Source organism: Candidatus Portiera aleyrodidarum BT-B-HRs, from assembly GCF_000300075.1.
Taxonomy (GTDB): Bacteria; Pseudomonadota; Gammaproteobacteria; order Johnevansiales; family Johnevansiaceae; genus Portiera; species Portiera aleyrodidarum.
Genome location: NC_018677.1, coordinates 115344 through 230686 on the forward strand (window position 1 = coordinate 115344; position 115343 = coordinate 230686).

Here is a 115343-nt window from a genome sequence, read left to right on the forward strand (position 1 = left end):
TCCAATTAATCTAATCACATTAAAATAATTAATCATAAATATGATATAATTTCAACTAATATAGGAGTAAACAAAAGTTTTTAAAGGAGTAGGCTATGATACAAAATTATCCAGAAACGAATATAGAAGGTTATATTAAAACAGTTTTAGGTTTTCCTATAATTTCTGCACAAGACGAGTATGATTTAGCAAGAAGGTTAAGAAATAAAGGAGATTTAGATGCAGCTCGTTGTTTAGTAATATCTAATTTACGATTTGTTATTCATATAGCTCGTAGTTATTCAGGATATGGATTACAGAATTCTGATATAATTCAAGAAGGCAATGTAGGACTAATGAAAGCAGTAAAACGATTTGATCCTGCTCATGGTGTTCGTTTAGTTTCATTTGCTATACATTGGATAAAAGCAGAAATACATGAATATGTTTTAAGAAATTGGAGAATTGTAAAAATAGCTACAACAAAATCTCAAAGGAAATTATTTTTTAGTTTAAGATGTGCAAAAACAAGTTTAAATTGGTTAAATAGAGAGGAAATAAAGTCAATAGCAAAGGACCTAAACGTAAAGCCCACGGTAGTAAGAGAGATGGAGTGTAGATTGTCATCAACAGATTATGGATTTGATAATAAACAAAAAGAAGAAAAGAACAATTATAAAAATCCTTCTAATTATCTAGAGGATTCACGATTTGATCCTGCTCTTCAGTTTGAAAATTTTGATTTTGAAAGATATTCTTATAGACGTTTATATGTTGCTTTAAATAAACTTGATGAACGCGTAAGAGATATTTTAAAACAACGTTGGTTGAACGAACAAAAAGCAACATTACATGAATTAGCTGATATTTATGGTGTATCAGCTGAACGGATTCGTCAATTAGAACAACGTGCCATAAAAAAAATAAAAAATTATATTAACATATCAACTTATATATAGCTAAGGATTTAAAATGACTAAAAGATGTCAAATAACTTATAAAAAGCCAATGCAAGGTAATAATGTTTCTCATTCACATAGAAAAACACGTAGAAGGTTTATGCCAAATTTACAAAAACATAGGTTTTGGATAAAGAAAGAAAAACGCTATATAAAAATGCATATAACTACAAAAGGTATGCGGATAATAGATAAATATGGTATAGAAAAAGTCTTAATAAAAACATGAGTCTGGAGATGGTGTAGTGAGAAAAAAGATAAAGTTAGTTTCAACTAAAGGCACGGGTCACTGTTATTCAACTTATAAAAACAAACGAGAAAATAAAAAGAAATTAAACTTAAAAAAATATGATCCTATAATACGTAGACATGTGAATTATCGGGAATCTAAATAAAATATTTATTTCTCTAATAACTTATTTTGCTATTATTTTCGTAACTTAACAAGAATTTATATTACTTTTTAATAATAATTTGTTTCTTTTCTAATTCTTATTTATCTCTGTAGTTTAAGAAAGTTTTGCTTGGTTTGCTTTTTTTTATTTTAGTAGTTTGCTTTAAAAGTTTTTATGTAAAAAAAATTATGCTTTAGTATAGTTGTTATTCTTATTTATTTTGTATTTTTATATGATAATAGGTGTAAGTTGTAAAAGTTTAGCCTTTAGCCTTTAGCCTTTAGTAGTGTAGTATCTGTTTTAGCATTTATGTTAGACATTTGTGTTAAATCATATGCTTTATGATTTGTTAATATTTAAATATTCAGTATAAAGTAGTTAAATTAGAGGTTTTGTGTAAATAGTTTGTGTTATATGTTAAGATGAGTAATTAAGTTATTATTTAAAAGTTTGTGAGTTTGTGAGTTTGTTAATGTTAAATTTATGTCTTTCTTATTTGTTTTAATACAAAGTTGTTTGTTAAAAAAAATGGACTTTGTACCTGTTAAAAAAAATGTATATAGTTGGTTTAATTGTTTTATGAAAAAGTTAGATGAAATTAGTATATAGTAGTAGATGCAATAAGTGGTTGAGTAGTAGTGCTTGTAAGTAGTATATGATTAAAAAAAAAAGATAAATGTTTTGTTAAAAGTGGTAAGTTAAAACAAAAATGTGTGTAGAGGGTAATTCAGATGTTTGTTATAAAAATGTATAAATGACTTTTAAGAAGCAAGAAAGTGTAGTTAATGTTAATTGATTGTTTATAATTCAAGGATGTGATATAAAAATATGTTGTTACTATGTAAAGAATTTATGTTCTTGTTATATATGAATTGTATTGTGTATTTATTATTAAAAATTGAAAAGGTTTTAATTGCGAAGTTTGCATGTTATTGCATATGTATAGTAAAGAAATTATAGTGGTATTTGTTGTATTGTAAAGAGAGTGTATGTTTGTTATTTTTTTTTAGTTTGTGTAAAAAGGGTTAATTGTAGTTGTTCAAGGTATTTAAAAAGGGGTATAGTAATTAATATAAGGTAGAAGTAGGTAAGTATTGGTTGATAAAGGAGTACGGATGGTGTTGTAGATGATAAAAGATTGAAGGTGATTATTGAAAACAAAATTGATTGTCTAAAGTGTAAAATTGGTTAATAAAAAAAAAAGAAAACGAGATACATATATTGTATGTATGTTATGAACGATATATTCATTTAAAATATATTACTAAACTTAGTTATTATTTGACAATAAACTATAGGTTAAATATACTAACCTTATATGTAAATTAAAACAAAAACAAAAACAAAAACAAAAACAAAAACAAAAACAAAAACAAAAACAAAAACAAAAATTAAAACTAAAAATAAAAATAAAAACTAAAACTAAAACTAAAATAAAAATAAAAACTAAATTTAAAACTAAAACTAAAACTAATACTAATACTAATACTAATACAAAAACAAATTAAAATAGATTTAAATAGTTAAAAAGGTTTATAAAAATACAAAAAGGTATAATATTTGATTCGTGTAAAATTGTTAAAAGATTTTAAAGGTGTAATTTGTACATTGTTAATAAAAAAAATAATTTTGTAAAAGAAAAAGTATAGTTTGTGATGCTGTGTAAAAGCGATAACATGATAAATGGAATAGAAGATAAGTAGAAAAAGAAAGAATGTATAATAGATAAAATGTTAGTAGTTAGTAGTTAGTAAATCTCATATTAGTTTATTAAATAGTTAGTTAGTAAAAAGAATTGAAAAAGGTGGTTAAAGTTAAAATATACGTAAAAATTAATAGATAGAAAATATATGTTTGATAGAATGCAAAAGTAAGATAAAAAAACATTAAAAGTTAGAAAATAGTTAATAGGTGGAGAAGGGAAATTGTTAGTAAAGGATAGAGGATAGGTGTAAAAAAAGAAATTAGAGAGTAGAAAATAGAGGAAAAAAAAGAAAGGAAAAGATTGTGGTTGTTAATAAAAAAAAGAGTTTAGGAAATGGTGGTAAAAGTAAAGTGCAAAGAAGTAAAAAGAAAAAGGTTTGTTAGGAAAAAAAGTTAAGGTAGTTAAAAGGAGTTGTATAAAGTAAAGAGAGTAAAAGGTAGAAAAAGCAGAGAAAAAGTAAAAAGAGGTAGTAAGGTAATAGGGGTAGAAAGGAAGAGGAAAGGTAAAAAGAGAGAAAGGGTAGAATAGAGAATAGGTGAAGGCAAGAAGTAGCAGTATGAGGATGTGTAAAAGTGAAAAATTGTAGTTAGTAGTAATATGTGTAGATGTTGATAGCAGGTGAAGTCAAAACAATAGAGTAAAATAAAAATTAAGGTATGTAAGTTTTTAAAAGCAGTAATAGTTTGTAAAAAGTAAAAGTACAGAATATGAAATAAATAGTTGGAAGCATAAATAATGAAAAATTGTGTAATTAATAGATAATATAAAAGTGAGTACTTGTTTAGGTTTTCATATATTATAAAGACGAAATAAAGATCTAACAAAAGAGTTTGATCATGGCTCAGATTGAACGCTAGCGGCAGACATAACACATGCAAGTCGAGCGGCATCATACAGGTTGGCAAGCGGCGCACGGGTGAGTAATACATGTAAATATACCTAAAAGTGGGGAATAACGTACGGAAACGTACGCTAATACCGCATAATTATTACGAGATAAAGCAGGGGCTTGATAAAAAAAATCAACCTTGCGCTTTTAGAAAATTACATGCCGGATTAGCTAGTTGGTAGAGTAAAAGCCTACCAAGGTAACGATCCGTAGCTGGTCTGAGAGGATGATCAGCCACACTGGGACTGAGAAAAGGCCCAGACTCCTACGGGAGGCAGCAGTGGGGAATATTGGACAATGGGGGGAACCCTGATCCAGTCATGCCGCGTGTGTGAAGAAGGCCTTTGGGTTGTAAAGCACTTTCAGCGAAGAAGAAAAGTTAGAAAATAAAAAGTTATAACTATGACGGTACTCGCAGAAGAAGCACCGGCTAACTCCGTGCCAGCAGCCGCGGTAAGACGGAGGGTGCAAGCGTTAATCAGAATTACTGGGCGTAAAGGGCATGTAGGTGGTTTGTTAAGCTTTATGTGAAAGCCCTATGCTTAACATAGGAACGGAATAAAGAACTGACAAACTAGAGTGCAGAAGAGGAAGGTAGAATTCCCGGTGTAGCGGTGAAATGCGTAGATATCTGGAGGAATACCAGTTGCGAAGGCGACCTTCTGGGCTGACACTGACACTGAGATGCGAAAGCGTGGGGAGCAAACAGGATTAGATACCCTGGTAGTCCACGCTGTAAACGATATCAACTAGCCGTTGGATTCTTAAAGAATTTTGTGGCGTAGCTAACGCGATAAGTTGATCGCCTGGGGAGTACGGTCGCAAGGCTAAAACTCAAATGAATTGACGGGGGCCCGCACAAGCGGTGGAGCATGTGGTTTAATTCGATGCAACGCGCAAAACCTTACCTACTCTTGACATCCAAAGTACTTTCCAGAGATGGAAGGGTGCCTTAGGGAACTTTGAGACAGGTGCTGCATGGCTGTCGTCAGCTCGTGTTGTGAAATGTTGGGTTAAGTCCCGTAACGAGCGCAACCCTTGTCCTTAGTTGCCAACGCATAAGGCGGGAACTTTAAGGAGACTGCTGGTGATAAACCGGAGGAAGGTGGGGACGACGTCAAGTCATCATGGCCCTTAAGAGTAGGGCAACACACGTGCTACAATGGCAAAAACAAAGGGTCGCAAAATGGTAACATGAAGCTAATCCCAAAAAAATTGTCTTAGTTCGGATTGGAGTCTGAAACTCGACTCCATAAAGTCGGAATCGCTAGTAATCGTGAATCAGAATGTCACGGTGAATACGTTCTCGGGCCTTGTACACACCGCCCGTCACACCATGGAAGTGAAATGCACCAGAAGTGGCAAGTTTAACCAAAAAACAGGAGAACAGTCACTACGGTGTGGTTCATGACTGGGGTGAAGTCGTAACAAGGTAGCTGTAGGGGAACCTGTGGCTGGATCACCTCCTTAAAAAAAAGTCTTTATGAATAAAGAAGTACTTAAAACAAGTAGTGGGTCTGTAGCTCAGTTGGTAGAGCACACCCCTGATAAGGGTGAGGGCGGTAGTTCAAGTCTGCCCAGACCCAAGAGTGAATGTATAAAATTAAAAAGATAAAGCAAATAAGCGCATATGGTGGATGCCTAGGCAGTCAGAGGCGAAGAAAGACGTGACAGCCTGCGATAAGCGTCGGGAAGGTGGCAAGTAACTTATGATCCGGCGATGTCTGAATAGGGGAACCTACTGAAAGTAATCAGTATCTGTAAATGAATATATAAATTACAGAAGCTAACCAAGGGAACTGAAACATCTAAGTACCTTGAGGAAAAGAAATCAAAAGAGATTCCCTAAGTAGTGGCGAGCGAAAAGGGAAAAGCCCATAAAGCAATAATATAAGTTAATAAAAACAGATGGAAAGCTGTACCATAGTAGGTGATAGTCCTGTAAGTTAAAACTAAGTATTTGTGAATTAGATTAGGTCGGGGCACGAGAAACCTTGACTGAAAAAGGGGGGACCATCCTCCAAGGCTAAATACTAATGACTGACCGATAGTGAACTAGTACCGTGAGGGAAAGGTGAAAAGAACCCTAGCACAGGGAGTGAAATAGATCCTGAAACCATATGCGTACAAGCAGTGGAAGCCTAATATAATTAGGTAACTGCGTACCTTTTGTATAATGGGTCAGCGAGTTATTTTCGGTAGCAAGCTTAACCATATCGGGGAGGCGCAGGGAAACCGAGTCTTAAATGGGCTGTATAGTTTCCGGAAATAGACCCGAAACCGAGCGATCTATCCATGAGCAGGTTGAATAGTTAAGTAACATTAATAGAAGGACCGAACCGGTGTCTGTTGAAAAAGACTCGGATGACTTGTGGATTGGAGTGAAAGGCTAATCAAGCTCGGAGATAGCTGGTTCTCCTCGAAAGCTATTTAGGTAGCGCCTTATGTAGTTAAATTGGGGGTAGAGCACTGTTACGGCTAGGGAGTCTTATAGATTTACTAAACCGATGCAAACTTCGAATACCAAGAATAACAGCATAGGAGACACACTGTGGGTGCTAACATCCATAGTGGAAAGGGAAACAACCCAGACCGTCAGATAAGGTCCCAAAATCTTAGTTAAGTGTAAAACGAGGTGGGAAGACTAAGACAGCTAGGAGGTTGGCTTAGAAGCAGCCATCCTTTAAAGAAAGCGTAATAGCTCACTAGTCAAGTTCACCTGCGCGGAAAATATAACGGGGCTAAAACTAAGTGCCGAAGCTACGGGTTTATATAGAAAATATAGGCGGTAGAGGAGCGTTGTGTAGGTCTGTGAAGGGATATTGAAAAATGTTCTGGAGATATCACAAGTGCGAATGCTGACATGAGTAACGATAAGGGATGTGAGAAACATCCCCGCCGAAAAACTAAGGTTTTCTGTTCAACGGTAATCGGAGCAGAGTTAGTCGGCCCTAAGGTGAGGCTGAAAAGCGTAATCGATGGAAAATGGGTTAATAGTCCCATACCATATGTAATTGCGATGGGGTGACGAATAAGGCTATGCGGGCCCAGCGTTGGTTGTCTGGGTTTAAGTATGTAGGTTTAGAAGTTAGGTAAATCCGATTTCTTAATAAAACCAAGGTATGAGACGAACAGTGAAGTCGTTGAAGCCAAAATTCCAGGAAAAACCTCTAAGCTTCAGATTACATATGACCGTACCATAAACCGACACAGGTGGTTAGGTAGAGCATACTAAGGCGTTTGAGAGAACTCGGGTGAAGGAACTAGGCAAAATGGCACCGTAACTTCGGGAGAAGGTGCGCCGAGATATTGTATAAACTAGACCAGTTAAAGCAAAAATCGGCCTAAGAAACCAGGTGGCTGCAACTGTTTATTAAAAACACAGCACTCTGCTAACGCGTAAGCGGACGTATAGGGTGTGACGCCTGCCCGGTGCTGGAAGGTTAAGAGGAAATGTGAAAGCATTAAATTGAAGCCCCAGTAAACGGCGGCCGTAACTATAACGGTCCTAAGGTAGCGAAATTCCTTGTCGGGTAAGTTCCGACCTGCACGAATGGCGTAATGATGGCCACACTGTCTCCATCCGAGACTCAGTGAAATTGAAATTGCTGTGAAGATGCAGTATACCCGCGGCTAGACGGAAAGACCCCGTGAACCTTTACTATAACTTCATATTGAAAGTGGTTATTGTTTGTGTAGAATAGCTGGGAGACAATGAAGTACAAACGCAAGTTTGTATGGAGTCAATATTGAAATACCAGCCTAATTTTAATTTCTTTCTAACTTTATACCGTTATCCGGTGTAAGGACAGTGTGTGGTGGGTAGTTTGACTGGGGCGGTCTCCTCCAAAAGAGTAACGGAGGAGCGCAAAGGTATCCTAAGTACGGTCGGAAATCGTATTAATAGTGTAAGAGCATAAGGGTGCTTAACTGCGAGACAAACAAGTCGAGCAGATACGAAAGTAGGTTCTAGTGATCCGGTGGTTCTGTATGGAATGGCCATCGCTCAACGAATAAAAGGTACTCCGGGGATAACAGGCTAATACCGCCCAAGAGTTCACATCGACGGCGGTGTTTGGCACCTCGATGTCGGCTCATCACATCCTGGGGCTGAAGCAGGTCCCAAGGGTATGGCTGTTCGCCATTTAAAGTGGTACGCGAGCTGGGTTTAGAACGTCGTGAGACAGTTCGGTCCCTATCTACCGCGGGCGTAGGAAGTTTGAGAAGAGCTGCTCTTAGTACGAGAGGACCGGAGTGGACGAACCTCTGGTGTTCCGGTTGTCATGCCAATGGCATTGCCGGGTAGCTAAGTTCGGAATGGATAACTGCTGAAAGCATATAAGCGGGAAACCAACTTCAAGAAAAGACTTCCCAGGTTAAAACCCTAAAGGGCCCTCGAAGAAGACGAGGTTGATAGGCACGGTGTGTAAGAGTGGTAACACTTTAAGCTAACGTGTACTAATAGTCCGTGAGGCTTTATCATATATATGTTAAGTATAAAAAAATAGCTTGACGAATATAGTTTGTGGGACCAACCTGAAACCATTCCGAACTCAGAAGTTAAATCACCTAACGCCTATGGTAGTATGAGGTTCTCCTCATGTGAGAGTAGGTTATCGTCAGGCTAGTAATTGTTAAGTACTTATGTTTGTATAATCATAATTTATATGTTTAATACTTATATACGTTTTTTATACGAAGATCTAAAAAATAAATACTAATTGCTTGTTTTATATTATATTTTTTTATAGTTATGTTTTTTTAGATTAGTTATGTGTTATTATTTTTCTGTTGTATAAAGTATTTAAATAATTGGTTTCATTTTTAATAAATTGTATCGTTAAAATTAATTTTATAGTTAATAAGATGTAGTTTTGTAGATGAAGTAGAGGAAAAAGCAAAAAGCAGAAAAAAGAAAGCAGGGGTAAGTGTGGAAAAAGCAGAAAAAAGAAAGCAGGGGTAAGTGTGGAAAAAGCAGAAAAAAGAGGAAGTTAGAAAAAAAAGAGGTGGAAAAGAAATATGTATTGTGGAGTGTGTTATGTAGTTAGAGTATGTGATTTGTGAAAAAAAATATATAATTTTATACTTATAAAATGTGTTTGTGATGTATATGTATAGTACTTGATATGTATTATATTTACGGGTTTACGTTAAGTAGGTATGTACTGTATGTTATGATTTTTAACTTAATTATATGTTAATACATTGGTTATGTTTTCTTTATTAAAAGCTTTAATTAAATTTATTGTTGTATTATGTATTCTTAATTTATTTTTTAAAACTTTAAAGATTATTTTTTGTTGTATAAACTACATAAGATGATGTTTTAACTTTTAACTTGTAATTTGTTTATTATTAGTAAGAGTTCGTTGTACAATAAGAAAAAAAAAATTCTCTTAACTTCTTAAGTTGGGTTAGTTGATTTTTTATAACTCTTTATCTGTTGTTTGTTTTTAAAAACATTAAGATTGGGTGGTTTGATTTTGGATAGTTTATAAGTTGTTATCTGTTAGTTTATTTAGTATTTTGTTTTTAACTTCTTAAAATTCGTATTTGTCATATATTTATTTATATATAAACCATCCTCTTTTGTATTCTTAAGTTCATTTACCATAATAGTTGTATTCTTAAATGGAAGTTAGATAAGTAGATGTTGTTGGTATTGTTAGTTAGATGGGATTTGTTTAGTTAGTAGCATAATTGAAGAAAGAGTTGTATAAGAAAAATAGTTAAATGGTTAGAGAAGTTGATGTTAGTGTTTGTTGGTAAATTGGTTAGTAGAGGTTGGTAATTAGATGTTAGATGTTAGAGAAAAGTTGGTAGTTGGAAGCTTGTAATATTTATTAATTGGTAGATGTTTGAATGTTGGTTAGTTGATAGCATATGTTATTTAAACGTTAGTTTTGTGTACAGTTTAAAAATGTTATATGCAGTTTAAAAGTTAGTAGTAATAGGTGTTATTGTTGTAAAAATAAGAAAAAGTTATTTATTTTTGAAAACAAATTAGTTAGGATCAATAAGATGTTATGCTACATAATTATAAGTTTGTATTTAATAGACGATTATTGTTAGTTTGGTTTAAATTCGCTTTGTTTGTTAAAAGTGGTAATGTTGTTTATTTAAGATTTTGCTGTTATAGGTTATGTATACGATGTTTGATGTTTGATGTTTGATGTTAGCTGTTAGCTGTTAGCTGTTAGCTGTTTACTGTTAGCTGTTTGCTGTTAGGCTTGGTGGTAGGTGGTAGGTGGTAGGTGGTTTATGGTTAGATGTTGATTGTTGATGTTTGTTCGATGTTTGTTAAATGGTTAGAGGTTAGAGGTTAGAGTTGTTAGTTGTTAGGTGTTAGGTGTTAGGATTGTTTATTTGTTATTGTTTGTTAGATCTTTGTGGTAAAAAAAAGATGTTATATGGTTATTTAGAAAGTAGAGTAAAGATGTTGGTTGTTTAGAAAGTAGGTTGATTTGTAGATTTTATCTGTTAGTTGTTAGTTAGTAGAGGTTAAAGGTTGCTTTAAAGATTAAAGCTTTTAGAGTTTGTAGTTTGTAGTTTGTAGTTTGTTTTTGCTTTATTTATTTGAGTTTGTATTCTTGTTAATTATATTTGTATAAGGTTGTATTTATAGGTCGTATAGTTGTATATTGTAGGTTTGTTGTTAGATGGTAGAGGATTATTAATTAGATGTTAGAGTTTTGTTTTTTATCTGTTAGAGGTTTGTTTTATGTTGTTTAAATGGTTGCTTTAAAAAAAGGTTTGGTAGTTGTAATTCTTAATACTACAAAACATTATATAAACAAATAGCAATTAATACGGTTTATAATAATAAAGTGTAATAGTATATAGTTATTACAAATGTAATTGATTCAACAGTTCTTTAACCAAAACAAAAAAAAACATAAATAACGCCACTTTTACATTTCAAAATAACATTAAGCAACTAACATATTCCTAACACAACTATGTTTAATGTTCTCACTAACCTAACAACTTTTCCAACAAACATACCACAAATATAACATATTTTATCCTCTTTAAAGCAACAACTTTTTAACAAATATCAAACAACATCTAACAACTATTTCTATATTTTACTTACAACAACCTACATCTAATAAATAAATTTATATTTTATATACAACACTAATTAGAGTTACTAATATACAACAAATAAAAAAGAAATACATAAAATTAGAAATTACATACAAAAAAAAAGTTAGTAGAATATATACAACAATAAAAAATCAAAACAATAAACAAAAAGAACAGATAAGAAATAAAGATCTAACAAAAAAGAAAATACAAAAAGAATTAAAAAACTCTAACTTAACTCAAAAATCCAAACGGCAAAGAAAAAAGAGAATATCAAACCATCAAACTCTTAAAAAACAACCTCAAAACATCAAATAAATAAACCTCTAACAGACTTAAATACAAACTCTTACCTCTAACATCAAAACATATAAAATATAATAAGTAAACTCTAAAAAACAACAACTAACAGATAAAAAAAAACATCTTTAATCTTTAAAGCAACTTCTTTTAAATCTAATAAACAATAAAAGCAACAATCAAACATCAAACATCAAACCTAACAACTCAAACCTCAAACCTAACAACTCAAACCTCAAAAGTCTTAAAAGCAAAAACAAACAAAAATCTAAAAAAACAACAAATTTAACAACAAACCTCTAATAATAAATAATACAAGCAAACATTTAAACAATTAAAACTCTAACATCAAAACAAGCTAACCGCTAACCGCTAACCGCTAAACAACAAACAACAAACAACAAACAACTAACAACTAACAACTAACCGCTAACCGCTAACCGCTAAGCTCTAATAGATAAAACATCACCTCTTAAATCTTAAAAGCAACCTTTAACCTCTACTAACTAACAAATAAGCTCTAATAGATAAAACATAATAACAAATAAAAACCATAACAACTAAAAAGAAAGAACGAGTAATATAACAGAAACAGCTTTAAATAGACAAAAACAACAAAGAAATAAAAAAAAAGCAACAAAAACTAAAAGAAAAAATAACAGAATACGGCTAAAAACATAACAGCAAAGAAAAGAAAAACCATAATAACTAAACAGTAAACAGCAAACAGCAAACAGCAAACAGCTAACAGCTAACAGCTAACAGCTTAACACATAAAAACAAAAACAAAAAAAAGAACAGCTTAAAAAAAAAAAAGAAAAAAAAATAAGAATAAATTGTTTAAATCTTTTATCAGAAAAAGTACAAAATGTAGAGTTTAAGATATAACAGCAGTAAAAAAAAGAAAATGGTTAACAAGTATATATAAAAAAACAAAAAGTCAAAAAAAAACAGCAGTAAAAATTAAGAAGAGTAGAAAAGGATATAGTATAGTGAAAAGAAAACTGGAAGATATACAGAAGTGAAGTACAAAAAGAACAATAAACTTGGTAAAAACATGTATTAGCAATGAACGTTGAAAAATGAAAAAATTAAAGGCATTAAGCATAAATCGTTATATAAAAAATATAGTGATAATGGAAAAACATAGCTTAGAAAAATTATAAGCAACGGGATAAAATACAAGAAGCTGAATAATGATAAAATTCGATAAAAAAAAAGCAACAGTATAGCCACAAATAGATTGTGAAGGAAATTAAGAAGATTATGAAAAAAATACGCACACGTATTGCACCTTCACCTACAGGTACACCGCATATAGGTACAGCATATATTTCTTTATTAAATTATTATTTTGCTCGTATAAACAATGGAAAAGTAATTCTAAGAATAGAAGATACAGATAGTAAAAGATCAAAAAGTAAGTTTGAAAACAAAATTTTAGAGTTATTACATTGGTTAGGGATTCAATGGCATGAAGGGCCAGATATCGGAGGAAAGTTCGGACCTTATCGACAAAGCGAACGGAACAATCTTTATAATAAATATGTTGAGAAATTAATAAAAGTAGGTAAAGTATTTAAATGCTATCGTACAAGTGAAGAACTAGAAAAATTGCGTAAATGTAAAGTTGATAAAACATTAAAAGAAAAAGATTTACAGTTAGATTATAAGGAATTAAAATTTCGTAAAAAACACAATTGGCCTTATGTAATAAGACTAAAGGTTCCTAATAAAGGAAAATGCGTATTTTATGATGTATTAAGGGGTAGTATAACAATGAATTGGGATCAGATTGATTCACAAGTCTTAATAAAATCTGACGGAACACCTACTTATCATTTAGCTAATGTAGTAGACGATTATTTAATGGGGATTACTAACGTAATAAGGGGTGAAGAATGGATAACTTCAACTCCAAAACATAAGTTGCTTTATGATTATTTTGGTTGGAAACAGCCAGAATTTTGTCACTTACCATTATTACGTAATCCAGATAAATCAAAATTATCTAAGAGAAAACAAAATAATTCTATTGAATTTTATCGAAAAATGGGTTATTTACCCCAAACAATAATAAACTACTTAGGTAGTTTAGGTGGTGTAAAAACGACTAAATGGTATAGAAAAAATACAAATATGAAAACTAAAGTTGATATAAAGAGTATATCATTAGGAGGTCCAATATTTGATTTAGACAAATTATCTTGGTTGAATGGAATTTATATACGGTCAATGAAAAATGAAACGTTAATTCAGGTTATGTATGAATGGGCTAAAGACTATATACATAAGATTTTACCAACAATTAAACCTCGTATAAAAATTTTAACGGATATTATTCATTTATCAGAACAAGTGTTTTATGGATTACCTAAATTAAAAAAGGAAGATTTTAAAGTTATTGCTTTGAAAAAAAAATTACAAATAAAAGTACTAAAACATTTATGGTTACAATTAGAATATATAGAAAAATGGGACAAACAAAATATATTATATAAGGTAAAACAAGTATCTAACCAGTTACAAATGAAAATGAAAACAATAATAGCTCCAATTTTTATTGCGATAAATGGAAGATTAATTTCTACATCGGTTATTAACACTATAGTAATTCTTGGTAAAGATATAACTCGTATACGCATAAAGCAGGCAATAAAATTAATAGGAGGTATAACACTAAAACATGAAAACAAATAAAGAATATTATTCAAATAAGGTATAAAAAATATGAAAATAGCATTAGATAATGTTAGTTATTTAGAAGAACTATACGAACAATACAAAAATAAAGGTAATGTTACTGAAGAATGGCGGCAAATTTTTGACTATATTACTAAACAAGAATGCAGGTTTAAAACTATAAAAACATGTGAAAAAAACACAATAAAACAAATGAGCGTTTTGAAACTTATAACAAATTATCGCTATATGGGGCATAAAAAGGCACATATAAATCCAATAAGTGGTAAAAATAAAGTAAAGGCGATTCAATTGTCATTACACAAGTTAAATATAAAAGATTTAAACAAAGCATTTAATAATGGAGTAGGTCAAAATAAATCAAAATTAAAAGAAATTATTGATGTTTTGGATAAAACTTATTGCAGCTCTATAGGATGTGAATTTAGGCACATTTTAAATAATGTGGAGATATTCTGGTTAGAGCAAAGTTTTGAATCTGTACTCAATAAATATTCACAAAAAAAAAATATAAGCTTGCATATTTTAGGATTAATTACTGCAGCTGAAGCATTAGAAGCTTATTTATCTAGTAATTTTCCTGGTACTAAACGGTTTGGTATAGAGGGTGGAGAAACTTTAATTGCTATGTTGTATGAAACAATACAAAGAGCTGGTAATTATGGCATTAAAGAAATATTTATGGGTATGGCCCACAGAGGACGTATAAATGTATTAGTTAATATTTTGAGGAAGAGCCCAGCTGATATAATAAAGGAATTTGAAGGAAAACAAATATATGAAGCATATTCGGGTGATGTTAAATATCATCAGGGTTTAAGTTCAAATATAAAGACAAAAGGTGGTGATGTGAAGTTGAACTTAGCATTTAATCCATCACATCTAGAAATTGTTTATCCTGTAATAGAAGGAGCAGTTCGTGCTAGACAAGATTATATGAATGATACGACAAAAGTATTACCTGTAGTGGTACATGGTGACACAGCATTTGCTGGGCAAGGTGTAGTAATGGAAACATTACAAATATCAAAAATAAAGGAATATAATACGGGGGGTACGTTACATATCTTAATAAATAATCAGATAGGTTTTACCACTTATAAACATAATGCACGATCTACGAAATATTGTAGTGATATTGCAAAAATGTTTAATTATCCTGTTTTACATGTAAATGGAGATGATCCAGAAGCGGTTCAATATGTAACTCAAATAGCAGTTGATTATAGGAATAAATTCAAAAAAGATATGGTAATAGATATGATATGTTATCGGCGTAGGGGCCATAATGAAGCAGACGAGCCATCAATAACGCAACCAATTATGTACAAAAAAATAAAAAATAATCCAACAACACGTGAACTTTATTCAAAACATTTATTAAAACAAGGTTTAATATCAAAAAGTGATGTAAAACAAATGGTGAGTTTATATCGTCATAAGTTAAATTATGATTCTAATAATAAAGCTTATAAAAAAACAACTGGAAGTATGTATAAATTTCATGAGGAGGATTTAAATGACACATCATTTTCAATGAAGCGTATGCGTGAATTAGCTGTAAAATTGTGCGATTTAGGTGAACTGAAAGTTCAAAGTAAAGTTGCTAAGATTTACTCAAATCGGCGTAAATTGGTAAGTAGTAATAGTATAAAAATAAATTGGGGCTTTGCGGAGCTGTTATCATATGCCTCGTTATTGGATGAAGGATATGGAATACGTATAACAGGACAGGACACAGGAAGAGGAACTTTCTCTCATCGTTTGGCAGTAATACATAATCAAAAAGATGGAGCGAGGTGGACGCCTCTGCAACATATAAAAAAAGGGCAACATAAGTTTACGATAGTAGATTCTTCTCTTTCAGAAGAAGCAGCTCTAGCTTTCGAATACGGTTATTCTACTACATCAAAAAATATGTTCGTAGCGTGGGAAGCTCAGTTCGGTGACTTTGCTAATGGAGCCCAGGTAGTTATTGATCAATTTATATCTTCAGGGGAAAATAAGTGGGGAAGTTTATGCAGTCTAACTTTATTACTGCCGCATGGATATGAAGGTCAAGGTCCAGAACATTCTTCCGCGCGGATAGAACGATTTATTCAGTTATGTGCGGAACAAAATATGCAAGTCTGTGTTCCTACAACTCCTTCACAAGTATTTCATTTAATACGTAGTCAGGCAAAACGAAAAAACCGTAAACCATTAATATTGATGCAACCAAAAAGTTTATTGAGGCACAAATATGCAAGATCAAGTTTTGAAGATTTATCTAATGGAAGATTTAAAACAGTAATTGGAGAAACGGAGAAGATCAAGCCAGATATAGTAAAAAGGGTAATACTTACATCAGGTAAAGTATATTACGATTTAGTTGCTTATCGTAAAGAAAAAAATATTTATGAAACAGCTATTTTAAGAATAGAACAGATTTATCCTTTCCCAGAAAAAAGTATTATAAAAAAAATATCTATTTACTCTAAGTGTGAACATATTATTTGGTGTCAAGAAGAACCTAAAAATCAAGGCGCTTGGTATCAAATAAAATACTTTTTAAATAAGAAACTTAAGATAAGACTAAAATTTGTAGGACGTACCTCTGCATCCGCACCAGCATCTGGTTATTTTGATGCACATCTTAAACAGCAGGCTAATTTAATAAAAGAAGCATTTTTTTAATTTAAAGCTAATAAAATAAAAAGGATAATAAAGATTAAATATATAGAAATAAAAGCCCCTAGATTTCCTGAATCTGTAAATGAAGGTACTGTTGCTACTTGGCATAAAAAACCTGGTGATAAAATTTCACCATATGAACTTATTGTTGAAGTAGAAACGGATAAAGTTTTGCTTGAGGTTGTTTCACCAACTGAAGGGTTTCTTCAAATTATAAAGATACCAGTAGGTAAAAAATGCAAATCCGAGCAATTGTTAGGTATTATTGTAGCACAAAAAGAAGAAGGTTTTTATAGTTCAGGTTCATCAAGCACAAGCACAAACATCAAACAGCAAAAATTGTGTAAAAAAGAGCAAAAGGTAGATGAATCAGAAAAACAAGAATTAAAACAGTTTTATAAACAAGCAATAGAATTAGAAGAAAGTTATTCACCAGAGGTACGTAAGGCTAAGACTAGTATAGATGTTGAAAACTTATTTGAGAATGGCACAGTACAAGATAAAAGGGTAAATATTAGAAAAGAAAATGTTAAATATAGTATTAATGAAATTGGAGTTAAAAGAGTACAATTAAGTCGTTTACGTCAGACGATTACTAAACGTATCGTGAAAGCTCAAAAAAATGCTGCAATGTTAACTACTTATAATGAAGTAGATATGGGTAATATATTAGAAATACGCACAAAATATCGAGAACTATTTGAAAAGAAACATGGAACTAAGCTAGGGTTAATGGGATTTTTTGTAAAAGCTTGTACGGTGGCGCTAAAACAGTTCAAAAAAGTAAATGCAGTTATTGATGATAAAGAAATTGTTTATCATAATTATCAAGACATAGGAATAGCAGTTTCTACAAATAGGGGTTTAGTTGTTCCTATTTTAAGGCATACTGATTCTATAAAAATAGAAGAAATAGAAAAAAAAATTATGGATTTTAGGAAACGTGGTGTTGATGGAAAATTAAGTATTAAAGAATTAACTGGTGGAACTTTTACGATAAGTAATGGAGGAGTTTTTGGATCTCTGTTTTCTACTCCTATTATTAATCCCCCTCAAACTGCTATTTTGGGAATGCATAAAATTCAAAACCGTCCTGTAGTTTTAAAAGGAGAAATAGTTATACGGCCTATGATGTATTTAGCCTTGTCGTATGATCATCGTCTTATTGATGGAAAAGATGCAGTTAATTTTTTATTTTTTGTTAAGGAGCTTTTAGAACAACCCATTCGTTTTATATTAAACATTTAACTGTAATGAGAAAAACAAATATGGTATCTCTTTTTGATGTAATTGTCATAGGTTCAGGTCCAGCTGGTTACGTCGCTGCAATAAGATCTGCGCAATTAGGACTTAAAACTGCTTGTGTTGAACAATGGATGAATAATGGAAGAGTTGTTTATGGCGGTACTTGCTTAAATGTTGGGTGTATACCTTCAAAAACTTTATTAGAAATATCACATAAGTTTATTGATGCTAAGGCGAATTTCGAAAAAATAGGTATAAATTTTGAAAATATTAGTATAAATGTAAAAAAAATGATCAGGCATAAAAATAAAATTGTTTATAGCTTAAATGATGGAATTGCAGCTTTGTTCAAAGCTAATGGTGTTGTAGTATTAAGAGGATCTGGTAAGATTTTAACAAAAAAAACAGTAGAAGTGTTACATAAAGGTAAGCTTTGTAATTTTAAAGCTAAGAATATTATTATTGCTTCAGGATCTATACCTCGTTGCCTAAATCAGGTCCCTTTTAACGGCGATACTATAATAGACTCTGCAGCTGCTTTAAATTTACAAGAGGTACCTAATCGTTTAGGTATAATCGGAGCAGGTATTATTGGGATAGAATTAGGCTCAGTTTGGAGTCGGCTAGGTAGCAAAGTTACTATATTTGAATCTTTAGATAAGTTATTACCAGTTATTGACTTTTCTTTATCAAAACAAATATCGCAAATTTTAAAAAAACAAGGGTTAAATATAAAATTTAATGTGCGTATTATTGGTAGTGAAATTGTAAATAACGAAGTAAAAGTTAGATTTATAGATCATTTTGGTGAGCATTGCTTAACTTTTGATAAGTTGATAGTTTGTATTGGTAGGATGCCTTTTACACAATCGTTAATAGATAAAGAGAGTGGTCTAGTTATTGCCACTAATGGCTTTATTAAAGTTGACAGACAATGCAAAACAAATTTATCAGGAATTTACGCTGTTGGAGACGTTGTTAGGGGTCCTATGTTAGCACATAAAGCGGCTCAAGAAGGCATAATGGTGGCTGAGCTTATAGCAGGGAATCAGGTACAGTTAAATTATGATACTATTCCAGGGGTAATTTATACAAGTCCAGAAGTAGCTTGGGTTGGCAAAAATGAACAGCAGCTTATTTCATATGGCATAAAAAATTACAAAATAGGTATTTTTCCTTTTGCTAATTGTGGTAGAGCTAGGACAAGTAATGAAATACAAGGTCTTGTAAAAATAATTACAGATGTTAACGATATAATTTTGGGTGTGCATATTATTGGCCACAATGCTAGTGAATTAATTGCTCAGGGTGTTATTGCTATGGAATTTAGTTCAAGTGCAGAGGATTTAGCTTTAACTTGCTTTGCTCATCCAACTCTCTCAGAAGCAATACACGAAGCAGCTTGTACTGCATCATTAGGCAATACGATTCATAATATTTAATTAATCTTAATTTCATAGAATGGAAATTAGTTGTTACATATACTTGTTGTTTATTATTAATAGAGTATATATTTCTCTTTCACAAATTTGGGTAAATTTTATTTTGTATTGTTGCCATTAGTTAATACAAAAAACTAAGAATGTACTAAGTTAAAAATTAACAGTTTATTTCTTTAAAGACTTTTTATAACAGGTTATTTATTGCTTGTACATTAAAAACTTTTGTTATTGATATATTAATTTTATTAACAGTTTGTTGTTAGAAGTAAAACGTTATTATTAATAATTTTCATAATTTGGTTGATAACTATTTAAGATATTCTATGTTGTGTTTAAAATTTGTGCTTTTTTTTTTATTTTTTTTTGATTAAGATGTTAACTGTTTTTTCTGTTTTGTTTGTTTTATGGTGTATGTTTATTTTGTGTTTTTTTTTGCTTTTGTTTTTTATGTAATATTTTTAAGTTTTGTTGTTAGTTTTTCTTCTTTGTTTTTATTGTTATGTTTTTTATTAGAGGTTTTAGGTTGCTTTAAAGATTTAAGCTGTTGTATTAAAGAGTTTTTTTTTGTGAGGTTGTTTAGAGTTTTGTTTTTTGTTATTACTTAGTAGTTGTTAGTTGTTAAAATTGGTTATTACTTATTAGTTGTATAGAGAAAGTGAAGTTGTGTATATTAGTATTGTTTGTAAATAAGGTTGTTGTAAATGTGGTATAAAGGTTGTTGTAAAAAATATTGTATTATTACTGTTGTTAATGATAGAAATATATAAAAATAGATGTTAAGTGATGGTATTTGGTATTACTAAATAGTTGTGTGTTTTGTGTTAGGCATAATTAGTAAAGGTATTGTGGTTGTGTATTATGTGAGATTGTAAAAGGTTGGTGGTTGTAAAACAGTTCGTGGTTAAATGAAAAAGTGTTGTATTATAAAAAGAAAAAAATAGTAACTTATTTGTATTTTTTATGAATGGAATTGGGTGAAAGGTGTATAATGTGTGTATTTGTATTACATGAAAAATGAAATTGTATTGTATTTAGTATTATTATTATTGTGTTAGGTGATGTGGTAATGTGTTGTAGTTGTGTATTTGATGATTTGTGTAAATGTGTTGTAGTAGTATATGGTGTAAGAGTTTTAAAAAGGTTGCTGGTTTGTGTAGTTGTTTTAAAAGAAAGTAAAAGATTGCTGGTTTGTGTAGTTGTTTTTAAAAAACAAGTAAGAAGTTGTAAAAAAAAAGAAGGAAAAGGAAAAAATTGGCAATTGGCAGTTGGGGTTGGGGTTGGGGTTTTGTAGTTTGTAGTCGTATGTTGTAGGTGTGATATGTATAAGATGTTAGAAGTTGTTGTTAGCTGGTAGGAGTTGTGCTAAATGTACTTTGTTATTATTTATTAGCAGTTAGCAGTTAGCAGTTTTGTGAGGTTGTTTTGTGTTTTGAAGTTTGTTAATTTGTGTAAGGTGGAAGAAAAAAGTTATAATTGTTAGTAAATAAATGTGTTATAAAATATTAAAAGAATTTATATAAGTGGTGATAAGTAAAAGGTAGGTTGTATAAAAGGGAAAAAAAAGTTGTAGTAAAAGTTGTAGTTAGTTTATTAATGGAAAAGATTTATAAAATAAACAGAAGGGATTTAGTTAATTGAAAAATGTAGAGGGTTAAAGTAAGATAATAGATTGGTGTTGTTGAAATAAGTAGTAAAATTAGTAATAGTAGTAAGATGTAAAAGAAGGGTTGTTAAGTTGGTAGTAATAGTAGGTAAATGTAAAAGAAGGGTTGTTAATAAGGACAAAAATATGAATTATGAAATAAATATATTATTAAATGTAAATAATGACAATTTAACATCAGAAAATATAAAAAAGTTAATTAAAATTATTATTGAAAATAATGGAAGAATAACCAAGTTGGAAGACTTAGGGAATTTAAATTTATATTATTTAATAAAAAAGCAAAAACAAGCTAATATTATATTAATAAACATAGATTGTGAAAAATATGTTATAAAAAAATTAGAAAAAAGACTTAAATATAATGAAGTGATAATTAGATATATTATTATAAAAAATCTAAGGCAAAAATAAAAGTTAATAAGTAGGAAAAAATATGTTATTTCGTAAAAAAAAATATTGTAGATTTACGGCTGAAAAAGTTAAAGAAATAGATTATAAAAAAAATGATATATTAAAATTATATATTGCTGAAAATGGAAAAATAATTCCAAGTAGAATAACAGGTACTAAAGTAAGATACCAGAGAAAATTAACTAAAGCAATAAAAAAAGCAAGATACTTTGGATTATTACCTTATACTGATAAAAATTATAACAAAAATGGGGGTTGTTGATAGATATGAATGTTATATTAATTTCGAAAAATAGTAACAGTGGAAAAAAAGGTACGATAGTAAGTGTAAATAAAGGTTATGCTAGAAACTTTTTAATAAGAAAAGGTTTTGCAATTATAGCAAAGAAAAAAAATATAGAATATTTAAAACAAATGCGTAAGCACTATTTAAAGGAATATAAGCTATATATATACAAAATAAAAACAAAATTAAAAAATGTAAAGATAGAGATATTTTGTAAGTCAGGACAAACAGGAAAACTAGTTGGTTCGATAGGAAGGCGTTATTTATCAAAAGTTTTTTATGAAAAGTATGAAATTAAAATAAATAAAAAGCACATAACCATAAAAAAAAATATAATAAAAAAGTTTGGAGAGTATAAAATAAGTTTATATGAACAAATAAATATAAAAATAAATATACAGAAATATAAATGAAAAAAATCATTAATGATAAAAAACAAACCAAAACACCTCCTCATTCAGTAGAAGCAGAAAAAGCACTACTAGGTGGTGTAATGCTTGATAATGCCGCGTGGAAAAAAATATCTGAAATTATTAAAAATGAAGATTTCTATAGTATAGAACATAAATATATATTTGATGCCATTACACATATAGCAGAAAAAAATAATAAAGTAGATATGGTAACGGTTGCGGAATCGTTAGAAACAAACAATAAATTACAAAAAATTGGTGGAATAAGTTATTTAACAGAATTATCTAGAAATACTCATTCAATACATAATATTGTTGCTTATGCAGATATAGTTAGAGAATGTTCAAATTTGCGAAATTTAATAAGAATCTCAAAAAAAATAGCAGAAGAAGCTTTTAATAGAAATGGTAAAAAGGTGCAAGACATAATACACAAAGCTGAAAAATTAATATTGACAATGGCAGAATCGAGATATAGAGTTAAAAAAACAAATTTATTAAATTTAAATGAATTATTAAATAAAACAATAAATAGTATAAATAAAATGTATAGTACAAAAAGTTCTATGACTGGTTTACTAACAGGATTTAATGAATTAGATAATATGACTTCTGGCTTTCAAAAAGCAGATTTAATAATAATAGCAGGTAGACCGTCTATGGGTAAGACGAGTTTTGCAATGAATATCGTAGAATATATTATAAAAACCAATAAATCTGATCCAGTAATAATCTTTTCTATGGAAATGCCTGCAGAGCAATTAATATTGCGATTGTTATCTTCAGTAGGACGTATAGATCAAACGAATATAAGAAAAGGTAATATAGGAGAAGAGGATTGGTTGAAATTAACGGAATCATTAAAGAAAATAAAGAATTGTAAATTATATATAGATGATACCCCAATGATTACCCCAATAGATATAAGAAAAACAATAAAAAAATGTATAAGAGATACGGGAAAAATAAGTTTAATAATGATAGATTATTTACAATTAATGCATGTATCTTCTTCTTTTATATCATATAATCGTACGGCTGAAATTTCCGAAATATCTAGATCTTTAAAAAGTATAGCTAAAGAATTTAATTGTCCTATATTAGCTGTATCACAATTAAATAGATCATTAGAACAAAGAAACAATAAACGGCCAATAATTTCAGATTTAAGAGAATCAGGTGCAATAGAACAAGATGCAGATTTAATTTTATTTATTTATAGAGATGAAGTATATAATAGTGATTGTTTAGATAATAAAGGTATTGCGGAGTTAATAATAGGAAAACAAAGAAATGGGCCAATAGGTGTTATTAACATTAGATTTACAGGAAAATATACTAAATTTGAAAATTAAAAAAACAAAAGAAGTAGGTTGAAAAAAGAATTTATAAGAAACAGGTATAATAAACATTTTCATTTACACTTAAATAATTAATATAAAAATTTTGATTAGATTGTAGAATTAGGATCATGTTCCGTTTATGAGTATGTTTTATTTACGAACGAATCTTTTAACTACATACAACATAAACTGGTTATTTTATATATAACTAATACAGAACAGAAAGCAGTTATAAAAAAGTAACAAACATACTAGTTATTCAATAGAAATTGATAATGAGATAAAAAAAAGTTATTAAAATTTAAAGTGATTGAAGTAACTTTAAAAGTATTTGAGTTATAGCAAGGTTTAATTATAAAATATATGTAAAATTCACTAATAAATAAAATATATGGATAAAATTACGGTTTCAAAACGAAGTAGCACAGAAAGAGAGTTGTAGCTTTTATTGATAAAAGTTTGTGTAGTATTTCAATTAGTGATTGTACAAAAGTTTTGTAAAGTGTTTACAGTATTTACTTAAAGTTAATGCATTAAAAGTTTGTAAAAGAAGTTAAAATAAAGTTAAGTTAATACCTTATAATAAATAAGATTAAACGATAATAAACAGTATATAAATTGTAAGAAAATATTCTTCAAAGAAACGGCAAACATTACAAAAGAAATTAAAGTGATAAAAAAATAGGTCAAACAAAAAACAACCAAGCAAAAATATTAACAATAAACTAATTTGTAAAACTAACAAAGACAATAATTGAATTAAAATAAAGGATATTTAAGTTCTTCTAAACACCAAGTAGGGCGTATAAGAAGTTTGTTAGTTATTTTTTCTCCTGAAGTGAGCCTCAAAGCTCCGACATAAGCAATCATTGCAGCATTATCTGTACAAAGAACTTGGTCAGGAAAAGTAATTTGAAAATTATTAAGTTTATTTTTAAAAAACAAATTAAAATGTTTACGTAAAGTCTTATTTGCACTTACACCGCCTGAAATTAGAAGACAAGATCTACCATAATAAATTAAGGCTTTATAACATTTGTAGCTTAGCATATTAAGAACATATTCTTCAAAGGATTTTGCTAAATTAGCCTTATATTGATATTTATTAGTGTATTTGAATTGTTTTAAATAATTTAAAATATATGTTTTAAGTCCAGAAAAACTGAAAGTTATATTATTTCTTAATATTTTAGGAAAGTTTTGTTTTTTTATTTTACCAAAACAGGCTAAATGGGATAACCTTACCCCTCCGGGATAATACAGTTTAAGGACTTTTGCTATTTTATCAAAAGTTTCTCCAAGAGAAACATCTTTGGATTCTCCTAGTATTTTGTAATGGCCTATATTTTGAACATCAATTAGTTGAGTATTACCTCCAGAAATTAATAAACAAATAAAAGGAAAATCAGGTTTTTTTTTATTGATCATAGCTGAAAATATATGCCCTTCTAAATGATTAATTCCTAAAATAGGCAGTTTAAGTGTATAAGAAATGCTATAAGCAATATAGGCTCCAATAAGCAAAGATTGGTATAATCCAGGTCCCGCAGTATAGGCTATTGCGTTGATATTAGTTGTATGAATTTGAAATTTAAAGAATAAAGATTTAATAATAGGAATTATTTTATTTAAATGATAAAATGAAGAAAATTTTGGTATGACGCCTCCAAAAATAGTATGTATAGTTTGAGTATATTTTTTTGTTGTAATTAAACCAGACTTAGTATCATATATGGCAATGCATGTGTCATCACAAGATGTTTCAATTCCTAAAATAATCATGTTACTATTATATTATATAAAACTTTTAAAAGGAAAAAAAATGCCTTATATTAAAATAAGAGAGAATGAATCATTTGAGGTTGCTTTAAGACGTTTTAAAAGATCTTGTGAAAAAGGAGGGTTATTGGCAGAAGTACGTCGCAGAGAATTTTATGAAAAACCTACAACTGTTCGTAAACGAAAAGCAGCTGCTGCTATAAAGCGTTATATTAAAAAGATTAAGCGTGAACATACCCGGTTTGAACGTAAATATTAATTTCGTTAAATTCAACAAACATGGTATAATAAACACAGCTTATAACAGCAAATACTTTAAAAGCAACCTCAAAATTCTAATTAAAACAACAAAACAACATCTAATAAATAAACCTCAAACATAACTTAAATCTTAAAAGCAACCTCTAAAAGCTAAACTCTAAACTCTAAAATCTTAAATCTTAAATCTTAAATCTTAAAACTTAAAAGCAACCTAAAACATCTACTAACAAATAAACCTCAAACATAACTTAAATCTTAAAAGCAAAAAATAACCAACTAATAAAAAATAAAATGCAAGAAAAAAAAACATAACAGCTAACATTAAAAGAAGATAACAGTAAACAAAGAACAAAGGTATAAACAAAAAAAACGGAATATGCAGAACATCAACTAAATATATTAATGTATGTAAATTATACACATAGAGTGCAATATAAAAATAGTTCAGGAGTAGAAAGTGGAAAGTAGTTGATTAAAGCAATATAAGTAATATTATAAAATTAGTGTGACAGAGAGAGTAAAAATAAAGATTATGTTGAGAAAAATATGTTTGAAATATTAGAGTTAAATATAAAAGAGTTAATTAATAAAGGTAAAGAACAAGGATTTTTGATAAATTCAGAAATTTGTGAGTTGTTTGATAATGAAAAAGTAGATGAGATCATATGTATCGTTAAAGACAAAGGAATAAATATCATTGACAAAATATCAGAAGTAGAAAATATTTATAAGAATGTTGAAGACAAAAATATTTGTAAAAAAGAAAATGATATTCGTCATTTTGATCCCGTGCGAATATATATGAGAGAAATGGGAAAAATAGATTTATTAGATAGAAAAGGTGAAATCGAAATAGCAAAAAAAATAGAAGAAGGTACAAAAGAAATTATGGCAGCGCTAGTATATTTACCGGGAGCAGTTGATTATGTATTAGAAATTTATGATTTAATAATAAAAGATACAGAAGTAAATTTTTATGATTTGTTTACTGGTTTTATGTATTTTAAAAAAGTTAAAAAAGAAGAGAAATTAAAAGCAAAAAATAATGTATTAATTAGTGAAACGTATAATGAAGGACCAGATCATATATTGACAAAAAATTTGTTTGAAAAAATTCGTAAACAAAATAAACAAGTAAAAATAAACGTGTTAACATATGGTTATAAGTCAAAAGAAGCAAAAATGGAATTAAAACTTTTATCAAAGTACTTTTCAAAAATAAAATTCTTGCCAAAACATTTTGAAGGGTTGTTAAGTAAGGTACGTTTAAGTATAAAAAATATAAGATTTCATGAAAATTTGATATTAAAATACATGGTAAAGATGGTAAAGTTATCAAGAAAGGAAATTATAAATAGTTTTATAGGTAATGAAGCAAATTTAAAGTGGTTAGATAAATTTATATTAAATACAGAGAAAACAATTAGTAGAAAAAACTATAGAAGTAATATTCTAAAATCACAAAAAAAAATATTATTAGAACAACAACAAATAAATTTATCGGTTGTTGAATTAAAAGAAATAAATCGAAAGTTGTTAATAGGAGAATATAAGGCTCATAAAGCAAAACAAGAATTGATTGAAGCTAATTTGAGATTAGTAATTTCAATTGCAAAAAAATATACAAATCGTGGATTACAATTTTTAGATTTAATTCAAGAAGGTAATATAGGTTTAATGAAAGCAGTTGATAAATTTGAATATCGCAGAGGATATAAATTTTCTACATATGCTACATGGTGGATACGGCAAGCAATAACGAGATCAATAGCTGATCAGGCAAGAACAATAAGAATACCAGTACATATGATAGAAACAATAAATAGATTAAAAAGATTATCAAGAAAAATGTTGCAAGAAAGAGGCATAGAACCTACTCCGGAAGAATTAAGCAATCGACTTGAAATTTCAGAAAATAAAATAAGAAAAATTTTGAAAATTGCAAAAGAACCTGTTTCTATTGAAACACCAATAGGGGAAGATGAAGATTATTATTTAAGTGATGTGATAGAAGATAATATTACAGCATCACCTATAGACGCAGCAACAGATGAAGGATTAGTGGAAGCAACAAGAAATGTATTAAGTGAGTTAACAGCTAGGGAAGCAAAAGTTTTAAGAATGAGATTTGGAATAGATATGTCTACAGATCATACATTAGAAGAGGTAGGTAAGCAATTTGATGTAACGCGTGAAAGAATTCGTCAAATAGAAGCAAAAGCATTGCGGAAATTAAGGCATCCATCACGGTCAGAAGCTTTAAGATCATTTTTGGAAGAGTAGTGAGAATGAAATTAATTGTGGAAATATAAATGAATAAAAGAATATATTTAAGTTTATTACTTATTTTGATCTTAAATAAGGAAGGATATATACATGTATTAACTCCAGGTGGAAAAGTATGTTTAGAACAGAAGTATTTGATCTTTATAGCAACTTTGTTAATGTTGATTATTGTACTCCCTGTTATATTGATGACAATAAAATTTAATTATAAATATAGAGAAACAAACAAAAAAATAGAATATAAACCAGAGTGGGATTATTCAAAAAAAGTTGAGTTGATAGTTTGGGGTGTTCCCGTTATGATTATTTTAATTTTAGGGCTTATTACTTTGAAAAGTACTCATGAATTAGACCCTCAAAAAACACTTATCAACAACAAAAATAATGTAATAACAGTAGAAGTAATATCTTTAGATTGGAAGTGGTTATTTATTTATAAAAAAATAGGAATAGCAACTATAAATCAATTAGTTTTACCAATAAATGTTCCTATAGATTTAAAAATAACTTCAGAAACAGTGATGAATTCGTTTTTTATACCTCAAATATGTAGTCAAATGTATGCTATGTCAGGAATGAAAACTATAAATTATTTATTGTCAAACAAAAAAGGTACTTATATAGGATTGTCTACTAATTTTAGTGGAAAAGGATTTTCAGGTATGAAGTTTAAAGTATTAGTAGTATCATTAAAAAAATTTGAAAGTTGGATAAAAAAAATAAAAGAATATAAAAGAAATATAAACTATAAAATATTAGTTAAAGAAACAATAAATAATAAAATCGAATATTATTCGTCTTTAGAAAAAAAATATTTAAAATTATTAAGTAATAAAGGAGTATAAAGATGTTAGGTAGATTAAAATTTGAGTCTATACCTTATAAAGAACCTATAATTTTATTTACAGGAATATTCGTCTTTTTAGTTATTATTTTAATTTTAAGTATCATAACGTATTTAAAAAAATGGATATATATTTGGAACTACTGGATAAGAACATTGGATCATAAAAAAATAGGTATAATGTATATTATATTTGCATTAATTATGTTAATACGTGGTTTTACAGATGCAGTTATGATGAGATTACAACAAGTTATAGCTTATAAAAACAATATAGGTTATTTACCTTCATATCATTATGATCAAATATTTACAGTACATGGCGTAATAATGATCTTTTTTATGGCGATGCCTTTTATGTTTGGTTTAATGAATATAATAGTTCCTTTGCAAATTGGTGCAAGAGATGTTGCGTTTCCGTTTTTAAATTCATTAAGTTTATGGTTAACAGTTTTTTCAGGCGTGTTAATAAATATTTCTTTATTTATAGGTGAATTTGCTTCAACAGGTTGGTTAGCGTACCCACCTTTATCAGGTATTGAATTTAGTAAAGGAGTAGGGGTGGATTATTGGATATGGAGTTTACAAATATCAGGTATAGGAACGTTAATCGCAGGCATAAATTTTGTAGTGACTATTTTAAAAATGCGTGCGCCAGGAATGGAATTTATGAGATTACCTATTTTCACATGGACAATACTATGTAGTAACCTTTTAATAATTATGTCGTTTCCTATTTTAACAGCTACGATTTCTTTATTAACTTTAGATAGATATTTAAATATGCAATTTTTTACTAATCATTTTGGTGGAAACCCAATGATGTATGTAAATCTTATTTGGGCATGGGGACATCCCGAAGTCTATATTTTAATTTTACCTGCGTTTGGAATCTATTCAGAAATAGTCTCTACATTTTGTAAAAAAAAGTTGTTTGGTTATAATTTGTTAGTGTATGCAACTATTGTAATAACAGGATTATCATTTATAGTATGGTTGCATCATTTTTTTACTATGGGTGCAGGTGCAGATGTAAATGCATTTTTTGGTATTTCCACAATGATTATTTCAATACCAACAGGCGTTAAAATCTTTAATTGGTTATTCACCATGTATAAAGGCAAAATTGAATTTGGTATTCCAATGTTATGGACAGTAGGCTTTTTAATAGCGTTTAGTATTGGAGGTATGGCAGGAGTTTTATTAGCTATTCCTGGTGTTGATTTTTTATTACATAACAGTTTGTTTTTAGTAGCTCATTTTCATAATGTAATAATCGGAGGTGTATTATTTGGATATTTAGCAGGTTTAAATTATTGGTTCCCTAAAATATTTGGGTTTAAATTAAATGAAAAAATAGGGAAATATACAGTTGTTTGTTGGTTAATAGGTTTGTTTGTAGCATTCGTTCCTTTATATATTTTGGGAGTATTAGGAATGACAAGAAGAGTCAGTTATTATAATAATAAGATTTGGCATAGATTCTTATTAATCGCAATGTTTGGAACAATAATAATTTTATTTGGCGTAATTGGTCAAGTATTACAAGTCATTAGAAGTATAATAGAAAAAGATAATAATAAAGATTACTCAGGTGATATGTGGAATGGAAGAACATTGGAATGGAGTATATCTTCTCCTCCTAACAGTTATAATTTTGCAAATATACCCTACATAATAGATAGGGATCAGGTTTTGTTGTTAAAAAAAAGACAATATGTTAAAAAAAATAAATATAAAAAAATAAAAATGCCTAAAGATACTTGTAAAGCGTTTTTTATATCTTTATTTAGTTTAATTTTTAGTTTTTCAATGGTTTGGTACATATGGTGGTTATCTATTATCGGATTTGTAGGAATGATAAGTACGTATATGTTTTATTTGTATAGTACAAAGAAAGTTTCTTATATAAAGGTAGAGGAAATAAAAAACAATGAAAAAAGATTTATGTAAACTTTAATGGTAATAAAATGTATAAAATAGATAAGGTAAGTGAAAAGAATATTTTGTTAGGTTTTTGGATATATATTTTAAGTGATTGTATATTATTTTCTGTATTATTTGCTGTGTATGTTTTGTTAAGTAAAAACACTATCCGTTATAATATGTGTCTGGTAAATATAGAAACATTAATCTTGTTATTAAGTAGTTTTATTATAGGCATAGTTTTTTTAAAATTTAAAAAGAAACAAATTGTATTTAATTTATTTATAGTTTTATTATTAGGTGTATTATTTGTAATTTTAGAAATGAAAGAACTTATAAATTTAATAAACAACGGATTTACACCGAAAACAAGTAGTTTTATTTCTGCGTATCTTACTTTAATAGGAACACATTGTATACACATTGTTGTAGGTATATATTGGGGAATATGTTTATTACTAAATATTTTATTTAAAGGGTTAACTATAAAAAATAAAACGAGTTTATTATGTTTAAGTATTTTTTGGCATTTTTTACATATTATATGGGTGTGTATTTACACGATAGTTTATTTAATAGGGGTATTATGATTTGAATTTAATAAATCATCTAAAAGATTGTATATTTGGATTTTTAATTTCATTTATATTAACAACATTAGCATATATGTTTGTAGTAAACATAAGTTTTCCAATATTAGTAATTAAACTAGTCACTTTATTATTTGCTGCAATACAAATATTTGTTCAACTTATATATTTTATAAATATAAAAGAAGTTTCTAAGTTAGACAAAAATATATATATTGGATCTTTATTATTTACATTGATAATAATTTTTATTATACTAGGTGGTTCATTATGGATTTTTTATAATATTAATGGTAAATAAAAACTATTTAGTAATAGCAAAACCAAATATAATAATAGGAAATGTTATTTCAATTTTAGGGGGAATTTTTTTATCTTATAAATGGAATATAAAAATATTAATAGGAAGTTTGTTAGGTATAATTTTAATTATAGTATTTAGTTGTATATTAAATAATTACATAGATTTAGACATTGATAGTATCATGTTAAGAACTAATACTAGAGTTTTAGTAACTAATTTTCTTTTTATAAAAACGGCTATAAATTATGCCTATATATTGTTTCTTTTAGGATTAGTTATACTGTATAAATTAACCAATATATTAGTTATCAGTTTGTCATTAATAGGAATTGTAATTTATATCTTAATGTATAGTTTATATTATAAAAGAAACTCACCTTATAGTACATTGATAGGTAGTTTAGCTGGTTCACTTCCTCCTTTAATGGGGTATTGTTCTATTAGTAACAATATAGATTTAGCAGCAATAATAATTTTTTTAATTTATTGGTTGTGGCAAATTCCGCATTCTTATTCAATCGCTATATTAAAATTAAATGAATATATGTTAGCTTCAATACCAGTTTTTCCAATCAGTAAAGGTTTATTAACAACAAAAAAACATATTATAGTTTATATTTTTTGTTTTATAATTGCAGAATTTATGTTGTTTTTAAATGGTTATACCGGATTGTTTTATTTTAGTTTAATGTCCTTACTTAGTTTTTATTGGTTATTTGTGGCAATATTAACTTATAAAAGTAATCGAGTTGAATTTGTTACTAAACAAATTTTTTTTATATCAATACTTATTATTGTTTGTTTAAATTTAATGATATTTATTGACGTTAAAAACCCTTAATAGGAGTAGGAGAGATACCTGAGTGGACAAAGGGAGCAGACTGTAAATTTGCCGCGTAAGCTTCGAAGGTTCGAATCCTTCTCTCTCCATTTACATTAAAGTTTTTATCTCTCTTGTTTGATTTTTTAAAACCTAACTACATATCTCTTTTTGTTTTTGTTTTTATTTTTCTTTTTTAAAACTTAACGTGTTCCTTTTTTTATTCAGTTGTTTCTTTTTTTTTACAACGTTACAATATTTTAAAATTAAACCCTTACATTCAACTCTTATCTTTAACCACAACCACAACCAAAACGTGCTTTAGATATTAAAATCTTTTCTTAAACCCAAACCCTCTTTAAATCAACAATTTTTAACGCCTCTACTTTAATATTACATCCTCAAACATTATATAATAACTAACCTCTACCTTTAAATCTTATTATCTAATCTAACAAATATCTACCTTCTTTTACTTGTTATCTAATCTAACAAATATCTACCTTCTTTTACTTGTTATCTAATCTAACAAAATTCTATGAATTAACTCAACAAAACAATATCTAAATTCTAATTAATAAAACAAACAACTATTAAACAAAACTCTAAATTCTAAAACAACAAACCTCTAACTAACATCAAAGCATCAAATTAATAAACATCTAACAGACTATTAAACAAAACTCTTACCTCTAACAGACTAAAAAAATATAACATAAAACATCTAAAAGCTTTAAAACACCTCAAACCTACAAACGCTAACTTCTTAAAAACAACATTAAAAAACAAACATCAAAAAAAATAAAACTTAAAACAAACATCAAAAAAATAAAACTCAAAAACAAATAACATATAAAAGACTAAAAAAAAACAAAACATTATACAGTATACATCATAAGAGATTAACAGCCTAACATCTTATCATCCTAATATCATAAATTCATAAGAGCTTAACAGCTTAACAGCTTAACCTTCAAAATTTCAAAGCTTTTAAATTTGAAAAACTCATAAGAGCTTAAGATTTTACAACACTACAATTCTTTACTTTTTTACAACAATTACTATTACTCACTTAACTTCTTACAAATTATTTAATATATATACAATCAACACATATTTCATTACAACTAAGCCTATAACAAACAACATATTTACTTTTCCCATAAACAATATTTTTTCTTACAACAAAACTTCTTGCAAAACCTAGCTTTTAACAACGTACATAAATTATAACTTCATACATCAATACAACTATTCTTCTTTTTTTTTTATTTTCTTAATTCAATACAATTCTACTTTTGTTTGTCAATACAACTCTACTTTTGTTTGTCAATACAACTACCACGTATATACATATAAATTATGTTAAAAGAATAATACAACAAAAAGACAAAAAAGATTGTAAAAAAACAAACAGAAAAGGTAGAAAAATGTATATCAGAAAAAAAAACATACAAAGACAGAAAAAATATATTATTAAAAGAAAAATAAGAAAAACAAGAAAAAATCGGAGACAAAAAAAATGACAGGTAAAAATATCATAATAAATGCATTTGGCAAAAATAAAATTGATACAGGGAATTCTGAAGTGCAAATTGCAATAATAACTAACAATATATATAAATTACAAATTCATTTAAAAAAAAATAAATATGATTATCATTCACAACTAGGAATGACTCGTATGGTCAATAAACGTAGAAAACTTTTAACTTATTTAAAAAAAACACAAGTTTCTCGTTATAAACATTTAGTAAAAACACTTAAATTGCGTCATAAATAAAATACATAAAAAAGGATAAAAATATTGAGTTCATTTGTAAAAAAACAGTTTAAGTATGGTGGAAAAACTATTTGTTTAGAAACTGGTAAAATAGCTAAAAACACTAAAGGTAGTGTAGTTATAACAATTGACAAAACAATAGTGTTGTGTACAGTAGTTGTAAACAAAGTTTTAAAAAACAAACAGTGTCTTCCTTTGTCTGTATTTTATCAAGAAAAATATTATGCTGCAGGTAAAATTCCAGGTGGCTTTTTTAAAAGAGAAGGCCGCGCTACAGAAAAAGAAATATTAACATCAAGACTAATTGATAGACCTATAAGACCAAATATAAACAACTTTTATAATAATGAAATACAAATAATTTGTACCGTGCTTTCTGCTAAAAAAAATACAGATATTACCGCTATGATTGGTACATATGCAGCTCTAGGTATTACTGATATACCTTTAAAACAAAGTATGGGTGTTGCTAGAGTAGGTTTTAATAAAGAGGTTGGTTTTTGGCTTGATATAACTAAAGAAAAATGTTCAGAACTAGATATAGTCGTAGCCGGCACAAAAAAATCCGTATTGATGGTAGAAACGGAAGCAAAACAAAAAACAGAGGCAATAATTATAGGTGCTATTAGTTTTGCACATCGAGAATTGCAAGTCGTTATAAAAAATATAAAGGAATTTAGTAAAGATTATAAAACTAAAAACATTAATAACAAATTAAAATCAAATAAACTAAAAGTTCATATATCTTCTTTTAAAGATTACTTATTTAAAAAATTTAATCATAGTATTAATGATACTTTTTATATAGTTGATAAAATCAAAAGAAAAGAGGCATTGATAATTATAACTAACCAAGTGTTTGAAACATTTATAAATCACTTTTTAACACTTTTTTATATTTATGAAAATTTGAACTTAATAATTAAAAAAATCTTTATAAACTTTTTGTTTTCCATAAAAAAAAGAATTGATGGTCGTGATTTTAAAACCATTCGTTCATTATCCATTGAATTATGTTGTTTACCTTGTACTCATGGCTCTGCTTTGTTTTGCAGGGGTGATACTCAAGCCATAGTTGCTCTAACTCTGGGAAGTTTACGTGATGCTCAATTTATTGAAGGATTAGAAGAAGACCGTTATGATAATATAATGTTTCATTATAATTTTACCCCTTATAGTGTCTGTGAAATAGGTTTTATAGGTATGCCAAAACGGCGTGAAATTGGCCATGGTAATCTTGCAAAAAGAGCAATACTTGGTGTTGTATCTAAAGACGAGTTTCCATACTCAATAAGAATTGTTTCAGAAATTACTGAATCAAATGGCTCTAGTTCTATGGCGTCTGTATGTGGTGCTTCATTAGCATTGATGCATGCAGGAGTACCATTAAGAACAACAGTAGCAGGTGTTTCTATGGGTTTGATAACAAAAAAAGAACACTTTTTCGTACTTACAGATATTGTAGATGAGGAAGATAAATTTGGTGATATGGATCTAAAAATTGCTGCTACATTTAAAGGTATAACAGCCTTACAAATGGATATAAAGCAACAAGGCAGTAAAACGGATCAGAAAGAGATTTTACAAAGGACTTTGAATCAAGCTTTAGAGGCTATAAAACAGATTAGTGCGAAAATGAATGTAGTAATAAGTCAAAGTAGAAAAAGTATATCTATAAACGCACCTAGTTATGTTGTATTAAAAATAGAAACAGAAAAATTACGTGATGTAATTGGTAAAGGTGGTACTACTATAAAAAAAATATGTGAGTTTACCAATTCTGCTATAGAAATTCAAGATGATGGCAATATACATATTTATGCCAAGACTAAATTAAATTTACAAAAGGCAATAGAAGCTATAAAGTTGATTACTGAAGAAACAAAACTAAACAAGTTATATAGAGGTAAAGTTATACGCATCATGGAATTTGGTGCTTTTATTAATTTATTGCCTGGTATTGATGGTTTAGTTCATGTTTCACAAATTAGTTCTTGTCATGTTACAAATATAAGAGAATTTATTAGTGAAGGAGATATTGTGACGGTAAAAGTGTTAGAAAAAGATCATAAAGGAAAACTTAAATTATCCATAAAAGAAATAGATCCTATTGAAAAATCAATATTTGAAGCTAAAATACAATCATTTATATAATACACTTCTTTGCAATTTACATCAATTAAAAGTTACTGTCTTGATTATTGTAGTTATGTTTGTTAAATAAAAAAATGTTGTATAAAGTGTAAAAGGCTCTTATAAAAGTTTGTTAAGTTAAATTAAGTCATGTTGAATTTATATAATATATTAATTATTAAAAATTAATGGATTTTTAAGTTACTAGATGGTTCATTTCTATATTTTTTTTGTTAGATAATTTTCGTTTTTATGCTGTTAGAGACTTTGTGTTAGTTGTGATTTTTATGTTGTTATTTATTAAAATCTGTTTTAAATTTTAGAGTTTTGAGTTTAGAGGTTTGTTTTAAAGCTTTTAGAGGTTAGTTTTTAAAAGATAAAAGATTAAAGATTAAAGATTTTAGAGTTTGTAGTTTGTAGTTAGAGGTTAGAGGTTAGAGGTTAGAGTTGTTAGGTTAGTGGTTCTTGGTTCTTGGTTAGTGTTTAGTGTTTAGTGGTTAGTGGTTGTGGTTGTGGTTGTGGTTGTGGTTGGTGTTGTGGTTGGTGTTAGTGTTAGTGTTAGTGTTAGAGTATTGCTGGAAAAAAAAGAAGAGATGGTGTATTAAAACTATATGTAAAAAAATAATACATTGGTAAGAAACAAAAAAGTTATATGTTGTAATAGTTAGATGCGAGAATTGTTATGTTAAATGGTGTGTAAATGGTTTGTTTAAGAGTTGAAACAAAATTGTTTTTTTTCGCTAAAGAATTAAAAGACTTGTTCTTATACGGTTGTATGTATTAATATGTAATATTATATAGTTATTTCAGGTAATGTTAATTAATGTTATGTTAAAAAATGTATAATTTAGTATTTGAGGTAAGGTATGTTATATATAGAAAGGTAATAGAAGTGTTTGAGGTTATATGTCTTATGTAAAAAAGTTTGTGCTTTTAAATTAGGTTTAATGCTGTAGGTTAAGAATATGATTAAAAGTTGTATTTATATAAAGTTGAAGAAAAGAAGTGTGTGGTGTAAAAAGAAAGGAGAGGTATAAGAAGAAAAGAAGTGTGTTGGTTATGTGTTAAGTTTGGTTGTAGGATGTGAGAAATAAAAAACAAAAGAGTTTGGTTGTAGGATGTGAGAAATAAAAAACAAAAGAGTTTGGTTGTAGGAAAAAGGTTTTGTGGAAAGCTGTGATAGGAGTGGAGAAGAAGCAAAAGTGTTAAAAGTTATTATTTGTTATAGGCAATTAATTAATTTAAAGTTGAAATTTGTTAAAGGCTAAGTCTTTTGATAGCAAACATTGTATAAAATTGCCGAGCTGGTGAAAATGGTATACACGCAGGTTTTAGATGCCTGTGTCATAAGAATGACTTGGGGGTTCAAATCCCTCGCTCGGTAAAATATTGGTATAGGAAAAATAATATTAAAAATAATAGATTGATTGAAGTGGATTGTGAAGGTTTTTTAAAAAGTATAAAGAATTGGAGTCCTTATGTGGGATACATAATAGCAAATAAAGAAGGCCGTAAACTTCATAAACCGCACTGGGAAATAATATTGTTATTACGTAAATTTTACGAAACATATAAAATAGCACCTAATATGGTAACTTTAATAAACGAACTTAAATTTATAAATTATAAAAAGGGAAATTCGATATATTTACTTAAAGTTTTTAGATCATATAAAAAAACAATGATAAAGAAAACCACTAGCACAAATAAAAAAGATTATAAAACAAAATATAAGATGACAGTAAAAGCAAAAACCACAAAAAAAACACGTTTGTTTACATACGTGCATAAAAACACAAACATTACAAAAAAGAAAGAATATATGCTTAAACTCTATATAAATGCAGAAAGTCCTGCTCGTATTGCAGCTAGAATAGCAGGATTGCCGAAACCCAATAATTGTATGTAAGTATATTAAATGAAGAATATGAACAAATCAAAGATTATTATTACTAAAAGCGCACAAAAATATTTAGCTAATCTTTTATATAATCATAATATGGCAACTGGTGTTAGAATTTTTATAAACAAACAATATGCGGAGCCTAGTATAGAATTTTGTTATAAATTAACAGATAAGGACATAAAAATAAACTTAACAAAAATAAATGTATTCTTAGAGAAAGACAGTTTGCCTTTTATAAAAAATGCTGTAATAGATTATATTATTGATAGATTGGGTGGTAAATTAACAATTCAAATACCTAAAATTGAAACAAACTGGAACTTGGAACATAAAGTTAATTTTATAATTGATAAGGAAATTAATCCTATTTTAGCTACTCATGGTGGCTTTATTAGATTAATAAAAGTTACAAAAGAAAACCTTGCTATATTTCAATTTGAGGGAGGATGTAAAGGATGTGTTTCAGTTGATTTTACTTTAAAAAAGCATGTTAAAAGAATTTTGTTAGAGCGTATACCAGAATTAACAGAAATTCTTGATTTAACAGATCATACGGACAACATTAAAGCATATTACAAAAAAATATGAGTAACATTAAAGCTGTTCAAAAAAAAATTATAAAGGAATTAAAGTTTTTTGATAACTGGATAGACCGTTATAAATATATACTTGATTTAGGTAAAAAATTGCCTTCAATGCCCGCTAAATGGAAAAAACCTAAATATCTTATTTCTGGTTGTCAATCTAATGTATGGATTCATCATAAATTTATTGATAATAAAGTTCATTTTATTGCTACTTCAGATGCATCAATAGTTTTAGGATTAATTGCTATCATATTAAGAATTTATAATTATAGAAATCCAAGAGAAATTTTATCTACACCATTAGATATTGAAATGTTTGTAGATTTAGAACAACATTTATCTATGACAAGACATAATGGATTGAAGGTTATGTTGTCACATATTTATTATATAGCATCTATCTATATAAGAACTTAGGTGATATTATTGCTTTTTTTGCTATGTTATTAGAATTGTTTAATAATTTGTTATAAAAACAACTAATACGTCCAGAATGACAAGAAGGGCCATATTGATCTACTTTAAATAAAAGAGTATCTCCATCACAGTCTAAATATATTTCTTTTAATAATTGTATATTTCCTGATTGTTCTCCTTTTAGCCAAGTTTTACATCTTGATCTAGACCAATAACAAACATAAATTCCAAGTTGTGTATCTAATAAAATAAATTTATTTATCCAAGCTAACATTAAGACTTCACCACTATCATATTGTTGAGTAATTACAGGTATTAACCCTTCTTGATTCCAATTTATAGATTCAATAACAATATCATTTAAATAGTTATCATCAACAATATAAAAGTCTATTGATTGAAATAAAATTCGTTGTTTCATACTTTTAAAAATTTTTTAATAGATTTTTTTATAAATTCAAAATTTTTTGCTTTTGTTGTTAACAGATTCTTTACTATATTTTGCTTTTGTTAAACCGTTTTCTCAAACTTTTTCACTTTTAATACTTTTATCTATTACTTATTCACTTTTAACTTGTTTAGTACAACACTTTGTTTCTCATTTTGCCATTTATACTTTCTTTTTGTTATGTTCTGTTAAACTTTTACTTAAATTGGTCTTTATAACATAATCTTTTTTTTATTTCTTGATTTGAATTTAGTTTTTTTATAAATTTTACCTTATTTTACTTTTTATTGGGTTTTATATACGTGTCTATTTGCCTGATGTTAACATATCTACATTGTTGTTTATTTTATTGTTTTACAATATACACCACTTTTCATCATACAATATAAGTTTTATTCAACTTGATAACTCATACAATATAAGTTTTATTTTATACCTATTACAAAACCTATATTACACATCATTTCATTTAACAATTTTTCAACACTTTTCTTATAACTCATACCATCATATACAACATATTCTTTTTTCCATTCCTATGAATACATCCGTTTATATAATAACCTATTTAACAAATCAACCTTTTATCCACTAATACCTACCTTATAACACATATATTATACAATACATTACTTATAACACATCTACTTTTCTTTTCACTTTTTATATAACATCTAATTTTAAATTTAACGAAGTTACCAGCATAACAACTATTTTAAAAAACATATAAAATAAATAAAAGATCAACAATTATCAAATACACAACTATTTCTTAACAAATAAACCTTTTACATAAACCATTTTTTCATATAGCATTTGCCTATTAAACACAAACCTTTTACACACAACAAAAAAATTTACTATTTAAAACTAACCCACAACCTCATAAAAACATAAACAAACTACTACTAAACCCTAAACTACAAATCAAAACCTTTACATCAAACCAACACCTCTAATTTTTATTGTTGTACTACTTTAACACTTAACAACTCTAAAATTTATTGTTGTACTACTTTAACACTTAACACCAGAACTTAAAATCATACAAATCATTTTCCTAACACACAACTTTATAAACTTCAAACTTCAAACTTCACAATTCACAATTCACAATTCACAACACACAACACACAACACACAATACAAATTCATATCAACCATTACAACACACCTTTTCATTAGTATAGCATTACTCCTAATACAAGTTCATAATTAGTATTATAACATAAGCCATCAAAATATAAGCATATCACATAATACACAACAATATAAAATCATTTGTTTTAAAAAAAACAACAACGCCCATATTACACAATATTATTTAAACAACACAAAAAAAAGAACCTAAGAGCATAAAAAGAATAATCAAAAAATGACCAAACAACACAATTTTTTACTACACATAATACAACAATGTTACAATCACAACACATTAAGCAAGCTCAAACACAAAGCAAATAATACAAAACACGATTACAACGACACATAACAGTACACAAAAACTCACAAAATGCATAACAAATAAACCATCAAGTACAGAAAGCAGAACAACTAAAACATTTAACCTAAGTGCTAAACACATTTACACAAATAACCAAATAGTTATCATTTAATATTTAAATTGGTAAATACAAAAAACAACGGTATAATGCAAATTTTTAAATTAACTACAAAACAAATAAATATTAACCCACAAACACTTTTACACAAAATTTTTATTAACGAAATACATATTTTCTAACAAAACAACAATTCATAAACCATAAACCATAAACCACTAACCACTAACCACTAACCACTAAACACTAAACACCAAACACCAAACACCAAACTAACTTCTTTAAACAATCATATAACTACTTTTCCTTTTATTTATTTAACAACAAGTATTTATCAACAAGAAGTTTTAACCAAAATCGTAACACATAATACTAAACATAATTTTAAAAACCAGTTAAGTTACACAAATAAGCTAAAAATAAAAGCTTTTAAAACATACATCTTTAAAGTAAATATGTGAATAAAGATTTAACATAACCGGATCGAACGGGACTTGAACCCGCGACCTTCGGCGTGACAGGCCGATGTTCTAACCAACTAAACTACCGATCCTATTCATACCTTGTATAATTATTATAGTTATATGTGTCTGCTCTTACGGTTACATAATAGAATAGCTTGTGTTTCTTAAAGTTAAAGATAAATGCATTTGCGTACTTATAATATTGTTGCGTGATACTTTTTTGATTGATGCATTTTTGTTGTTATGGTTTTACTTTTATATATATTTTTTTTATGTTTTATGTTTTATGTTTTATGTTGTTGTTGTTGTTGTTGATATATGTATTTTGTTTTTTATTTTTGATTTAGGTTGTTATCTTATGTGTATGTTTTATTTATGGTATATGTATTTTGATATTTGCTTTAGATATTGATTTATTTTGTTTACTTTGATATGTTGTATATTTACTGTTCTTCTTTATGTTATATTTATTTTTCTTTTTTTGTATATATTTTAAATATATGTTTTTTAAAAGTTTTTGTTATTTTTAAACCATTGATGTTCGTTAGTATTTGTTTCTCTTGTTTACTGTTACTGTATTGTGCTTTTAGTTTTTGTTTTAAACCTGCTTTTATTTGTTGCTGTATGTGCCTTTTTCGCTTTATTTTTTTTATCTTTGTATTCCTGCTTATGTATGCTGTTGCTGTTGCTGTTGCTGTTTGATGTTTGATGTGTGTTTTGTGTTTTGTGTTTTGTATTCCTTCTTGTGTGTGTTATGTATGCTGTTTGTGTTTTGTAATATGTTTGTATTTCTCATCGTTATGTACGTTGTTTTATGTTACGATTTTTGTTGAAATTTGTTTTGTTTTTCTTTTATTAATTTAGAGTAAAGTTGTATATTGATTACAAAAAAAAATGTATAACGTGAAATATAAAAAATAGTATGTTTAAGATGTGTATGGTGTAGATTGTTGTTGTTAAATTGATTATAGCAGTAGCAGTAGCAGTATTTGCAAAAAAAAAATAGCGAAAAATGTAAGTATAAGCAAAAATATGTTATATGGTTGGGTGGTGCAAGATTCGAACTTGCGACATTCAGTTTGTAATACTGAAGCTCTACCAACTGAGCTAACCACCCTAGAAGGCTAAAAAAAATAGAAAGATAAACGAAGAAGATAAATAGAATCTGGTATACGTTCTGGATCAAAAAAAGTTGGTTTAAAACAAAGATCTCTATTAATATATAAAAAGCCTTTTCCTGTATATAAAAATTGATTTAAAGTAAAAATATGTCTATGTGCACTATAAAACAGTGGATTTTTAATGGTTATTTTTCTTTCTTTAATTAAAGACGTAGGTATGTGCAAAAATTGTCCTTTATTTACAAAATGGAAAATTCCTATATTATAGAGAGTTTTACTAATTTTAATACAACTAAGTATATAAGAATAGTTATAATCAAACCAAGCACCTAAAGCTAATGCTTTTAACTTTGAAAGAAGTAAAATAGGGATATTAAAAATACATGAAATACCTTTACAAATACATTTTATTTTTTTTATATTAGTTCTATCTCCTATAGTTGTACCACAACTAATATAATTTATTTCTGATAAATCAATTTGTGTTTTATTTAAAATGCTTTTTAAAAATAAAAAAAACAAAACATTGTTTGTAGAAATATTCTTCTTATAAAAACATAGCTTGTTTATAAGAATCTTGTTTTTTAATGTATATAAAGACATAGAAAAATACGTATAAGATATATCTAATGATAAAAAATTTTTCATTTGTTTATGTTAGTGATTATTTAACAAACAATCCAATTACGAATATCAGTTAATAACTTAATTATAAATTTAATAAACTTTGCTGCATAAACGCCATTTATAAATCTATGATCATACGAGAGACAAATTGGTAACATTGTTGTTGGTTTAAATTGTTTACCAGTCCAAATAGGTTTAATGTTTGTTTTGCCAATGCCTAAAATTCCTATTTCTGGACTGTTAATGATTGGAGTAAAACCTTTACCACCTATTATTCCTAAATTAGATATTGTAAAACAGCCACCCATCATATCATCTAGTTTATTTTTACCTATTAATGTTCTTTTAGTTATTTCTTTTAATTCTAAAGCAATATCAATGATATTTTTTTTATCAACATGTTTTATTACGGGCACTAACAAACCTTTTGATGTATTTATAGCAATGCTAATGTTATTATGGCTTGATTTGTGAAAATTACGTTTATTTGTTTTTAAATCCAACAACATATTAAACTTAGAAAATTTTTGTAATGCACAAGAACATACTTTTATAAAAAAAGATAATAATGTTATTTTAATACCTAATTCATATTTTATTGTTTTTCTAAACTTTTCTACTTTTGTTATATCTAATTCATCAAAATGAGTTACATGAGGTATATTTCTCCAACTATTATGTAACTTTTTAGCACTTACACTTAATATATTCTTTACGTTTTGATCAGTGTTGTCTTCTGAACTCTCTATTCTCTTATCTTTTATATAACTTTTTAAATCTTCTTTTAAAATACAATTTTTCTTTCCACTTCCGATTATTTTGTCTGTTTCTAAATCAATACCTAATTTTCTTGCCATTAATTTTGCAGCAGGACCCGCCTGTGCAATACTTTTTTCTTTATTTAAAATAACTTTTTTGTTTATAATGTCTTCTAATTCCATTATTGACTTACCCGAATATATGTTTTCACCTTCTTTAATTAAAATTTTAGTTATTGTTCCTTCGTTTGGTGAAGGTAAATCAATAGTAGCTTTTTCTGACTCTAAAACAACTATAGTGTCATCTTTTTTTATAAATTCTCCTACTTTTACGGGTATTTCTATAACTTCAACTTTTTTATTTATATCACCTATTTCAGGTAGCTTTATTATCACTCAAAACCTTTCCTTTTATAAAGTTAATGGATTAATTTTTTTAGTATTTATATCATATTTTGTTAAAGCTTTTTTTATAATAGACATATCTATTATTCCTTGGTTATGTAATGATTTTAAAGAAATTATTGTTATAAAATAACGATCTACTTCAAAAAAATAGCGTAATTTTTTCCGAGTATCTGATCTGCCATATCCATCTGTACCCAAAACATAATAATCATTTGGTACCCAAGCACGTACTTGATCTGCATAAAGTTTTATATAATCTGTGCTTGCTATAACAGGGCTATTATATTTTTCTAAACATTTTGTTATCCATGGTTTTAGTGGAATTTGTGTTTCACACCTTAAAATGTTTTTTCTATCAAGTTCTACTGCTTCTCTTCTTAACTCATTAAAACTTGTCACACTCCACACATTAGATTCAATATTAAATTCATTTTTTAAAATATCAGATGCGTATTCTACTTCACGCAAAATGCTACCTGAGCCTAATAATTGTACTTGCAATTTTCTATTATTGTGTTTTATTTTAGTATATTTTTTTTGTGATGTATTTTTATACAACTTACTTTTGTTGTTTTTTTTGTTTGTTTGATGTAGTAAATACATTCCACGTATAATACCTTCTTTACAGTTGTTTTGTTTTTTTTGATGTAAATACTTTTCATTCATTAAACTTATATAATAATAACACTTTTCTTTATTTACATACATTTTTTTAAGACCATATTGCAATATAACAGCTAATTCATAAGAATATGTTGGATCATAAGAACGACAACTTGGTATGATTGATGCTAAAACTTGACCTTGCCCGTCTTGATGTTGTAAACCTTCTCCGTTTAATGTTGTTCTCCCTGATGTACCTCCTAATAAAAATCCTCTTGATTGCAAATCACCGGCTGCCCAAGCTAAATCCCCTACTCTTTGAAAACCAAACATTGAATAATAAATATAAAACGGTATTAATGTGTAACTATGATTTGCATAAGATGTTGCTGCGGCAATCCAACACGACATAGATCCAACTTCATTTATACCCTCTTCAATAAGTTGACCTTGTTTATCTTCTTTATAGTAAATCAATTTTTCTTTATCCATTGGTAAATACTTTTGTCCTTCTATTGAATAAATTCCTACTTTGCTAAACATAGTTTCCATTCCAAAAGTTCTAGCTTCATCTGGCAAAATAGGTACTATTCTTTTCCCTATATTTTTATTTTGCATTAAACTATTAATTATACGCACACAAACCATTGTGGTAGAAACTTTTCTATTTCCTATATTATTTACAATTTTTTCAAAAATTGTCTTTTCCAAAGACTTAATATTCAATACAAACAAACTTTCATTCCGTTTCGGTAAATATCCATTAAGGTTTTTTCGGCATTTGTGAATATATTTTATTTCTGGTGAATCTTCATCTGGTTTATAAAAAGGTATATTATTTGTTTTTATCTTTTCATTTGTTATAGGAATTTCAAATTTATCTCTAAACCTTTTTAAGGCATTATAATCCATAGTCTTTACATTATGAGTTTCCATGCTTGATTCAAATTTATAAATACCATAACCTTTTATTGTGTGTGCTAATATAACTGTGGGTTTTCTATATGAATTATTCACAGCTTCATAATAAGCTGCATATATCTTTTGAGGATCGTGTCCACCTCTATTAAGATTTGAAATTTCTTTATATGATAAATTTTTCACCAAACTTGCTGTGTCTTTATATTTTCCAAACAACTGTTCTTTTGTATATTTGCCCCCTAAAGCTTGATACCTTTGATAATCCCCATCTACTGTATCATTTATACATTTCTGTAAAATTCCTTTCTTATCGTGTTCGAATAACATATCCCAGTCACCTCCCCACACAACTTTAATTACATTCCAATTCGCTCCTTTAAATATTTGTTCTAATTCATCAATTATTTTACCGTTTCCACGCACTGGCCCATCTAATCTTTGTAGGTTACAATTTATCACAAATATCAAATTATCTAGTTTTTCTCTGCTTGCAACGTTAATTGCTCCTATTGTTTCTACCTCGTCACATTCCCCATCTCCTACAAAAGCCCATACTTTTCTATCTTTCATATTTTGTATACAACGGCAATCCATATATTTCATCAATCTAGCTTGATATATAGCCTGTAAAGGCCCGAGTCCCATAGAAACAGTGGGAAACTGCCAATACTTTGGCATTAAATATGGGTGGGGATATGCAGAAAGGCCTTGTCCTTTTATTTCTTTTCTAAAATTATTTAACTGATTTTCGGTTAAACGACTTTCTAGATAAGAACGTGCATATATTCCTGGAGCTACATGTCCTTGAAAATATATTAAATCTCCTTCAAACTTATTATTTTTTCCTCTAAAAAAATGATTAAATCCTACTTCGTATAAAGTACAACTTGACATATAACTGGATATATGTCCCCCTAAATTGTTTTTTGTATTCGCTCTTATTATTAATGCTATCGTGTTCCACCTAACGGCAGACCTGATTTTTCTTTCCAAATATTTATTTCCTGGATTTCGTTTTTCACAACTTTTTGGTATTGTATTTTTATAATCATTATAATCTTTATTTAAAATATTGTTTTTAATTATATATTTCTTCTTTACATAATTTTTCACTAAACTTTTTACCCTATACATACCCTCTCGATCCATGACCCTCTGTCTATTCTCCTTTTCTGTTCTCTGCTTTCTTATATATGATTGCTTCATTTTTCCTTCTTATATTACTTCTAACGATTTTAATGTTTTTAATAACGGTTTCTTATACTTTGTTGCTAACCATGTTAACGGTAATCGTATTCCTTTTTTTACTAACCCCATTTTTTTTAATGCCCATTTTACTGGTATAGGATTTGATTCAAGACTTAAAGCATAATGTAATGGCATTAATTCTTTGTTTAGTTTATATGCTAATTCTATCTTGCCTTTACTTGATGCTATACATAATTCATGCATCAGTTTAGGTACTATATTTGATGTTACAGAAATTACTCCATGCCCACCTGCTAATATAAATTCACAAGCGGTACTATCATCACCTGACAACAAATAAAAATCTTGTTTTTTATATTTTTCAATTAATTCTAATGCTCTTGCTAAATTTCCTGATGATTCTTTAATTCCTACTATGTTTTTTATCAAAGATAACTTTAAAATTGTTTCATTATTTATATCTACACCTGTTCTTTTTGGAACATTATAAACGATAATAGGTAACCCTACCGTTGCTACTTCTTTAAAATGGTTATACATCCCATATTGAGTTGGCTTGTTGTAATATGGCGTTACTGATAATCCATATTCAGCGCCTGCATCTTTAGCCATTTTTGTTAACTTTACGGCCTCTATTGTAGAATTTGCTCCAATTCCCGCTATTACAGAAATTTTTTTATTAACTTCCTTAACTACTGTACGTATAACTTTTCCATGTTCTTCTAATGTCATTGTAGTGTTTTCACCTGTAGTTCCAGCTGCTAATATTGCATCTGTTTTATTTTCTAAATGAAACTTTACTAAATTTCTTAATGAAGCCCAATCTATTACACCATTTTTTTTCATTGGTGTAACAATTGCTACGATACTTCCCCTAATCATATATTAACCTCTTTATTTAAAATATTATTTGTCAATTACAAGCCTACTTTTCTTTTTCGAGCAAATAACTAACATATTTTAACTTTTTGTAAATATTATTTATGCCGTATACATACAGCCACTTTATTAGAATATACAATTGCCTTTTGTATTAATTTTTGATTCTTTTAACCTTTATTTTTAATTGTTGTATAACAACTAATTTTTGTATATAAATAGGTTCTTTTTTATTTAGTGGTATGTTATTTCTTCTGTGTTTTATGATATCTGTTTAATCTTTTCATCTGTATGATTTTTGCTTTCTGTTTTATATGTTTTTCTTTTTACTTTTTATCTGTTAGATGTTTATTTCTTTGATGTTTGATGTTTGATGTTTGATATTCTCTTTTTTCTTTGCCGTTTGTTGTTTTTTGTTTTGAGGTTAGTTATTAGAGGTTTGTTTTTTTTGATGTTGTTTGTAAGCTGTTAGAGGTAAGTTTAACTATGTTGTATCTTTTGTTAAATAGTTATTAGATGTTGTAGGATTGTTGTTAATTTATTAGATGTAAGAATTTAGATGTTGTAGGTTTGAGGTTTGATTTATTAGATGTTAAAATGTTAAATTAGTTGCTTTTTATGTTTGTTAGTTGTTAGAGGTTTGTTGAATTAGAGTTTATATGGTTTAAAAGAGTATTGTTTTTAGAAGTTTGCTTTCTTATTAGTTTTAGATATTGTTAGTTATTGTGTTATATTAAAGAGTTTTGAAATTAATTTATTAGATGATGATGTTTGAGCTTTGCTTTATTGTTTGTTAACTGTGTATTATTAAACTAAATATACAACATTTAAATCAATATTGTGTGGTTAGAGGAAAAACATTTGAAATTAAGAATAAAGGTATTAGAGGAAAGTTAAAAAGAAATTGTTTAAGGAATGTATTTTGTGTTTAAAGTTAGCCGTTTATAAGTTTTGTGTTTTGTGGTTAGTGTTAGAAGTTAGATAATTTGTGTTTATGTGATAGCTGTTATAATTCTAGAGATCTTGTTGTTATGTTTTGATATTTTTTGTGCTTACAATTTAGTTTTTGAGGTGTTGTTTGAGCTTAATTTTAATAATTTGTATTTTTTTTGTATTTCTTCTTTTATCTTTGTACAACTCTTTAATTTTCTTTTTAATTACTACAAACTTACAAACAACAAGAAACAAATCAACCTCTAACAACTAACAACTAACAACTAACAACTAACTACTAACTTCTAAATCCTAAATCCTAAATCCTAAATCCTAAATCCTCTACTAACTAACAACTAATAAAAGCAAACCTTTTAACCCTTTTAACAACTTTTACTCTAAACTCTAACAATCCAACATCTAAACCATCTAAACTAGCTAACTTCTAATAATTAATAAAACAACCTCTTTTTTACCACCTCTCATCAACAAACCTACAATTTTTCTTTTTTTTTATCAACATCTACTTAACCACTTTCAAACTATTTACCTACAACTCTTTCTACTATCCTCTAACCTTTTGCTACAACCAATTACCTCTAATTAATTACACTCTATTCCTTTCTTTTCTTACAACACTACTTTTTTTTTTCAAAACTTCCCTATTATAACTTTTATACAACATCATTTTTTATATCTTACCTCTAACATTATTTGTTACTAATACAACATATAACTTAGTCTCAAAATAAATAAACAAACCTCTAATTTAAATAACAAATAACAGATAAGAAAACAAACCTCTAACCGTTAATAAATAAACTACAAATAAAACATCTATTTAATATACAATTTTATACAAATTATGCTTTATATATACAAACTACAAACTCAAATTAAACAGCATCTAAATTAACTGTTTTTAATACAACTTATAGGGATATATATGAACTAATAAGAAAAACCATAATATAATACAACAACTAACAAAAAAGAATAATAAACCTCCACTATACAATATATAAATTAGAGCAACAACAATAAACAACTCCATAACATATAAACTCAAACAAGCAAAAAAAACAAGGCTATAACATACACCATCAACTGAATAGAATAACATTATACAACACATTATTTAATAAGGCATACAAAAGTTATAAAAGTATATAACATAAAAGCAGAAGAGCAGAAAAGCAGAAGAAAAAAAGCAAGAAAAACCATCAAACTCTTAAAAAACATCAGAACTCAAACATACAAAATAAAAAGTAAAAAACATATAAAAACTCAAACATACAAACTAAAAAAAATAAACGACATCTAAATTCTAATTTCTAAACTCTAAAAGCTTAACAACATATTAAAATACATATATTAAGCATAAAAAAAAAGAAACAGAAAACTTAAACGCATAAGCGGAAAACATATTCTAATATAAGATTTAATACAAACCAAAAGAAAGAAATCATATTTAAATACTAACAACAAAGCACGTAAAGTGTACATACTAGCAAATATAATCAATAAAACAAAAAACCAACTAATTATAAACCTACATAACTAATAATCCTAACTATTATGTATATAAATAAAACAACAATAATTCATAAAACACCTATCACTTATAACCTAACATAATATAAATACCAACATATACATAATAAAACAAAAACCTCAAAAACATAATGCTCAAACTATAACTTATATAAACAAAGAAATAACAAAATAAATAACAATCTAAACTAACAAACAAAATGATAACTTATAAAACACAATCATATAAAGAAAAAGAAAGTAAAAAAAATCAATCATAAACACCGACCATTTATCCTAACAACAAAACTTTTAACTTAAGCATAATAACAAACCCATTTAACAACATCCATGTAAACAAATACATTTAACACAAAATAATAATAATGAAACCTAACTACAAAACCAATATCAAAGTCTTTTAATTACTTTTATTTTATTGAAAATGAACCTTAATTAATCATAAAGATAAAAAGCTTAAGCATTAAAAAACTTTCAACAATTTATCTTTCAAACCCAATCCAATGAGAACGTTAGTAAATCTGTTAATTTTTTAAGCAAAACAGATACTATTTTAACAAACTTCAAACATTGTTATATGTCTATATTTTTGATCTATAGAATTTATATAACATTCAATACGATCATTAAGTTTATATTTTAGATGATAGTAATGGGATTTTGTAACAAAAAGAGTAAAAAACTTAACGAATGTATCAAATTCTGAATTAAAGTCCGTTATGGAGATAATAGTTCCATTTAGTAAAGATCCTTTATAATTGAAAAAAGATAGTATTGGATCTTGTTTTAAATGTTTAATACTTAAAGAAATACGCTCTCTCTCTGGGTCAATAGACAAAATTCTTGTTTCTATTGTATCGCCTTTACGATAATTCTTACGTATGGATTTTTCATCTAAATCTTTCCATGATATATCTGAAACATGTACCAACCCATCAATACCGCCATTTAAACCTACAAAAATACCAAAATCAGTAATAGATTTAACAATACCATTAACACGATCATTTTTCTTGTATTTTAAACTAAAATTCTCCCATGGATTTAGTCGACATTGTTTTATACCTAAAGAAATTCTTCGTCGTAATTCATCTATTTCTAAAATCATTACTTCTACTCTTTCACCTATACTTACGAGCTTAGACGGATTTATGTTTTTATTAGTCCAATCTAATTCTGAAACGTGCACCAAACCTTCTATTCCATCTTCTATTTCAGCAAAACAACCATATTCTGTAATGTTTGTTATACACGCTTTTACTTTTATACCAACAGGATAACAAGTTTTAACCTTTTTCCAAGGGTCGTCACTTAATTGTTTAAGGCCTAAAGAAACACGATTGCGGTCAATATCGATTCTTAAAATCTTAACTTCAATCTCATCACCTAAAGAAACAATTTCAGATGGATGTTTAACACGCTTCCAAGCCATATCAGTGATATGAAGCAACCCATCCATACCGCCTAGATCGATAAAAGCACCATAATCTGTTATATTTTTAACTATACCTTTAATGGACTTAGAAATAAATTGATCTGAACTTATATTTTGTTTTAAAATATCATTACCTATTTCTAAAACAGCTCTTCTAGAAACTACAATATTTTTTCTTTTTTTATCTATCTTTATTAATTTAAAATCAATATATTTTTTTTCTATGTGTAATGTATCCCTAATAGTGCGGATATCTACTAATGACCCTGGCAAAAACGCGCGTATAGAGTTAATATCTACAGTAAAACCACCTTTTACCTTTCCAAGAATTATACCTTTTACCACTTCATTGTTATTAAAAGCTTTTTCTAAATTTTTCCATTTTTCTAATCTGTTAGCTTTTTCACGAGATAACCGCGTTTCTCCAAAACCATCTTCTAATGTCTCAATTACTACATTTATTCTATCACCTATTTTTAAAAACACGTCATCTTTATCATTTTTAAATTGATCAATATTAATTTTTACTTCTGATTTTAAACCTGCGTTAACTTTTATCCAATCTTTGTCTATATAAACGATTTTTGCTTTTATTATAGATCCTGGCTTTAGATTGATCTTGTTTAGTGACTTTTCGAACAACTCAGCAAAGCTTTCGCTCATAATAATCCTACATGATTAACGATTTTATATTTCCGTACTATAAGTAAACTTTAAGCACGACCCATATTATATTAAAATATTTTATTCAATTAAGCTACTGATCTTTCCTTAATATTTAACTTCTTTTATGTTTATACCCAAAGTAGTTAATAAGAGGTTAAAATTAGGAAATGAAGTAGAAACATTTGTACAGTCATCAATAACAATAACATCAGTTGCTTTTAAAGCAGCAATAGTAAAAGACATAGCAATGCGATGATCTCCATAACTATTAATACATCCCCCTTTATAAACTTTAGTACCAAATATATCAATTCCATCTTCGTATACACTCGTTTTAACCCCAATTGTTTTAAAACCTTTCGCCATTGCACTAATTCTATCGCATTCTTTAACTCTTAATTCTGATGCACCTCGCAACCTAGTAATGCCTTCTGCATTAGCAGCTGCTACTAATAGTATAGGTAATTCATCAATAGCTAAAGGTACTTGATTGAGTGGTATGTCTATGCCTTTTAGCTTTGCATATTTTATATTTATATCTGCCACTGGTTCATTGCAATAAATCTTTTCATTTAATAAGTTTATATCAGCACCCATTTTACGTAAAATATTAATTACTCCAATACGAGTAGGATTTATTCCTACTTTTTTTAATAACAAATCTGAATTAGGTATTATAGAAGCTGCTACTAAAAAAAAAGCAGCTGATGAAATATCCGCTGGTATTTTAATTTTACTTGCTTTTAATTTTGAGCCCCCTACTAAAGAAATAGTATTCTCTTTTTGTTTTATCTTATATCCAAAACTTTTTAACATACGTTCTGTATGATCTCTTGTGCAACCCGGTTCTATTATTTTTGTTTCACCTTTTGCATAAATTCCAGCTAATAATAAACAAGATTTTACTTGTGCGCTTGCTATTGGCATAATATAGTTTATTCCCGTTAGCCTATTACCAAGTATTTTCACAGGAGGTACACCGTATTTATCAGTTTTAATTTTTGCACCCATTAATCTTAGTGGGATTGCAACTCTATTCATAGGTCGTTTATTTAAAGAAAGATCTCCAGTCAATTTAGTATCAAATTTTTGTCCTGCTAACAAACCAGTCAACAACCTCATACTTGTGCCTGAATTACCTAAATATATATTTTTTTTTGGATTTTTTAATCCATATATTCCCGCTCCTGAAATACATAATATGTTTTGTTTAGGCCCATAAATTTCAACTCCCATTTCTCTAAATGATTGTAATGTTGATAAACTATCATATCCATCTAAAAAACCAGTAATCTTTGTGAGACCAGTAGCTAACGATCCAAACATCAGTGCCCTATGAGAAATAGATTTATCACCTGGAACAATTATTATTCCCTTAATTGGTTTAATTGCTCTTTGTACTATATACTTAACTTTGTTTTTCATATTACTTATATTCTCTTAGTTAATTGTTCTGGAAATGAACCTAATATTTTAAGTTCTGCACCACGCAGATAAATTTCTTCTAAAGTTTTTTCTACTAATTTAGATTTACGATGTCCTTTTATTTCTAAAAAAATTATGTAGTTCCAAACTCCTTTATTCTCTGGTGCAGGTCTAGTTGTTAAGCGTAAGATATTTATGTTATAACGATAAAAGGGTTCTATTAACAAATAAAAAGAACCTATTTGATTGTTTATATATATCATCAAATAAGTCTTATCATAACCTGTTGGTGCAACATCTTTATCAGACAATATTAAAAATCTTGTATAATTATTTATACGATCTTCTATATTTTTAGCAAGTTTAATTAAAGAATAATAACTAGCAGCAAGATCTCCAGCAATTGCCGCACTATTTTTTTTATATTGTGTTAAATTTGAAGCTTCTGCATTAGAAGCCACTGCAATTTTTTTTGCATTTGGATAGTTATTTTTCAACCAATCTCTACACTGAGAAAATGATTGTTGATGCGAATAAATCTTGTCTATGTTTTTATTTATATTCTGTTTATCAATCAACAAATGATGATGTATAGATAATATTATTTCACCACATATTTTTAAGTTTGAACTAATAAATGAATCAAAAGTATTATTCACTATGCCTTCTGTTGAATTTTCTACTGGTACAACCCCATAATTATATATTTTGTTTTCTATTGTTCTAAACACATCTTTAACGGGTATACTTTTTATTGATTTACCAAAATATTTTAATACTGCTTGTTGGGTAAAAGTGCCCTCTGGACCTAAATATGCTACTTGACTTTTTTTTTTAAACTTTAAACAAGCCGATACAATAGATTTAAAAATTTTAGATAATACTTTATTAGACAGTGGTCCTTTATTACTTGTTTTAATACTATAAAAATACCGGTCTTCATGACCATTGTTATAACTACAATTTTGTTTATCGTCTGCCAATTGAATTTGTGAAACCAATTTAGCACGGTGACTAATTAACTTTAATATTTGATAGTCAATATTACCAATGTATTTTATATAGGGTTTAAATTTTTTGTTCATTTTTTTATACCTTGTCCTTTGTTTTATTTTCTTTATAAGAGTATACTTTTCTGTTATTCGTAAAACTGATAAATTTATCGTTATTAACACGTATAAATGTTAGTCCTTGAGCAATACGTGATCTACAAGATATCTCTTTAACTGTAGTACGTATTAATTTTCCCCGATTTGTTATTAAAATAATTTCATCCGTATCTTTTACTTTTATTGCAGATACTAAATTACCATAACGATTGTTATAACACTTTGCTATAATACAATGCCCACCACGGTTCATTAAATGAAAAGCTTCTATCTTTCTACGTTTTACATATCCGTTTTCTGAAACTGTTAAAATATAATAGATGTGTGAATCTTTGTTGTTATTTATAACTATTAAACTAATGACTTTATTGTTTGAAAACAACCGCATGCCCAGTACACCCATAGCTTTGCGTCCCATTGTTCGTACTTCACTTTGTTTAAAGAAAATAGATTTTCCATTTGAATCAAGTAACATAATTAAATTATCTTGTCCATAAGTAATAGCAGCACAAATTAAACTATCTCCTCTTTCTAAAATAAGTGCAATTATTCCACAATTACGTTGTCTATTAAATCGTTTTATATGAGTTCTTTTTACTTTACCTAAAGCAGTTGCAAAAAATATATAATTATTTGTTTTTTGAATTTCATCATTAATTGCAAGTATTGCAGTAATTTTTTCATTTACATCTAAACAAAGTAATTTCCCTAAATGTCTGCCTCTAGCGTATCTACTAATATTATGAATGTCATAAAGATTTAGCCAATACACTTTACCTTTATCAGAAAATAATAAAATTGTATCATGATTTGAAGCAAACAATAAATGTTCTATCACATCTTCATCTTTTTCAGTTATTGTAATTAACTTACCTCTACCACCTCTTTTTTGTGTTTGATACACTGAATTTTTCTGTATTTTAGCAAATCCTGCTTTAGAAACGGTAACAACAATTTGTTCTTCATTTATTATATCAACCGTACTTATTTTTTTTTGAATAGCGGTGATTTTTGTTTTACGCTTATCTCCATACTTATAACTTATTTCAATTAACTCTTTTCGTATCCAATCCATAAAATAGTCAAATGAAGACAATATTTTTTTTAACTTAGTTATTTTTTTTAAAGTGGTTTTGTAATCATCAAGAACAAATTTACTTTCTAAGCTAGTTAAACGATATAATCTTAAGTCCATAATTGCCTTTAGCTGAAATTCAGTTAACAACGATGAATCAATAAAATAAGTGTTAAATAACTTTAACTTTTTCCATTTAACATTTTGTAATTTTGTTTTAGCATCTTTAAAAGAAGAAGCAGATTTAATTATTTCTATGACACTATCTATATTTGAACTTGCAATTATTAAACCTTCAATAATCTGTTTTTGTTTTGTAATTTGTTTTAATTTATATAATGTACGTCTTTTTAATACTTCTTGCCGTTGATTTATAAACGCTTCAATTATTTCTTTTAGATTGAATGTTTTAGGTTTTCCTTTCTCAACAGCAACCATGTTTACACTATAAATTACCTCCATTTGAGTGTGTGCCAAAATATTGTTTAATATAAATTTACTTGATTCGTAACGATTTATTTCCACAACAACTCTTAACCCATCTTTATCTGATTCATCTCTAAGCTCTTTTATTCCAGATATTTTTTTTGTTTTTACTAATTCTACTATTTTTTCTATTAACCTAGCTTTATTTACGTGATATGGTATTTCTGTAAAAATTAACTTTTCAGTTCCATTCAATTTGTTTTTTTTTATTATATGTTTTGCGCGTATATTTAAACTACCTTTTCCTGTTTTATAAGCTTCTACAATCCCAGCAGTCCCATAAATTATACCTGAAGTAGGAAAATCTGGACCCTTTATATATGTCATTAATTGTTCTATGGAAATATTTTTATCTTCAATAAAAGCTAAACATGCATTTATAACTTCTTTTATATTGTGAGGAGGTACATTCGTTGCCATACCAACAGCAATACCACTTGTGCCATTTAGTAATAAATTAGGTATACGACTGGGTAAAACTTCCGGTATTTTTTCAGTACCATCATAATTATCAACCCAATTTACTGTATCGTTTTCAAGATCATATAAAAACTCACTTGTTATTCGAGATAATCTTACTTCTGTGTATCTCATTGCTGCTGCATTATCACCATCAATTGATCCAAAATTTCCTTGACCATCAATCAATACATATCGCATAGAAAACGCTTGGGACATTCTGACAATTGCATCATAAACAGCACTATCTCCATGAGGATGATATTTACCAATTACATCACCTACTACACGAGCAGATTTTAAATGCTTTTTATTACATGTATTTTTTAATTCATGCATAGCAAACACTACACGGCGATGCACAGGTTTTAAACCATCACGTATGTCTGGAATTGCACGGCCAATAATTACACTCAATGCATAATCCAAATATGACTGTTTTACTTCATCTTCAATTGATAAAAATTTTTTATATTTTTCAAGCATATATTTTGTTTTATTTTTTGTTAACTTCAATTAGCTATGTTTAAATACATCTGTATAACTAAGTTAATAACTGTTGAAAATGTAGTGATTTGTTATTGATGTACATAGTATTTTGTATACATTATTAATATTTGTATTTGTTTTACTTATTATTTTTGTTAAACTGTTTTAGTACTTGGCAGTTATCAGTTATATATACTTATTTAATAAATGATTTCGGTTTAAAAATCTATATATATCTTTAATTTTTATATAGTATTGCCTTTTCTTGTTCATTTCTTATTGTTTACTATTCTTTAACTTTTTTTTTTATGTTAAGTTACAGAAATTCTTGTTTTTTTTATTTTAAGCTGGTATTTATTTGTTTTTTACGGTTTATATTAGTATTAGTATTAGTTAGGTATCGCTGTGAACTTTACCCGGTAATAAGATAGAATAGTTGCTATTAAGGTATTATGGTATGTTTTAGTAGTTACACAGTTACAGTTACAGTTGCCGTTGCCGTTGCCGTTGCAGTTGCCGTTGCCGTTACAGTTGCAGTTGCAGTTGCAGTTGCCGTTGCAGTTGCAGTTGCCGTTGCCGTTGCCGTTGCCGTTGCTAAAATATTATTAAAAGTATAATATAAATTATACATTCTTATACTGACTAATTATGCTAATTATAAAAACCTTAAGATTAATATTAAAAGCTTTAAACAAGCTTAATGCTTCTTTTTTATATTCTTCTATAGGTTTTTTTTGGATATAATATCGAAGATGAATACTATTCATTATATAATCCATATTTTGCAGATGTTCTTTCCATTTTATATCAATTATTTGTAATATGGTATTTTTTTCAAAAAGTTTGATTCTTTGTTTACCAAATTTTTTACAATTATATATATAATTCGTTGTATACTTATCTTTTAGTTTTTTTTTAACGAAAATATACCCTGTATCTGATGAGAGCATATATTTATTTTTTTTAATCCATTTATAGATATTTAAATTTAAAATTGTTTTTATATTATCTTCAAATTTATCTATATTCGAATTGTTTTTATAATCACATATAATTTTACAAATTACTTCTTTAATAGTTGTTGTTATATATTCAGCAAAATTCTGATTAAATAAAATGGCATCTCTTTGATGATATACAATTTTTCTATGGTAACTTGAAATCTTTTCATATTTTAATAGTTGTTTACGTATGGCAAACTTATGACTTTCTATATTATTTTGAGCCTGTTCTAAAGCCTTATTAACTATTTTGTGTGATATAGATTCACCATAAGCTAAGCCTAAAATCTGAATCATTTTTTTAAGTCTATTCGAACAAACAACTCTCATTAACGTGTCTTCTAGAGCTACAAAAAACCTATTAGAACCTGGTTCTCCTTGCCGACCTGCCCGTCCTTTAAATTGATTATCAATTCTTCTTGATTCATGGTGTTCTGTTCCTATAACATGTAAACCGCCAGAAAGTTTAACCAAGTGTTTGTTAAATAGGTTTTGTTTGGTTCCACCTAAACTTATGTCAGTGCCTCTGCCTGCCATTTTTGTTGCTATAGTAATTGTGCTATATCGACCAGCTTTTGAAAGAATATTAGCTTCATAAGAATGATTGTTTGCATTAAGTACATTATGTGATATTTTGTGAAAATTTAATATACAAGACAAATATTCTGAAAAAATTATTGAAGTAGTACCCACTACTAATGGACGGCCTTTATAAAGTTTATTTTTTATATCTTTAACAATAGCTTCAAATTTTTCTTTAAAAGAAAAAAATATTAGATCATTCATATCTTTACGGATTATAGGCTTGTTAGTTGGAATAACTAATACATCTAGTTTATAAACTTTCTTAAATTCGTACGCTTCAGTGAGTGCTGTTCCTGTCATTCCTGTGATTTTTGAATAAAGTCTAAAAAAATATTGTAAAGTAATATATGCCAAAACATTACCGTCTTGTTTTATCTTTACTCCTTCTTTTGCTTCTATAGCTTGATGTAATCCGTCTGACCATCTTTTACCTGGAATAACACGTCCTGTATTTTCATCTACTATAATTATTTCTTTATTAATAATAAGATAATCAACATTTTTTTTAAATAAATATAGTGCTAATAAAGCTGCTTTTATCTTTTTTACAAAATCTATATTATTAACTGAATAAAGCGAATCAGAGCTTTTTATTATTTGTTTTGATTTTAAAATAAATTCTATATATTTGTGTCCTTGTTCAGTTAAATAAACTTGTTTTTGTTTTTCATCTAAAACAAAATCGCATTGTTGATGTTTATATATATTTTTTTTATTTATTATTAATTTTTCTGCTATATTTTTAATTAAATAATATATTTGAGTACCTGAATCTAATTGTCCTGAAATTATTAATGGGGTACGAGATTCATCTATTAAAATAGAATCTATTTCATCAAGTAAAGCAAAATTAAGTTTTCTTTGAAATTTTTCTTTTATTTCATAAGCCAAATTATTGCGTAAATAATCAAAACCATAGTCATTGTTAGTACCAAAAGTTATATCCGCTTTATAAGCAGATATTTTTTCTTGTAATATTTGTTCAGCATATATTGTTTTTCTACTTAAACCAAGAAATTCATATAATGGACGCAGATTCTTTGAATCTCTTTTTGATAAATATTCATTTGTTGTTATTACATGGACACCATGACCTGGCAATGCATTTAAATATGTAGGTAAAGTCCCTACAAAAGTTTTACCTTCTCCAGTTTTCATTTCAGCAACTAAACCCTTATGTAAAACAATTCCACCTATGATTTGAACATCAAAATGCCGTATTCCCAATATACGTTTACTAGCTTCTCGAATAGTACAAAAAGCCTCAGGCAATAACATATCAAGTAAATCACCTTTAATTATTCGTTTACGATATTCTAATGTTTTATAACGTAACAAACTATTATCAATTGAAACAAAATGATTTTCTAAATCATTTATGATATATACGATATTACATATTCGTTTTATTTCACGATCATTTTTCTTTAAAACTAACGTACTTATTAACATTAACTAAATAACCTATAAATTATTTTACGTCTGAAGGGATTTGAACCCTTAACCTTTACCGTCGGAGGGTAAAGCTCTATCCATTTGAGCTACAGACGTATCTTTTTTCTTTTTATAAAAACACAATCTTGATATTGAGCTACAGACGTATACTTATATGAAAAACAATACTGAATATTTTTACTCTGTGTGTTTTATTTCCTTTTTCTAACGGACATCAATTAAATGACCAGCTATTGATGCCGCAGCCGCCATAGCTGGACTTACTAAATGAGTTCTACCACCATAGCCTTGACGGCTTTCATAATTTCTATTCGATGTGGATGCACACCTATCCCCTAAATCTAGTTTATCAGAATTCATAGCTAAACACATTGAACAACCTGGCTCTCGCCATTCAAATCCAGCAGAAATAAATACTTCATCCAATCCTTCTAATTCCGCTTGTTTTTTTACATAACATGAACCTGGTACAACAATAGCTTCTTTTATAGTAGCAGCAATATGATTATTTTTTAGAAAATTAGCTGCAATACGTAAATCTTCAATGCGTGAGTTAGTACATGATCCGATAAAAATACGATCAATTTTAATGTCTACTATTTTTTGTTCAGATTTTAAACCCATATATTTAATAGCTAATTCTATGTTCTTACGGTCAGGTTTTGGATAATCTTTAGGATTAGGTATTTTTCCATTAACTCCAACCACCATATCAGGTTGCGTTCCCCAGCTTACCTGAGGTTCAATATTTTTTGCATTTATTTTTATATATTCATCAAACTTAGCATCATAATCAGAAAACAAGTTTTTCCATTTTATTATTGCTTTATTCCAAATAATGTTAGGTACTAATGCACGCCCATGCAGATAATTACTTGCATTTTGATCAACTGAAATTAACCCAACTTTTGCTCCTGCTTCAATTGCCATATTACATATGGTCATTCTACCTTCCATAGACAATGTTTTAATTGTACTACCTGTAAATTCTACTGCATATCCTGTGCCTCCATCTGTACTAATAATGTTTATGATTGACAAGATTAAATCTTTTGCAGTTACTTTTACTGATAACTCTCCATTAATACAAACTTTCATATTTTTTAATTTACGTTGTAACAAACATTGTGTTGCTAATACATGTTCTACTTCTGAGGTTCCAATACCATAGGCTAAAGCCGCAAAAGCACCATGTGTAGATGTATGAGAATCGCCACAAACAACAGTCATTCCTGGTAAAGTTGCACCAATTTCTGGTCCTATAACATGTACAATACCTTGTCTAACATCTTTTATGTTAAAAAACTTATTTATTAAAAAATCTTTACAATTTTTTTTTAACAAATTTATTTGAATACGAGAAAGTTCATCTTTTATACCATGTATACGTTCTTCTACGTTTGTTGGTACGTTATGATCAACAGTAGCAATGTTTGTATCAACCCTCCAAATTTTACGCTTATTTAAACGTAAACCGTCAAATGCTTGAGGCGAGGTTACTTCGTGTAGTAAATGACGATCTATATATATTAATGCCGTTCCATCTTCACGACTTTTTATAAGATGAGCAGACCAAATTTTCTCATATAGCGTCTGTCCTGTCATTTTAGTTAACTCCTATTTTATTTTTTACATTTACATCAATATTTTGAGCACGATTTCTTAAGAAATGATCCATTAATGTTAATGCAACCATTGCTTCAGCAATTGGTATGGCTCTAAGACCTACACAAGGATCATGGCGCCCTTTTGTAATTACTTTAATTGAATTTCCATACATATCTATAGTGTTGCCAGGTATAGTAATACTCGAAGTAGGTTTAAGGCTTAAGTTTAAAACTAATGATTGCCCATTAGAAATACCTCCTAATATACCTCCAGAATTGTTAGAAATAATTTTTTTATTTTTAATTTCGTCTCTGTGTTCACTACCTCTTTGATTTACAGATAAAAACCCAGAACCTATTTCTATGCCTTTCACTGCGTTTATACTCATTAAAGCGTGAGCTAATTCTGCATCTAATTTATCAAATACTGGTTCACCTAAGCCTATAGGTACTCCATATGCAATTAATGTAAGTTTTGCTCCAATAGAATCTTCTTCACGTTGTAATTTTTTCATATATTTTTCTAAATAATTTATTTTATTTGGATCAGCACAAAAAAACGGATTTGTGTATACTATCTTCCAAGTTACAAAAGGTAACTTTATAGATCCTATTTGACTTATATAGCCACGTATAAACACATTTAATTTACTAAGATATTTTTTTGCTATTGCTCCAGAAGCAACTCGCATTACAGTCTCTCTTGCACTAGACCTACCTCCTCCTCTATAATCTCTAATGCCATACTTTTGATAATATGTATAATCTGCATGAGAAGGACGAAATTGTTTTTTTATTGTTTTATAATCTTTTGAACGTTGATCTATATTTTCTATCAACAATCCAATTGGTGTTCCTGTAGTAATTCCTTTTAAAAGACCTGATAATATCTTTACTTTGTCTGGTTCTCGCCGTTGAGTAGTATATTTTGAACTACCTGGTTTTCTTCTATTTAATTGTTTTTGAATATATTTTTCACTTATTTCTATTCCTGGAGGACAACCATCTATAATAGCACCTAAAGCAAATCCATGACTTTCACCAAATGTAGTTACTGTAAACAATTTACCAAATGTATTACCTGACATATTTTTTTACCTTTTTAACAAATTTTATTTTTTATCACAACTTACCCATACCTTTACTCATTCCTTTCAGATTTTAGCAACTTTAACAACAAGCCTTTTTAACTGCTTTAATAACTATTTTTTATAACTACAATTCCTATTACATAGTTTTTGTTTTATTTATTTCATATAACATAAAGTTTACAAATCATTACCACATATTACTTTTTTCAGATCTTATAAAAATAACCTTACAACTGTTTAAGTTATTACAACAAACTAACACATTATCTAGTTCTCTTTTTATTATCATAATAAAAAACTACCGTTTTACAACAAACTAAACTAACACATATTACTTTTTCCTTTTATACTTTCATAACGGCCTTTATTCAAATGTTCCTTTTTTTAGAACATATCTTACACTTATCACAAACTACGCCTCACTTCCTTTAAACTCGCATAACAACTTTTACCTATACTCATATTTTTTTCGTTTATCATATTGTATTTTAACTCTATGTCTTAACAAAAAACTTTTGGCATAAATAAACTACCACTTAACCTTTAACAACAACCAAATACTATCTTTTAACATCAATTTAATCTATCGCATAAACACTACACCATTTCCTTTTTGTTATATACAAACTTTTACTTTATTTTAGCATTTACCTATTAAACACCTTTACTACAAACTATACTTCTAATACCAATCCTCTTACATACTTCTTTACGCTTCAACTACCCTTTTTAACCATTTATACATGCCGTTAATAACACAATACAACTAGTTTTACTATATACTAACAAACACCACACCGTTTAACACAAATCAAACTACACTGCCCATCAAACATCAAAATCTACTTGTTACCAGCTTACATACATATTACACAAAAACACAAAACATAAATGCTTGCACAAAAACACCTTTACCTATCACCTCTTTTATTTTTCATAAAAACAAGTTATATAAACAACTTTAGCTGTTAACATTTAACCATTTAACTATACATTAATATAACCAATATACCGTATAAAACAAAGATAAAACATAAACACATCAAAAACCAAACATAAATTATAAATTATCTAACTGCTAACTGCTAACTGCTAACATCTAACATCTAACATCTAACATCTAAAAAATAACCTTTATTATCTAACATCTACCCTTTTAAACAAAGCATCAAACAGCTATTAACAAACACAACACTATCAATCTATCATATTAAAAACAGCTAACACGTTTTATCTTTAACAAATACAACTACATTTCATAATATAAAATCATAAAAATAGATTGTTTTACACAAAAACAGCAAATACAAAATAAAACTATTATGTTGTAATACAACTAACAATACTTCTAAAAAAAAAACTACATTTTATAGAAACACAATAAACTACAACACAATATTAAATAAGTTTAATACGAAATACCAAATAACTTTGATAGTTTTGTGTACAACTTTATCTGTTAACAATTAAATTTTAACAAACCACAACACATAATACCAAGCAGCAAAGCCCAAACTGATACTAATGTTTTTTAGCGATAAACTTTTTTAATTATAAATATTTTTTTAGCAAACAGCCTAAAATCAAAACAATTTTCATAACTGCTTACACAACTCATCCTACATCCTACCAGCAATACTGCTTGCACTTTTACATAACACACTTTTTTTTTAAACAGCTCAGCATGTTTGCTTTTTTTTTTACAATAGCTTCACTTTTAGTCAGTCTAAATTTAAATATAACCTTTTTAAAGATCCTACACCATTAAAGATACAACTCTAATAAATTTCATATAACCTTACATTAGTTACAGTACAAAATATAAATTACAAAACTTGTAACCGATTTAAATACATTACAAAATTTAAACATAATATGGCATAACTGACTTCACCACATATAACGTAATATAAGTTTTTTAAAAAATAAACAAAAGAACATATTTTATTAAACATTTATACAACAATTTTTAACATATAACCTTAGTCATATACTATAAACTAGTGTGTATAAAAAAAAAACAGTAAAGCACAAATTTTAGAATACAATTTTCAATTACATTACCTAATACACACCAACATAAACTTTTAAACAAAAAAAATATATATTCCTGCAAAACCTTAATTTCTTGCACAATTTATTTTTTATAATATATATAATATTTACACTTATCTATACCTCATCCATTATGTACCAGCTCGTATAATTTCATACAGACCTATTTTTTTCCCTTAATAACATATACAGCCATACTCCTGTATTATACACAATATTTTTATACAACTTCTTTGCTCTCTATACATTATTTAAATAACTATGTTATAAGATACACAACCGTTAACATACATCTAATACCCGTATTATATATAACCTATACCAATTAGCAATTAGCCGTGCTCTTACTAATCCAGCACACAACTAACAACTAACAACCAACAACCGCTAACCGCTAACCGCTAACCGCTAATGCATTACATATCCACAAAATTACAACAATTAGCATATTACAGACATAAAAACATAAAATACTATAACTTAACAAAGATGATTCAGCCTACAACATTATTCTAATTATTTTTTGTTTAACTAGCATAACTTAAATAAACTTTTCATGTAACATACACTTTAACACAATAATAAACTATAAACGCCTGTATACCAATTTTTTGCATTATCTAATAGTTAGCATACCTATTTTTTGCATTATCTAATAGTCTTGAATCTATTAACCATCATAATTTTTCAATATGTAGTATGTAATATATGCTTTGAGCTTTATGTATCGCTGTTTGCTGTTTGCTGTTTTTCTTTTAGGTGTACACATTTCCTATTCTTTATATAAAAATTTTTGTGTTGTTCAAACAACTATTTCTTTCTGTCTTTTATATAATAACTATAAATTAGTAAATAACATACATATAAGCGAATACCATAGCTACTATTTAACCTACCTACTTTATTTAACAAATACAACTTATATTACCTACTTTATATAACATATTTAATAGATTTTAAAACTCATAAAACATAAGAATACTTAAATACTTGTGTATAATTTTTAGGAATATAAAAGAAAAGAAAACAAAGAAAGTACAAAAGAATAGTAAAAACATATTAGTAACAAACAGTTAAAATGTAATAACAGTAAATAGTAAAAAAATAATTAAATAGCTTGTTAAGCTTAACAAAAATATAATTTTTTATAAAAGCTAATAACAGATAATTTTAATAAACCCTTGATGTTTTTAAACTTCTTTACCCCTTATTACAAATAACACTTCTTTTTATTTTCCTATCAAACATTAAGCAAAAATAAATAAACTTTTTTTAATTCTTAAGCACGAAGCAACCACTTTTAACCTTTTTACATCTACTAATCAAGTCTTTAGTTTTAGTGTACCAAATAATCTTTTTTAGTAATCATACAGCCTTAATAAATTTTCTTTTTATTAGTTATTTATATGAGTTTTAATAAGTAAAACAAAACTTACAGTTATTAAAACCTTGTACAACCTTTTAAAATGTTAAATACAAAACATAAATCTAAAAAAAGCAGAATGAACAACAAACAGTAAAGATATAAACTTTTAATAGCAAACATTTTTTACCATAAACCACCAAAAGCGCACTTAAAAAAAAGTTTTACTTATGATCTTAGCTTAGTGATTTACTTTCAAACTCTATATATCTTAACGGTTAAATTTTTAACTGTTTCTGTTTATATTTCATAAACAAAAGATATAAATGTAAAAGCTGATACTACCATTATTAAACACATACATTGATAAACCTAACGGTAACATATAGTACTATCTTTTTCATCCTCAATAAGCGCTTTAAACTTATATCTTGCATAGTTCTTATATTTAATATTTTGTTTTACATATGCTTTAATATATATAAAAAGTTTTTTGTTCTCTGCATTGCTTTTTTTTCTTTTGTGATATTTGTTAGATGTATGGTATCTTTGTTTGTTTTATTATGTGTTGATTTTAGCTTTGTGTTTTATTTTAATTCTTGTTCTTTATACTATAAATTTCTTTGCGGTTAGAGTTTATTGTTTTTTTACTGTTATTTGTTTTTGTTTTATTAATACAACATCGTTACTTATAATATTTTATTTTTTTTATGCTTTTTGATGTATTACAGGCTAACAAACTTGTTTTTGTGAATTTGTTTTGCAGTTTGTTGTTTTTTATTTGTATATTTGTTGTTTATTTAGTTAAATGTGTTATCAGCTTTGTAGTTTTTGTTATGTGTTAGAGATTTTGTGTTATAGGTTAAGTAAAAACAGTTATCAGGTATAAATGTTTAATATTTGTTATGTTATATGTTAATTGTTATGTTGAGATGTAGATATGATATTTGTGTTAGTTATAGTTGTAAGTAATTGTAGTAAAAAAGTATAAGTTGTTGGACTAAATATATAACAAGAATAAAGGTTTATAGTTATAAAAAGGATAGAGGATTGCTTGAAATTTAAATAGAAAAAATGTGTAATAAAGAAATAAAAAACAACTTTAATGTGTAAAAAAAAAAGAGTTTTAAAAATTTGATAAGAATTTGTATGAAATGTACGATGTTTAGCTAACCACTTTAAAATATAAAAGTGTAGTATGTATTTGAGGTGTAATGCGTACAACAAACTAAATAAAAGAGCTGTTAAAAAAAATAAGAAATGAGGTATGGAAAAAGTAGCGGGGAATGTCAGCTTTTAGTATAAGTTAAACATCTTATGCACTGTTAAAAAAAAGAAAAAAAGGTATGTAAGGAAAAAATGGCAACAGGCACTGTAAAATGGTTCAATGACACTAAAGGCTACGGTTTTATATCACCAGACGATTGTGGTGGAGATTTATTTGCTCATTTCTCAGAAATACAAGATGATGGTTTTAAGTCACTTCAAGATGGTCAAAAAGTAACGTTTGAAGTAACGCAAGGAAAAAAAGGCCTTCAAGCAGCTTCTATTAAAGTCATAAAAAATAAAAAATGTACGTAAAATAAAAAAGTGTTTCAAGCAGCTTCAATAAAACTAAAATAAAAAGGGCTAAGTTATTTTATTAGCCCTACAATCCATAAAATTTTTATTTATAGCTGATAAAATAGATTTTAAACAAACAGAAATTATATCAAAGTCTATAGCTGTTCCAATTAAAAGGTGTTTATGTAGATTTATTCTTATAAGCGCTATATAATACTTATTAATTTTTTGTATATAATATTTTATTAATGTAAGCTTATGTAAAGTCCACATCTCTATAAATGCTAATAATATTTTTTTACACTCAAGTATTGAAAAATACATATTGTAAGTCACTTTATTATCAATCAGTTTATTATTAAAGCATATTTGTAAACTATTTTTATAGATATAATAATTTAGCAAACAAAATGGTGTTTCTAAAAAACAGTTATTTTTTAAAATACTATATAGTTCACAACTAGATAATTCAAACATATTTCTTTCACTTTCGTTTTGTACTAACGGTGCCAAATAATTCCTAATCCAACGTGGTAATTTTATTTTATAATCTCTTTCAAGTAAAAAAGCGAACCCACTTTTACCTGATTGACTATTTAGTCGAATAACAGATTTATAACTACGACCTATATCTTTTGGATCTATAGGTAAATAAGCTACTTGCCATATTTCCTTTTGTTTTTGTTTTTTTATTGACTTACGTATAGCATCTTGATGACTACCAGAAAAAGCCGTATATACTAGCTTTCCTACCCATGGATGCCGTGGATGAATTGGTAGCTTAGTACAAAGTTTTACAATATCTATTATTTCTTCTGGACAATGTAAATCAATATTTGGATCTATACCTTGACTGTATAAGTTCATAGCGAAGGCAATTAAATCCAGATTTCCAGTACGTTCACCATTGCCTAATAACGTACATTCTATACGTTGAGCTCCCGCTAACACTGCTACTTCTGAGGAAGTTATAGCAGATCCTCTATCATTGTGAGTGTGAACAGATATTATAATTTTGTCTCGTTTACTTATGTTTTTACAAAAATATTCTATTTGATCTGCATAAACATGAGGGCTTGTTAAATCAACTGTAGTAGGTAAATTTAATATAACTTTATATATATTTTTTTGACTTAAAATATCAAGTACTGTTTCACAAATAGTTAAAGTAAAATCAATTTCTGTATTAGAAAAACTTTCTGGAGTATATTCTATTATCCAATTTACGTTTTTATATTTTTTTGTTTGGTGTAAAATGTATTTAGCGCCTTTAGCAGCTATTGCTATAATTGCTTCTTTCTGTGCTTTAAATACGCGATCTCTTTGTATAGGAGACGTAGAATTGTAAAAGTGTATTATTGATTTTTTTATTCCAACAAGAGACTCAAAAGTACGTTTAATTAACGGTTTTCTTGCTTGCACCAAAACAGCAATAGTAACGTCTTCAGGAATTTGTTTGTTTCTGATTAACCATCTTACAAAATCAAAATCCGCTTTGCTAGCCGAAGGAAATCCAACCATAACTTCTTTTAAACCAATATTTATTAATAAAGTCCACATTGTTTTTTTTGTTTCAACAGTCATTGGTTCTATTAAAGATTGATTTCCATCTCGTAAATCTTCACTAACCAAAATAGGTGTTTTACTTATTTTTTTATCAATCCAGTCTCTGTTTTTAAGTTTTGGAAACTCATCGAAATAACAATATTTTTTATTGTTAAATTTAAACTTCATATTTCTTCCTATATTCTTTTAAAATTCATTTTTACGGTTTTATGTTTTTTTACTGCATGCTTTTAATTTTATTTTGTTTAAACTTTTTGATGCTTATTAAATTTTTGTTATGTGTATTTCTTAATTTTATCTTTTTAATTGTTGTGTTGTTTGATTTTTATTTTTTTACTGTTACTGTTACTGTTAGTTGTTAGTTGTTAGTTGTTAGTAAAAATTTTTCTTCCTTTTGTACTTATGCTCTATTTGTTATTTATTTGTTTTCTTTTAACGGTTTATGTAGTTAAGTTAGCTGTAAGCATTTTTTTGTTGATTTGTTTTTGTGTTCTGTGCTATAGGTTATTAAGTTTGTTTTTGCTATTAGGTGTTTTGTGTTTCTTTTATTTTTAGCTATATGTTGTTTTATATTTTAATTTATATGGATATTTATTAATTTAATTTTAATCTTTATTATTGTGCTTTGTTAATTGCTTATTTATGGTTTTGTTTAATGATCTCTGCTTAATGTTTTATGCTGTATATTTTTTCCTTTTTAGCTTTTGTGATTTGTGATTTGTGATTAATGATTTATGTTGTTTGTTGTTTGTTGTTTGATTGCTGTTTGCTGTTTGCTGTTTATGTTTATGTTTTTTGTTTTCTGCTTTTTTGTTTTTGTTGTTATTTTCTTGTTTTGTTTTTTTAGGATTACTTTTAAATTTATTTTATTTGTGTTATTTTGTTTAGTTATTATGCTTTATTTGTTGTTTTTAGTTTTTATGTTTATTTAAGTTCATATGTGTTATATACTTCAGTTTTTAATTGGAATGGTAAAAGGTTTGTGTTGTGGTTTTTTTAAATAGTTGTTTAATGTTTATGGATTTGTTTAAAGGCTTGATGTGTTATGCTAACTTAAATAGTTATTAAAGGTTTATGATTTTGTTTTGAGGGTAGATGTGTTTTGTTTTGATGTTAGTGGAGTTATTGTTAATGGATTATGTTTTATGCTTTTTATTAAAAATTAGTATTTTGTGTGTTTTTTAACTATAGTATACAGCATATAAATAAGAGTGCTGTTTGTTGTTAATTAATTATTGTATTTTAAACACGTAATATAAGAAATAAAAAAAAAAAGAAGTTCAATGAATTTGTGTTTGTTGTTAACTAATTGGATTGTATGTTTCTGATTTATTTGTTATGTTTTAGGCTATTTGATTTGTTAAATTTTGTTATATCAATAAGAAAAGAGTTTTGAATGATACTTTTGTGTATTATATGTTTGAGATTTGTTTTGTATAATGTATATGTTGTATTTTATTTTTTGTGGCTTTTTGTTATAAACAGCAAATCCTGATATTATTATAGTTAATGAAATATGCTTTTGTGTATTATATGTTTGAGAAAGGTAAAAATAAGTTATATTGTGTAGTAATTTAATTTGTGTCTTGTTGTTAAAAAAGAAAGTAACAAGTTATATGATACAGAATAGTGTATGATGAAGGCTGTGTAAGGTGTGCATAAATATGTAATGAGAAAGGAATGATGTGAAAGGTATGAAATATAAGATATGAGTAATGCAAGATGTTTTGTTAAAAGATGTATGAGATATGCTATGTAGTTATTTGTTACAAAATATTATTTTAGAAGAAATAGTTAATAGACGATGTTGTTAGGTTTAAGGTATGTAATATAGAGAGGTATTGTGTAAAGAAGATTAGTAAAAAAAGTTAAGTTATTTGAGGTTTTTGTTTTGTATTGAAATTAAAGACAAAGAAGTGGTTGTTAAATAAAAAGAAGGGTTGTTAAACTTTTAATGCTGTATGGTAAAGTTAAGAAGTGGTTGTTAATAAAAAAAAGGTTTGTTAAAGAATAGAAATTAATTAAAAAAAAGGTTTGTTAAAGAATAGAAATTGATTTTAAAAAAGGTTTGTTAAAGAAAGAGGAGTTGTATGGAAGAGGAAAAGGTTTGTTAAAGAAAGAGGAGTTGTATGGAAGAGGAAAAGGTTTGTTAAAGTAAAGAAGTTAAGGTAGTTGTAAAAAAAAATAGGTATTTTATAGTGTAGTTGTTAATGTATGTGATTAGGAATAGAGAATGAACAAAAAACTAAGCTAAAAAAGAGAAAAGAAGTACATAATAAGCCTTAAAATAAATAAATAAGTATATATTTTAATATTGTAACCAAGAAATATAGTGAGAGCTTTGTAAAAAAACACCTTAGTATAAGAAGTATATATTTGTTATATTGAACTAATTGTTATAAAGAAGTAAACAAAATTATTTATTACAAAAAACCGTGATATAAAAAAAGGCCAAATGAATATTTTATTTTGTTTTAAATATGTTTTAAGTTTTTGATAATAAATTAATTAAAAGTATTTAATAAACAAACAACATCTTGTATACTTTTTATATGTTTTGATTTTTCATCACTGATTTCTAGTTTAAATTCGTCTTCTAAAGTCATTATTAAATCAATTATATCAAGTGAATCTGCACCTAAGTCTTCAATAAACAAAGAAGTAGAAGTTATAAAAAGAGGGTTAATATTAAATTGTTTCGATACTATTGATTTTATTTTTTTTGTTAAATTAGACATCTTCAGAAACCTCTACTCTAAAACAGTTTTTTACCTCGATAATAACCATCTTCAGCTATATAATGTCTACGATGTATAATGCCGGTAAATTTTTCTTTATTTAAAGTAGGTAATACCAATGCAGAATGTGAGCGACGCATACCTCTTTTAGAACGAGTTTTTTTATTTTTTTGAACAGCCATTGTAGTTACCTTAATATGTTAGGTATGTATTTGCTCTATTTAATACTAAAAAAAGATCTTTATCAAGTTTTGTTTTAATTTGAATAAAATATCCACTTTTAAGTTCTGGAAATCGTAAGAAATAAGAATGTAAAAAAAGTCTTTTAAGCTTTAAATAAAAAGAAAACTTTTTACCAAAAATACTACCATATTTTTCATCGCCTAATAAAGGATGACCTAAATATGCAGTATGAACTCGTATTTGATGCATTCTACCTGTAATGGGAAATACTTTTATTAATGTAAATCCAGTAAATTTATTACAGATTTCAAAAAACGTATATGATGGTTTACCCAATTGATTAACTATATTATAGTGTACTCTATTTTGATGTAATTTATATTTCTTAATTGGCGCAGATATATATGTAAACTTTATAGGCCAAGCACCTTCAACTAACGCTAAATAACATTTTTCTACATATTTGTTTTTGAATGCGAAATTAATAAAAAGTAAAAAATTTATAGATTTAGCTAATAACAAGCATCCAGAAGTGTTTTTATCGAGACGATGAACTAAATAAATGAAATTAAGATCTTTTCTAATTAAAAATAAAGCGTCAATTAAACCTATATTACCAATACAACCCCCATGAACAGCAAAACCAGACGGTTTATTAACTATAAACCAATCATTAGATTCATAAGTAATTGTATTACTAAAAGAAAATCTCAAGGTTTCATTTATATTTATTTGATTTTTATTAATATATAATATAGGAATTCTAATTTTATCACCTAATTGTAATTTATTCTTAGCTGTAACGGTTTTGTTATTAATTATTATAAATCCTTTTCTGATAAGACGATAAACTAAACTAGTTTTAATTCCTTTTAACTTTTTTTTTAAAAAATTATCTAGTCTTTGATTAAATAGAATTGATTTTATTTTTTTATATTTATTATAATTAGTCATAGTTGATCTTTAATTGCTAAAATATTTCTTTACTGTTAATATTTAAATACAAAAACATATTACATACTTACAACAAATAGGAGAAAAAGTAAACGTAGAAATGAAAAGAATTCTTATAAATGCGAGCCAACCAGAAGAATTAAGAGTTGCACTGGTAGATGGGCAATTATTGTATGATTTAGATATTGAATACTGTAATAAAGAACAAAGAAAATCTAATATATATCGTGCTAAAATCATAAGAATAGAACAAAGCTTAGAAGCTGTTTTTGTTGATTTTGGAGCCAAAAGACATGGTTTCTTACCTATAAAAGAAATATCTAAAGAATATTTATTAAATGATTGTAATTCAAATATTAGAGAAATAATTAAAGAAGGTCAAGAATTAATAGTGCAAGTTGAAAAAGAAGAACGTAGCAATAAAGGTGCGGCTTTAACTACTTATATTAGTTTAGCAGGTAGATTTTTAGTTTTAATGCCGAATAATTATAGATCAGGAGGGATTTCTAGACGGATTACAGGTACTGATAGATTTAAATTAAAAGAAGCTATAAAGAAATTATTTATACCTAAGAATATGGGAATAATAGTTAGAACCGCAGGGATTGGCCGTTCAAGTAAAGATTTACAATGTGATTTAAATTATTTAATTCAAATATGGGAAGCAATTACAGAAGAAGCAAATAAAAGATCGGCTCCATTCTTAATATATAGAGAATCTAACGTTATTATTCGTGCAATGCGTGATTATTTAAGACAAGATATAGGTGAAGTTTTAATAGATAGTGTATACATTTATAATGATGCTCTAAATTTTATTAAACAAGTTATGCCTACTTATCAAAAAAAAATAAAACTTTATAAAGATGAACTTCCTCTTTTTACTAAATTTAAAATAGAATCTCAAATTGCAACTGCTTATCAACGAGAGGTTAAATTGCCTTCAGGTGGATCAATATTTATAGATTCTACAGAAGCTTTAGTATCTGTTGATATAAATTCGGCGCGTGCTACTAGAGGTGATGATATAGAAGAAACAGCTTTACATACAAATTTAGAAGCAGCTGATGAAATTGGTAGACAGTTAAGATTACGTGATATTGGTGGCTTAGTAGTAATTGATTTCATAGATATGGCGTTAACAAGAAACCAAAGAGAAGTAGAAAATAGAATTCGTACAGCGTTTAAAGTTGATCGTGCACGCATTCAATTATGTCGTATTTCAAGATTTGGCTTAATGGAAATGTCACGACAACGCATTCGTCCATCTTTACGGGAAAACAGTGGTATAGTATGTCCAAGATGTAATGGACAAGGCACAATACGTGAGGTTAGTTCTTTGTCTCTTTCTATATTACGTTTGATTGAAGAAGAAGCTATGAAGGATAATAGTTCTAAAATAAGAGCGGTATTGCCAGTGGCAATAGCAACTTATCTATTAAATGAAAAAAGAAACATTATAGTGAAGATAGAAGTAAGACAAAATGTAAAAATTATTATTATTCCAGAACAGGACATGGAAAGTCCTCATTATGCAGTAGAAAGATTACGTTATGATCAAATATTTGGAGAAAAATATAGTAATAAAAAGAATCTTTTAAGTAAAAAAACCACTTATATGGAAAAAAAAATACGTACAGAAAAAGCAGCTGTTAGTATTGTAAATCATAGTACTGTTACATACAACAATTTTATAACACGTATCTGGAAAACATTAATAGAGAAATTATATTAACTTATATTATATTTTAGGTTTTATTTGTTGAATTCCTTGATAAGTTCTAGGGGGGGTTGTTCCTATATGCATTTTATTAACTTTGTCTATAATAATTTTATCTGCAATTGTTATTCTACTTAACATTCTTAAATATTGTAACCAATTACGTATTAGAAATATTTCTTGCCATATTTCTTTATCTTCAACATTCCGATATAATGACCATGATTTTGCGCCATTACGTAACCTAACAGTTCTTAATTTTATTATAAGATCAATAAAATCATTAGTATTACTAACAGGAATACAATATTCAATAGATACTATTATTGATTCTTTATATTTAGAAAACTCTAATTTGTATTTAGGCTGTATCTGATGCATTATACTATGATGTTTATCATCTATTTTTGGCAATTTTAAGTTTAATAAAGCTATAGTAGTTAGTAATAATAATAAACCTGCTAATAACAATCCCAATCTGACCTTTATAATACCTGCTATATGCCCCCAACCAAAAGAACCTATTGCTAAACCTGCATACAACGTAGTTTGATATAGTGCTAACGCTCTAGCTTTGACCCAATCAGGCACTAACATTTGAACTGATGAATTATAACTTGCTAATACTGTAATCCAACAACTCCCTCCTATCATTAGTGCTCCAAAAATTAATAATTTAATATTTAAACTTCCAATTAATAACATTACTATACTTAATAAAATAGAAGCCGAACTAATCATTATGTTTGTATCTACTAACTGGCATAATTTATTTACTATTGCACTACCCACAATCGCACCTGTACCCAATGCTCCTAACATATAACCATATATTGAAGCTTTAGTATTAGCAAAGACTGGAAGCAATGCCCATAATGCACTGGCTGAAAGACCAAAAACAAATGATCTTAACATTACCGATCTCATTACCTTAGAATATTTAGCAAATTTTAATGCTGAAATTACTCCTTCATAGATATGTTCTGGTGGTAAAATTCTTTTAGGATAAATTTGCTTCCATTGCCAAACTGCCCAAATTAAACCTAAATAACATAAACAATTAAGTAAAAAAACCCAAGCAGTACCAACTGTGTTTATAAGAATTCCACCAATTACTGGACCTAACGCTCTTGCAAAATTATAATTTACACTGTTTAAAATTACAGCATTTGTTACTTGATTTTTAGAAACTTGTTCATTAATTGCTGCCTGCCATGCTGGTACAGCTAAAGAAGCACCTATTGACATTCCTAAAATAGATAATATTAATTTTGTAGAAGTTAAAAATCCAAAAAAATCCAAAGATGTTATTAAAGCTCCACCAGTAAACTCCAAAACCATTCCAAGTAACATAAGTTTACGTCTATCATAATTATCAGCCCAAACACCAGAAATAATCGATAATAATACTAAAGGTAATGCCGTCACTACTTGTATCATTGCTAAAGTTATAGAGCTTGCATGAGATTCAGTTAAAATCCAAACAGAAGCTACAGATTGTGCCCAAGTACCTAAATTAGCAATTAAATCTGCAAACCATATAATTCTAAAAGGTTTAAATGTTAATGGGGTAAACAAACTATTTTTTTTATTTGGTAAATTATTTTTTTGGGAATTTAAAGAGTGTTTAGTAGAGATAAGCATATTAATTGCTACCTATTCAAAACTAACTTTATTTTTTTTGGTAAATAATCTATTAAAGTACATAAGAATTTTTCATTGATATTATTTATTATGTGACCTTTACCGATTCTGTTTAATAATATTAATCTTGTTTTTTCATATAAATTTTTTTTGTCTAATTTAATTAACTTAATAAAGTTTGTTGATGTCATTCCTACAGGAACATATATAGGAAGCTTAGCTTTTAATAATAAATTATAAATTCTATATAAAACACTTGCTTTTAGCCTACCTATTTCTATAGAAACTTTAGTTGCAATCATTATACCGACTGATATAGCTTCTCCATGCAGCCAATTACCATATCCTTTATATTGTTCAATAGCATGACCAAATGTGTGTCCTAAATTTAGCAAAGCTCTTATATTTTTTTCTTTTTCATCCTTTATAAAAAACTTACATTTTATAATACAACTTTTTAAAATAGAAAATTGCAATATTGTTTTATTTAAAGTTACTAATTTTTTTATATTTGTTTCTAACCACTTAAAAAAAATATAATCACATATTAAACTATATTTTATAATTTCTGAAATACCTGAAGATGTTTCTCTATTGTTTAAAGTATTTATTAAATCTGCATCTATAATTACTGCTTTTGGTTGGTAAAAAGACCCTATCATATTTTTGACTTTTTCATGATTTACACCTGTTTTTCCTCCTAGTGAAGAATCAACTTGAGATAATAAAGTAGTTGGTATATGTATAATAGAAATACCTCTTTGATAACAAGATGCAGTAAATCCTGAAATATCTCCTATCACTCCACCTCCAAGTGCAATCACTGTGCTAGTACGATTTAAACCATAGTATATAAGCAAATCCCATATATGCTTAACTGATGCAATATTTTTTTGTTGTTCTCCATCCGGCAATATAACTACTTTTACATTATATAAAAGTAATTTTTTTTTTAAAATATCTAAATATAATGATGCTATTTTTTTGTTTGTTATAATTATTATTTGTTTGCCAAAAATATAAGGTATATACACACCTTTTTTTAATAAACCTGATCCAATATAGATTGGATATTTACTATTTAAAAGATTTATTTTAATGATTTTCAAAAAAAACTATCCTTTTTTTTATTTCTTTGATAATTAAATCTAGTTTGTTTTCAGTGTTAATAATTATATCAGCTAAGTAATGGTAAATACGTTCACGATTTTTAAAAATGTTATATATAGATTTATTAACTTTGTTCCGTTTCAATAAAGGACGATCAGTAGTATTATCTAAACGGTTTATTTGATTTGAAATTGAAGTATACAAATAAATAATTATACATTTGTTTCTCAATAAAGGTATATTTTTACTATTCATTATACTACCGCCACCTGTAGAAAGTACTATTCCATTTTTTTTTACCAAATCTTTTATTATTTTATGTTCTCTTTTACGAAAACTACTTTCTCCTTCTAATAAAAAAACTTCATAAATTTTACACCCACAAAAGTTTTCTATTTCCTTGTCTATATCATAAAACTTACAATTTAATTTCTTAGATAAAAGTTTTCCAATAGTGCTTTTTCCTGTTCCCATCGGACCTGTCAAAACAACATTAGATAATAACATTATTTTTTACCAAACTGTTTATTAAATCTGTCAATTCTATTGCCTATATTAAGTTGTTTTTGTTTGCCACAATAAACTGGATGACAATGTGAGCAAATCTCAACAAATAAATTTTTCTTTAAAGTCGATTTGATATTAAACAAATTACCACAAGAACATTTTATAATAACATTCTTATATTTAGGATGAATATTTTTTTTCATAAAATTTTATTGATAATACAGTAAATATATATTTTTTTTTTATTTAATAGTAAAATATAAATTATAAATAAGCAATTAATACTAAAAAATAAATTAATAGAGTTATATAAATGACTACCATCGTGTCTGTAAGACGAAATAATAAAGTTGCTATAGCTGGAGATGGCCAAGTTACACTTGGTAACACAGTAGTAAAAAGTAATGCTTCTAAAGTTCGAAAAGTTTATAAAGGTCAAGTCTTATCTGGTTTTGCTGGAAGTACAGCAGATGCTTTTACTTTATTTGAACTATTTGAAGCACAACTTGAAAAATATCAAGGCAATTTAATTAAAGCTTCCGTAGAATTAGCAAAAGAATGGAGAAATGATAGAATTTTACGTAGATTAGAAGCTATGTTGGCAGTCGCTGATAAAAATATATCTTTAATAATTACTGGAATTGGGGATATTTTAGAACCTGAAAATGGTATAATCACTATTGGATCTGGCGGAAATTATGCTAAAGCTGTTGCTATGGCACTGTTAGAAAACACAAACATATCAGCTTTTGATATAGTAAAAAAAAGTATTACTATTGCTGCGGAAATATGTGTTTTTACAAATAAAAATATTTCTATAGAATTATTAGATTATTAAAAATAATGGTAGGTTAAATTATGACTCCAAAAAAAATAGTAGAAGAATTAAATAAATATATTATTGGACAAGAAAAAGCAAAAAAAGCTGTTGCTATTGCATTAAGAAATAGATGGAGACGAATGCAGTTAGATTATAAGTTACGTTCCGAAATAACACCAAAAAATATTTTAATGATTGGTCCTACAGGGGTAGGAAAAACAGAAATTGCTAGAAGATTAGCCAAAATGGCAAAAGCACCATTTATTAAAGTTGAAGCTACAAAATTTACAGAAGTAGGATATGTTGGTCGGGATGTAGAATCAATAATACGTGATCTAATAGAAATTTCTATAAAATTAGTAAAAGAAAAAGCAAATAAACAAATAAAAACTAAAGCAAAATATGCAGTAGAAGAAAGAATAATAGATGCGATTTTATCATCAAAAAACAAAGAAAATGATAATATTGAAAACCGTAAATTAATTATAAATAAATTACGCAATGGTGAATTAGAAAATAAAGAAATCGATATAAAACTTACTCAAAAAGTATCAGGAATTGATATTATGACACCTCCTGGAATGGAGGAAATGGCTAATCAATTACAAAGTATATTTTCTAACATTAATAAACAAACTCGTGAAAATCGAAAAATTACAATTGTAGAAGCAAGAAAATTATTAATGGAAGAAGAGTCAGCAAAGCTAATAAGTGATGAAACTATTAAAAAAAGTGCTATTGAAGCAGTTGAACAAAATGGTATAGTTTTTATTGACGAAATTGATAAAATTGTTAGACGAAGTGGGGATAATAATGGAACTGAAATCTCTAGAGAAGGCGTACAACGAGATTTACTACCTTTAATTGAGGGTTCATCAGTGTCAACAAGATATGGTATGATAAAAACCGATCATATACTTTTTATAGCATCTGGGGCTTTTCATTTATCAAAACCATCAGATTTAATTCCTGAACTACAAGGTAGATTACCTATACATGTTGAACTTTCTGCATTATCACCAAAAGATTTTGAAAGAATACTAACAGAACCATCATCTGCGTTAACCAGACAATATCAAGCATTGCTTAAGACTGAAGGAATTACTCTTGAATTTACTAAAGAAGGTATACAACGTATTGCAGAAATCGCATATTCATTTAATGAAAGTACCGAAAATATTGGCGCCCGTAGATTACACACCGTCATGGAATTGCTATTAGAAACACCCATGTATAAAGGCAATGAAATAGATCACAAAATAATAGTTACTAAAGAATATGTGGATAAAATTATGGAAAAAATAGCCCTGAAAGAAGATTATACAAAATATATACTATAAAAACAACTATAAATAGAAAAGGAATAACAAAAAGTATGGATAAAAAAATAGAGAGTTTGTTTATTATATTACAAAATCGTAAACAATCAGATCACAAAACTTCTTATTTAAGTGGGTTGTATAACAAAGACTTAATAAAAACGTTAAATAAAATAAAAGAAGAAATAAATGAGTTAATTGTAACTATAAAAAAGTTTAAAGATAACAAATATAAAGAAAAATATTTACGTTATGAAATAATAAAAGAAACCGCAGATGTTTGGTTACATAGTTTAATTTGTATTTCTTTTTTAGATATTTGTAATACAGAAATTGTAGAAGAATTATATAAACGGTTAAATATTTCTGGTTTAAAAGAAAAAACAAATCGAGTAAACAATTAGTTTTTATTTAAATAAATTCTTAATTTATAAGCTGCTTTTACCATGTTTTTTAAGGAATAATCTACCTCATCCCATTTTCTAGTTTTTAAACCACAATCAGGGTTTATCCAGATCCTATCTATAGAAATACTTTTAGCTGCTTTTTTTATTAAATAAATCATATAGTTAACACTTGGTATATTAGTTGTATGTATATCATATATACCTGGACCTATCTCATTTTTATACTCAAAAGCTTTAAAAGCCTTTAATAAAGCCATATTTGATCTAGCGGTTTCAATAGTGATGACATCTGCATCCATTTCAGAAATATATGCAATAATATCATTAAATTGAGAATAACACATATGTGTGTGAATTTGTGTTTCATCGCTTACTATAGAAGATGCAATTTTAAAACACGATATAGCCCAATTTAAATAATATTTATAATCTTTTTTCTTTAACGGCAAACCTTCACGTAAAGCAGGTTCATCTATTTGAATCGCTTTTATACCTGATTGTTCTAAATCTTTTACTTCATCACGTAAAGCCAAAGCTATTTGTTTACAGGTTGTTTCTTTAGGTTGATCATCTCTCTCAAAAGACCATTGTAAAATGGTAACTGGACCTGTTAACATACCTTTAACGGGTTTAAAACTGTTGTTTTGTGCATATTTTATCCATCTTACAGTAATTGGCTTATTGCGTTTAATATCTCCATAGATAATTGGTGGTTTAACACACCGTGAGCCATAACTCTGTACCCAACCGTTAGTGGTAAACACAAAACCATTAAGGTTTTCACCAAAATATTCAACCATATCATTTCTTTCTGGTTCACCGTGTACAAACATATCAAGATCATAAAAATTTTGTTTAGCTGTTATAAATAATATTTGATAACGCATTATCTGTTCATAGGCTTCAATGTTTATTTTTCCTAGTTTTAAAGTCCTTCTAGCAAGCCTTATTGTATTTGTTTGAGGAAATGAGCCTATGGTCGTTGTTGGAAATAAAGGTAGTTTAATTTGTTTTTGTTGTATTTTTTTACGAGTATAGTATGAATGATTACGTTGTAAATAATTGTTTGTTAGTTGTTTAATACGTTCTTTAACTGAATGAGAACTTACAATGTTGCACAATTTTCTTGACTCTATTGCCTTTGTATTATCCTGTATATATTTTATTTCATTTTCACCAACACTATAACTAGTTAAAAGTTTAGACAAGATAACTATTTCATCTAATTTTTGTCTTGCAAATGATAACCAGTTTAAAATTGTTCTATTTAGTTTTTTTTCTTTACTTAAAGAAATTGGTATGTGCATTAAAGAACAACTAGATGAGATCCACATTCTTGTTTTTATAATATTGTTTATTTTTGTTGCTTTATTTAAAATATCTTTTAAATTTGATTTCCAAATATTTCTACCATTTATTATTCCAATAGATAATAATTTATCAGTAGGAAACTTGTTTAAAATTAATTCTAAATCGTTCTTAGGTGTTCTAATTATATCAATATGTATATTGTGAATAGGCAAAGATAAAACCAGATCTATATTCTTACCTAAACCTCCAAAATAAGTAGCTATCATTATCTTTAGTTTTTTTATTGTTTTTGATAATTTTTTATAAGCTATTTCAAATGAATCCTTCCATAGTTTTGGAAGCTCTACTACTAAAACAGGTTCATCAATTTGTACCCACTCAACATTTTGTTTTTCTAGTTTTTTTAAAATCTTAGAATATATATTTATTAATGATGGTAAAAAATTTAGTTTATTAATATATGATTTTGCTAACCATAAATATGTTATAGGACCCATCAATACTACTTTAGGATTTAAACCTAACTTTTGACAGTCTTTAACCTCATTAAAAATTGTATGATTTGATATAAAAAATTTATTATGTATTTCTAATTCAGGTACAATGTAGTGATAATTTGTATCAAAATATTTCGTCATTTCACATGCTGAAATAGGTTTTCCTTTACTTGTACAGCCTCTAGCCATTTTAAACAATGTTGTTATATTAATCATACTATTTTCACGTATGTTAAATCTTTTAGGTATTGCCCCTATCATTGCAGTTATATTTAAAACTTGATCATAATAAGAGAAATCCCCTACATTGACATAAGACAATCCTGTTTTATATTGTGTAATCCAATTTTTTTCTCTAATTTTTTTTCCAATTTTTTCTAAAGTTTTTAAATTAATATCTTTTTTCCAAAATGCTTCTAAAGCTTTTTTTAATTCTCTATTATTTCCAATACGAGGATATCCTAATATATGTGTTTTTATCATTTAAACAATAACCTTATTTTTTTTTGTTATAGTATCGCGCAATTTAACCGCGGTTTTACGAAGTAAATTTTCTGTTTCTATCCAACTTAAGCATCCATCAGTTATTGACACTCCATATTGAAGATTGTTACTTAAAGGTTGTGAACCACTATTTATATTACTTTCTAACATAATTCCTATTAACGAAGTATTACCATAAAGTCGTTGTTCTAAGATATTATCTAATACCAATTCTTGATTTTCAGGATTTTTGCCACTATTTGAATGACTACAATCAACCATGATTTTAGAAGCAATACCTTTCCGTGCCATTAATTGACAATATAAATTTATATTATTTTTATAATAATTAGGTCCATTATTTCCACCTCTAAGTATTAAGTGTGTATTTAAATTACCTTTTGTTTTTATAATAGAAATAAATCCTTTATCATTTATACCTATGTGATAATGTTTATTTACTGCTGTTTTTATTGCATCGATAGCTATTTCTATATTTCCATCTGTTCCATTTTTAAAACCAATTGGAAATGATAAACCACTTACCACTTCTCTATGAATTTGAGATTCTGTTGTTCTTGCTCCAATAGCACCCCAACTAATAAGATCTTCAAAAAATCCTGAAGTTATTGGATTTAATATTTCATTCGAAATAGGTAACCCAAGAAGATTTATATCACACATAAGTTTTCTAGAAATATAAATGCCATACTTAAGATCATTACTACCATCTAAAAATGGATCGTATAAGAATCCTTTCCAACCAATAGTAGTTCTAGGTTTTTCTATATATGTACGCATTACAAGTAACAATTGATCATCTAACTCATTAGATAAAACTTTTAATTTCTTAGCATATTCTAATGCAGATGTTGTATCATGTATTGAGCAAGGACCTACTATCACTAATAATCTTTTATCTTTACCATTTATTATATTATTTATTGCTTTTCTTTTAAATTTTATTATATTACTTATTACATTATTTATAGGAATAGTTTTACGTAATTCTACTACGCTTTGTAGTTGTTTATAACTTTTTATTTTCTCATTTTTTTTTAACTTTGTATAATAACTTTCATAATATGAATTGTATTTCATAACTTACATCCTTTTTTTATCTTCTTTTCATTGATTCAAAAAATTCTATATTATTTTTAGTAGTTTTCAATCTATCTATTAATAACTCTGTTGCCTCTACGTCCTCCATACTATGTAATATTTTGCGTAAAATCCACATACGTTGTATTTCTTCTTCACTACATAATAAATCTTCTCTACGTGTACCTGAGCGTCTAATATTTATTGCAGGAAACACTCTTTTTTCAGCTAGTTTACGATCCAAATGTGCTTCCATATTACCTGTACCTTTAAATTCTTCAAAAATTATATCATCCATTTTTGATCCAGTATCTATTAACGCTGATGCTAAAATAGTTACACTTCCACCTTCTTCTATATTACGTGCTACACCAAAAAATCTTTTTGGTTTTTCAAGAGCATTTGAATCTACTCCCCCTGTTAAAATTTTTCCAGATGAAGGAACTACTGTGTTATAAGCTCTTGCTAATCTAGTAATAGAATCTAACATTATGACTACATCTTTTTTATGTTCAACCAATCTTTTTGCTTTTTCTATAACCATTTCAGCTACTTGTACATGTCTAGTAGGTGGTTCATCAAATGTCGAAGCAATAACTTCACCAATTACTGTTCTAGACATTTCTGTTACTTCTTCAGGACGTTCATCAATTAATAAAAAAATTAAATAACATTCTGGACTGTTACGTACTATTGAATTAGCTATATTTTGCATCATCATAGTTTTTCCAGCTTTTGGAGGTGAAACAATTAAACCTCTCTGCCCTTTCCCAATCGGTGCTACCAAATCTAAAATCCTTGCCGTTAAATCATCAGTCGAACCATCCATTATTAATCTATAAGTTGGAAATAATGGCGTTAAATTTTCAAATAAAATTTTTTGTTTAACAGTTTCTATTCTATCAAAATTTATTTTATTTACTTTTAATAAAGCAAAATATCTTTCACCATCCTTTGGTGGACGTATTTTCCCATAAATACTATCACCTTTACGTAAATTAAACCGTCTAATTTGTGATGGAGACACATATATATCAGAAGGACCTGGTTGGTACGAACTATCAGAGCTTCTTAAAAAACCAAACCCTTCTTGTAAAACATCTAAAACTCCTTCTCCATATATATCTTCTCCGCCTTTAGCTTGTTTTTTTAGAATCGCAAAAATAATATCTTGTTTTTTAGAACGTAATATATTTTCGACATTCATAGAACTTGCTATTTTTAACAATTCATGTACATTTTGTTTTTTTAGTTCATTTAAATTCATATTTTATGTTTGTAAAAATAATTTGTATTATTATTTAAAAGGATATTTTATTTTTATTTTAGCACTCCAATGATCAGAAACTAACGAAAAAGTTGTATTTAATGCAGCTACTGGTTTATCGTTATAATAAACAATTATAAACGTTTTACGTTCCCAAGGTGGAATTGATAATTTTTGTAATAAACTTTTTATCCTTTTTATTTTACCATATCGTATTATTTTTTCTCCTCCTTTTATTTTGAAATATTTGATATTTATTTTATTTATTTTATTAACACAACCTAAATCCCAACTTAAAAATATATTTTCAGGCTTGTTTTTATAATTATTTGTAAAATATAAACTTCCCTTCCAAATTCTAGCTGTAATTGTTTTAAATCTCACTAATATTGAACAAGAATAATTTGCAGTTATTATTTGATTGATTAATTCAGTTATTTTCTTATTTGATGTATTGTTATTGCCTATACTATTTAAACAAAAATTAATTAACAATCTTAATTTATAATAAGAAAGTTTTATTAACGTTTTAATATATATTTTTTTTGAATTATAACCAATAACTTTAAATACTTCTTTTGAAAATTCATTTAATAAATAATTTGCTTCTTTACATTTTTCAATACATTTATTAAGAGACAGAGAATAATCAGGCCACCTGTTTTTTATTTTGGGTATTATATGATGTCTTAAATAATTACGATCAAAATTAAGATTAAAATTTGATTTATCTTCAAACCAATTAAGCATTAACTGTTTTATATAATTATTTATTGTGTTACGTGATATATGTAAAAAAGGTCTAAGTAAACATCCACTACCCAATTTGCGTTTAAACGGAATGCTTGATAAACCATTAATTCCACAACCTTTAACTGTTTTTAAAATCAAATTTTCGATTTTATCATTTTTGTTGTGTGCTATAAAAACAACATCATTTTTATTTAAAAAATAAGTAAACCAAAAATATCTAAAGTTCCGTGCTGATAATTCTTTATTCAAAATATATTTTTTTTGTCTTTTAATAATTAAAGGTATTTTTAAATTTTTACAACTTTTTATGCAAAACTTTTCACAGTTGTCAGAGTATTTATTCAAATAATGATTTAAATGAATAGCATATAATTTCTGGATTAACTTGTTATGTTTTCTTTGTTTTAATGATTTATATGTTAAATCCAATAAACATAAACTATCTCTACCTCCAGATAAAGCTATCCATATTTTTTTTCTATTTAAAGACTTGACTATTGAGTATAAATATCTTTTAGATAACTTCATACAAAATGTAATTTAAGATTTTAATCTGTTTTAACTAAGAATTAAAAAAAGATATATAAAATCCTAAAGTAGTAATTTCGCCAATTAAAAGAGCTATCTGTTTATTTTGTTTAACATATTCATAAAGTTTATAGTCAGTATAAATAAATAATTTATTAATACCTATTATTCTAGTATATTTATTTTGATAAGTAATTCTTATTGCAGTATTTATCGTATATAACATATTTTTTCTATATGGACTAATATTATCTAAACAGCCAGAAAATAGTAAAGCAGAGAAAATACGTTTATTTAAATTTAGTACCGGTATGCGGTTATAAAAATCAAATAAATTAAAAAAAAGACCATTTTTTTTTCTATTACCAATTAAGTTGTATATTAAGTCTTTACCTACTCCTTTAATAGCACCTAATCCATAAACAATGTTTTTTTGTATATTTACACTAAAGTTATAAATACTTATATTTATATTTGGAGGTATAACAATTAAATTTATTCTTTTACATTCAGATATATTTTGCATAATTTTCTCTATGTTATATATTTCTGTAGATAACACAGATGCCATATATTGACTTGGATAATTACTTTTTAGCCATATTGTTTTGTATGAAATCAATCCATAAGCAGTTGAATGTGATTTATTAAAACTATAACCTGCAAATTTTTTTATAACTTCAAACTTTTTCAGTGCTGTATATCTTTTTAATTTATTTATTACACAATCTTTAACAAAAATTTTACGATATTTTTTTATATTGTTCTTTTTTTGTATAGCACGACGAAACAAGTCTGCTCTTCCTAGACTACAACCTGTTAATTTATTAGTAATTCTCATTACTTGTTCTTGATATAAAATTAGTCCATAAGTTGAACGTAATATAGGTTTTATTGATTCATCAAAATAAGAACAATTTGTGTATTCCCCATTTTTTCTTTTGATAAATTCATCTACAATACCAGACTTAATAGGTCCTGGTCTAAATAGAGAAAGTAAAGCAATTATATCGGTTATATTGTTTGGTTTAATTTTTTTTATTAATTCTTTCATACCTTGTGATTCTAATTGAAAAGTTGAACATGTTTCAGCTTTGTTAAGTAAAGAAAAAGATTTAAAATCATTCAAAGGGATGTTATAAATTTCTCTTGTTGGTTTTTTTGAATTATTTATAAAATATAAAGATAAATAAATTACTGTTAATGTTCTTAAGCCTAAAAAATCAAATTTAATTAAACCTAAATATTTAACATCATTTTTATCTACTTGTATTATATTTTTTTCTTCATCATCACATATTAAAGGATAATAATTTATTATTTTTTTAGGAGCAATTATTATTCCTCCAGCGTGTCTTCCTATTCCTTTTATTATACCTTCTAATTTTAAAGATGATGTCCAAATTCTCTTAGCTTCTTTATTATTTTCTATTAACTTTCGTATTTCTAATATTTTATTAAATGCTCTCTTTAAACTTATACCTAAATCAACCGGTATTAATTTTGATATTTTTTCACCTAACCATAAAGGTTTCCCTTTTACTCTAGTAACATCTCTTATTATAGATTTAGCTGACATTGCACTATAAGTAACAAGGTGTGCAACCAATTTTTTACCATAAAAGTTTGTGACATAGTCTATTACTTTATCACGTTTTTTCATACAAAAATCCACATCAAAATCAGGCATCATAATTCTTTCCGGATTAAGAAATCTTTCAAATAAAAGATCGTATTTTATTGGATCAACATCTGTTATTTCTAATGCATAAGCCACCAAAGAACCAGCTCCTGAACCTCGTCCAGGACCAACCGGTATACTTGTATTTTTTGCCCATTTTATAAAATTCATTACGATAAAAAAATAATCACAAAAACCCATACTAACAATTATGGTAAGCTCTTCATATAATCTAATTTTGTATTTAATGACTTTTTTCATTTTAAATATATTTGTTGTTATTAAACGATGATTTAATCTTTTATTTGATAATAATACAAAATACTTGCTTATATTAACACTGTTAGATAAATAACTTATTGGAAAATAAACAGTATTTTTTTTTAATGTTATATTACAACGAATTGCAATCATTATGCTATTTTCAATAGCTTCTGGAATGTCTTTAAATAAAACAATCATGGCAATAGGGTTTTTAAAATATTGTTCTTTATTATAAAACATTTTTTGATTTGCCTTTTTTATTAAATTGTCTTCATGTATCAAAACTCTTGTTTTATGTATATCATAAGCTAGTTTTTGTACAAACATTACATCATTTGTGGCAACAATAGCTGTTTTACTGTTATTAGCTACATATATTGATTTTGCTAGTAAATATTCTTCCTTTTGTAAACATATTCTTTGTATTTCTAAATATAACCTACCTTTAAACTGCTTAATTAATTTATTTATCAATAATATAGCTTTCTTTATATTGTTTGAAATCAAAAAAAAACCTATTTTACCTTTGTTAATTCCTGACATAATAATTAACCCTTTTGAAAATTTCAATATATATTGTTTTTGTAATAAACTTTTACATGATAAAGTAATTAATTTAAATATATTAAAATAGCCTGTAGAATTCATAGCTATAAATGTTAAAATATAAATTTTGTGTTTATAATTTATTTGTAACTCACAACCGAGGAGTGGTTTAATACCACTTATTATAGATGTATTATAATATTTTATAAAGCTATATACATTATTATCATCAGTTACACAACTAGCAGGTATTCTAAGTTTTATTATTTTATTCATTAACGATTTAATTTTGATTATGCTATTTGTTAAAGAAAACTCAGTGTGTATTCGTAAATGAATGAACGTTTTCATAATCTTTTTTCTAATAATTAGTAACTCTTTTATACTTTTATCATTGTTCTATAATACATAAGTATTAATGTAATAGTCCTTATAACTAGGTTTTAGATATCTTCATCTAAATTTTCTAATTAATCTGTTTATTTTGTACTATTTCGCCGGCAACGTGGATTATATAACGTAATCATTCTTACGTTTGTTATCTTCTCTTTCTTTTGAATACGTTTTTTATGTATTCTGTTACGTGTTAGCTAGTTACAGCTTATTGTATATTTCGTTTTCTTTTTTTTGTTTTATGCCTTTGTTCTTTGTTAACTGTTAGTTGTTTCTTTTTTTTTAATTTTTATACAGTTTGTGTTTTCTGTATGTTGTTAGTGTTTGCTTTATATCACTCTTTTTTTTTTGCTTTTCTTTTTTTTTAATATTATTTTACTTTAAAGTTGTTTTTTCTTTTGTTTATGCTTTTTTTTATTCTGCTATATTTTTTATAGTTTCTGTTGTGTTTATGTTTTCTATTCTTTTTTACAATATTAGACGTTAATGGTATTTGTTTTATGTTTTTAACTTTTTTTTTATCTGTTATTTTTTGTGTTGTTTTTAGAACTTTGTTGTTTATGGTTACTTTTTTGATGCTGTTTTTAGAACTTTGTTGTTTATGGTTACTTTTTTGATGCTGTTTTTAGAACTTTGTTGTTTATGGTTACTTTTTTGATGCTGTTTTTTGAATTTTGTTATTTCTTTTTATTTATGTTAGTTGTTAGTTGTTATTTGTTCTTATGTATGATTTTTTTTGTTAGCTGTTAGCTGTTAGCTGTTAGAGGATTTTATTGTTGCTTTATATCTGTTTTAAAGATAAAAGCTGTTAGTTATTAGAGGTTGTTTTTTAGATGTTATTTATTTGAGGTTGCTTTTAAGAGTTTTTTAGATGTTGTTTTATGTTTTTTTTGCTTTCTTTTTAGAAATGATGTTTTTCTTTTAATTTAGCGGTTATATTTTTTCTTTTATTTTATTGTTTTGTTGATTGTTAGAGTAAATTTGTTGCTATATTAGGTTAGATGTTATATATATATGTTTAACCAGTTAGAGTTTATATATTTATTTATTTAAGGTTAGAGGTTATGTTTTGTTTGAGGATGTTATTTATAAAATTAAGTTATATGTTGTGTTTGATATGAAGTAATTGCGTTATAAGTTATGTAAACTAGAGTGTTGTTTGGTAAATGGTTAATAAATGTTTTGTTTGTTTGATGTTAGAGGTTGTAGTTTATCTGTTGATGTTAGAGGTTGTAGTTAAGGTGTGGTTAATAGTTAGATGTTAGATAGTTGTTAGTTGTTAGTTAATAGTTGTTAGTTGTTAGTTGTTAGTTGTAGGTTGTAGGTTGTAGGTTAGAGGTTAGAGGTTTGTTAAAGGTTAGAGGTTAGAGGTTAGAGTTGTTAGGTTTGAGGTTTGAGGTTTGAGGTTTGATATTAGATGTAAGATGTAAGATGTAATTTGTTAGAGGTAGAAAAAAAAGAAGAAATGGTTAAAGTTAGTAAAAAAAAAGAAGTGGGTGTTATATTAATGTGTTTATATGTTATGTAAAAAAAAAGAATATAAAACTAGTTAAATTCAAACCTATAAAAATAAAGTATGTTAGTATGAAGTGATAAAAGAGTTGAAACGGTAAGTGTTTTATCTCTTATAAAAAGTTGGTTAACTAAACTAGTTTCAGTAAAATATTTTTGTAATTTGTTTTTTATTATTTTATTTACTATGGTTAATGGGGTGTTGTTTGTTATAGATATGATATATGATAATTCTTTCTTTATAACGTTATTGGTAATATCTTTAATGTAAATGAAATATGGATTTGTAGCTATAATTTGCATTGCAATATCTTTTGCAACTTGTAAATCACAATTATTAATAATTACTAAAGAACCTATACGATTTTTGTGAGTGTAATAAGCAATAGTATTGTTAGTATATCTTTGTATGTTAATTAATAGTATATTACGCAATATAACATTTTCTTTTAGTTTGTTTATTAACACGGTTAAATCAATGTCTAATCTATTATGAAAAAGATTTTTAATAGTTGTTTGTTTTGTATATAAAACTTTATTAGCAACTTTGTTTACAAATCGTTTAAAAGTAATATCATTAGATACAAAATCTGTTTCACAATTAATTTGTACCAATAAAACCATTTTTCTTGAAACTTTAATTGTTATTCTTCCTTCATTTTGAAATACGTTTCTTGATTTTAATTTATGTGCAGTAAGTAAATAATTTATAGCTAACTCTATATTTCCTTTATATTTATTAAGTGCTTTTTTACATGTTAGTACACCAAGACCAGTACTTCTTCGTATTTTTTTTATTAATGTGATATTGTCCATGAAATTTACCATCGTATAAAAATAATTATTTACAATAATTTGCTATAAGTTTAGTATATATCTTAATAGAATTTATAGAATCGTCATTTCCGGGTATTATATAATCAATTCCATCTGGATTAGAATTAGTATCAACAACACCAATTACTAATATACCAAGTTTATTAGCTTCCTTTATAGCAATTCTTTCTTTTGTAACATCAATTACAAATAAAGCTTCTGGCAAACTACTCATGTTTTTTATTCCACCTAAACATGTTTCTAGTTTATGTAATTTCCTGTTGTTTAATAAAACTTCTTTTTTTGTTAATTTATTTAACATACCATTAGAACGCATTAACTCTAATTCACTTAATTTCTTTTTTGATTGTCTAATCGTTTTATAATTAGTTAACATACCACCTAACCATCTAGTAGTAACAAAAGGTTGATAAACTTTGGTTGATTCTTCCGAAATTATTGAAGAAGCTGCTTGCTTAGTACCAACAAAAAGGATTTTTTTGTTTTTTTTTGTAATTTGTTTTATAATGGATCGAACATTTTTAAGAGCAATAAATGTAAATTCTAAGTTGAATATGTGAAGTTTATTATTTATTCCATAAATATATTTTTTCATTTTTGGATTACAATCTTTTGTTTTGTGTCCAAAATGTGCGCCAGCTTTTAACAAATCTTGCATAGTAATTATCATAATTGAATATTTCCTTATGTGTTAACAATACTAAACCTATTATATTCTTTTAAAAAATAACTTCAAATATATAAATAACTGACAATGAAGATAAAAAAATACACATTAAAAGATATAAAAAAGTTAATAATTGTAGGAAAATTAGCCGCTAATACATTATTAATGATTTATGAATATATAAAAATTGGACTTAAAACAGACGAAGTAAATAGTATATGTCAAAAATATATTGAAACAAAGCTAAAATGCAGTTCTGCCACAATAGGTTATAAATGTTATCAACATGCAACATGCATATCTAAAAACAAAATTTGTTGTCATGGCATTCCTAGTTATAAAAAAAAAATAAAAACAAATGATATTTTAAATATAGATGTTACAATTATAAAAAATGGATATTATGCAGACACTAGTTATATGTATTTTGTTGAATGCAATTACTCTAATTTTATATATAACAACAAATTAAACAACATTTCGTGTCTTTATAACGCAATGTCTTTTGTTTGTGAATGTACAAAATTTTCTGAAATAGGGGCTTTAATTCAAAACTTTGCAAACTATCATGGATTTAGTGTTGTAAAAGAGTTATGTGGGCATGGCATCGGAACTGCATTTCATTTACAACCTCTAGTTCTTAATTATAACGGTTATAAAACAAAAGATGTTCATTTAAAAAAAGGAATGTGTGTAACAATTGAACCAATTTTAATACAAAGGGGGACTAAAATAAAAATTTTAAATGATGGTTGGACAATAACTACAAAAAGCAAAAGTCATTCTGCACAATGGGAGCATACGTTAATTATAAATAAAAAAGGTGTAATTATAACCACAATTCGTAAAAATGAAAAGTTATAGGATAAATTTATTATGATATTAAGTTACGGCTTAGGAATTGCAAGTAAAAATTATAAAAATGAAATTTTAGAAGTTTATTATCCTTTTACAGTTTTATATCCTCATCCAACAGTTATAAAAAATATATTAAGGAAGTTAACGTTTAAATTAAACATAATTTCAAATAGTTTTAATTTATATTTATCAAATAATAACGATTTATTTTTTTTATATTTAGAACTTAACAATATAGGTGAAGTTAAATTAGCAAAACAAATAAAATGTTTTTTTTTTACTAAAGCTTTTTTAATTTTAACTTTTATTTTTGATGATAAAAATCCGCTTAATATTGCAGATAGTTTTTTTCGATTACATACCCTTTCTTATAGATTATGTAAGCCCAATTCACTAAATTTATTTGGTATTTTTTCTGTTATGAAAACTATATGTTGGACTAATATAGGTCCCATTGATTGTGAAGAAATCCTAGTAACAAAAACTAAAGCAAAATTAACTAATATAAATTTTACTATTTTAAGCATTGACAAATTCCCTCAAATGACAGATTATATTGTACCAAATAATGTAAGAATAGCAGAACCATCAAGGATACGTTTAGGTGCTTACTTAGGTGAAGGTACCACAATTATGCATGAAGGATTTTGTAATTTTAATGCAGGAACAATGGGAACTTGTATGATAGAAGGACGTATTTCTTCTGGCGTCTTTATAAATAAAAATTCTGATTTAGGAGGGGGTTCTTCAATTTTAGGAACATTGTCAGGAGGAGGTAAGCTTGTAATATCACTGGGTAAAAATTGTTTAATAGGAGCTAATGCTGGATGTGGTATACCTTTGGGTAATAGCTGTATTATTGAAGCAGGATTATATATAACGGCAAGTTCTAAAGTATCAGTTTTAAATAGAAAAAACATACTTATTAAAATAGTAAAAGCAAAGGTATTAGCGTATAAAAACAATTTGTTATTTTTAAGAAACTCAGTTACAGGAGCGATAGAATGTCGTATAAATAAAAAAGTAATCAAACTTAATAAAGAGTTACATAAACTTTTTTAAAATGTATTATCTTTTAAAACTAGTATTAAATTTACTTTCAAAAAACTCTATTACACCTAATGACAAAGGATGTCAATATTTGCTTAGTAATATATTTAAACGTTTATGTTTTCGTGTAGAAGTTTTTAATAAAAAAGGAGTTCATAATTTATGGGTTACAAACGGATTTTGTAAAAAAACATTGTTATTTGTTGGTCATACAGATGTAGTTCCTTCAGGCCCAATTAAAGCATGGGAAATTAACCCGTTTTTACCTTATTTAAATAATAGAGGATATATTATATCACGTGGAATTGTCGATATGAAAGGTAGTTTATGTTCAATGATAAAAGCAACATGTAATTTTATAAAATTATATCCAAAATCTAAAGAGAAAATAGCTTTTTTAATAACAAGTGATGAAGAAGGTGATGGAAATTATGGTACTAAATATGTTATAAATAAGTTAATAAAAAGAAATGAAATAATAAATTATTGTATTATCGGTGAGCCTACTAGTAAATCAAATACAGGTGATACTCTTAAAATAGGTAGACGAGGTTCATTAAATGCCAAAATAATAATATACGGTATTCAAGGACATATAGCGTATACAAAACAATTGCTAAATCCAATACATATATTAATTAATATAATACATTATTTATTAAAAATTAGATGGGATAAAGGTAATAAATATTTTTCTAAAACCAGTTTTCAAATATCCAACTTCATTGCAGGATTAGGTGTAAGTAATATGTTACCTAAATACGCAAAAGTATTATGTAATTTTAGATTTTCAAATGAACTTACAGTTAATAAAATTAAAACCAAAGTAAGTAACATATTTTTACTGTTTAATTTAAACAAAAAAAAAGATTTTAAAATCAATTGGTATCTATCTGGAGAACCATACCTAACAAAAAAAGGTACTTTGTTAAATGCTGTAATTTTTGGAATTAATTATATGTGCAAAATACAACCAAAAAAAAATACAAATGGTGGCATATCAGATGGTAGATTTGTCAAAAATCTTTGTAAACAAATAATTGAGTTAGGCTTAATAAATGCCACTATACATAAAATAAATGAATGTGTTTGCGTTTCTGATATTATACTATTAACAAAACTGTATCAACTTATCATTGAATATTTGTTTATTTATAAATTTAAATAAGATGGAGCCAAGGAGGCTTGAACTCCTAACCTCCTACATGCAAAGCAGGCGTTCTTCCAATTGAACTATGGCCCCAATAAGTTTATTATAGCAAATTTTGTATTTCCTATTTGTAACAAATAGTTTTTATTAAGTAATATATTATAATTTGAATTAATTGTTATATTATTAATTCTTAGTTTCTTATTTTTCAATAAGTCTTTTGCTTGTGAGTTATTTTTAACTAAGCCTAATTTATTTAATATATATATTATTGGAGCTTTTTTAACTGTATTGATTATTATTTTTAGCTTAGGAATATTTATAGGGACGTAATTATTAGTAACTTTATTTCCTATAAAGTTTGATGCTTTTTTTGCTATTTGTTTTTTATAACAATATGTTATTAATTCAATCGCTAATTTACGTTTTAGTTCTCGTGGTTTAGGTTTTATTCTCAGATTATTATGTATGTGTTTGTTAGTTGTTTTGATATTAGAAGTGTGAGTGTATTTATTAAAAATTCCATTTTGGTTAATATGTTTGTATGTATTTTTATGTATGTCTGCGTTTTTATTTGATTGTATATATGCGTCTGTATATATGTCTTTATGTTTTTTTATAATTGTATCTGCATTTGTATATGTTTTTTTTCTTGGTTTTTTGTTTGAATATGAATTATGTTGGTATTTGTTTTTTGTTTTTATGTAGATTTGTTGTTTAATATTGCTTGCATCATACATTTTAAATTGTGATTCTTTTTTTGTTTTAATTATTTCTTTATTTTTTATTTGTTTAGTTGTATTTGTTTTGTTGTGTTTTGTTTTAAGTAATTTATGATTTTTGATGTATTGGTGTTTAATTTTAATAGATTTATGTTTTCTGTTAATTGCTTTAAGACAAAGGTTGTATCTGTGTTTAAGTAAAATAGAGTAATGATTTTGGATGTGTTTGGGTTTTTGTTTTGGTTTTGTTTTAATAGATAATAAAGTTAAATATTTATAAATTAAATTATCATTAATAGAAAAAAGTTGTCTATACATATCTCCTGGTTTATCTTTGTAATTTATACAATTATTTAGAGATTTAGACATTTTGTGTTCGCCATCAGATCCTTCAAGAATAGGCATAGTGAGTATATTTTGAGGCTCTTGATTAAAAATCTTTTGCAATTCTCTTCCTATTAAAAGATTAAACAATTGATCATTACCTCCTATTTCTATATCTGCTTTAAGAACTACTGAGTCATAAGCTTGTATTACGGGGTATATAAATTCATGCATTGAAATATTATAACCACTTTTATATCTTGTATTAAAATCATTTCTCTCTAACAATTTATATATTGTTATTTTGGAAAAAATATTAAGAAGCCTAAATAAAGATATTCTTTTTAACCACTCTGAATTAAATAAAACTTTCAACTTTTTAGGATCTAATAATTGACGAATTTGTTGTTTACATTTTATTGCGTTTATTTTAGTTTGTGCTTTAGTCAAAATATTTCTTGTTGCATTTTTTCCTGTTGGATCACCTATGATTCCCGTAAAATCACCTAAAAGAAACAATATATTATGGCCTAATTGTTGTAATAGTTTTAATTTTTTTATCAAAACAAAATGACCTAAATGTAAATTAGGAGTAGTAGGGTCTATACCTATTTTAATATTTAATATTTTTTTTGATTTAATTTGCTTTTTAAATAGTTTTTCAATTAAAAATTTGTTTGTATTAAATTTAATTTGTTTTAAAATTACGTTTATAGTATTCATAATAATTATGTTTAAACTTAAATATATGTATGGGGTATAAACTAAATGGAAAATATTGGATTATCTTTAATAAATACATTAATTAATTTATATACATTTATGTTAATGTTACGTTTTGCTTTACATATTTCATATGTAGATAATAAAAATCCTATAACTCAAAACATAAGAAAACTTACATCGGTTATGGTAAATCCAGTAAAGAAATGTATTAAATCTATTGGATGTTTTGAATTAGCAACATTTGTTTCAGCAATTTTCATTAAAACATTTTCTATTACTATAATTTATTTATTGTATCTAAATAACATACCACCAATAATCAATTTATTTATTGGTTCGTTTGCTAGCGTGTTAAATATCTTAAGCAGATTGTATTTTTTTTCTTTAATCATAATGACTATTCTTAATTGGATGGTAAATAAGTCAGAGCACCCGGGTTCAAAGTTAATAATACAAATAACAGCACCTATAATGGTTTTTTTTAAAAGTTTTATTCCTCCTATAGGCATTATAGATATTACGCCTATAGCTGCTTTTATATTTATAAATTTAATAGATAATATAATTATTTGCCCATTAATAAATTTTGCTTCGTTACCATCATCTATTTTAGTTGGTTATTAAAAATATAATTATATAATATAATAAAAAAAAAATAAGGCATAAATAAAAATTATGATAAAAATAATTGTTTTAGGATCTATGGGTCGTATTGTAAAATTATTAATTAAAACGATAAAAAAAGATAAAAACATAAAGTTAGTAGGTGCCGTAATAAATCCAAACCATAAATTAATTGGAATAGATATTGGAGAAATAATAGGGTTAGGTAAAATAAATATAAAACCAGTTGGCAATATAAACGATGTAAAAACTAATTTTGATACAATAATAGATTTTACTAATCCAAAAATAACTTTACAAAATTTAGAATATTGCTCTAAAAGTTTTAAAACAAATAGTAATTGGTACAACAGTTTAAAAAACAAAACAAAAAAATAAAATTATTTAAAGATAAAGTACCTTTTTGTGTTAACAGCTAATATGAATATTTGTGATAATGTTGTATAAAAATAAAGAAAAAGTATGACAAAAAAACTAAAAAAAAAAGATTTTGATATAGACATTATTGAATATCATCATCGTAATAAGATAGATTATCCTTATGGTACAGCATTAAGTATAGGTAAACAAATAGCAAAACTTATAGGCTACAAATTAAATACTATTAAAGTTTAAAACAAAACAGGTCCACGTATAAAAAATACAATAGGATATTCAATTATTAGAGCTGGAGAAATAATAGGAGAGCATAAAATACTGTTTACTTCAAAATCTGGTGAAGTAATTGAGATTAATCATAAAGTAACTAATAGACTAGTATTGGCTTATGGAGCATTACTTGCAGCAAAATGGATAAAAAACAAAAAAAATGGGTTTTATAATATGCAAGATGTACTTAAAGAGGAAAATAAATTTGTATAAATTAGCTTTATTAGCATTAGAGGATGGGAGTATTTATAAAGGTATTTCTATAGGTTATTGTGGCAACACTTCAGGTGAAGTGATATTTAATACTTCAATTACAGGATATCAAGAGATTATAACGGATCCTTCTTATATTAAACAAATCGTAAACTTTACGAATCCTCATGTAGGAAATACAGGCATAAACAACGAAGATATAGAATATAAAAAAATTTGTGTGTCTGGTTTAATATTAAATTGTATGCCTAATGTAATAATCAGTAATGATCGCAGTAATTGTTCTTTAATCGAATATTTAAAAACTCAAAAAATTGTTTGTATAGCAAACATTGATACAAGAACTTTAACAATACATTTAAGAGATAAAGGTATACAACAGGGAGCTATTATAACAGTAAAAAATATAAATAATAAAAATATAAAACTAGCAAAAAAGTTAGCACGGAAAAAGATAAAGTTCAAAACTATACAGTTAAATTACAGAACAAAAAAATATAATTATAAAATTTATAAATTTCATATTGTTGTTTATGATTTTGGTACAAAATATAATATAATAAGGATATTAAAACAATTAGGATGTTGCATTACCATCATCTCATATAAAACTTCATTTAAAGAAATTATATCTATGAAACCAACCGGAGTTTTATTATCTAATGGACCAGGTAATCCTGAGGATTATAAGGAATCTTTAAATACCATAAAACAATTGTGTACTAATAAAATTCCTTTATTTGGTATTTGTTTAGGACATCAATTATTGGCTTTGGCTAGTGGGGCAAAAACAAAAAAAATGAATTTTGGTCATCACGGTTCAAATCATCCAATATTAGATATTAAAACTGGAAAAATATTTATTACCAGTCAAAACCATTGTTTTGTTGTTGATGAATATAGCTTACCAAAGACAATAAAAATTACTCATAGATCTATATTTGATGGCACGTTACAAGGACTAGAAAGAACAGATTGTCCTGCTTTAAGTTTTCAAGGGCATCCTGAAGCAAATCCAGGACCACAGGATGCAAATTTATTGTTTTATCGGTTTATCAAAAAATTAAATAGTTAATGGAAGAGTTAATTATGCAAAAATATATACATATAAAAAAAGTATTAATTATTGGATCAGGACCTATTATTATTGGCCAGGCATGTGAATTTGATTATTCTGGTGTACAAGCATGCAAAGCTTTAAGAGAAGAAGGCATATATGTTATATTAGTTAATTCAAATCCAGCTACAATAATGACTGATCCGCAAATAGCTAATTCAACATATATAGAACCAATAAATTGGAAAATTTTATCTAAAATAATTGAAAAAGAAAGGCCAGATGCATTATTGGCAACAATGGGGGGACAAACAGCTTTAAATTGTGCATTAGATTTATGTAAATATGGTATATTAAAAAAATTTAATGTTAAACTTATTGGCGTTAATATCTCATCAATAAAAAAGGCTGAAAATCGTAAAAAGTTTATTACGTTAATGAATACGATTGGGCTTGAAAGTCCTAAATCTGTAATAATTAGATGTATAAAAGATATTTATGGAATAAAAAAAAAGATAGGTTTTCCTTGCATTATACGTCCTTCTTATACTATGGGGGGGTTGGGTGGTGGTATAGCAAAAGATTTTGAGGAATTAAAAGAAATTTGTATTAGAGGTTTAAATATAGCCCCTACTTCAGAATTATTAATAGATGAATATTTAAATGGTTGGAAAGAGTATGAATTGGAGTTACTACGTGATAAAAAAGGTAATTGCATTATTATATGTTCAATAGAAAATGTTGATGCACTAGGTGTACATACAGGGGATTCAATAACAGTAGCACCTGCACAAACTTTAACTGATAAACAATATCAAATAATGCGTAATGCTTCTCTTACTATTTTGAAAACAATTGGAATAGATAGTGGCGGTTCAAATGTCCAGTTTGGTGTAAATCAAAAATCTGGAAAAATGGTAGTAATAGAAATGAATCCTAGAGTTTCTAGATCATCTGCTTTAGCGTCTAAAGCTACAGGTTTTCCTATAGCTAAAGTAGCAGCAAAATTAGCAATAGGTTATACTTTAGATGAATTAAAAAATGATATAGGTAACATACCGGCTTCGTTTGAACCTACTATAGATTATGTAGTTACAAAAATACCTAGTTTTAATTTTGAAAAATTTCCTAAAGCAAATGATAGGTTAACAACAGAAATGAAATCTGTTGGTGAAGTAATGGGTATAGGAAGAAGTTTTAAAGAATCTTTACAAAAAGCAATACGTAGCTTAGATATAGGAATAAATGGTTTTGATAACAAAATAGTAAAGTTAAATAATACCTCTTTGAATAAAATAAAAAAGGAACTAATAAATCCAGGATATGAACGTATTTTTTATATTGCAGATGCTTTAAGGGCGGGATTAACAACAAAAGAAGTTTTAAAGTATACAAAAATAGATATTTGGTTTATAAATCAAATAAAAGAATTAATAAATATAGAAAATATTTTTTTAAATAAAACTATAACGAATATTACTTATGAAAATTTATATTTATTAAAAAAACAAGGCTTTAGTGATCAGAGAATTGCTGATTTATTAAAAGTTAAAGAAAAAACAATTAGAGATTTACGGAACAAGTTTAAGATACATCCAGTATATAAAAGAGTTGATACTTGTTCTGCAGAATTTACTACTTCAACGGCTTATATGTATTCTACTTATGAAAATGAATGTGAAGCAAAAATTACAAATACTTCGGATAAAATCATTATCATAGGTAGTGGCCCTAATAAAATAGGACAAGGTATTGAGTTTGATTATTGTTGTGTACAAGCAGCTATTGCTTTAAGAGAGTGTGGTTATGAAACTATAATGATAAATTGTAATCCAGAAACAGTTTCTACCGATTATGATATAAGTGATAGATTGTATTTTGAACCAATAACTGTAGAAGATTTATTAGAAATAATAAGAAAAGAAAATCCGAAAGGAGTAATTATTCAGTTTGGTGGTCAAACTCCTTTAAAAATAATTAAAAATATAACAAAAAAAGAAATACCTATCATTGGAACAAAGAAAACAGCAATAGATATAGCTGAAGATAGAGAAAAATTTAAAAAGTTACTAAAAAAACTTAAGTTATTACAGCCTGTAAACGAAATTGCTTTTAATATAGAAGAGGCTTTAATTAAAGCTAAAAATATAGGTTATCCTTTGATTGTTCGTCCTTCTTATGTTATCGGCGGTAGAGCAATGGAAATTGCTTATAATGTAACAGAATTAAAGAAATATATAAAAAAAGCATTGAAAATCTCAAATAACAATTCTATTTTATTGGATAAATATATAAACAAAGCAATAGAAATAGATATTGACGCGGTATCAGATGGTAAAGAAGTTATAATTTGTGGAATTATGCAACATATAGAGCAAGCAGGTATACATTCAGGAGATTCGGCTTGTTCTTTACCGCCTTTTAGTTTAGATATACATCTTCAAAATGTAATAAAAACACAAATAAAAAAAATTGCTATTGAATTAAAAGTTGTAGGATTGATGAATTGTCAATTAGCATGTAAAAACAATAAAGTTTATATTTTAGAAGTCAATCCTAGAGCTTCACGAACTATACCGTTTGTTTCAAAATGTATTGGTTTTTCTTTAGCTAAAATAGCTGCAACTTGTATGATAGGTAACTCTTTAAATAATCACAATTTGTTAAAGAAAATAAAACCTAAAATTTTTTGTGTAAAAGAAGCTGTATTGCCTTTTAATAAATTTATAGGTGTAGATCCGGTTTTATCTCCAGAAATGAAATCCACTGGTGAAGTAATGGGTATAGGAAGTAATTTTAGTGAAGCATTTTATAAAGCACAAATTAGCATAGGAATGCCTATTATTAAAATAACAAATAATAAACAACTTATTGCTTTAATTTCAGTTTCTAAGAAAGATAAAAATAAAATCTCAAAAATAGCAAAAAATTTAATTAGCTTAGGTTTTAACTTATTAGCTACGGTGGGTACAGCTAAAGTTTTATTAAAACATGGCTTTAATGTTAAAATCATTAGCAAACAAAATATTAGTTTGATTTTTAAGAAATACAAAATAACTTATGTAATAAACACAAAAAACAAAAAATATAACTTAATAAATAAAAAATATATTATTCGCAATACTGCCATTATAAAAAAAGTACCATACACCACCACAATTGCAGGTGCATATGCTATATGTATGGCTTTAAAATACTGTAAAAAAATCAACAAAGTTAGAAAGATTCAAGACATGCATTTTGGAGTTGGTAAATGATGGATTCAGCAAAAAAAATTCATATGACAAAAGAGGGTGAAAGACAATTAAAAAAAGAACTGAAGAAGTTAAAAACTATTGATAGAAAGAAAATCATAAAGGATATTTATGAAGCAAGAAAACATGGTGATTTAAAAGAAAACGCAGAATATCATTCTGCTATTGAACAACAATGTTTATTAGAAAGACGTATTAAAGAAATTGAAAACAAAATTGCTAACGCTCATGTAATAGATATAACTAAAATATATCAAAATGGTAAAATAATATTTGGAACAACAGTTACTCTAGTCAATTTGCTTTATAAAAAAAAAATTAAATATAAAATCGTAGGAGAAGATGAAGCAAATATAAAAAAAAAGAAAATATCTATTACATCTCCAATAGCACGTGCTTTGATTGGAAAAAAAAGAGGTGATATTGTTACTGTAAATACACCAGGTGGTGTTGTAAAATATGAAATTAATTTGATTGAATTTTTATAAAATATATTAATGTTAAATAACTTAATAAGTTTGTATTTTTATATATGGCTAAAAACATAATTAATTTGTTAATTATATTAGCAGTATTATTGACAATATTTAATAATATAAACATTAATTCTAATACTCAACTATTGAATTATTCTAAATTTGTACAACTAATAAAAAATAACCAAGTACGAACAGTTATTATTGATGGAAGTTTTATAAATGGGGAGCATAAAGATGGATCAAAGTTTAAAACAATTAGACCAACAATTGAAGATCCTAGTTTAATAGATGATTTATTGAATCATAGTGTTTCTATAGTAGGAAAAGAACAAACAAAAAACAGTATATGGTCAAAATTATTTATATCTAGCTTTCCTATTCTCATTATTATAGCTGGTTTATTATTTTTTATGCGGCAAATGCAAATTCAGGTTGGCGGTAAAAAGGGCGGACCACTAGTTTTTGGTAACTCTAAAGCTAAATTAATATCAAAAGATCAAATAAAAATTACTTTTAGAGAAGTTGCAGGTTGTGATGAAGCTAAGTTTGAAATAGAGGAAGTAGTAGAGTTTTTAAAAGATGTACAGAAATTTACAAAATTTGGAGGAAAAATACCTAAAGGCGTTTTGATGATAGGTCCACCAGGTACCGGCAAGACTTTACTTGCTAAAGCTATAGCAGGTGAAGCAAAAGTACCTTTTTTTACTATTTCAGGTTCAGAGTTTGTAGAAATGTTTGTAGGTATAGGCGCTTCTCGTGTTAGAAATATGTTTGTACAAGCAAAAAAAAAAGCACCCTGTATTATTTTTATAGATGAAATTGATGCTGTAGGTAGAAATAGAGGGTCAAATTTATTAGGCGGAGGCGGCCATGATGAAAGAGAACAAACATTAAATCAATTGTTAGTTGAAATGGATGGATTTGAATCAAACAAGGGTACTATTGTTATAGCAGCAACTAATCGTCCAGATGTATTGGACAAAGCTTTGTTAAGGCCCGGAAGGTTTGATAGAAAAGTTAATATAAACTTACCAGATAGTAGAGGCAGAGAAAATATAATTAATATTCATTTAAGAAAAATACCTTTGTCGGATGATGTAGAAACGAAAATAATTGCTATGGGAACGCCAGGATGTTCTGGCGCGGAATTAGCTAATATAGTAAATGAAGCTGCTATTTTAGCCGCCAAACGGAAAGTAAAGTTAGTTAGTATGTTTGATTTAGAAAAAGCAAAAGACAAAATAATTATGGGCACTGAAAGACGTTCAATGGTTATGTCTGAAAAAGAAAAACGTAATACAGCTTATCACGAGGCCGGACATGCTATAATAGGCTTATTAATGCCAGAACACGATCCCATATATAAAGTAAGTATAATTCCAAGAGGACAAGCATTAGGTGTTACAATGTTTTTACCGAAAATAGATCGATATTGTTACTCTCGTAAACAAGTACTTAGTCACATTTGTTCTTTATTTGGTGGTCGTATTGCAGAAGAGTTAACGCAAGGCTTTAGTGGAGTTACGACAGGAGCATCAAATGATATAAAATGTGCAACAGAAATAGCACACAATATGGTATATAAATGGGGGTTTTCTTCAAATATGGGACCTATAATGTATGATGAATACAAAATTAACAATCAACTTTATAATAGAACTTTATTAAAATCTATAAATACATTTGAAAATTTAGATAAAGAAATATTTAACATTATAGATTTTTGTTATTTTAAAGCTTATTCAATACTTAAAAGAAATATTGATAAACTTGATTTAATGGCAGAATCTTTGTTTTTTTATGAATCAATAAATTTAAATCAAATACAACAAATAATGTATGGAGTTTTCCCACAAACAGATTGACTAGTTTAAATTTTGTTAATATTTGTTTTGAGCTTTTCATCATTTTTTTTCTTATATTACATTTAAATATTCAGTTTAATTTAAGTTTTATTAGTCATTGCAGTATTTTTTTATTACATACGCTAACTTATTTTTTTCTCGTAACATTTTTTTTGTTTTTATTAACTTTACTTTGTTTTACTTGACTCACCATTTCTTTAGCCGAGGTGGTGAAATTGGTATACACGCTACTTTGAGGGGGTAGTAACTATAACTGTTGTGCGGGTTCAAATCCCGCCCTTGGCATCATATGTATTTTAAACGCGGGGTGGAGCAGTCTGGTAGCTCGTCGGGCTCATAACCCGAAGGTCATTGGTTCAAATCCAATCCCCGCTACATACTTACTTGTTTCCCTTTACATTTGTTTGATTTTTAACATTAATTACAAAACATTAATCATAAACCCTTTATCATAAGAACTTTAAATTTTTAACATACAGCTTAAACTTTTTATTACATATATCCTCTCTTTATATCTACTCTTAAACTCAACACTAATCATACAACATATATATACTTAATGAAGATAACACAAAAAAACATCTAACAACAGCAAATTTATAACAACAAAAAAATACTCCATCCATTAACGAGAAAAAAATATAAAAAACAATAAAAAAATAACAGAACATATAACAAAGAACAAAAAAAACAAAGAACATAATAAAAGGATAAAGAAATACAAAAAATATAATCAGATCAGATAACATAAAAAAGAAGAAAAAGTACTTAGCAGAAAACACAATAAAAAGCAAGAGCAAAAAAAACATAAAAAGGTTATTTGCTTATACATTAGCATTAGGAAATGTATGATGAGTAAAGATATTTTATTTGTTATTGATTCTATTTTAAATGAAAAAGGTGTAGCACGGCAATTAGTTTTTAAAACAGTCGAAGAAGCTTTATCTAGTGCAACTATTCAAAGATTTGAAGAAAAAAAAGTCAATATCATAGTAAAGATGAATCGCATAAATGGTAAATATGATACTTTTCGTAGATGGAAAGTTGTTAAAGATGAAAAATATACTAAATCATCAATTGAAATTCCTTATGCTGCTGCTAAAAAAATAAATACAAAGTTTGAAATTAATAAACATATTGAATATAAAATTGAGAATATTAAATTTGGTAGATTAGCTATTAAATTTGCGAAACATATTATTGTTCAAAAAGTTCGTGATTCTGAACAGACTGAGATAATACGTATTTATAGTAAAAAATTAGGTGAAATAATATGTGGTAATATAAAAAAAATTATAAAAGAAGGTATAATAATTGAGTTTGATGACAAAAATGAAGGGTTTTTACCACGTAAGCAAATGATTCATGGTGAACGGTTTAATATTAATGAGCGTATACGTGCTTTATTATTAAATATAAAGCCTTATAGTCGTAAATTAAAATTAATACTTTCAAGATGTTGTTCAAAATTTATAATTGAATTATTAAAACGAGAAAGTCCAGAGATAATAGATGAATTAATAGAAATTAAAAGTGTTGCAAGAGATCCAGGTTATAAATCTAAAGTTGCAGTTAAAACTAAAGATTATAATATTGACACAGTAGGTTCTTGTGTAGGTATTCGTGGTTCAAGAACAAAATTTATTTATAATGAATTACGTAATGAACACATAGATATAATACTTTGGGACAAAAATGCCACAAAATTTGTTATTAATGCTTTGTATCCTTTAGATGTTATTTCTTTAATTGTTGATGTAAATAATCACAACATGGAAATTGTTGTTAAGGATCAAAGTTATTATAAAGCTATAGGGAAAGGTGGACAAAATATTAAATTAACTTCTGAAATAACGGGGTGGATGTTGAATGTTGTTACTAAAAATGAAGTAAAGAAAAAAAATAAAAAGAAAGTGAAAAATTTAAGTTTAAAACTTGAAATAGATGAAAAAATAGCAGCTTTATTAGTGGATTTTGGTTAAAATTATTTGGAAGAGATTGTATATGTTCCTATTGAAGACTTTTTAAAAATAAAAAAAATAAATATAAATGTAATACAAAAATTTAAATCACGTGCATTTGATGAATTGCTAAAATTAGCAATGAACTAAAAAATGAAATACAATATTATGGAGAAACATAATGGTAGAAATAACTGTTAAAGATTTTGCAAATAAACTAGGATGTAATACAAAGAGGTTAATAAGTTATTTAACAAATGCCGGTGTAAAAAATAAAAAGGCTGAGAATTTATTAACAGAAAAAGATAAACAAACTTTATTAACTTATCTATTTTATAAACAAGGTATAACTAATTTTTATTTAACTAGAAAAAAATATAGTAAGCTACATATGAATAATAAAGTAATTGATATTCAAATATGCAAAAACAAGACTTTTTTAAACTTAGATACAGAAGAAATAGAAAGAAATAAAAACTATAATCGTATTTATAATATACAATCAAACAAGAAATTAATTGACATACATACTTTTAAAAATCACAAAACAAATATTATTAGAGAAATAAATATTTATGAATCTAATAGTCTTTTAGATTTAGCTAAAAAGTTGGCAATAAAAGCAGCCGACTTAATGAAAGCTTTGTTAAGGATTTGTGTTTTAGTTAATATAAATCAACCAATTAGCAAAGATTCAGCTTTTTTTGTTGTAGAAGAACTAGGCCACATACCAAAAAATATTAATGTTACTGATAATGATTTTGAAGATCTTTTACTTAATACAAAAACCAGAATTCATAATACTAAAAACATAAATACACAAAAAGTTGATAAACAGAAAAACAACAATCACAATACAAACAAGAACAAACAACATACTAAACCTAGTAAAAAAAAATATATAAATAACAATTCAAATACTAACAAACAATATACAAAAATAAAAGCTAAAACTATTAACGCATTTAGCGCTGGTAAATATTTTAAACGCTGTCCAATAATTACTGTAATGGGTCATGTAGACAATGGTAAAACCTCTTTAATTGATTTAATTCGTAATTCTAAATTAGTCAATAACGAAATAGGAGGTATTACTCAATATATAGATGTTTATCATGTTAATTTAGATCAAGGAAATAACATCACAATAATTGACACTCCAGGTCATAAAGCATTTATAAATATGCGTAAAACTGGTGTAAAGTTTACAGATATAGTTATCTTAGTTGTTTCAGCTGATGATGGTATAAAACCTCAAACTATTGAAGCAATAGACCATGCTAAAACTCTAAAGCTACCTGTAGTTGTTGCTATTAATAAAATTGATAAAATAGGAACAGATATCGGTCGCGTGCGTAATCAGTTATCTAAGTTTGGTCTTATACCTGAAGAATGGGGAGGAGAAACTTATTACATTCCAGTTTCCGCAAAAGTTGGTTTGGGCTTAGATTTGTTATTAGAATCAGTACGTTTTATATCAGAACTTATAGATTTAACTACAGTATTAGATTCTCCAGGTATAGGGGTAGTAATAGAATCTAGAATAGATGTAGGAAAAGGACCTGTAGCTAAAATTTTAGTTTTAAATGGTACTTTAAAGAAAGGTGATATAGTATTATGTGGTTTGCATTATGGTAGAGTACGTGCAATAATAAATCATTTAGGAAACATTGTTGAGCAAATAGGTCCTTCTATACCTGCAGCAATTATTGGATTTAATGGTGTTCCAGAAGCTGGCGAACAATTTAATGTAGTATCAGATGAAAAAAAAGCACGTGAGATTGTTAATAATCGTTCTATAAAATATATAAATAACAAACAAAAAACTAATCTTATTCAAGATATTTTAAAAAAAATAAACACTATCAATATTGTACTTAAAGCGGATGTGCAAGGAACATTACACGCATTACGTACTTCTATAAAAGAATTATCTAACGATCAAATTGTTCTTAACATAATATCAGCTAGTGTTGGAAATCTTAACTCAAATGATGTTAATTTAGCAATTATATCAAAAGCAATCTTAATCGGTTTTAACGTACAAGTAGTAAGTAAAGCTAGAGATCTTATTGAACGTGAGCATATAAAGTTCTTTTATTTTAAACTAATTTATAAATTCATTGATGGTCTAAACGAAATAATACATAAGACATTAAATCCTAAAAAAATCGAAGATATTATTGGTATTGCTGAAATTCGTGATACTTTTAAATATAACAAAAAAAATGGAGTTATCATTGGATGTATAGTATTAAAAGGGAAGGTTGTACGCAATAAAAAAATACGAATTATTCGTAATAATGACATTATTTATAAAGGCGATTTAGTTTCGTTACGTCGTTTTAAAAAAGATGTTAATGAAGTTAGTACTGGCTTAGAGTTTGGTGTTTGTCTTCGTGATTTAAACGATGTTAAGGTTGGTGATAGAATCGAAATTTTTGATCTCATTACATGTAACAACAAACTTTAACATTTATTTATCCCTTTTTATTTACTACATATTTCACTTCATATTCTATTATTTATACAGATTCCATAAAACTGCTTTTACTACTTCAACTCATTTACAATTTCATAATTATAACTACATTTAAAACTACTAAAATTCAAACTACCACTACTATTTTTTTTAAATTCAATATAAGAATTTTTAATACAAACCACAATTACAAAATACCAAAAGCATTTTACACCTAGAGCATTAAACACCTTTAATTTAACCAACACCATAACTCAACCACAACACAAATACTAATCCTATAATTACAACACACAAATATTTTTTTTTAACAACAATATTTTACACACAATACAAACAGTTAATACCTTTTTATCAACCTACATCCTTTAGCACAAAACACATACTAATTTACCTTTTTTTTCATCATATATCACAAACAAATTTAAAACAACATAACAACTTATTTACGCCTACAATCAACTTATACATACTTATTATGCATACTTCATACACTTTATTTTCTTAATTAATACATATAACTCATATACTACCGCTTTTATCCTCTCACCTCATATAACAACATTACACTATTAATTAAAAGATATAACACAAATATCAAACACACTCAAGTTAACACCTAGCATCTAAAATCAAAACAACATCTAATACCAATACAAAACACACATATTTTTAAACTAATAATATTTATATCATAAAACATAAAGTAAGTAAGAATACATAACCAAACCTCTAACAAAAAAAAAGTAATGTTTTAGAGAAAAAAATAACACTTCTAAAGAACGAAAAGTAATAAACAAAAATACAACATAAAACGTATAAAAATACAGTTAAAAGAAAAAATAACTTTGATTTAAAATACATACAAAATCATAATAACTAAATATAAAACACAAACATATTACAAAACCTATTACACAAATACATCAAATTAAACTACATATGTTAAAAAATATAACGTACTTATACAAAGCTTCAATAAAAAACATACCATAAAACAACATTATAACTACTAAGAAACATTATTTAAAGTTATACAATACATTATTTAAAACTAAATAACAAAAAGTACATAATCAAATTATATAAAACACCATGTTAATAAAAATTTTAAATTTAAAACTAATACAACAGTTAAACTTAGAATAATAATATATCAACTATTTAAACATACATCTTAAAAATCAATAAAACCACTACTACAATACAAAAATAATTAGTTAAAATCGTACAACTTTTACAATAATATTTAAAAAAAATAAAAAGAAATACAACAAATTTTTAAAAACATCTACAAACTAATATTTAACAATAAATACATAAAAAATAAATAACAGAAAAACAAAAGTATCAGTTTACAACATCTTAAACAACTCTAAAAACATAAGAAATTAAAATAACAAAACATAGAACAATTAAGTAAATTAATATAACTAAAGTATAAACCACAAAAAGTGTTGTATATAAAAAGAATGAAATGAAGAATGAAATAAAAGAAACAGATACATAATAGAAAACATATTACGAAAATAAACAAAAAATAAAAATGCAAACAAGTAACTTGTAAAATTAATAACGGTTTAATATATATTATTATGATTAGTTATCGTCTTGTAAAAGTTTCAAAACAAATTAAAAGAAACTTAACGCAATTAATAAACTACAATTTAAATGATCCACGAATAAAAAAAAATATTATAATACATTCTGTAAAACTTAGTAAAGACCTCAGTCTTGCTGATATATATTGGACTCTTTTGTATGATAACAAATTTAAAAATATATATGAAAGTATATTACAATTAGCTTCTGGTTATTTGCGGTATAAGCTTTCTAAAACTATAAAAAACCATCATGTACCCATTTTAACTTTTCATTTTTATGATTCTATTACAATTACTTCTTCTTTCATTTCTGAGTAAACATTTCTTTTTATTAACATTCCCTTTACAATATAACTACTACACACCCTTACCATATAAATGTAATATCTACAATCTAAATAATAACAACTAATAAACAAACCTCTACCTTTTACAATTCAATTACTGCTTAACTAACACATAACTTCTATTTCTTTAACTTTTACCTCTAACAACAACAACAACAACATCATCATCATCTTAATATCTTCTCCTTACATCCAACACCTACCAGCAACTTCTATCATCTACTACCAATTCTTTTCTTTTTTTTACAACCTCTTCCCTCCCCTTTTCTCTATTATCTAAACCTTTTATCTAGCTTCTTTACTTCTTCGTATAACATCTTTAAACATTCCTTTCTTTTTGTACAACTTCTTCTCTATATTTTTTTTTATTACATATAACTCTTCACGGTTTATCAACAACTAATCACAAACAAAATAACCTCTAACTTTAAAACAAACAATTATCTTTAAAAACAAACATCTATCTACTAATCTAACATCTAACATCTAACATCTAACTGATAACCTAACACCTAACACCTAACACCTCAAACCTCAAACCTCAAACCTCAAACCTCAAACCTCAAACCTAACAACTCTAACCTCTAACAAATAAAAAACAACCACAAAACTCTAAAAGCTTTTAAACTTTACTTAACTCAAAACTCATACCCTCTAAACACAAAAGCAACAATTTTAACCACAAACCTCTTTTTTTTTACATCTAACTCTTATTCAAGCTACCTCTAACAAACAAAGCTCTATTTACACAATACTTTAACTCAAATACAACAAATCTTATCTAAACACTTACCACAAACTTTATAATAACTTTACCTCTATTAAATCAATAACATATACATAACATACAACAATAACCACAACAACATACTTTAGAAAACAGAGCACATAAAAAAAAAACAGAAGCTAACATATAATGCTAAAAAAGAACAAATAACACATAAGCTAACGTATATGGCTAAAAGAAGTACCGTATAAAGTTAAGAACAATAAAACAGAAACCGGTATAATATCCATCAGTAAAAAAAAAAGAACCAAACAAAAACCAAAACAGATATAAAAAGAACAAAAAAATAGGATGATAACGGAAAAGAAGTGATAAAAAAAAAAGGACAAAAAGAGTTTAAATAGGTAGACAGTAGTTGTGTACTATGGATGATAAAAAGATTTTATAAAAGGTGCAAAACCGTTATAAAAAAAAGCGAATCAATCAAAAACGATAAACAATGTCATAACGGTCTTTTAAATAAGTTAATATATTATTTAAATTATTTTCAATTTCTGTATCAAAAAGAGTTCTATAAGGATGTTGCCAAGTTAATCTTAAAGTAATACTATTGTAAAATTTAGAAAAATCAGCATACACATCAAATAATATTAGTTCTATCAAAAACTTTCCAGCTTTTATACGAATTTTCTTTATTACTTGAGATACAGACAAATCTTTTTGAATTAAAAAAGCTAAATCACGATTTATTACCGGAAAGCGTGATGCATTGTTAAACTTTTGTAACTTACCTTTAAGTAAATATGCTAAATCTAATTCAAAAATAAATATTTCAAATGGTAATCCAAAATAATAACAAATAGGAGGATTGAGTACGCCAATCCAACCTACTGTTTTATTGTTACGTAAAATTTTTGCGCTTTTACCTGAATGTAAAGTAGGATGTATAGCAGATTTAAAGTTCCAATTATTAAAATCACCACCTAATCTTATTAAAACTTCTAGATCTCCTTTTATATCAAAAAAATCTGTTTTATAATGATTTATATTCCAACCTCCGATATAACGAGTACCCGTAAATATACCTCCTAGTTTTTCTACTTGTTTTACATTTGCTACATTTTTACCAAAAAACACTAAACCAAGTTCAAATAAAGCTATTCGTGTTTGTTGTCTATTAAAATTATAAATAAGAGCTTTGATTAAGCCTGGCCATAAACTAGACCTCATTACAGAAAAATCTTTTGAAATAGGGTTATTTAATATAGGTGTGTATATATTAGGTTGTAAGTATTTATGTAATTTAGGTGATATAAAGCTATAAGTAATTACTTCTTGATAACCACGATAAATTAATTGTGAATATATTTGATCTTTAGTAAGAACTGATTCAGATACACTCTTATAATATGGTGGTACTTGTATTTTTGACTTACTACCTCTACCTAATGCTAACATCTTGTTATTATATCCATAAATACGTGCTACTTCCTCTATTAAATCTTCTTGAGTAGATACATCAAACCGCCAACTAGGGCTTATAACACTCCAAATTTTAATATTTTTTTTTATTATATTAAAACCTAACCTATTTAAAATATCCTCTATTTCATTTTTTTTTATATGGTAACCAAGTATTTTTTTTATACTACAAACTTTTAAATTAATAATACTGTTGTTTTGTAAATATGATTGAACTGCTATATTACTTAACTTACTTAACGTACTTTTACTACCAGCAATACAAATTAAAAGGTTAGAAATACGTTCTAAGGCAACATTTTGTAATTTACTGTCTACACCACGTTCATAACGGTATGCAAAATCTGTATATAATCCATAATAACTGGCTTTACCCGCTATAATTGAAGGAGTAAAAAAAGCAGATAATAATAATATATTTTTAGTATTTTTATTGATTTTAGTGCGGTTACTACCTATTATTCCTGCAATATTTAA

Annotated in this window: 72 protein-coding genes, 9 tRNA genes, 3 rRNA genes and 2 pseudogenes (2 of these 86 cut by a window edge); 51 read left to right on the forward strand and 35 right to left on the reverse strand. The window is 26.8% G+C overall.

Annotated features, from left to right (window positions below; translation table 11 throughout):
* A protein-coding gene (rsmD, locus tag C530_RS01480) for a 16S rRNA (guanine(966)-N(2))-methyltransferase RsmD (protein WP_014895024.1) crosses the window boundary here: on the reverse strand, nucleotides 1-36 show its beginning. Its footprint begins 579 nt before the window's first position; the window shows 36 of its 615 coding nt (coding positions 1-36); it begins with the start codon at nucleotides 34-36; the stop codon falls past the left edge of the window.
* Nucleotides 37-95: 59 nt separating this feature from the next.
* On the opposite strand from rsmD, the gene rpoH reads away from it, so the two are divergent.
* The 15 genes from rpoH (at nucleotide 96) to dnaB (ending at nucleotide 23510) form a co-directional block, all read left to right on the forward strand.
* On the forward strand, nucleotides 96-938 hold the full coding sequence (gene rpoH / locus C530_RS00545) for an RNA polymerase sigma factor RpoH (protein ID WP_014895025.1): 843 nt from the start codon (nucleotides 96-98) through the stop codon (nucleotides 936-938).
* A 13-nt stretch (nucleotides 939-951) separates the two neighbouring features.
* Nucleotides 952-1167 (forward strand): 50S ribosomal protein L28, encoded by a 216-nt coding sequence (gene rpmB, locus C530_RS00550; protein WP_014895026.1) that lies wholly within the window; start codon nucleotides 952-954, stop codon nucleotides 1165-1167.
* A gap of 16 nt (nucleotides 1168-1183) precedes the next feature.
* Nucleotides 1184-1333 (forward strand): 50S ribosomal protein L33, encoded by a 150-nt coding sequence (gene rpmG / locus C530_RS00555; RefSeq protein ID WP_014895027.1) that lies wholly within the window; start codon nucleotides 1184-1186, stop codon nucleotides 1331-1333.
* 2523 nt (nucleotides 1334-3856) lie between these two features.
* A 16S ribosomal RNA gene (locus C530_RS00560) occupies nucleotides 3857-5397 on the forward strand.
* A gap of 43 nt (nucleotides 5398-5440) precedes the next feature.
* Nucleotides 5441-5513 (forward strand) — tRNA-Ile (locus C530_RS00565).
* Nucleotides 5514-5537: 24 nt separating this feature from the next.
* Nucleotides 5538-8410: ribosomal RNA gene (locus tag C530_RS00570) — 23S ribosomal RNA — on the forward strand.
* 25 nt (nucleotides 8411-8435) lie between these two features.
* Nucleotides 8436-8552, forward strand: a 5S ribosomal RNA gene (gene rrf / locus C530_RS00575).
* The 16S, 23S and 5S rRNA genes sit together here with 1 tRNA gene alongside, the layout of an rRNA operon.
* A 4030-nt stretch (nucleotides 8553-12582) precedes the next feature.
* Nucleotides 12583-14016: a glutamate--tRNA ligase gene (gene gltX / locus C530_RS00580; protein ID WP_014895029.1), complete on the forward strand. Its 1434-nt coding sequence runs from the start codon at nucleotides 12583-12585 to the stop codon at nucleotides 14014-14016.
* Nucleotides 14017-14046: 30 nt separating this feature from the next.
* Nucleotides 14047-16695: a 2-oxoglutarate dehydrogenase E1 component gene (locus C530_RS00585; RefSeq protein ID WP_014895030.1), complete on the forward strand. Its 2649-nt coding sequence runs from the start codon at nucleotides 14047-14049 to the stop codon at nucleotides 16693-16695.
* A gap of 42 nt (nucleotides 16696-16737) precedes the next feature.
* Nucleotides 16738-17940: a 2-oxoglutarate dehydrogenase complex dihydrolipoyllysine-residue succinyltransferase gene (gene odhB / locus C530_RS00590; protein ID WP_416352724.1), complete on the forward strand. Its 1203-nt coding sequence runs from the start codon at nucleotides 16738-16740 to the stop codon at nucleotides 17938-17940.
* A 20-nt stretch (nucleotides 17941-17960) separates the two neighbouring features.
* Complete coding sequence (lpdA, locus tag C530_RS00595) at nucleotides 17961-19379, forward strand: dihydrolipoyl dehydrogenase (protein ID WP_014895032.1); 1419 nt, start codon at nucleotides 17961-17963, stop codon at nucleotides 19377-19379.
* 1735 nt (nucleotides 19380-21114) lie between these two features.
* Complete coding sequence (gene rpsF, locus C530_RS00610; RefSeq protein WP_014975217.1) at nucleotides 21115-21456, forward strand: 30S ribosomal protein S6; 342 nt, start codon at nucleotides 21115-21117, stop codon at nucleotides 21454-21456.
* A 22-nt stretch (nucleotides 21457-21478) separates the two neighbouring features.
* Entirely contained in the window at nucleotides 21479-21718 is a 240-nt protein-coding gene (gene rpsR / locus C530_RS00615) for a 30S ribosomal protein S18 (protein ID WP_014895035.1), read from the forward strand.
* A gap of 5 nt (nucleotides 21719-21723) precedes the next feature.
* Nucleotides 21724-22155 carry a 50S ribosomal protein L9 gene (rplI, locus tag C530_RS00620; RefSeq protein WP_014895036.1) on the forward strand — a complete coding sequence of 144 codons (432 nt, stop codon included), beginning with the start codon at nucleotides 21724-21726 and terminating at the stop codon, nucleotides 22153-22155.
* Nucleotides 22152-23510, forward strand: a complete 1359-nt coding sequence (gene dnaB / locus C530_RS00625) for a replicative DNA helicase (protein ID WP_014895037.1) — start codon at nucleotides 22152-22154, stop codon at nucleotides 23508-23510. Before rplI ends, dnaB begins: the two co-directional genes overlap by 4 nt.
* A 747-nt stretch (nucleotides 23511-24257) precedes the next feature.
* On the opposite strand, the gene tsaD is transcribed toward dnaB, so the two are convergent.
* The gene (tsaD, locus tag C530_RS00630) at nucleotides 24258-25280 is read right to left on the reverse strand and encodes a tRNA (adenosine(37)-N6)-threonylcarbamoyltransferase complex transferase subunit TsaD (protein WP_014895038.1); all 1023 of its coding nucleotides are present in this window, start codon (nucleotides 25278-25280) and stop codon (nucleotides 24258-24260) included.
* Between the two features lie 40 nt (nucleotides 25281-25320).
* On the opposite strand from tsaD, the gene rpsU reads away from it, so the two are divergent.
* The 14 genes from rpsU to C530_RS00705 all read left to right on the forward strand — a co-directional run bounded on the left by rpsU (nucleotide 25321) and on the right by C530_RS00705 (nucleotide 39134).
* The gene (gene rpsU, locus C530_RS00635; protein ID WP_014895039.1) at nucleotides 25321-25536 is read left to right on the forward strand and encodes a 30S ribosomal protein S21; all 216 of its coding nucleotides are present in this window, start codon (nucleotides 25321-25323) and stop codon (nucleotides 25534-25536) included.
* A 548-nt stretch (nucleotides 25537-26084) separates the two neighbouring features.
* On the forward strand, nucleotides 26085-27821 hold the full coding sequence (rpoD, locus tag C530_RS00640) for an RNA polymerase sigma factor RpoD (protein ID WP_014895040.1): 1737 nt from the start codon (nucleotides 26085-26087) through the stop codon (nucleotides 27819-27821).
* Between the two features lie 29 nt (nucleotides 27822-27850).
* Nucleotides 27851-28669 carry a ubiquinol oxidase subunit II gene (gene cyoA, locus C530_RS00645; protein ID WP_014895041.1) on the forward strand — a complete coding sequence of 273 codons (819 nt, stop codon included), beginning with the start codon at nucleotides 27851-27853 and terminating at the stop codon, nucleotides 28667-28669.
* Between the two features lie 2 nt (nucleotides 28670-28671).
* On the forward strand, nucleotides 28672-30621 hold the full coding sequence (cyoB, locus tag C530_RS00650) for a cytochrome o ubiquinol oxidase subunit I (protein ID WP_014895042.1): 1950 nt from the start codon (nucleotides 28672-28674) through the stop codon (nucleotides 30619-30621).
* 17 nt (nucleotides 30622-30638) lie between these two features.
* On the forward strand, nucleotides 30639-31184 hold the full coding sequence (locus C530_RS00655) for a cytochrome c oxidase subunit 3 (protein WP_014895043.1): 546 nt from the start codon (nucleotides 30639-30641) through the stop codon (nucleotides 31182-31184).
* 1 nt (nucleotide 31185) lies between these two features.
* The gene (locus C530_RS00660; protein WP_014895044.1) at nucleotides 31186-31485 is read left to right on the forward strand and encodes a hypothetical protein; all 300 of its coding nucleotides are present in this window, start codon (nucleotides 31186-31188) and stop codon (nucleotides 31483-31485) included.
* Complete coding sequence (gene cyoE / locus C530_RS00665; RefSeq protein WP_014943248.1) at nucleotides 31475-32329, forward strand: heme o synthase; 855 nt, start codon at nucleotides 31475-31477, stop codon at nucleotides 32327-32329. The genes C530_RS00660 and cyoE overlap by 11 nt, the downstream gene beginning before the upstream one ends.
* A gap of 8 nt (nucleotides 32330-32337) precedes the next feature.
* Nucleotides 32338-32418: transfer RNA gene (locus C530_RS00670), tRNA-Tyr, on the forward strand.
* A 1412-nt stretch (nucleotides 32419-33830) separates the two neighbouring features.
* Complete coding sequence (rpsO, locus tag C530_RS00680) at nucleotides 33831-34091, forward strand: 30S ribosomal protein S15 (RefSeq protein WP_014895046.1); 261 nt, start codon at nucleotides 33831-33833, stop codon at nucleotides 34089-34091.
* 24 nt (nucleotides 34092-34115) lie between these two features.
* A complete protein-coding gene (gene pnp / locus C530_RS00685; RefSeq protein ID WP_014895047.1) occupies nucleotides 34116-36245 on the forward strand; it encodes a polyribonucleotide nucleotidyltransferase in 2130 nt (709 codons plus the stop codon).
* 1277 nt (nucleotides 36246-37522) lie between these two features.
* Nucleotides 37523-37608, forward strand: a tRNA-Leu gene (locus C530_RS00690).
* The gene (locus C530_RS00695; protein WP_236858725.1) at nucleotides 37582-38133 is read left to right on the forward strand and encodes a TusE/DsrC/DsvC family sulfur relay protein; all 552 of its coding nucleotides are present in this window, start codon (nucleotides 37582-37584) and stop codon (nucleotides 38131-38133) included. Before C530_RS00690 ends, C530_RS00695 begins: the two co-directional genes overlap by 27 nt.
* 18 nt (nucleotides 38134-38151) lie before the next feature.
* Nucleotides 38152-38718, forward strand: coding sequence for a NifU family protein (locus C530_RS00700; RefSeq protein ID WP_014895049.1), 567 nt, complete (start codon nucleotides 38152-38154; stop codon nucleotides 38716-38718).
* Entirely contained in the window at nucleotides 38715-39134 is a 420-nt protein-coding gene (locus tag C530_RS00705) for a SufE family protein (protein WP_014895050.1), read from the forward strand. Before C530_RS00700 ends, C530_RS00705 begins: the two co-directional genes overlap by 4 nt.
* On the opposite strand, the gene hisI is transcribed toward C530_RS00705, so the two are convergent.
* The 11 genes from hisI to gyrA form a co-directional block, all read right to left on the reverse strand.
* Nucleotides 39115-39555: a phosphoribosyl-AMP cyclohydrolase gene (gene hisI, locus C530_RS00710; RefSeq protein ID WP_014895051.1), complete on the reverse strand. Its 441-nt coding sequence runs from the start codon at nucleotides 39553-39555 to the stop codon at nucleotides 39115-39117. The genes C530_RS00705 and hisI overlap by 20 nt on opposite strands.
* 2068 nt (nucleotides 39556-41623) lie before the next feature.
* A tRNA-Asp gene (locus tag C530_RS00715) sits at nucleotides 41624-41697 on the reverse strand.
* A 955-nt stretch (nucleotides 41698-42652) separates the two neighbouring features.
* Nucleotides 42653-42725, reverse strand: a tRNA-Val gene (locus tag C530_RS00725).
* A gap of 7 nt (nucleotides 42726-42732) precedes the next feature.
* Nucleotides 42733-43377 (reverse strand): hypothetical protein, encoded by a 645-nt coding sequence (locus C530_RS00730; RefSeq protein WP_014895052.1) that lies wholly within the window; start codon nucleotides 43375-43377, stop codon nucleotides 42733-42735.
* Between the two features lie 20 nt (nucleotides 43378-43397).
* Complete coding sequence (locus C530_RS00735; protein WP_014895053.1) at nucleotides 43398-44510, reverse strand: 2-oxo acid dehydrogenase subunit E2; 1113 nt, start codon at nucleotides 44508-44510, stop codon at nucleotides 43398-43400.
* Between the two features lie 15 nt (nucleotides 44511-44525).
* Entirely contained in the window at nucleotides 44526-47252 is a 2727-nt protein-coding gene (aceE, locus tag C530_RS00740) for a pyruvate dehydrogenase (acetyl-transferring), homodimeric type (RefSeq protein ID WP_014975159.1), read from the reverse strand.
* 9 nt (nucleotides 47253-47261) lie between these two features.
* Nucleotides 47262-48137: a 4-hydroxy-tetrahydrodipicolinate synthase gene (gene dapA / locus C530_RS00745; RefSeq protein WP_014895055.1), complete on the reverse strand. Its 876-nt coding sequence runs from the start codon at nucleotides 48135-48137 to the stop codon at nucleotides 47262-47264.
* A 3037-nt stretch (nucleotides 48138-51174) separates the two neighbouring features.
* Entirely contained in the window at nucleotides 51175-52719 is a 1545-nt protein-coding gene (gene rpsA, locus C530_RS00750; RefSeq protein WP_014895056.1) for a 30S ribosomal protein S1, read from the reverse strand.
* A gap of 108 nt (nucleotides 52720-52827) precedes the next feature.
* On the reverse strand, nucleotides 52828-54147 hold the full coding sequence (gene aroA / locus C530_RS00755; RefSeq protein WP_014895057.1) for a 3-phosphoshikimate 1-carboxyvinyltransferase: 1320 nt from the start codon (nucleotides 54145-54147) through the stop codon (nucleotides 52828-52830).
* 5 nt (nucleotides 54148-54152) lie between these two features.
* Entirely contained in the window at nucleotides 54153-55232 is a 1080-nt protein-coding gene (locus C530_RS00760) for a bifunctional chorismate mutase/prephenate dehydratase (protein WP_014895058.1), read from the reverse strand.
* Nucleotides 55233-55236: 4 nt separating this feature from the next.
* A complete protein-coding gene (gene gyrA, locus C530_RS00765) occupies nucleotides 55237-57762 on the reverse strand; it encodes a DNA gyrase subunit A (RefSeq protein ID WP_014895059.1) in 2526 nt (841 codons plus the stop codon).
* A 455-nt stretch (nucleotides 57763-58217) separates the two neighbouring features.
* Here gyrA and C530_RS01550 point away from each other — a divergent pair, with 455 nt between their 5' ends.
* The gene (locus C530_RS01550) at nucleotides 58218-58382 is read left to right on the forward strand and encodes a hypothetical protein (RefSeq protein ID WP_014895060.1); all 165 of its coding nucleotides are present in this window, start codon (nucleotides 58218-58220) and stop codon (nucleotides 58380-58382) included.
* A 6-nt stretch (nucleotides 58383-58388) separates the two neighbouring features.
* On the opposite strand, the gene secA is transcribed toward C530_RS01550, so the two are convergent.
* From secA to aroC, 4 genes are all read right to left on the reverse strand, one after another.
* Nucleotides 58389-60803 carry a preprotein translocase subunit SecA gene (gene secA, locus C530_RS00775; RefSeq protein ID WP_014895061.1) on the reverse strand — a complete coding sequence of 805 codons (2415 nt, stop codon included), beginning with the start codon at nucleotides 60801-60803 and terminating at the stop codon, nucleotides 58389-58391.
* Between the two features lie 25 nt (nucleotides 60804-60828).
* Nucleotides 60829-60902 (reverse strand) — tRNA-Arg (locus tag C530_RS00780).
* Between the two features lie 108 nt (nucleotides 60903-61010).
* A complete protein-coding gene (gene leuC / locus C530_RS00785; protein WP_014895062.1) occupies nucleotides 61011-62411 on the reverse strand; it encodes a 3-isopropylmalate dehydratase large subunit in 1401 nt (466 codons plus the stop codon).
* A 1-nt stretch (nucleotide 62412) separates the two neighbouring features.
* Nucleotides 62413-63501 carry a chorismate synthase gene (aroC, locus tag C530_RS00790; protein ID WP_014895063.1) on the reverse strand — a complete coding sequence of 363 codons (1089 nt, stop codon included), beginning with the start codon at nucleotides 63499-63501 and terminating at the stop codon, nucleotides 62413-62415.
* 4780 nt (nucleotides 63502-68281) lie between these two features.
* Here aroC and C530_RS00795 point away from each other — a divergent pair.
* The gene (locus C530_RS00795) at nucleotides 68282-68503 is read left to right on the forward strand and encodes a cold-shock protein (RefSeq protein WP_014895064.1); all 222 of its coding nucleotides are present in this window, start codon (nucleotides 68282-68284) and stop codon (nucleotides 68501-68503) included.
* A gap of 48 nt (nucleotides 68504-68551) precedes the next feature.
* Here the strand turns inward: C530_RS00795 and C530_RS00800 are convergent, their stop codons facing one another.
* From C530_RS00800 to C530_RS00815, 4 genes are all read right to left on the reverse strand, one after another.
* Nucleotides 68552-70219 (reverse strand): 2-isopropylmalate synthase, encoded by a 1668-nt coding sequence (locus C530_RS00800; protein WP_014895065.1) that lies wholly within the window; start codon nucleotides 70217-70219, stop codon nucleotides 68552-68554.
* 2336 nt (nucleotides 70220-72555) lie between these two features.
* Nucleotides 72556-72789 (reverse strand): acyl carrier protein, encoded by a 234-nt coding sequence (gene acpP, locus C530_RS00805; RefSeq protein WP_014895066.1) that lies wholly within the window; start codon nucleotides 72787-72789, stop codon nucleotides 72556-72558.
* 17 nt (nucleotides 72790-72806) lie between these two features.
* Nucleotides 72807-72971, reverse strand: a complete 165-nt coding sequence (gene rpmF / locus C530_RS00810; RefSeq protein ID WP_014895067.1) for a 50S ribosomal protein L32 — start codon at nucleotides 72969-72971, stop codon at nucleotides 72807-72809.
* Between the two features lie 10 nt (nucleotides 72972-72981).
* A complete protein-coding gene (locus C530_RS00815; RefSeq protein WP_014895068.1) occupies nucleotides 72982-73926 on the reverse strand; it encodes an RluA family pseudouridine synthase in 945 nt (314 codons plus the stop codon).
* Between the two features lie 100 nt (nucleotides 73927-74026).
* Here C530_RS00815 and C530_RS00820 point away from each other — a divergent pair.
* Nucleotides 74027-75490 (forward strand): annotated as a pseudogene (locus C530_RS00820) (Rne/Rng family ribonuclease); the annotation flags it as partial.
* A gap of 177 nt (nucleotides 75491-75667) precedes the next feature.
* On the opposite strand, the gene C530_RS00825 reads toward C530_RS00820, so the two are convergent.
* The 4 genes from C530_RS00825 to rpmE are packed head-to-tail and all read right to left on the reverse strand — an operon-like array spanning nucleotide 75668 to nucleotide 79110.
* A complete protein-coding gene (locus C530_RS00825; RefSeq protein WP_014895070.1) occupies nucleotides 75668-77290 on the reverse strand; it encodes an MFS transporter in 1623 nt (540 codons plus the stop codon).
* 8 nt (nucleotides 77291-77298) lie between these two features.
* Entirely contained in the window at nucleotides 77299-78399 is a 1101-nt protein-coding gene (aroB, locus tag C530_RS00830) for a 3-dehydroquinate synthase (protein ID WP_014895071.1), read from the reverse strand.
* On the reverse strand, nucleotides 78386-78907 hold the full coding sequence (locus tag C530_RS00835; RefSeq protein WP_014895072.1) for a shikimate kinase: 522 nt from the start codon (nucleotides 78905-78907) through the stop codon (nucleotides 78386-78388). Before C530_RS00835 ends, aroB begins: the two co-directional genes overlap by 14 nt.
* Nucleotides 78907-79110, reverse strand: coding sequence for a 50S ribosomal protein L31 (rpmE, locus tag C530_RS00840; protein ID WP_014895073.1), 204 nt, complete (start codon nucleotides 79108-79110; stop codon nucleotides 78907-78909). The genes C530_RS00835 and rpmE overlap by 1 nt, the downstream gene beginning before the upstream one ends.
* Before the next feature lie 110 nt (nucleotides 79111-79220).
* Between rpmE and hslV the strand changes: the two genes are divergently transcribed.
* Genes hslV through hisE form a run of 3 tightly spaced genes read left to right on the forward strand, consistent with a single transcriptional unit; the run spans nucleotide 79221 to nucleotide 81450 of the window.
* Complete coding sequence (hslV, locus tag C530_RS00845; protein ID WP_014895074.1) at nucleotides 79221-79745, forward strand: ATP-dependent protease subunit HslV; 525 nt, start codon at nucleotides 79221-79223, stop codon at nucleotides 79743-79745.
* A 20-nt stretch (nucleotides 79746-79765) separates the two neighbouring features.
* The gene (gene hslU, locus C530_RS00850; protein ID WP_014895075.1) at nucleotides 79766-81067 is read left to right on the forward strand and encodes an ATP-dependent protease ATPase subunit HslU; all 1302 of its coding nucleotides are present in this window, start codon (nucleotides 79766-79768) and stop codon (nucleotides 81065-81067) included.
* 35 nt (nucleotides 81068-81102) lie between these two features.
* Nucleotides 81103-81450: a phosphoribosyl-ATP diphosphatase gene (hisE, locus tag C530_RS00855; protein WP_014895076.1), complete on the forward strand. Its 348-nt coding sequence runs from the start codon at nucleotides 81103-81105 to the stop codon at nucleotides 81448-81450.
* On the opposite strand, the gene metE is transcribed toward hisE, so the two are convergent.
* The 7 genes from metE to rpsB all read right to left on the reverse strand — a co-directional run bounded on the left by metE (nucleotide 81447) and on the right by rpsB (nucleotide 93296).
* Nucleotides 81447-83744: a 5-methyltetrahydropteroyltriglutamate--homocysteine S-methyltransferase gene (gene metE, locus C530_RS00860; protein ID WP_014895077.1), complete on the reverse strand. Its 2298-nt coding sequence runs from the start codon at nucleotides 83742-83744 to the stop codon at nucleotides 81447-81449. The two genes, hisE and metE, sit on opposite strands and share 4 nt — an antisense overlap.
* Complete coding sequence (locus C530_RS00865) at nucleotides 83745-84845, reverse strand: 3-deoxy-7-phosphoheptulonate synthase (RefSeq protein WP_014895078.1); 1101 nt, start codon at nucleotides 84843-84845, stop codon at nucleotides 83745-83747.
* A 16-nt stretch (nucleotides 84846-84861) separates the two neighbouring features.
* Nucleotides 84862-86112, reverse strand: a complete 1251-nt coding sequence (gene rho, locus C530_RS00870; RefSeq protein ID WP_014895079.1) for a transcription termination factor Rho — start codon at nucleotides 86110-86112, stop codon at nucleotides 84862-84864.
* Between the two features lie 30 nt (nucleotides 86113-86142).
* A complete protein-coding gene (gene tilS / locus C530_RS00875) occupies nucleotides 86143-87393 on the reverse strand; it encodes a tRNA lysidine(34) synthetase TilS (protein WP_014895080.1) in 1251 nt (416 codons plus the stop codon).
* Between the two features lie 34 nt (nucleotides 87394-87427).
* Nucleotides 87428-90235 (reverse strand): DNA polymerase III subunit alpha, encoded by a 2808-nt coding sequence (gene dnaE / locus C530_RS00880; RefSeq protein ID WP_014895081.1) that lies wholly within the window; start codon nucleotides 90233-90235, stop codon nucleotides 87428-87430.
* A gap of 1587 nt (nucleotides 90236-91822) precedes the next feature.
* Nucleotides 91823-92605: a translation elongation factor Ts gene (gene tsf, locus C530_RS00885; RefSeq protein WP_014895082.1), complete on the reverse strand. Its 783-nt coding sequence runs from the start codon at nucleotides 92603-92605 to the stop codon at nucleotides 91823-91825.
* Nucleotides 92606-92630: 25 nt separating this feature from the next.
* Nucleotides 92631-93296 carry a 30S ribosomal protein S2 gene (gene rpsB / locus C530_RS00890; protein ID WP_014895083.1) on the reverse strand — a complete coding sequence of 222 codons (666 nt, stop codon included), beginning with the start codon at nucleotides 93294-93296 and terminating at the stop codon, nucleotides 92631-92633.
* Nucleotides 93297-93380: 84 nt separating this feature from the next.
* On the opposite strand from rpsB, the gene map reads away from it, so the two are divergent.
* From map to dapE, 3 genes are read left to right on the forward strand one after another with little or no spacing between them, the layout of a single operon-like run.
* A complete protein-coding gene (gene map / locus C530_RS00895) occupies nucleotides 93381-94157 on the forward strand; it encodes a type I methionyl aminopeptidase (RefSeq protein WP_014895084.1) in 777 nt (258 codons plus the stop codon).
* Between the two features lie 12 nt (nucleotides 94158-94169).
* Nucleotides 94170-95213, forward strand: coding sequence for a DapH/DapD/GlmU-related protein (locus C530_RS00900; RefSeq protein ID WP_014895085.1), 1044 nt, complete (start codon nucleotides 94170-94172; stop codon nucleotides 95211-95213).
* A gap of 1 nt (nucleotide 95214) precedes the next feature.
* Nucleotides 95215-96369 (forward strand): succinyl-diaminopimelate desuccinylase, encoded by a 1155-nt coding sequence (gene dapE / locus C530_RS00905; RefSeq protein ID WP_014895086.1) that lies wholly within the window; start codon nucleotides 95215-95217, stop codon nucleotides 96367-96369.
* A 2-nt stretch (nucleotides 96370-96371) separates the two neighbouring features.
* Here the strand turns inward: dapE and C530_RS00910 are convergent.
* Together C530_RS00910 and tyrS are read right to left on the reverse strand one after the other, a co-directional pair.
* Nucleotides 96372-96444 (reverse strand) — tRNA-Ala (locus C530_RS00910).
* On the reverse strand, nucleotides 96435-98120 hold the full coding sequence (tyrS, locus tag C530_RS01485) for a tyrosine--tRNA ligase (RefSeq protein ID WP_014895087.1): 1686 nt from the start codon (nucleotides 98118-98120) through the stop codon (nucleotides 96435-96437). Before tyrS ends, C530_RS00910 begins: the two co-directional genes overlap by 10 nt.
* 45 nt (nucleotides 98121-98165) lie before the next feature.
* Here tyrS and C530_RS00920 point away from each other — a divergent pair, with 45 nt between their 5' ends.
* From C530_RS00920 to rbfA, 13 genes and pseudogenes are all read left to right on the forward strand, one after another.
* A complete protein-coding gene (locus C530_RS00920) occupies nucleotides 98166-98747 on the forward strand; it encodes a YggT family protein (RefSeq protein ID WP_014895088.1) in 582 nt (193 codons plus the stop codon).
* Nucleotides 98748-98798: 51 nt separating this feature from the next.
* Nucleotides 98799-99125, forward strand: coding sequence for a Rossmann-fold NAD(P)-binding domain-containing protein (locus C530_RS00925; RefSeq protein ID WP_014975224.1), 327 nt, complete (start codon nucleotides 98799-98801; stop codon nucleotides 99123-99125).
* An 84-nt stretch (nucleotides 99126-99209) separates the two neighbouring features.
* A pseudogene (locus tag C530_RS01600) lies at nucleotides 99210-99608 on the forward strand (4-hydroxy-tetrahydrodipicolinate reductase).
* The gene (gene carA, locus C530_RS00930; RefSeq protein ID WP_014895089.1) at nucleotides 99577-100683 is read left to right on the forward strand and encodes a glutamine-hydrolyzing carbamoyl-phosphate synthase small subunit; all 1107 of its coding nucleotides are present in this window, start codon (nucleotides 99577-99579) and stop codon (nucleotides 100681-100683) included. Before C530_RS01600 ends, carA begins: the two are co-directional and overlap by 32 nt.
* 14 nt (nucleotides 100684-100697) lie before the next feature.
* Nucleotides 100698-103922, forward strand: coding sequence for a carbamoyl-phosphate synthase large subunit (gene carB / locus C530_RS00935; RefSeq protein WP_014895090.1), 3225 nt, complete (start codon nucleotides 100698-100700; stop codon nucleotides 103920-103922).
* Nucleotides 103919-104407: a transcription elongation factor GreA gene (gene greA, locus C530_RS00940; RefSeq protein WP_014895091.1), complete on the forward strand. Its 489-nt coding sequence runs from the start codon at nucleotides 103919-103921 to the stop codon at nucleotides 104405-104407. The genes carB and greA overlap by 4 nt, the downstream gene beginning before the upstream one ends.
* A gap of 44 nt (nucleotides 104408-104451) precedes the next feature.
* Entirely contained in the window at nucleotides 104452-106263 is a 1812-nt protein-coding gene (gene ftsH / locus C530_RS00945; protein WP_014895092.1) for an ATP-dependent zinc metalloprotease FtsH, read from the forward strand.
* A 200-nt stretch (nucleotides 106264-106463) separates the two neighbouring features.
* A tRNA-Leu gene (locus tag C530_RS00950) sits at nucleotides 106464-106548 on the forward strand.
* Nucleotides 106549-106564: 16 nt separating this feature from the next.
* Nucleotides 106565-106638 (forward strand) — tRNA-Met (locus C530_RS00955).
* Nucleotides 106639-107111: 473 nt separating this feature from the next.
* Entirely contained in the window at nucleotides 107112-108245 is a 1134-nt protein-coding gene (nusA, locus tag C530_RS00960) for a transcription termination factor NusA (protein ID WP_014895093.1), read from the forward strand.
* A gap of 6 nt (nucleotides 108246-108251) precedes the next feature.
* Entirely contained in the window at nucleotides 108252-108374 is a 123-nt protein-coding gene (locus C530_RS01610; RefSeq protein WP_014975169.1) for a hypothetical protein, read from the forward strand.
* 31 nt (nucleotides 108375-108405) lie between these two features.
* Nucleotides 108406-110697: a translation initiation factor IF-2 gene (gene infB, locus C530_RS00965; RefSeq protein WP_014895094.1), complete on the forward strand. Its 2292-nt coding sequence runs from the start codon at nucleotides 108406-108408 to the stop codon at nucleotides 110695-110697.
* Nucleotides 110698-112301: 1604 nt separating this feature from the next.
* The gene (rbfA, locus tag C530_RS00975) at nucleotides 112302-112628 is read left to right on the forward strand and encodes a 30S ribosome-binding factor RbfA (protein ID WP_014895095.1); all 327 of its coding nucleotides are present in this window, start codon (nucleotides 112302-112304) and stop codon (nucleotides 112626-112628) included.
* A gap of 1239 nt (nucleotides 112629-113867) precedes the next feature.
* Here rbfA and pheT read toward each other — a convergent pair.
* On the reverse strand, nucleotides 113868-115343 hold the 3' portion of the coding sequence (gene pheT, locus C530_RS00980; protein WP_014895096.1) for a phenylalanine--tRNA ligase subunit beta. 936 nt of this gene lie beyond the right edge of the window; the window shows 1476 of its 2412 coding nt (coding positions 937-2412); its start codon lies off the right edge, out of view; the stop codon is at nucleotides 113868-113870.

Bases quoted from the DNA above. Each gene is read 5' to 3' on its own strand.
- C530_RS00585 (WP_014895030.1), top strand. From the start codon at position 14,047: ATGAAAATAGCATTAGATAATGTTAGTTATTTAGAAGAACTATACGAA.
- hslV (WP_014895074.1), top strand. From the start codon at position 79,221: ATGACTACCATCGTGTCTGTAAGACGAAATAATAAAGTTGCTATAGCT.
- ftsH (WP_014895092.1), top strand. From the start codon at position 104,452: ATGGCTAAAAACATAATTAATTTGTTAATTATATTAGCAGTATTATTG.
- C530_RS00800 (WP_014895065.1), bottom strand. From the start codon at position 70,219: ATGAAGTTTAAATTTAACAATAAAAAATATTGTTATTTCGATGAGTTT.
- cyoE (WP_014943248.1), top strand. From the start codon at position 31,475: ATGGTAAATAAAAACTATTTAGTAATAGCAAAACCAAATATAATAATA.
- rho (WP_014895079.1), bottom strand. From the start codon at position 86,112: ATGAATTTAAATGAACTAAAAAAACAAAATGTACATGAATTGTTAAAA.
- metE (WP_014895077.1), bottom strand. From the start codon at position 83,744: ATGATAAAAACACATATATTAGGATATCCTCGTATTGGAAATAATAGA.
- rplI (WP_014895036.1), top strand. From the start codon at position 21,724: ATGAATGTTATATTAATTTCGAAAAATAGTAACAGTGGAAAAAAAGGT.
- hisI (WP_014895051.1), bottom strand. From the start codon at position 39,555: ATGAAACAACGAATTTTATTTCAATCAATAGACTTTTATATTGTTGAT.
- hisE (WP_014895076.1), top strand. From the start codon at position 81,103: ATGGATAAAAAAATAGAGAGTTTGTTTATTATATTACAAAATCGTAAA.
- rbfA (WP_014895095.1), top strand. From the start codon at position 112,302: ATGATTAGTTATCGTCTTGTAAAAGTTTCAAAACAAATTAAAAGAAAC.
- infB (WP_014895094.1), top strand. From the start codon at position 108,406: ATGGTAGAAATAACTGTTAAAGATTTTGCAAATAAACTAGGATGTAAT.
- dapE (WP_014895086.1), top strand. From the start codon at position 95,215: ATGTATTATCTTTTAAAACTAGTATTAAATTTACTTTCAAAAAACTCT.
- tyrS (WP_014895087.1), bottom strand. From the start codon at position 98,120: ATGAATACTATAAACGTAATTTTAAAACAAATTAAATTTAATACAAAC.
- leuC (WP_014895062.1), bottom strand. From the start codon at position 62,411: ATGACAGGACAGACGCTATATGAGAAAATTTGGTCTGCTCATCTTATA.
- C530_RS00900 (WP_014895085.1), top strand. From the start codon at position 94,170: ATGATATTAAGTTACGGCTTAGGAATTGCAAGTAAAAATTATAAAAAT.
- C530_RS00920 (WP_014895088.1), top strand. From the start codon at position 98,166: ATGGAAAATATTGGATTATCTTTAATAAATACATTAATTAATTTATAT.
- C530_RS00815 (WP_014895068.1), bottom strand. From the start codon at position 73,926: ATGACTAATTATAATAAATATAAAAAAATAAAATCAATTCTATTTAAT.
- rpmE (WP_014895073.1), bottom strand. From the start codon at position 79,110: ATGAAAAAAAATATTCATCCTAAATATAAGAATGTTATTATAAAATGT.
- rpsO (WP_014895046.1), top strand. From the start codon at position 33,831: ATGACAGGTAAAAATATCATAATAAATGCATTTGGCAAAAATAAAATT.
- lpdA (WP_014895032.1), top strand. From the start codon at position 17,961: ATGGTATCTCTTTTTGATGTAATTGTCATAGGTTCAGGTCCAGCTGGT.
- C530_RS00925 (WP_014975224.1), top strand. From the start codon at position 98,799: ATGATAAAAATAATTGTTTTAGGATCTATGGGTCGTATTGTAAAATTA.
- tsaD (WP_014895038.1), bottom strand. From the start codon at position 25,280: ATGATTATTTTAGGAATTGAAACATCTTGTGATGACACATGCATTGCC.
- C530_RS00795 (WP_014895064.1), top strand. From the start codon at position 68,282: ATGGCAACAGGCACTGTAAAATGGTTCAATGACACTAAAGGCTACGGT.
- tsf (WP_014895082.1), bottom strand. From the start codon at position 92,605: ATGGACAATATCACATTAATAAAAAAAATACGAAGAAGTACTGGTCTT.
- dapA (WP_014895055.1), bottom strand. From the start codon at position 48,137: ATGATTAGGGGAAGTATCGTAGCAATTGTTACACCAATGAAAAAAAAT.
- map (WP_014895084.1), top strand. From the start codon at position 93,381: ATGAAGATAAAAAAATACACATTAAAAGATATAAAAAAGTTAATAATT.
- rpsA (WP_014895056.1), bottom strand. From the start codon at position 52,719: ATGAGCGAAAGCTTTGCTGAGTTGTTCGAAAAGTCACTAAACAAGATC.
- C530_RS00705 (WP_014895050.1), top strand. From the start codon at position 38,715: ATGAGTAACATTAAAGCTGTTCAAAAAAAAATTATAAAGGAATTAAAG.
- aceE (WP_014975159.1), bottom strand. From the start codon at position 47,252: ATGAAGCAATCATATATAAGAAAGCAGAGAACAGAAAAGGAGAATAGA.
- gltX (WP_014895029.1), top strand. From the start codon at position 12,583: ATGAAAAAAATACGCACACGTATTGCACCTTCACCTACAGGTACACCG.
- carB (WP_014895090.1), top strand. From the start codon at position 100,698: ATGCAAAAATATATACATATAAAAAAAGTATTAATTATTGGATCAGGA.
- cyoB (WP_014895042.1), top strand. From the start codon at position 28,672: ATGTTAGGTAGATTAAAATTTGAGTCTATACCTTATAAAGAACCTATA.
- rpoH (WP_014895025.1), top strand. From the start codon at position 96: ATGATACAAAATTATCCAGAAACGAATATAGAAGGTTATATTAAAACA.
- rpsR (WP_014895035.1), top strand. From the start codon at position 21,479: ATGTTATTTCGTAAAAAAAAATATTGTAGATTTACGGCTGAAAAAGTT.
- C530_RS00655 (WP_014895043.1), top strand. From the start codon at position 30,639: ATGTATAAAATAGATAAGGTAAGTGAAAAGAATATTTTGTTAGGTTTT.
- C530_RS00825 (WP_014895070.1), bottom strand. From the start codon at position 77,290: ATGCTTATCTCTACTAAACACTCTTTAAATTCCCAAAAAAATAATTTA.
- rpsU (WP_014895039.1), top strand. From the start codon at position 25,321: ATGCCTTATATTAAAATAAGAGAGAATGAATCATTTGAGGTTGCTTTA.
- nusA (WP_014895093.1), top strand. From the start codon at position 107,112: ATGATGAGTAAAGATATTTTATTTGTTATTGATTCTATTTTAAATGAA.
- C530_RS00730 (WP_014895052.1), bottom strand. From the start codon at position 43,377: ATGAAAAATTTTTTATCATTAGATATATCTTATACGTATTTTTCTATG.
- C530_RS00835 (WP_014895072.1), bottom strand. From the start codon at position 78,907: ATGTTATTATCTAATGTTGTTTTGACAGGTCCGATGGGAACAGGAAAA.
- cyoA (WP_014895041.1), top strand. From the start codon at position 27,851: ATGAATAAAAGAATATATTTAAGTTTATTACTTATTTTGATCTTAAAT.
- dnaB (WP_014895037.1), top strand. From the start codon at position 22,152: ATGAAAAAAATCATTAATGATAAAAAACAAACCAAAACACCTCCTCAT.
- dnaE (WP_014895081.1), bottom strand. From the start codon at position 90,235: ATGAAAACGTTCATTCATTTACGAATACACACTGAGTTTTCTTTAACA.
- greA (WP_014895091.1), top strand. From the start codon at position 103,919: ATGATGGATTCAGCAAAAAAAATTCATATGACAAAAGAGGGTGAAAGA.
- gyrA (WP_014895059.1), bottom strand. From the start codon at position 57,762: ATGCTTGAAAAATATAAAAAATTTTTATCAATTGAAGATGAAGTAAAA.
- rpoD (WP_014895040.1), top strand. From the start codon at position 26,085: ATGTTTGAAATATTAGAGTTAAATATAAAAGAGTTAATTAATAAAGGT.
- acpP (WP_014895066.1), bottom strand. From the start codon at position 72,789: ATGTCTAATTTAACAAAAAAAATAAAATCAATAGTATCGAAACAATTT.
- carA (WP_014895089.1), top strand. From the start codon at position 99,577: ATGTACTTAAAGAGGAAAATAAATTTGTATAAATTAGCTTTATTAGCA.
- aroC (WP_014895063.1), bottom strand. From the start codon at position 63,501: ATGTCAGGTAATACATTTGGTAAATTGTTTACAGTAACTACATTTGGT.
- C530_RS00865 (WP_014895078.1), bottom strand. From the start codon at position 84,845: ATGAAATACAATTCATATTATGAAAGTTATTATACAAAGTTAAAAAAA.
- C530_RS01550 (WP_014895060.1), top strand. From the start codon at position 58,218: ATGGTATGTTTTAGTAGTTACACAGTTACAGTTACAGTTGCCGTTGCC.
- aroA (WP_014895057.1), bottom strand. From the start codon at position 54,147: ATGAAAAACAAAGTTAAGTATATAGTACAAAGAGCAATTAAACCAATT.
- rpmF (WP_014895067.1), bottom strand. From the start codon at position 72,971: ATGGCTGTTCAAAAAAATAAAAAAACTCGTTCTAAAAGAGGTATGCGT.
- tilS (WP_014895080.1), bottom strand. From the start codon at position 87,393: ATGAAGTTATCTAAAAGATATTTATACTCAATAGTCAAGTCTTTAAAT.
- C530_RS00760 (WP_014895058.1), bottom strand. From the start codon at position 55,232: ATGAACAAAAAATTTAAACCCTATATAAAATACATTGGTAATATTGAC.
- hslU (WP_014895075.1), top strand. From the start codon at position 79,766: ATGACTCCAAAAAAAATAGTAGAAGAATTAAATAAATATATTATTGGA.
- rpsB (WP_014895083.1), bottom strand. From the start codon at position 93,296: ATGATAATTACTATGCAAGATTTGTTAAAAGCTGGCGCACATTTTGGA.
- rpmB (WP_014895026.1), top strand. From the start codon at position 952: ATGACTAAAAGATGTCAAATAACTTATAAAAAGCCAATGCAAGGTAAT.
- C530_RS00700 (WP_014895049.1), top strand. From the start codon at position 38,152: ATGAACAAATCAAAGATTATTATTACTAAAAGCGCACAAAAATATTTA.
- secA (WP_014895061.1), bottom strand. From the start codon at position 60,803: ATGTTAATAAGTACGTTAGTTTTAAAGAAAAATGATCGTGAAATAAAA.